The 115,343-nt window shown below is 58.9% G+C and carries 90 protein-coding genes, 2 tRNA genes and 1 pseudogene (2 of these 93 cut by a window edge); 50 read left to right on the forward strand and 43 right to left on the reverse strand.

What is annotated here, in order from left to right:
- Together CA51_RS05765 and CA51_RS05770 are read left to right on the forward strand one after the other, a co-directional pair.
- Positions 1 to 1,467, forward strand: partial view of a dockerin type I domain-containing protein gene (locus CA51_RS05765; RefSeq protein WP_145118634.1) — the 3' portion only. It extends 930 nt beyond the left edge of the window; 1,467 of the gene's 2,397 nt are visible here — the last part of the coding sequence; its start codon lies beyond the left edge, outside the window; the stop codon is at positions 1,465 to 1,467.
- Between the two features lie 100 nt (positions 1,468 to 1,567).
- Positions 1,568 to 2,320, forward strand: coding sequence for a sensor histidine kinase (locus CA51_RS05770; protein WP_145118636.1), 753 nt, complete (start codon positions 1,568 to 1,570; stop codon positions 2,318 to 2,320).
- A 15-nt stretch (positions 2,321 to 2,335) separates the two neighbouring features.
- Here CA51_RS05770 and CA51_RS05775 read toward each other — a convergent pair whose 3' ends face one another.
- The 5 genes from CA51_RS05775 to fhcD form a co-directional block, all read right to left on the reverse strand.
- On the reverse strand, positions 2,336 to 3,430 hold the full coding sequence (locus CA51_RS05775; RefSeq protein ID WP_145118638.1) for an NHL domain-containing protein: 1,095 nt from the start codon (positions 3,428 to 3,430) through the stop codon (positions 2,336 to 2,338).
- Positions 3,431 to 3,508: 78 nt separating this feature from the next.
- Positions 3,509 to 4,012 (reverse strand): SsrA-binding protein SmpB, encoded by a 504-nt coding sequence (gene smpB / locus CA51_RS05780; protein ID WP_231746023.1) that lies wholly within the window; start codon positions 4,010 to 4,012, stop codon positions 3,509 to 3,511.
- Positions 4,013 to 4,105: 93 nt separating this feature from the next.
- Positions 4,106 to 4,927 (reverse strand): formylmethanofuran dehydrogenase subunit C, encoded by an 822-nt coding sequence (locus tag CA51_RS05785; RefSeq protein WP_145118642.1) that lies wholly within the window; start codon positions 4,925 to 4,927, stop codon positions 4,106 to 4,108.
- Positions 4,924 to 6,558: a formylmethanofuran dehydrogenase subunit A gene (locus CA51_RS05790; RefSeq protein ID WP_145118645.1), complete on the reverse strand. Its 1,635-nt coding sequence runs from the start codon at positions 6,556 to 6,558 to the stop codon at positions 4,924 to 4,926. The genes CA51_RS05785 and CA51_RS05790 overlap by 4 nt, the downstream gene beginning before the upstream one ends.
- 114 nt (positions 6,559 to 6,672) lie before the next feature.
- A complete protein-coding gene (gene fhcD, locus CA51_RS05795) occupies positions 6,673 to 7,569 on the reverse strand; it encodes a formylmethanofuran--tetrahydromethanopterin N-formyltransferase (RefSeq protein WP_145118647.1) in 897 nt (298 codons plus the stop codon).
- Between the two features lie 185 nt (positions 7,570 to 7,754).
- Here fhcD and CA51_RS05800 point away from each other — a divergent pair, with 185 nt between their 5' ends.
- The 3 genes from CA51_RS05800 to CA51_RS05810 all read left to right on the forward strand — a co-directional run bounded on the left by CA51_RS05800 (position 7,755) and on the right by CA51_RS05810 (position 10,483).
- Positions 7,755 to 8,648 carry a fumarylacetoacetate hydrolase family protein gene (locus CA51_RS05800; protein WP_145118649.1) on the forward strand — a complete coding sequence of 298 codons (894 nt, stop codon included), beginning with the start codon at positions 7,755 to 7,757 and terminating at the stop codon, positions 8,646 to 8,648.
- Between the two features lie 5 nt (positions 8,649 to 8,653).
- Entirely contained in the window at positions 8,654 to 9,448 is a 795-nt protein-coding gene (locus CA51_RS05805) for an SDR family NAD(P)-dependent oxidoreductase (protein WP_145118651.1), read from the forward strand.
- A 132-nt stretch (positions 9,449 to 9,580) separates the two neighbouring features.
- On the forward strand, positions 9,581 to 10,483 hold the full coding sequence (locus CA51_RS05810) for an Rpn family recombination-promoting nuclease/putative transposase (RefSeq protein ID WP_145118653.1): 903 nt from the start codon (positions 9,581 to 9,583) through the stop codon (positions 10,481 to 10,483).
- Positions 10,484 to 10,508: 25 nt separating this feature from the next.
- On the opposite strand, the gene CA51_RS05815 is transcribed toward CA51_RS05810, so the two are convergent.
- Both CA51_RS05815 and CA51_RS05820 read right to left on the reverse strand, forming a co-directional pair.
- Positions 10,509 to 11,864, reverse strand: coding sequence for a DUF1552 domain-containing protein (locus tag CA51_RS05815; protein ID WP_145118655.1), 1,356 nt, complete (start codon positions 11,862 to 11,864; stop codon positions 10,509 to 10,511).
- Positions 11,865 to 11,941: 77 nt separating this feature from the next.
- On the reverse strand, positions 11,942 to 13,885 hold the full coding sequence (locus tag CA51_RS05820) for a DUF1592 domain-containing protein (RefSeq protein WP_231746024.1): 1,944 nt from the start codon (positions 13,883 to 13,885) through the stop codon (positions 11,942 to 11,944).
- Between the two features lie 238 nt (positions 13,886 to 14,123).
- On the opposite strand from CA51_RS05820, the gene CA51_RS05825 reads away from it, so the two are divergent.
- Together CA51_RS05825 and CA51_RS05830 are read left to right on the forward strand one after the other, a co-directional pair.
- A complete protein-coding gene (locus CA51_RS05825; protein WP_145118659.1) occupies positions 14,124 to 15,287 on the forward strand; it encodes a prenyltransferase/squalene oxidase repeat-containing protein in 1,164 nt (387 codons plus the stop codon).
- Between the two features lie 16 nt (positions 15,288 to 15,303).
- Entirely contained in the window at positions 15,304 to 16,083 is a 780-nt protein-coding gene (locus tag CA51_RS05830; RefSeq protein ID WP_145118661.1) for a hypothetical protein, read from the forward strand.
- A gap of 21 nt (positions 16,084 to 16,104) precedes the next feature.
- Here the strand turns inward: CA51_RS05830 and CA51_RS05835 are convergent, their stop codons facing one another.
- The gene (locus tag CA51_RS05835) at positions 16,105 to 17,538 is read right to left on the reverse strand and encodes a DUF1501 domain-containing protein (RefSeq protein ID WP_145118663.1); all 1,434 of its coding nucleotides are present in this window, start codon (positions 17,536 to 17,538) and stop codon (positions 16,105 to 16,107) included.
- A 221-nt stretch (positions 17,539 to 17,759) separates the two neighbouring features.
- On the opposite strand from CA51_RS05835, the gene CA51_RS05840 reads away from it, so the two are divergent.
- Both CA51_RS05840 and CA51_RS05845 read left to right on the forward strand, forming a co-directional pair.
- The gene (locus CA51_RS05840; RefSeq protein ID WP_145118665.1) at positions 17,760 to 18,878 is read left to right on the forward strand and encodes a Gfo/Idh/MocA family protein; all 1,119 of its coding nucleotides are present in this window, start codon (positions 17,760 to 17,762) and stop codon (positions 18,876 to 18,878) included.
- A gap of 152 nt (positions 18,879 to 19,030) precedes the next feature.
- Complete coding sequence (locus CA51_RS05845) at positions 19,031 to 20,083, forward strand: prenyltransferase/squalene oxidase repeat-containing protein (protein WP_145118667.1); 1,053 nt, start codon at positions 19,031 to 19,033, stop codon at positions 20,081 to 20,083.
- A 30-nt stretch (positions 20,084 to 20,113) separates the two neighbouring features.
- Here CA51_RS05845 and kdsB read toward each other — a convergent pair whose 3' ends face one another.
- The 8 genes from kdsB to CA51_RS05885 all read right to left on the reverse strand — a co-directional run bounded on the left by kdsB (position 20,114) and on the right by CA51_RS05885 (position 33,125).
- Positions 20,114 to 20,872 carry a 3-deoxy-manno-octulosonate cytidylyltransferase gene (gene kdsB, locus CA51_RS05850; RefSeq protein ID WP_145118669.1) on the reverse strand — a complete coding sequence of 253 codons (759 nt, stop codon included), beginning with the start codon at positions 20,870 to 20,872 and terminating at the stop codon, positions 20,114 to 20,116.
- 176 nt (positions 20,873 to 21,048) lie between these two features.
- Complete coding sequence (locus tag CA51_RS05855) at positions 21,049 to 21,681, reverse strand: 3-keto-disaccharide hydrolase (protein WP_145118671.1); 633 nt, start codon at positions 21,679 to 21,681, stop codon at positions 21,049 to 21,051.
- A gap of 151 nt (positions 21,682 to 21,832) precedes the next feature.
- Positions 21,833 to 22,249: a hypothetical protein gene (locus CA51_RS05860; protein ID WP_145118674.1), complete on the reverse strand. Its 417-nt coding sequence runs from the start codon at positions 22,247 to 22,249 to the stop codon at positions 21,833 to 21,835.
- A 143-nt stretch (positions 22,250 to 22,392) separates the two neighbouring features.
- Positions 22,393 to 24,984: a serine/threonine protein kinase gene (locus CA51_RS05865; RefSeq protein WP_145118676.1), complete on the reverse strand. Its 2,592-nt coding sequence runs from the start codon at positions 24,982 to 24,984 to the stop codon at positions 22,393 to 22,395.
- Positions 24,985 to 25,281: 297 nt separating this feature from the next.
- The gene (gene rsgA, locus CA51_RS05870; protein WP_145118678.1) at positions 25,282 to 26,433 is read right to left on the reverse strand and encodes a ribosome small subunit-dependent GTPase A; all 1,152 of its coding nucleotides are present in this window, start codon (positions 26,431 to 26,433) and stop codon (positions 25,282 to 25,284) included.
- A gap of 73 nt (positions 26,434 to 26,506) precedes the next feature.
- On the reverse strand, positions 26,507 to 28,510 hold the full coding sequence (gene ftsH / locus CA51_RS05875; protein ID WP_145118680.1) for an ATP-dependent zinc metalloprotease FtsH: 2,004 nt from the start codon (positions 28,508 to 28,510) through the stop codon (positions 26,507 to 26,509).
- A 334-nt stretch (positions 28,511 to 28,844) separates the two neighbouring features.
- Positions 28,845 to 31,784 carry an ATP-dependent DNA helicase RecQ gene (locus CA51_RS05880; RefSeq protein ID WP_145118682.1) on the reverse strand — a complete coding sequence of 980 codons (2,940 nt, stop codon included), beginning with the start codon at positions 31,782 to 31,784 and terminating at the stop codon, positions 28,845 to 28,847.
- Between the two features lie 3 nt (positions 31,785 to 31,787).
- On the reverse strand, positions 31,788 to 33,125 hold the full coding sequence (locus CA51_RS05885; protein WP_145118684.1) for a hypothetical protein: 1,338 nt from the start codon (positions 33,123 to 33,125) through the stop codon (positions 31,788 to 31,790).
- 211 nt (positions 33,126 to 33,336) lie between these two features.
- Between CA51_RS05885 and CA51_RS05890 the strand changes: the two genes are divergently transcribed.
- Positions 33,337 to 34,080, forward strand: coding sequence for a 2-phosphosulfolactate phosphatase (locus CA51_RS05890; RefSeq protein WP_145118686.1), 744 nt, complete (start codon positions 33,337 to 33,339; stop codon positions 34,078 to 34,080).
- 230 nt (positions 34,081 to 34,310) lie between these two features.
- A complete protein-coding gene (locus tag CA51_RS05895) occupies positions 34,311 to 36,503 on the forward strand; it encodes a putative bifunctional diguanylate cyclase/phosphodiesterase (protein ID WP_145118688.1) in 2,193 nt (730 codons plus the stop codon).
- Between the two features lie 41 nt (positions 36,504 to 36,544).
- On the opposite strand, the gene CA51_RS05900 is transcribed toward CA51_RS05895, so the two are convergent.
- The 6 genes from CA51_RS05900 to CA51_RS05925 all read right to left on the reverse strand — a co-directional run bounded on the left by CA51_RS05900 (position 36,545) and on the right by CA51_RS05925 (position 43,521).
- Positions 36,545 to 37,483 carry an ABC transporter ATP-binding protein gene (locus CA51_RS05900; RefSeq protein WP_145118689.1) on the reverse strand — a complete coding sequence of 313 codons (939 nt, stop codon included), beginning with the start codon at positions 37,481 to 37,483 and terminating at the stop codon, positions 36,545 to 36,547.
- Positions 37,484 to 37,567: 84 nt separating this feature from the next.
- Positions 37,568 to 39,700 (reverse strand): hypothetical protein, encoded by a 2,133-nt coding sequence (locus CA51_RS05905; RefSeq protein WP_145118691.1) that lies wholly within the window; start codon positions 39,698 to 39,700, stop codon positions 37,568 to 37,570.
- Positions 39,697 to 40,017, reverse strand: coding sequence for a MazG nucleotide pyrophosphohydrolase domain-containing protein (locus CA51_RS05910; RefSeq protein ID WP_145118693.1), 321 nt, complete (start codon positions 40,015 to 40,017; stop codon positions 39,697 to 39,699). Before CA51_RS05910 ends, CA51_RS05905 begins: the two co-directional genes overlap by 4 nt.
- Positions 40,018 to 40,196: 179 nt before the next feature.
- Positions 40,197 to 41,408, reverse strand: a complete 1,212-nt coding sequence (locus CA51_RS05915; RefSeq protein WP_197451623.1) for an NPCBM/NEW2 domain-containing protein — start codon at positions 41,406 to 41,408, stop codon at positions 40,197 to 40,199.
- 296 nt (positions 41,409 to 41,704) lie between these two features.
- On the reverse strand, positions 41,705 to 42,772 hold the full coding sequence (locus tag CA51_RS05920) for a prenyltransferase/squalene oxidase repeat-containing protein (RefSeq protein WP_145118697.1): 1,068 nt from the start codon (positions 42,770 to 42,772) through the stop codon (positions 41,705 to 41,707).
- Entirely contained in the window at positions 42,769 to 43,521 is a 753-nt protein-coding gene (locus CA51_RS05925; protein ID WP_145118699.1) for a hypothetical protein, read from the reverse strand. The genes CA51_RS05920 and CA51_RS05925 overlap by 4 nt, the downstream gene beginning before the upstream one ends.
- Before the next feature lie 59 nt (positions 43,522 to 43,580).
- Here CA51_RS05925 and CA51_RS05930 point away from each other — a divergent pair, with 59 nt between their 5' ends.
- From CA51_RS05930 to CA51_RS05965, 8 genes are all read left to right on the forward strand, one after another.
- Positions 43,581 to 44,336, forward strand: a complete 756-nt coding sequence (locus tag CA51_RS05930; protein ID WP_231746025.1) for a tRNA (adenine(22)-N(1))-methyltransferase — start codon at positions 43,581 to 43,583, stop codon at positions 44,334 to 44,336.
- Positions 44,337 to 44,503: 167 nt separating this feature from the next.
- Positions 44,504 to 46,096 (forward strand): sodium:solute symporter family transporter, encoded by a 1,593-nt coding sequence (locus tag CA51_RS05935; RefSeq protein WP_145118703.1) that lies wholly within the window; start codon positions 44,504 to 44,506, stop codon positions 46,094 to 46,096.
- Complete coding sequence (locus tag CA51_RS05940) at positions 46,093 to 46,839, forward strand: creatininase family protein (RefSeq protein WP_145118705.1); 747 nt, start codon at positions 46,093 to 46,095, stop codon at positions 46,837 to 46,839. The genes CA51_RS05935 and CA51_RS05940 overlap by 4 nt, the downstream gene beginning before the upstream one ends.
- 869 nt (positions 46,840 to 47,708) lie before the next feature.
- Positions 47,709 to 48,785, forward strand: a complete 1,077-nt coding sequence (locus CA51_RS05945) for a mannose-1-phosphate guanylyltransferase (protein ID WP_145118707.1) — start codon at positions 47,709 to 47,711, stop codon at positions 48,783 to 48,785.
- A 184-nt stretch (positions 48,786 to 48,969) separates the two neighbouring features.
- The gene (locus CA51_RS05950) at positions 48,970 to 49,272 is read left to right on the forward strand and encodes a hypothetical protein (RefSeq protein WP_145091749.1); all 303 of its coding nucleotides are present in this window, start codon (positions 48,970 to 48,972) and stop codon (positions 49,270 to 49,272) included.
- Between the two features lie 63 nt (positions 49,273 to 49,335).
- Complete coding sequence (locus CA51_RS05955; protein ID WP_145118709.1) at positions 49,336 to 51,030, forward strand: ABC1 kinase family protein; 1,695 nt, start codon at positions 49,336 to 49,338, stop codon at positions 51,028 to 51,030.
- Between the two features lie 130 nt (positions 51,031 to 51,160).
- Positions 51,161 to 52,507 carry a magnesium transporter gene (gene mgtE, locus CA51_RS05960; RefSeq protein WP_145118711.1) on the forward strand — a complete coding sequence of 449 codons (1,347 nt, stop codon included), beginning with the start codon at positions 51,161 to 51,163 and terminating at the stop codon, positions 52,505 to 52,507.
- A 195-nt stretch (positions 52,508 to 52,702) separates the two neighbouring features.
- Positions 52,703 to 53,794, forward strand: coding sequence for a ferrochelatase (locus tag CA51_RS05965; RefSeq protein ID WP_231746026.1), 1,092 nt, complete (start codon positions 52,703 to 52,705; stop codon positions 53,792 to 53,794).
- Here the strand turns inward: CA51_RS05965 and CA51_RS05970 are convergent, their stop codons facing one another.
- On the reverse strand, positions 53,795 to 55,717 hold the full coding sequence (locus CA51_RS05970) for a sulfatase-like hydrolase/transferase (protein WP_197451624.1): 1,923 nt from the start codon (positions 55,715 to 55,717) through the stop codon (positions 53,795 to 53,797).
- 286 nt (positions 55,718 to 56,003) lie between these two features.
- Between CA51_RS05970 and CA51_RS05975 the strand changes: the two genes are divergently transcribed.
- The 6 genes from CA51_RS05975 to CA51_RS06000 all read left to right on the forward strand — a co-directional run bounded on the left by CA51_RS05975 (position 56,004) and on the right by CA51_RS06000 (position 61,059).
- Positions 56,004 to 56,756 (forward strand): flagellar hook-basal body protein, encoded by a 753-nt coding sequence (locus CA51_RS05975; RefSeq protein ID WP_145118715.1) that lies wholly within the window; start codon positions 56,004 to 56,006, stop codon positions 56,754 to 56,756.
- 12 nt (positions 56,757 to 56,768) lie between these two features.
- A complete protein-coding gene (gene flgG / locus CA51_RS05980; RefSeq protein WP_145118717.1) occupies positions 56,769 to 57,575 on the forward strand; it encodes a flagellar basal-body rod protein FlgG in 807 nt (268 codons plus the stop codon).
- A gap of 29 nt (positions 57,576 to 57,604) precedes the next feature.
- Complete coding sequence (flgA, locus tag CA51_RS05985; RefSeq protein WP_145118719.1) at positions 57,605 to 58,699, forward strand: flagellar basal body P-ring formation chaperone FlgA; 1,095 nt, start codon at positions 57,605 to 57,607, stop codon at positions 58,697 to 58,699.
- Between the two features lie 62 nt (positions 58,700 to 58,761).
- On the forward strand, positions 58,762 to 59,556 hold the full coding sequence (locus tag CA51_RS05990) for a flagellar basal body L-ring protein FlgH (protein WP_145118721.1): 795 nt from the start codon (positions 58,762 to 58,764) through the stop codon (positions 59,554 to 59,556).
- A 79-nt stretch (positions 59,557 to 59,635) separates the two neighbouring features.
- Complete coding sequence (locus CA51_RS05995) at positions 59,636 to 60,730, forward strand: flagellar basal body P-ring protein FlgI (protein ID WP_145118723.1); 1,095 nt, start codon at positions 59,636 to 59,638, stop codon at positions 60,728 to 60,730.
- Positions 60,727 to 61,059 (forward strand): rod-binding protein, encoded by a 333-nt coding sequence (locus CA51_RS06000; protein ID WP_145118725.1) that lies wholly within the window; start codon positions 60,727 to 60,729, stop codon positions 61,057 to 61,059. The genes CA51_RS05995 and CA51_RS06000 overlap by 4 nt, the downstream gene beginning before the upstream one ends.
- Before the next feature lie 24 nt (positions 61,060 to 61,083).
- On the opposite strand, the gene CA51_RS06005 is transcribed toward CA51_RS06000, so the two are convergent.
- Complete coding sequence (locus tag CA51_RS06005; RefSeq protein WP_145118727.1) at positions 61,084 to 61,305, reverse strand: SlyX family protein; 222 nt, start codon at positions 61,303 to 61,305, stop codon at positions 61,084 to 61,086.
- 136 nt (positions 61,306 to 61,441) lie between these two features.
- Between CA51_RS06005 and CA51_RS06010 the strand changes: the two genes are divergently transcribed.
- Positions 61,442 to 62,407, forward strand: coding sequence for a Gfo/Idh/MocA family protein (locus CA51_RS06010; RefSeq protein ID WP_231746027.1), 966 nt, complete (start codon positions 61,442 to 61,444; stop codon positions 62,405 to 62,407).
- 28 nt (positions 62,408 to 62,435) lie between these two features.
- Here CA51_RS06010 and CA51_RS06015 read toward each other — a convergent pair whose 3' ends face one another.
- The 3 genes from CA51_RS06015 to CA51_RS06025 all read right to left on the reverse strand — a co-directional run bounded on the left by CA51_RS06015 (position 62,436) and on the right by CA51_RS06025 (position 64,378).
- Entirely contained in the window at positions 62,436 to 63,014 is a 579-nt protein-coding gene (locus CA51_RS06015; RefSeq protein WP_145118729.1) for a hypothetical protein, read from the reverse strand.
- Positions 63,015 to 63,160: 146 nt separating this feature from the next.
- Positions 63,161 to 63,343, reverse strand: a complete 183-nt coding sequence (locus tag CA51_RS06020) for a CPXCG motif-containing cysteine-rich protein (protein ID WP_145118731.1) — start codon at positions 63,341 to 63,343, stop codon at positions 63,161 to 63,163.
- A 108-nt stretch (positions 63,344 to 63,451) separates the two neighbouring features.
- Positions 63,452 to 64,378, reverse strand: coding sequence for an ABC transporter ATP-binding protein (locus CA51_RS06025; RefSeq protein ID WP_145091704.1), 927 nt, complete (start codon positions 64,376 to 64,378; stop codon positions 63,452 to 63,454).
- Positions 64,379 to 64,661: 283 nt separating this feature from the next.
- Between CA51_RS06025 and CA51_RS06030 the strand changes: the two genes are divergently transcribed.
- The 3 genes from CA51_RS06030 (at position 64,662) to CA51_RS06040 (ending at position 71,359) form a co-directional block, all read left to right on the forward strand.
- On the forward strand, positions 64,662 to 67,052 hold the full coding sequence (locus CA51_RS06030; RefSeq protein WP_145118733.1) for a VIT domain-containing protein: 2,391 nt from the start codon (positions 64,662 to 64,664) through the stop codon (positions 67,050 to 67,052).
- 320 nt (positions 67,053 to 67,372) lie between these two features.
- The gene (locus tag CA51_RS06035) at positions 67,373 to 68,782 is read left to right on the forward strand and encodes a sulfatase family protein (protein ID WP_145118735.1); all 1,410 of its coding nucleotides are present in this window, start codon (positions 67,373 to 67,375) and stop codon (positions 68,780 to 68,782) included.
- Between the two features lie 171 nt (positions 68,783 to 68,953).
- Positions 68,954 to 71,359 carry an SHD1 domain-containing protein gene (locus CA51_RS06040; protein ID WP_145118737.1) on the forward strand — a complete coding sequence of 802 codons (2,406 nt, stop codon included), beginning with the start codon at positions 68,954 to 68,956 and terminating at the stop codon, positions 71,357 to 71,359.
- Between the two features lie 339 nt (positions 71,360 to 71,698).
- Here the strand turns inward: CA51_RS06040 and CA51_RS25680 are convergent, their stop codons facing one another.
- Positions 71,699 to 71,896, reverse strand: a complete 198-nt coding sequence (locus CA51_RS25680; RefSeq protein WP_197451625.1) for a hypothetical protein — start codon at positions 71,894 to 71,896, stop codon at positions 71,699 to 71,701.
- A 109-nt stretch (positions 71,897 to 72,005) separates the two neighbouring features.
- Between CA51_RS25680 and CA51_RS06050 the strand changes: the two genes are divergently transcribed.
- Positions 72,006 to 72,866 (forward strand): HAD-IIA family hydrolase, encoded by an 861-nt coding sequence (locus CA51_RS06050; RefSeq protein WP_145118741.1) that lies wholly within the window; start codon positions 72,006 to 72,008, stop codon positions 72,864 to 72,866.
- Between the two features lie 424 nt (positions 72,867 to 73,290).
- On the opposite strand, the gene CA51_RS06055 is transcribed toward CA51_RS06050, so the two are convergent.
- The 7 genes from CA51_RS06055 to CA51_RS06085 form a co-directional block, all read right to left on the reverse strand.
- Positions 73,291 to 74,313: an HAD family hydrolase gene (locus CA51_RS06055; RefSeq protein ID WP_145118743.1), complete on the reverse strand. Its 1,023-nt coding sequence runs from the start codon at positions 74,311 to 74,313 to the stop codon at positions 73,291 to 73,293.
- 97 nt (positions 74,314 to 74,410) lie between these two features.
- Positions 74,411 to 76,096, reverse strand: coding sequence for an arylsulfatase (locus CA51_RS06060; protein ID WP_145118745.1), 1,686 nt, complete (start codon positions 76,094 to 76,096; stop codon positions 74,411 to 74,413).
- A 968-nt stretch (positions 76,097 to 77,064) separates the two neighbouring features.
- Positions 77,065 to 77,490, reverse strand: a complete 426-nt coding sequence (locus CA51_RS06065; protein ID WP_197451626.1) for a methyltransferase family protein — start codon at positions 77,488 to 77,490, stop codon at positions 77,065 to 77,067.
- A 215-nt stretch (positions 77,491 to 77,705) separates the two neighbouring features.
- Positions 77,706 to 77,788, reverse strand: a tRNA-Ser gene (locus CA51_RS06070).
- A gap of 84 nt (positions 77,789 to 77,872) precedes the next feature.
- Positions 77,873 to 79,192 carry a transcription termination factor Rho gene (gene rho, locus CA51_RS06075; RefSeq protein WP_145118749.1) on the reverse strand — a complete coding sequence of 440 codons (1,320 nt, stop codon included), beginning with the start codon at positions 79,190 to 79,192 and terminating at the stop codon, positions 77,873 to 77,875.
- A 614-nt stretch (positions 79,193 to 79,806) separates the two neighbouring features.
- Positions 79,807 to 80,229 carry a hypothetical protein gene (locus CA51_RS26080; RefSeq protein ID WP_231746028.1) on the reverse strand — a complete coding sequence of 141 codons (423 nt, stop codon included), beginning with the start codon at positions 80,227 to 80,229 and terminating at the stop codon, positions 79,807 to 79,809.
- Between the two features lie 98 nt (positions 80,230 to 80,327).
- The gene (locus CA51_RS06085) at positions 80,328 to 81,494 is read right to left on the reverse strand and encodes a cysteine desulfurase family protein (RefSeq protein ID WP_231746029.1); all 1,167 of its coding nucleotides are present in this window, start codon (positions 81,492 to 81,494) and stop codon (positions 80,328 to 80,330) included.
- Positions 81,495 to 81,902: 408 nt separating this feature from the next.
- On the opposite strand from CA51_RS06085, the gene CA51_RS06090 reads away from it, so the two are divergent.
- The 5 genes and pseudogenes from CA51_RS06090 to CA51_RS26090 all read left to right on the forward strand — a co-directional run bounded on the left by CA51_RS06090 (position 81,903) and on the right by CA51_RS26090 (position 85,035).
- Complete coding sequence (locus CA51_RS06090; protein WP_197451627.1) at positions 81,903 to 82,517, forward strand: OmpH/Skp family outer membrane protein; 615 nt, start codon at positions 81,903 to 81,905, stop codon at positions 82,515 to 82,517.
- Positions 82,518 to 82,904: 387 nt separating this feature from the next.
- Positions 82,905 to 83,333, forward strand: coding sequence for a DUF2780 domain-containing protein (locus CA51_RS06095; RefSeq protein ID WP_145118755.1), 429 nt, complete (start codon positions 82,905 to 82,907; stop codon positions 83,331 to 83,333).
- Positions 83,334 to 83,480: 147 nt separating this feature from the next.
- Positions 83,481 to 84,302 (forward strand): sugar phosphate isomerase/epimerase family protein, encoded by an 822-nt coding sequence (locus tag CA51_RS06100; RefSeq protein ID WP_145118757.1) that lies wholly within the window; start codon positions 83,481 to 83,483, stop codon positions 84,300 to 84,302.
- Between the two features lie 301 nt (positions 84,303 to 84,603).
- A pseudogene (locus CA51_RS26085) lies at positions 84,604 to 84,783 on the forward strand (RNA recognition motif domain-containing protein); the annotation flags it as partial.
- Positions 84,784 to 84,840: 57 nt separating this feature from the next.
- Positions 84,841 to 85,035 carry a hypothetical protein gene (locus tag CA51_RS26090; protein WP_231746244.1) on the forward strand — a complete coding sequence of 65 codons (195 nt, stop codon included), beginning with the start codon at positions 84,841 to 84,843 and terminating at the stop codon, positions 85,033 to 85,035.
- Between the two features lie 165 nt (positions 85,036 to 85,200).
- On the opposite strand, the gene CA51_RS06110 is transcribed toward CA51_RS26090, so the two are convergent.
- Positions 85,201 to 86,733, reverse strand: a complete 1,533-nt coding sequence (locus tag CA51_RS06110; protein WP_145118761.1) for a CehA/McbA family metallohydrolase domain-containing protein — start codon at positions 86,731 to 86,733, stop codon at positions 85,201 to 85,203.
- A 144-nt stretch (positions 86,734 to 86,877) separates the two neighbouring features.
- Here CA51_RS06110 and CA51_RS06115 point away from each other — a divergent pair, with 144 nt between their 5' ends.
- The 7 genes from CA51_RS06115 (at position 86,878) to CA51_RS06145 (ending at position 95,085) form a co-directional block, all read left to right on the forward strand.
- Positions 86,878 to 87,831, forward strand: coding sequence for a DnaJ C-terminal domain-containing protein (locus CA51_RS06115; RefSeq protein ID WP_145118763.1), 954 nt, complete (start codon positions 86,878 to 86,880; stop codon positions 87,829 to 87,831).
- Complete coding sequence (gene rnpA, locus CA51_RS06120) at positions 87,828 to 88,214, forward strand: ribonuclease P protein component (RefSeq protein WP_231746030.1); 387 nt, start codon at positions 87,828 to 87,830, stop codon at positions 88,212 to 88,214. Before CA51_RS06115 ends, rnpA begins: the two co-directional genes overlap by 4 nt.
- Before the next feature lie 20 nt (positions 88,215 to 88,234).
- On the forward strand, positions 88,235 to 88,441 hold the full coding sequence (yidD, locus tag CA51_RS06125) for a membrane protein insertion efficiency factor YidD (RefSeq protein ID WP_145091875.1): 207 nt from the start codon (positions 88,235 to 88,237) through the stop codon (positions 88,439 to 88,441).
- Positions 88,442 to 88,552: 111 nt separating this feature from the next.
- Positions 88,553 to 89,602 carry a Gfo/Idh/MocA family protein gene (locus CA51_RS06130; protein ID WP_145118765.1) on the forward strand — a complete coding sequence of 350 codons (1,050 nt, stop codon included), beginning with the start codon at positions 88,553 to 88,555 and terminating at the stop codon, positions 89,600 to 89,602.
- A gap of 512 nt (positions 89,603 to 90,114) precedes the next feature.
- Positions 90,115 to 90,678 carry an ECF-type sigma factor gene (locus CA51_RS06135; RefSeq protein WP_145118767.1) on the forward strand — a complete coding sequence of 188 codons (564 nt, stop codon included), beginning with the start codon at positions 90,115 to 90,117 and terminating at the stop codon, positions 90,676 to 90,678.
- Positions 90,679 to 91,084: 406 nt separating this feature from the next.
- Complete coding sequence (locus CA51_RS06140) at positions 91,085 to 93,610, forward strand: serine/threonine-protein kinase (RefSeq protein ID WP_145118769.1); 2,526 nt, start codon at positions 91,085 to 91,087, stop codon at positions 93,608 to 93,610.
- Positions 93,611 to 93,696: 86 nt separating this feature from the next.
- Complete coding sequence (locus tag CA51_RS06145; RefSeq protein ID WP_145118771.1) at positions 93,697 to 95,085, forward strand: sigma-54-dependent transcriptional regulator; 1,389 nt, start codon at positions 93,697 to 93,699, stop codon at positions 95,083 to 95,085.
- Between the two features lie 64 nt (positions 95,086 to 95,149).
- Here CA51_RS06145 and CA51_RS06150 read toward each other — a convergent pair whose 3' ends face one another.
- From CA51_RS06150 to CA51_RS06170, 5 genes are all read right to left on the reverse strand, one after another.
- Positions 95,150 to 96,703, reverse strand: coding sequence for an Nramp family divalent metal transporter (locus CA51_RS06150; RefSeq protein WP_231746031.1), 1,554 nt, complete (start codon positions 96,701 to 96,703; stop codon positions 95,150 to 95,152).
- Between the two features lie 168 nt (positions 96,704 to 96,871).
- Entirely contained in the window at positions 96,872 to 97,657 is a 786-nt protein-coding gene (locus CA51_RS06155; RefSeq protein ID WP_145118773.1) for an enoyl-CoA hydratase/isomerase family protein, read from the reverse strand.
- Between the two features lie 33 nt (positions 97,658 to 97,690).
- A complete protein-coding gene (locus CA51_RS06160) occupies positions 97,691 to 98,632 on the reverse strand; it encodes a DUF1573 domain-containing protein (RefSeq protein WP_197451629.1) in 942 nt (313 codons plus the stop codon).
- Between the two features lie 177 nt (positions 98,633 to 98,809).
- Positions 98,810 to 99,448: a pyridoxamine 5'-phosphate oxidase gene (gene pdxH, locus CA51_RS06165; RefSeq protein ID WP_145118777.1), complete on the reverse strand. Its 639-nt coding sequence runs from the start codon at positions 99,446 to 99,448 to the stop codon at positions 98,810 to 98,812.
- Positions 99,449 to 99,496: 48 nt separating this feature from the next.
- Positions 99,497 to 100,765, reverse strand: coding sequence for a glycosyltransferase family 87 protein (locus CA51_RS06170; RefSeq protein WP_145118778.1), 1,269 nt, complete (start codon positions 100,763 to 100,765; stop codon positions 99,497 to 99,499).
- A gap of 324 nt (positions 100,766 to 101,089) precedes the next feature.
- On the opposite strand from CA51_RS06170, the gene CA51_RS06175 reads away from it, so the two are divergent.
- Positions 101,090 to 102,403: an acyltransferase family protein gene (locus CA51_RS06175; RefSeq protein ID WP_145118780.1), complete on the forward strand. Its 1,314-nt coding sequence runs from the start codon at positions 101,090 to 101,092 to the stop codon at positions 102,401 to 102,403.
- A gap of 93 nt (positions 102,404 to 102,496) precedes the next feature.
- On the opposite strand, the gene CA51_RS06180 is transcribed toward CA51_RS06175, so the two are convergent.
- Complete coding sequence (locus CA51_RS06180) at positions 102,497 to 104,044, reverse strand: AI-2E family transporter (protein WP_197451630.1); 1,548 nt, start codon at positions 104,042 to 104,044, stop codon at positions 102,497 to 102,499.
- Positions 104,045 to 104,191: 147 nt separating this feature from the next.
- Between CA51_RS06180 and CA51_RS06185 the strand changes: the two genes are divergently transcribed.
- Positions 104,192 to 105,268: a lysylphosphatidylglycerol synthase domain-containing protein gene (locus tag CA51_RS06185; protein ID WP_197451631.1), complete on the forward strand. Its 1,077-nt coding sequence runs from the start codon at positions 104,192 to 104,194 to the stop codon at positions 105,266 to 105,268.
- Here CA51_RS06185 and CA51_RS06190 read toward each other — a convergent pair.
- The gene (locus tag CA51_RS06190) at positions 105,216 to 106,955 is read right to left on the reverse strand and encodes a SulP family inorganic anion transporter (RefSeq protein WP_145118786.1); all 1,740 of its coding nucleotides are present in this window, start codon (positions 106,953 to 106,955) and stop codon (positions 105,216 to 105,218) included. The genes CA51_RS06185 and CA51_RS06190 overlap by 53 nt on opposite strands.
- A 467-nt stretch (positions 106,956 to 107,422) precedes the next feature.
- Between CA51_RS06190 and CA51_RS06195 the strand changes: the two genes are divergently transcribed.
- From CA51_RS06195 to CA51_RS06220, 6 genes are all read left to right on the forward strand, one after another.
- Positions 107,423 to 108,388, forward strand: coding sequence for a DUF58 domain-containing protein (locus tag CA51_RS06195; RefSeq protein WP_145118788.1), 966 nt, complete (start codon positions 107,423 to 107,425; stop codon positions 108,386 to 108,388).
- Complete coding sequence (locus CA51_RS06200) at positions 108,385 to 109,440, forward strand: hypothetical protein (RefSeq protein ID WP_145118790.1); 1,056 nt, start codon at positions 108,385 to 108,387, stop codon at positions 109,438 to 109,440. The genes CA51_RS06195 and CA51_RS06200 overlap by 4 nt, the downstream gene beginning before the upstream one ends.
- Positions 109,433 to 110,461 carry a vWA domain-containing protein gene (locus CA51_RS06205; protein ID WP_145118792.1) on the forward strand — a complete coding sequence of 343 codons (1,029 nt, stop codon included), beginning with the start codon at positions 109,433 to 109,435 and terminating at the stop codon, positions 110,459 to 110,461. Before CA51_RS06200 ends, CA51_RS06205 begins: the two co-directional genes overlap by 8 nt.
- Positions 110,461 to 114,267, forward strand: a complete 3,807-nt coding sequence (locus CA51_RS06210) for a VWA domain-containing protein (RefSeq protein ID WP_145118794.1) — start codon at positions 110,461 to 110,463, stop codon at positions 114,265 to 114,267. Before CA51_RS06205 ends, CA51_RS06210 begins: the two co-directional genes overlap by 1 nt.
- Positions 114,268 to 114,566: 299 nt before the next feature.
- A tRNA-Leu gene (locus CA51_RS06215) sits at positions 114,567 to 114,650 on the forward strand.
- Positions 114,651 to 114,678: 28 nt separating this feature from the next.
- Positions 114,679 to 115,343: the 5' portion of a glycosyltransferase family protein gene (locus CA51_RS06220; protein ID WP_145118796.1), read on the forward strand. Its footprint extends 877 nt past the window's final position; only the first 665 of its 1,542 coding nucleotides appear in the window; it begins with the start codon at positions 114,679 to 114,681; the stop codon falls past the right edge of the window.

Consider the following 115,343-nt stretch of genomic DNA (forward strand, 5'->3'; position numbering starts at 1 on the left):
GTGCGAACCTATCCGACGGCGCTCGATTGGGCCGGGTTGGATGATCTCGGTTGGACGTTGGCCAATCGTCAGGTCACCGTCAGCGGCAGCCACGTGTTTGCTGACAACGCAACCTATGACGTCGATGTTGTGCTCAAGGGGAGCCGCATCGGTGAGCTCTCCAAATCGCTATCGGCTTCGGTGACCAACGTAAAGCCGACGTTGGAGGTCAGTGGAAATTTGACAGCAACCGTTGGCCAGTCGATCTCGATCATCGATATTGGGAAGATCAGCGATCCTGGGTTCCGCAACAACGCCAACAAGACCGACGAAACATTTACTTACAGCATCGATTGGGGCGACAATTCGGGGGACGACAGCGGCGACGCGACGATCGACCGCGTGGGCAATTCCTCGCGGACCACGTTGGCCTCTTTTAACGCCAGTCACATCTACACTTCCAGCGGTACGAAAACCGTACGTGTTACCGTCACCGATGACGATGGTGGCAACGCGACGCAAAATTTTCAGATCGTCGTCGGCCTTCCCCCTGCCCTGTCGTTGGCGGTGAATCGGAAATCGATCAACGAAGACTCCGGGAGCGGCGCGGCGGAGTTGACTGTCTCGCGAGGGACCGCGTCGACTGCCGCGGCTCAAGTGATCTTGCTCTCGAGTTCGGACGTCTCCGAAGCGCAGGTGCCAACTTCGGTGACGATTCCCGCCGGTCAGTCGAGCATCGTCGTGGCGGTCAACGCGATCGACGACGCGTTGTTCGATGGCGATCAGGAAGTGCGGTTCACGGCTTCGGCAAGCGGGTTTGAACAGGAGAGCGTCGGCTTAATCGTCAAGGATGCCGAAGCGATCACCGCGTCGTTCAGCACGCCCGATATCGCCGAAGACGAACTGTCCGGCGGGCTGGCTCTGACCGTGCGACGCTCGAACACCGATACGCAGTCGCCGGTAACCGTTAAGATCGCCGGCGACCCGAACGGGACCTTGGGGATGGGAGCGACAGTCACGATCCCGGCCGGCCAGCAACAGGTGGTGCTTCCGCTGACTGTCGAAGACGACACGCTTCAGCAGGGACCGCGGACCTTCGAAATGAACTTCTCCGCCACGGGATATCTGAGCGGTTCGACGCAGCTGGTGATCCGAGACGATGAACCGGCGTATTACCAAAACCCCGACAACCCCTTGGATGTCACCGGCGATTCGTTTGTCACGCCGTTGGATGCGCTGCGGATTCTCAACAGTCTAAATCTCAACGGCGGTGCTCGTCGTCTCGACCCCGCGACCGAGCCGCTGGGGAGAAGCTTTTTGGATACCAACGGCGATTATCAATTGACGCCGCTGGATGCCCTGATCGTGATCAACGGGATCGCGAGTCAGGCGGCTGCCGAGGCGGCGCCAGCCGCTGAAGAACGCGACGAAGCGGTCTGGGGCGTCGATGTCGATTGGCTATTGGATTTGGAATACCGCGATCGCTAAAGCTCTCCCATTGCACCGTTCCTAAATCGGCAATCCAGGGTTAGCATATACCGGCCGGGGCTTTCGAGGGACTTTTATCCATATCCAATTGCCAGACGCTATGAACGACGATCCAACGGAGTCTGAATCGAAGACGCGCGAGCGACCTGAAGAGGCGAGTTTGCGGCGGCGGTACGAGGAACTAGCCGAATTGGCTGGTTCGTTGGCCCACGAGATCAAGAATCCGTTGAGCGTGATCCATATGAATTCGGAACTGCTCAGCGAAGAGATCGCGGAGTCCGATTCGCCGATCCGCCGTCGAGCGCTCGACAAGGTTGAGATCATCCGCCAGCAGTGCCAGCGGATGGAGAACCTGTTGCGAGATTTCCTCCGCTTCGCCCGCTTGCAGTCGGTCGAACTGACCCCAGGCAGTCTGAACGACCAGATCGATCGCGTGCTTCGCGCCTACCAGGCCCAAGCCGATCAATCGGGCGTCGAGATCCTCCGCTATCTGGACAACGATGCCCCCAGCGTGATGATCAACAGCGACGCGTTGCAGGCGGCGCTGATGAACCTGGTGAAAAACGGGCTCGAAGCGATGGAGGATGGCGGCCAGTTATTGGCTCGCACCTACACGACCAAAAAGACGGTGGCGATCGATCTGATCGACACCGGTTGCGGGATGGATGACAACACGATCCTGCACATGTTTGAACCGTTCTACAGTTCCAAAAATGGCGGCTCGGGGCTGGGCCTGCCGACCGCCAAGAAGATCATCGAAGCCCACGGCGGGCGGATCTCGTTGCAGAGTGAAGTCGGCCGCGGGACGAAGTTCACGATCGAGTTTCCGATGCCGCCGCGGTTGCTGCAATAACAACGTCGTCGGCGTCTACTCTTCAAACGCTCGCACGCGGTGGTTGATCGTGTCACCGATATAGACGACTCCCGCCGCATCGACGCAGATTCCATGAGGCCGGTCCAGTTGAGCTTCGGTCGCTGCCGCGCCGTCCCCTGCTCCGCCGCGGTGCTTTGGCCCTTTGCCCGCGATCGTGGTGATCACGTTCTTCTTCAGATCGATCTTGCGGATCGTTTGGTTTTCGGTGTCGACCACGACGACGTTCCCATCGGGATCGACAGCGACGCCCTTGGGCCCGTTGAAGGTCGCTTGCAGCGGATCGCCGCCGTCGCCGCTGAAGCCCGATTTTCCGGTCCCCGCGACGTGCGAGAGCTTCTGCGTCGGCAGATCCAACCGCCACACGCTGTGCCCTTCACGCAGCGCGATCCACAATGTATCGCCGTCGATAAACAGAGCTCGCGGCCCAACCATCGAACTGTTTGCGTCGGCCTTGCCCGCCTTGGGCAACTGTTTTTTGCCGTTGCCGATGAAGGTGTCGACGACGCCCGATTCCAGGTCGATGCGACGAATCCGGTGGTTGCCGATATCGGCCACGTACAAGCCGCCACGGTGATCCAACGCGATGCTGTGCGGACGCGAGAACATCGCCTCGGTCGCCGGACCGCCATCGCCTGAAAAACCTTGCTTCCCCGTTCCCGCGATCGTTTCGATCTTGCCCGTCTTGGCGTCGACGCGGCGGATCACGTGATTCATCATCTCGACGAAATACATGTTGCCGTCGCGGTCGAAGCGAACTTCGTACGGTTCGTTTAAATTGGCGTCGGTCGCCAGTCCGCCATCGCCGCTGTAGCCTTTGTCGCCGGTCCCGGCGACGGTGGTCAGTTGCCCCGTTTTGCGATCCAGTCGCAGCACGCGGTGGTTGCGAACCTCGGTGATGTAGAGTGCATCGTCGGGACCAATTTCGACGCCGAAGGGATCGCCGACGTTCACCTGCGTGGCGACGCCAGAGTTTCCGTTGTTCGAAGGATCACCGGTTCCCGCGACGGTTTGAATGTCGCCACCGCGAGCGGTTGCGGAAGTCAAACAAACGGCGATTGCCAAACACGTGCACCAACGGAATCGTTTCATGGAGGGGCCTGCTGCAAATTCAAGGGTTCGTGGTTTTGGGAGTCCACCGTCCCCATTGGGGGCACGGCGGCGTATCGCCTATCGTCGTCGCATCGCGCGAGCAAGTCCACGGTCGGTATCGCGTTTTTTCAACGTCTCGCGTTTGTCGTGCAGCTTCTTGCCGCGGACCAGACCGATCACGCATTTCGCGATCCCGCGTTCGTTGAAGTAGACGCGCAGCGGGACGATCGTGACGCCCCGTTCCTTCGCCTTGCCGCTCACTTTGTCCAATTCGCGGCTGTGAACCAGCAGCTTTCGCGGCCGCCGCGGGGCGTGGTTCCACAAGCCGGCGTTGGAGTAGTGCCCGATGTCGGCCCCTATCAACCAGAGTTCGCCCCCTTGGATCCGGCCATACGCTTCGTCGAGCGAGAGTTTTCCGTCGCGCATCGATTTCACTTCGCTACCGACCAGCACCATCCCGCACTCGAGCGTTTCGAAGATCTCGTACTGATGTTTCGCCTTCCGGTTCTCGGCGACGTTTTTAGGGGGCGGCGGCTTCTTGCCCGATTTCGCCTTCGATTTCTGCTGTTTTTTCTTCGCCACGTGCTCTACCTGTTGAATGTTGCAATGCGAATTCTACAACACAAACAGACCGCCGGCGAAGGGGAGGCCGTTTGTCGGCGGGCTTGGCGGCGATCAGACGCTTGCGTCGCGTGGCTGCCAAACCAAAATCTCTCCCTTGCCGCGAACCGATCCGTCGCCACAGTACCTCGCGTACCCGCCCTCTTCGCTGCGATAGGGGATCTCGATCCCAAAGCCTTGCAGGTGTCGGGCGTACAGATTTAAGAACGTCGGATTGTAATCGGTCGAATAGCGATGGGTTGCCAGCGTCGCCACCGGTTGCAGCGACACGATCGTTCCTCGCCGCATCCAAGCTCCGCATCGCGCCGCAGCTCCACCTCGCAATACGATCGTCCCTCCTTTCATCTGCAGTCCGGCAAGCTCTCCCGCCTGACCACCGACGACGATCAAACCGCGTCGCATCCGCAGACCGATCTCCGATCCAACGGTTCCGTCGACGAGGATCGTTCCGTTTTTCATCCCGGTCAGGCTCCCCACGTAAGCGCCGCCGACACGATCTCCCGCATTGCCACCGATGTGAATCTCACCGCCAACCATCTCTGCACCGGCCCAGTCGCCAGCGTCTCCGTCGACGGTGATCTTGCCGCCGGACATCGACGCTCCCAAGTGCATGCCAACGTCGCCGCGGATCGCGAGCGTGCCGCGAGTCATCCGGCTGCCGATCTGCTGGACCTTGCGGAGGTCCCCTTCGATCTGCAGTTCGTCCGCTCCCTCGCCTTGCACTTCGAAGAACTCATCGACGCGGCAACGTCGGCGTCCGTGGATGATCTCAATCGCGCAGATCGCATCGTGCGACAGCCCGCTCAGCCCGTCGGGCGACAGGCGTTCGGCTTGCAGCGGCACCTTCGGCTGGCGTTTCAGTATTAAACGGATCATGGATTTGTGTCGCAGTCGTGCACTTCGGGCTGTTCGATTCCGCTGATGTCGACGGGATAGTTTTCGAACGCCAGCGAATAACAATCCTCAAACCGCGGTCGCAGGAAGGCGTCGGTGTCGGGATTGTATTGCGGTTTGGCGATGAACTGTTGCCCTTCGGGCGTCTCGCGGATATCGCCATCGTCGATCACGATCTCTCCCGCTTTGATCACGTACCGCGGGTGGCCAAACATCCGGGCGATATCTTTGTCGGCGCGATAGATCACCAGGTCGGCATCTTTGCCGATCCCAAGGTTCCCCTTCTGGGCGAGCCCCAAAGCGCGGGCGGGTCCGGCGGATGTGATCGTTGCAATTTCGTAAAGCGTGTACTCACGCGTCAGTTCGGGCAGCGTGATTCGACTCTTGATCTGCGGCGGGAGGATCTTCATGCAGTCGTTGCGGAAGTCGGCCGACATCAACAACTGAATGATCTCCGGATACCGCCAAAAGCAGGCTCCGTTGGGATGATCGGTCGTCAGGAAAACTCGCCACGGATCGTTGATCAACAGCAACAGTTCCAATCCGACTGCCCACTGCACGGCGTTCACCAAATTCGATGGCTTGTAGGTGTAGGGGACGATCCCGCAGCCGGTTTCGTTTTCGACATCCAGATTGCCCCACTTCCGCCCCGTCAATTGGTACAGCATGTGTTGCCAAGGCCCATCGGCGGTGATCGTGACCGCGTCGCCAAACAGCACCGCTCCGGCGTCGGTTGTCATGTGAGGATGAGCGTTGAAGTAGTCGGCCATCTGCGCCGATTCGCTGCGGATCGTATCCCAGTCGTCGCCGCCGTAAGCGTGATACTGAAGGTGAGCGATGTGAGCGCGATGCCCTTCCAGATGCTTCATCGTTTCGATCGTCGTCGAAATGCTCCCCGGTGCGCCCAGGTTGTTGCAGTGCAGGTGCATCGGATGGGGCAGCTGGAGATCGTCGACGATCCGAGCCAGGTTTTTCACGATGTCGCCCGGCGTCAGCTTGTGATACCCAGCGATCGGGCTGGTCAATTGCTTCGCGTCCTCGCCCCACTTCCACGCCGCCACGCCGCCGGGGCTGACCGCTTTGACGCCGTACGCTTTGGCAGCCCAGACATACCAGGCGACGACATCTTTCGCCTTTTCGTATTCTCCCGCCTGGATCAGATCCATCATGATCTCGTTGTTGGCCATCAACACCAGGCAGCTCTTGTCGACGATTGGGATCTCGCCAAGCTCTTCGTGCGTGTGGCGTGCCGACAGCACCGGCACCGCCGCTTCGTTGACCGTCGTCCAGCCCATCCCGGCGTACAGATAACCTGTCGCAAACGTGCTGGGCGTCATCCCGCCAATGCCCGACCGACGGGATTGGTTTCGGATGAAGGTCTGCGTGCGGCGATGGTCCTCGGGCGTCATCGCTCGAGCAAAATTCATCGCGCCGCCGGCGACATGCGTATGCACGTCGACGCCGCCGGGAAAGATGATCAAGCCGGTCGCATCGATCTCGCGAGCTCCGACGGCCGACTCCGCGATCCGCCCGTCGACGATGCAGATGTCGCGGACTTCGCCGTTGATCTGGTTGGCGGGATCATAAACGGTCCCCCCCGTGATGCGAAGCATGATGCGGTTGCCTGAAGTGGTCGAGTGTCGAGTGAACGTGGGGACGCGATCGCAGGTGATCGCGTCCCCGAGTATACCGCTGCCGCGGCAGGTTGTCGTCGCGATGGCTGACGATCAATCGATCGTTGGCAACCGATGCAAATGAAAGTGATGTGGTCCTAGTTTGCCGCCGTAATTGCCAGCTGAAATTCGCAGGACTCCCGGCAGCGAAGCCGCTCGCAGGCCGACCGCCATCGCCGTGGCAACCGCTTGTTCGGAGAGCCCATCGATCACGATCTCGTAGACCGCGCGTTCACCCGCTTCGAGATCGCTGTCGCATTGTCCGATCAGCGTCGGGCACCACGTGTGGCTAGTGCTCGCGGGCAGTTTGTCGTATTTCGATCCGACCTTCGATCCGCTGCGGACGATCCCGGCGGGGAACGGCAGGATCACATCGTCGAGCGACTGGATCGCCGCGACGGCGGCTCGCACGGCGGCAAGGGTTTCGATCTGCGAGCGGCCACAGACCAGCAGATTGCCCCCGCCGATCCCCTTCATGGTTCCGGTGACATCTTCGCAGACGAACTCGCCGTCCATTACAGGGATCCGCCAAAACCGGCGGTCGGCCAACTTCTTGGAGAACTGGTAGCCATCGCCGAAGAACCGCAGCTGGGCTCCGATCTTGATCCGATCCTCTTTCGACTCGCTAGTCATTCCCGCATAACAAGCGGTTGTCGGGCAGGTGAGGATATTCTGGCCGATCCGCGACGCCACCGCTTTCTCTAAGGACTTGCGATTGAACGCAAACGCCAGCACGCTCACCCCCGGTCGCCCGTCGGGAGTTTGATCGGGGGCGAGCACGCGTTCGATCCCCGCTTCGGCATCGCATCCGATCACGCTCGACGCGTTACCGCAGAATTCCTGAGCCGCGATTTTCGCAAGTTCCGCATCGATCGCCGTGATGATCAACCGGGTCGCCTTCATCGGAAAGGCTTCGGCAAACGTATCGTCGATTTTGGGAAGGGCGTTCATGGGGGAAGCTGCTCGTGAAATCGGGGATTGCCGTCGCGTCAACACAGCGTAACGAGCCGGCTGGCCATCGACCAGACACGCACCGCATCGGCTTTTCCGACCGCAGGCGGTAGCGTACGATGGTCGGGGCAGCACCGTCGCTGCCCTATCCCGCCGCGATCCTCTTCGAAAGGTCCTTTGTACCGATGCGCTACTGCCGTTTTGAAATCGACAATGTTGTCCAGTTGGGTCTTATTGCTGGCGACCGGATCACGCCGTTGGCGGGAATCGATGCCACGCTCCCGAGCACGATGCAGGAACTGATGGCGACCGAGGACCTCGATGCGCGGCTGGCCAAAGCGGGCGGTGCGGAGAGCATCGCCGTCGATTCGGTGAAGATTCTCGCACCCGTTGGGGCTCCTGAAAAAGTGATCTGCATCGGATTGAACTACCGCGACCACGCGATCGAAACGAACAGCCCGATCCCCGAATCCCCTGTCGTTTTCTGCAAATTCCCCTCCAGCGTGGTTGGCCCGGGCGATCCGATCATCTTGCCATCGGTCAGCGACAGCGTCGACTACGAAGCGGAATTGGTGATCGTGATCGGCAAGACAGCTCATAATGTTTCGGTCGACGAAGCGATGGATTGTGTCTTCGGATACACCTGTGGCCACGACGTCTCGGCTCGCGATTGGCAAAAGGGAACTCCCGGCGGCCAGTGGCTGTTGGGCAAAACCTTCGACACCTTTGCACCGATCGGTCCGGTGATCGTCGACAAATCGGAGCTCTCCGATCCGGGCAACCTGTCGGTCAAGATGCACGTTTCGGGCGAAACGCTGCAAGATGGCACAACGCGCGAGCTGATCTTCAGCATCCCTGAGCTGATCGCTCACCTGACTCAGATCGCCACGCTACGCCCTGGCGATCTGATCTTCACCGGCACACCTCCGGGAGTCGGTGCGGCGCGGACGCCGAAGCGTTTCCTGAAACCAGGCGACAGCTGCACCGTCGAAATCGAAGGGATCGGCAGCTTGACCAACCCTTGTGTCGCGGCTGATAGCGACGAAGCGAAGTCGTTTCGCGCTCAGCGGTTTGCGTAACCACGATGGCCAGTCACGTCGAAGATTCGGCTAGCCTGAAGGATCGGACGGTTGTCGTCACGGGCGGTTCCAGCGGTATCGGCCGGGCGACCTGCCTGCACATGGCAGCTCGCGGCGCGGCTGTCGTTGTGCATTACCGGCAGAACGAAGCGGGAGCCGAAGAGACGGCGGAGGCGATTCGTGCAATCGGTGGCGAGGCGTCGATCGTGCAGGCGGATTTGCAATCCGCCGCCGACCGAGAGTCGTTGGTCGACATCTGTTGGCAACGGCATGACCGCATCGACAGCTGGGTTCATAACGCGGGGGCCGATGTGTTGACGGGCGACGCCGCCAAACTGAGCTTTCAAGAAAAGCTCGATCTGTTGTGGGCCGTCGATGTCCGCGGCACGACCGATCTGGCGCGTCGTGTCGGTGATCGGATGCGTGAACAACCTGCCGCGGGGCTCCCTGCTTCGATGGTCTTCATCGGCTGGGACCAAGCTCCGCACGGGATGGAAGGGGATGCCGGGATGATGTTTGCCCCGGTTAAAGCTGCGGTGATGGCGTTGTCCAAGAGCATGGCTCAAACGCTTGCTCCCGATGTTCGCGTCAATTGCGTAGCGCCCGGATGGATCCGGACCGCCTGGGGCGAAGTCGCCGACGAGGGGTGGAACCGGCGAGCGATCGACAGTTCGCTGCTGCAACGTTGGGGCAGCCCCGACGACGTGGCTGCCGCGATCGCATTCTTATGCAGCCCCGCCGCTGCATTCATCAATGCCCAGACACTCGAAGTCAACGGCGGCTGGAATCGCAAGCCATAGGTTGTGCGGGATTTCGCCAGCGGTACGCCGCTCTTGCCCGATCGGGGGCCATGTTTTTTTGCCGGTCTGATGCTTTAACATGAAGGTGTGCCGTGACCGATTTTTGAGATCGAGTTGTTGGGGGACACCGTCATGCCGCTTGGTATCAGTCCGCTCGTCGATTTTGCGTTTAAGAAGATCTTTGGCAGTCCCGAGAACGTGCAGGCATTGATCGGCTTGCTCAACGCGGTGCTCTGTTTGGAACATCCGATCGTGTCGGTGGAGATTCTCAATCCTTTCAATTACCAGGAATTCAAGGAGGCGAAGCAGATCATCCTGGACGTTCGCGCACGCGATACTACGGGGAGGATGTTGAATGTCGAGCTGCAGGTTGCGGCGTTTCCCGGATTGTTGCAGCGATTGACGTATTACGCTTGTTCGATGTATGTCGAGCAACTTGAGCGGGGGGACGACTACCATCGCCTCTGTTCGGCAATTTCCATTTGTTTTGTAAATCAGAACCTGCATAGAGGTTCGGCGCAGGCTCACCATTGGTATCAAATGGTCGATCGCGAGAGCGGGCGAACTTTTGGCGATGGTATCGAAGTACACACCGTCGAATTGCCGAAGTATAATTTAAGGGAAGAGACGATCGCAGAGGCGAGTCCGCTCGAACAATGGGCCTTCTTTCTTTTGAATGCACATCGTTACGATGCAGACCGTTTGCGGGAGTTGTTACCTGCGGTGGAGTTTCAAACAGCGATTATCGTCGTAGAGCGGATCGCTGAGAAAACGGAGGATAGGGTGATGTACGATCAGCGTGAAAGAGCTATTCGCGACTACGAATGGTCGATCGCCAGTGCCCGCGATGAGGGACGCGAACAAGGTATAGAGCAAGGCATGGAAAAAGGATCGATTGCAGGGCAGATCCAGCTGACTCAAGATCTGTTGGACGAGCCTCCGCAATCGCTTTCCGATTTGCAGCAACTCTCGATCGAGGAACTCAATCAGCTGTTAGCGGAACTGCGGACGCGGCTGCACGATCGACTGGCTTAGCCGATCGCTGCGTTAGCCAGTTGTATTAGATCGACAGTTCGGCGTTGCTGTCGCCGAAGCTCTCCAGTTCGATGCCGTTGCGTCGCAGCATCGATAGGTAAAGGTTGCACAACGGCACTTGTCCTTCGGCCGCGAGATGGCGTCCGGATTGGATTCCGGTGCTGCCGCCACCAGCCAACAAGATCGGCAAGTTGTCGGGATCGTGGCGGTTGCCGTCGGAGAAGCTCGAACCGAACATAATCATCGAGTGATCCAACAGCGTCCCCTCCCCTTCCTGGATCGCGTCCATCTTCTGGATCATCTTCGTAAATTGTTCGACATGCCAACGATTGATCCGCTGGTATTGGTCGATCTTCTTTTCGTTGTTCTCGTGGTGCGACAGTTCGTGGTGGCCACCTTTGACGCCGTCGAGGAACGAGAAGTTGCGTCCCGAGACGTCGTTGGCGAACATCATGCTGCAGACGCGAGTCGAATCGGTTTGGAAGGCCAAGACCATCAGGTCGAGCATCACGTCGATGTGTTCGCGGAATTCGGCGGGAGCACCGGGCCGGCGGGCTGCGATCTGCGCGGCGTCGAGTGTCGGTTGCCATTGCCGCGGATCTTCGCGCATCGCATATTCGATCCGCCGTTCGACCGACCGCACCGAATCGAGATACTCGTCCATCTTGAATTGATCGTCGCGCCCGAGCGTCTTGCGAACGCGTCGGGCGTCCTCCAAAACGTAGTCCAATAGATTGCTGTCGGCCAACGCACCCTTGGCCTGCTTCTGGCCGAACAGGCGTTCATAGACGACGCGTGGATTGATCTCTTTAGCGACCGGTCGCGACGGCGATTGCCACGAGATGTGCGAACCGTACAACCGCGTGTAGCCGACGTTGCTGTCGATGCCGCTGATCACAGGTTCGGTCCCAAGTTCCAACGACGGAATGGGAGTCAGCCCGCTGTTGTGTTGAGCGATCAATTGGTCGACCGAAACACCGCCGCTGCTGATGTTTTTGCCGGTCGTCTTTGCCACGGGCATGCCGGTCAAAAAGTTCGCTGTCTTGGCGTAGTGCCCGTCGCCACCGTGGCTGTGCTTTTTATCCAGCCCGGTCAGCACCAACACCTTGTTGCGGATCGCTTCGATCGGTTCCAGCGACGGCGTCAACTGATAATCGCTGCCCGTCTTCTCCGGCACCCAAGCCTTTTCCCAGACACCGTTGGGGAAGTAGATGAAAGCGTTTCGCAGCGGTGGCGTCGCCGTCTCGCTACCTCGCAGCCATTTGCTGGACGCCAGGAACGGCAACCCCAACGCGGCGCCGGTTCCTCGCAGGAACAGACGACGGTTGACACCTTGAGTTCTCTTGGACGAAGTCGTTGCGGAAAAAGCGTTGCGGTTCATCGTGAGGCTCCGGATTGGAGAGGTTGGTTGAAAGGCGGGAGGCGCGGTCGGCTGCGTCGCAGGTGACGTCGGCGATCTTATTCGGCAGCTTTGAAATAACGATGCTGGAATGGATAACTGACGACAATCGTTTCGATGATCGCCGCGGCGCGATGGTCCTGTTCTTTTAAGGCTTTCATGCAATCTTCGATCACACACTGATCGAACTTGTTGAGCCCACGACCCAAGGCAAAGCCGAGCAGTTTCTTGACAAAGTGTTTTTCGAAATCGTGCGACCGTTTTAAGACCACTTTCTTCAACTCGCTTGGCCCGGTGAACGATTCGCCCGACGGCAATTTGCCCCCGGCATCGATCGTAAATCCGTTTTCGGATTCGCGCCAGCGGCCCAGAGCGTCGAAGTTTTCCAGCCCGAAGCCCAGCGGATCCATGCGGTTGTGGCACGATGCGCACTCGGGATTCTTGCGGTGGATCTCCAGTCGCTCGCGCAGCGATACCACTTTCTCCGTCTCCGCGGCTTCCAACGCCGGAACGCCCGGCGGCGGTGGCGGAACGCGCGATCCGAGGATGTCTTCCAGCAGCCAACGGCCTCGCAGCACCGGGCTGGTCCGTCGCGGATAGGATGTCGCCATCAGCGTCGCCCCAAGCGTGAGCACTCCGCCTCGCCCCGTTTCTCCTGTGTCGAGAGGTTGCCAATCGGCACCGTCGGCCGCGTTCAAACCATAGTGTTTTGCGATTCGGTCGTTGGCGTAGACGTACGGGGCGTCGATCAATTCCAGCAGCGATCGGTCCTCGCGGAAGACGTTTGCGATCGTCAGGATCGCTTCTTCGCGAAGATCTTCGGCCAGCTGGCGATTGTATTCCGGATAGACCTCCGCATCGGGGCGGATGTTGGTCAGTAGGTTGTTGATGTTGATCCATTGCAAGCCGAAGTTCTCGCCCAGGTAGCGAGCCTTTGGATCGTCGAGCATCCGCCGCGTTTCGGCAATGATTTGTTCGGGCGTGTCGAGTTCACCCGCGTCGGCTCGCGCGAGTAGTTGCTCGTCGGGAATCGAAGACCACAGGAACAGCGACAATCGCATCGCCAATTGATGCGGTGTCAGCCGTTGCACGCCTCCTTCAGCCGACTCCGATTCGACGACAAACATGAAGTTGGGCGACAGGAGAACTGCCTTCAGCGGTTCAGCGATTGATTGCTTGTAGTCTTTTCCGTCGGCCTGAACTGCAGCGAACAACTGCATCAAACGATCGACTTCTTCGTCGGCGATCGGACGTCGCCAAGCCCGCCGCGCAAATCGACCGAGGGTCGCGCGAGCGGCTTGTTCGGCGGAGAGTTCCGATCCGTCAGCTGCCTTGCCTGGCAAGGTCAATTGAAGCGGAGCATTTTCCGTCGACGCGGGATCAGCGATCGCGCGGCCGATCACGTCGGCGGCGACAGCCAGATATTGTTCGACATGAATCGGTGAGGTGAACAGCGAATCGCCGTTGGTATCGAAGCCCTCGCCGCCGGCGCCGTCCGATGGGATTTCAAACCGTGGATCGACGGCAACTCCCGTCGCATCGCGGACCGCGTTCAAATATTCGGTCCGCGTCAATCGGCGACTCATCACCACGCCGCGATACCACGCTTGGGTCTCCTCGTTGGCAATCTGCGAACACAGATCCTCTTTCGGTTGCGAATCCAACCAGCGATGGAACGCACTCTTCTGCTCGTCGTTCAGTTGCGGACTTCCCTCCGGCGGCATCTCCTTCAGCCGTACTCGTTTGCCGACGCGTTCCCAGATCCCCATCTGCTTGGCGACTTCTTCGCCACTGGGAAATTTGGCAAGATCGAACTCTCCATCGGCGTCCTCGCCGCGGTGACACTCGATGCAACGCGACTGGATGATCGGAAGGACCGATTCGTTGAAGTCCTTCTTCCATTTCTCGAGCGCCTTGGCATCGACAGCTGAGGCCGATGAGTGCCCGAAAGTGAGAGCGACAGCGATAGCAAGCATTCCGTTGAATGCAAACAAGCGATCCATAGAGGGAGGGCCATGATTCCGAGGTAGGTTACGCAGCGGGTCAGGACGGTAAGGGGACGTATCGGTCCTTCGACCGAAAGAATGGCTGCATAGTTAACCCCATTATAGATTCGCGGCTGACAAGCGTCCATCGCAAAGCGTCGTTGAGAGGTTTGGCATTCGGTTTGCGTTGTCTTCTCGGCGGAACCGCTCGCCTGTTGGTTGAGCCGACAAAACGCTTACCTTTTGGAGTTGCTGGATGTATCAACGATGGAAATTCCGCCACGCGCGACGCCTTTTTGTCACCGCCGCTCTGGTGGCGGTAACCGCTGGCAGCGCGATCGCTCAACCGGCCGCGGAGGGGACGAAAACGGAAACCGTTTCGAAGTCGGAAGCTCAGCGTCGCGAGATTGTCGACAAGGGACTGGCCTATCTGGCAAAGCAGGGGCAATCGGACGCCGGCACCTTCTCCGATAAAGTTGGCCCCGGGGTGACCGCCTTGGCGCTGACATCGGCGCTGCGAAACGGTCGGACTGCAAAGGATCCGATGGTCGCGGCGGGGCTCAAGGCACTCGAAGGATTCGTTAAGCCCGACGGCGGAATCTACGGCAACGGACGGCTGCGGAATTATGAGACCTGCGTTGCGATGGTCTGTTTCTCCGAAGCCAATTCGGGTGGTCAGTACAACGAAATTTTGAAGCGTGCCAAAGACTTTGTGACGGGGATCCAATACGGTCAAGGCAAACGCGATCCGTCGGATCCGTGGTACGGCGGCGTCGGATATGGTGGCGACGGTCGGCCCGATCTCTCCAACACCGGCTACTTTATCGAAGCCCTTCGCGCGGCGGAGGTCGAGCCAAACGATCCGGCGATCCAACGGGCGTTGGTCTTTATCTCGCGGTGTCAGAACCTGGACAGCAAACACAACGACACGCAATTTGCCGGCAAGGTCGACGACGGCGGCTTCTATTACGAGATCCCAACAACCAAGATCGACCCAAGCACTTCGGACGAACGCTTTACGCCCAACGGCGGTCTCCGCAGTTACGGATCGATGTCTTACAACGGTCTGAAGAGCATGATCTATGCAGGGCTGACCACCAACGACCCGCGAGTGCAGGCGGCGGTGCAGTGGATCACCGATCACTACGACGTGGAAAATAATCCGGGCATGGGCTCGGCCGGTCTTTATTACTACTACCACACCTTCGCCTCGGCGCTGCAAACCTCGGGCATGAAAACCGTAAAGGATGCCGACGGGAAGAATCACGATTGGCGATCCGATCTGATCGCAGAGCTTGCTGATCGTCAGCAGCCCGATGGATCGTGGTCGAACGACAACCGTCGCTGGTTCGAGAGCGATAAGAACCTGGCAACCAGTTTCGCATTGATGGCGTTGTCCTATTGTGCTCCCGCCAAATAACTTGGAGCCAGCGTCGATGAAGTCGTTTCAGCAAACGATCAGCATGTCCTCGCCCAAGCCTTACAGCAAGTGGAATTGCCTGTACGCGATCCAGTTGGCTACGCTGGCAGCGATGCTGGCTTGGACGGTTTTCGATCCGCAGTTCGAATCTTTGGTCGAAGCTTTGCGACGGGGAAGCGATTCACCGATCGCGGCGCTGCGATCGGCCAAGGCGATGGTCGGAGCATGGAGGCCGGCGCTGCTGGTCGTGGTGATCGCGTTGGCTGGCGTCTCGTTAGTCGGTCTGTTCCTGGGGATGCTGAAGGGGACCGCGGCTAGCCGCCCGGTTCGGTCGCTGCGATCGTTGTTGATGTTGACCGCTGTCGTCGCGTTGTGGTGCGGTTTGGCGAGCAATCACGCTTCGTTGGCTTGGCAGGGAAAACGGCTGCGGCTGGTCGCTCGAGTCGCCGAATTGGAAACGATCGCCCGGCCGCTGCGAAGCGACTGGCCCGAGCAGGATGGCGAGTTGCCGCGGATCGGCCCGTTTATGGCGTATCCATTTGGCGATCCTACGACGATGATCTTGCTGGCGCCACCATCGGTCTCCGGTGGCGAGATCTGCATCGCGGCGATCGAGCGGTGCGACGATGGAGCGATCAAGCTGCAGCTGGGCGGTAGCGAAGCCGCCGACTGGGTCGAATGGCATCCCGAATCGAGCAAGCCCGAATCGTTTGTCGGCGGGCTGCAAGATCAACATCAGCTGCGTTCGCATCTGCGGCTCGGATCGGGCTGGTTTTTGGTTCGCTACGACGCGTGACGACTTGCGAACTCGCCGTGGTTAAGTCAGCCCCGGCATCGGATCGCCGTGATAGATTGGCATCGGGCGATCCAGCAGATCGTGCCAGTAGGACGTGCGGGGAAGCCCGAGCGCGGAATAGATCGTCGCGGCAAAGTTCTCGGGAGTCTGTGGGCTGTCCTTGGGCCAACCGCCATGTTGATCGGACGATCCGACCACGCGGCCTCCTTCGATTCCGCCGCCGGCCAAAAAGACCGACTGGCAAGCGCCCCAGTGGTCGCGTCCCGGGTGGGCGTAGGCGCTCGGAAGGTGCGAGATTTTTGGAGTCCGGCCGAATTCGCCCGCCATCACGATCAGGGTCTCGTCCAATTGGCCCGACGCGTCGAGATCATCCAACAGCGCCGCGACGGCTTGATCCATCGGCGGCAATAGATAGTTCTTCAGGTTCGGAAACGCGTTGCCATGCGTATCCCAGGTTTCGTTGTTGCCAAGGTTGACTTGAACCAAGTTCACGCCGGCGCCGACCAATCGTCTCGCAAGCAGCAGCGACCAACCGAAGACATGTCGGCCGTAGCGGTCGAGCGTCTTGGGATCGGCGTCGACGACGTCCAAGGCTTTGCTCATCTTTCCGTCGGCCAACATCGACAACGCTCGTTCTTGGAAGCGATCGAAGCTGTCGACTTCGGCCAGCTTCCGCAGTCCACGCTGCTGCGATTGCAGTTCGGCTAACAAATCGACACGGCTGCCCAGTCGGCCTTTGGATATCGCATCAGGCAATTGCAAGCTGGGCAGGCCAAACGAGAGCCCTTTCGGATTCTCTGATCCCCGAGCGTGATGGAATCCATATTCGGGCCATGCGCCGTAGGCCTGGCGATTGGTGCTGCAGCAGTCCAGCAAAAACGGATCGGTCCCCGGCCCCATCTGTCCGCCGAATTGACCGGGCAAAACGCGGCCCGATCGATGGACCAACTTCTCCGGCAGCATGATCGCTGGCGGCAGGTTGTTGACCGATTGCGTCACCTGTCCGGCGATCGCGGCGATCGATGGATGGTCGGTATGTTTGGGACCGTTGGGACTGAATCCGGTCGGCAGATCGGAGCGTCCCGAGAGCATCACCATGTGTCCCATCGAGTGTTCGTTGTGGGGATGCGTTAGGCTGCGGACCAACGACCACTTCTCGCTGCGAGCGGCCAGTTGAGGCAAGTGCTCGCAGATCTGCAGCCCCGGCGTGCGAGTGGCGATCGGTTGGAACTCGCCGCGGATTTCCGCCGGGGCGTCGGGCTTCATGTCGAAGCTCTCGTGCTGGGCTAGACCGCCCGACAGAAAAATGTAGATCACGTTCTTCGCGCGGGCCGATTCGAACGACGCGGCACCTTCGGCTCGCAATCGATCCAGATGGGACATGCCGAGGCCGAGCAGACCGACGGCACCAGCTTGGATCGCCTGGCGGCGGGGAAGTTGTGGGTGCTGGAACATTGCGGGCGACTCCGTGAGGTGAGGTGGGATGGCGAGTCGTTAGGGGGGCAAGCGAAAGTGTAGCGAGTTTGGCTTCGGCACGCAAAAAATCATTGCGAATTGTTGGGCTCTGTCGGTTTGCGGGAACTCCCAGCGGCGTCTGCAAGACGTTATAAATTGTCACTGATCGTGCGGAACGAAGCTCGACCTTGTCGCAAGTCTCTTTGGTTGGAAAAAACAGCATGCATGGAAATATTTGTCGTTGGGGAATCTTGAGCGCCGCAGCGATCGCTAAGAAGAACTGGGATTCGATTCGAAATTCGGGAAACGGCCAGGTCGTGGCGGTCGCTAGCCGATCGGCGGAGAAGGCTCAGGCGTTCATCGCCGCGTGCCAGGCGTCGGCTCCAGTACCGCACGCGGTTGATGCCCTCGGCAGCTACGACGATCTGCTGGCTCGCAGCGATATCGATGCGGTTTACATTCCGTTGCCGACCGGTCTGCGGACCGACTGGGTCGTCAAAGCTGCCAATGCTGGCAAGCACGTGATGGTCGAAAAACCCTGCGGCGTGACGGTCGACGATGTGCAGCGGATGATCGATGCATGCAACGCCAACAACGTCCAGTTCATGGATGGCGTGATGTATATGCACAGCAAACGGATGGCCGAGATGCGTCGGGTCTTGGACGATGGCAGCAGCGTCGGGACGATTCGCCGAATCACCAGCCAGTTCAGTTTCTGTGCTCCCGAAGATTGGGTTCAGAGCAATATTCGGGCGGGCAGCGATCTGGAGCCGGCCGGATGTCTGGGCGATCTGGGCTGGTATACGATCCGCTTCATTCTGTTTGCGATGAACTATCAGATGCCGACGGAAGTCCGGGGGCGGATTTTGCATTCGGTTTGCCGCGACGAGAGTGGCCAGGCGGTACCGATGGAGTTTCAAGGGGAGCTGCATTTTGAAGGAGGAGCGTCGGCGTCGTTCTACAACTCCTTCCGAACCAACCATCAGCAGCTGGGCCATATCAGCGGCGACAAAGGTTATCTGCAGGTCAACGATTTTGTCCTCCCTTTCCTCGGGAACACCTCCAGCTTTGAAGTCGCCAACCACAACTTCGTCGAAGATGGATGTCGGTTCACGATGGAACAGCATTCCCGCCAGGTCGGCGTCGCGGAATACAGCAACAATGCGGCCGATGCGCAGGAGACTCAGTTGTTTCGAAAGTTCTCGGAACTGGTGCTGTCGGGGACACGCGACCCCTTCTGGCCCAAAGTGTCTTTGAAAACTCAGGCGATTCTCGATGCGGCTCTGCGGTCGGCGAATCACGAAGGGCGTGCGGAAACCGTCCCGATGTTCAACGATTAACCTCGCGAGCATCGAATACAATGGAATCGTCCTTGCCGGGCTGACGACACTCTATAATGGAGTGCGGCTGGGGCTCGGCTGCGACACGGGAATCGTTTCGCCCTCGATGGCAAGCGATCCCTGCGACCTTAAGTTTTAAAGGATTCCAAACGATGTCATTATCGCTCTCTCGACGCGCGATGCTCCGCGATACGGCCGCGGCCGGTCTGGCTCTTTCGCTTGCGGCCGGTTCCGCCCCGCGAGCGGTTGCTGCCAAACGCGACCCGCGTTGGGAAGAATCGATCCAACGAGGGCTCGATTGGCTGGCGCGAACCCAGTCGTCGCGGGGGCAATGGAACGCCCAGCACTATCCGACCGCCCTGGCCGCGCTAGCCGGTGCGGCGATGATCGGGTCGGGATCGACGACCACTCAAGGGCCTTATGCCCGCCCCATCGCCCGAGCGACCGATTTTCTGATCAGCAAATGCCGCGATAACGGTTTGATCGGTGATCCGTTAACCGATTCCCGGTACACCTACGGCCACGGCTTTTCGATGCTGTTTTTGTCGCAGGTGCTTGGCGAAGAGGGGCTTGTCGATCGTCGCCGTGAACTTGTCGACGTGTTGTCTAAAGCGGTTCAGTTCAGCGGGTACGCGCAGACGCCGGCGGGTGGTTGGGGATACGTGTCGGCTCGCGACGGAAACAACTTCGACGAGGGGAGCACCACGATCACGCAGGTCCAAGGTTTGCGAGGCTGTCGCAACGCCGGGATCCCCGTGCCTGGCGAGATCATCGAAAAGGCAAAGCAATACATCTACGAGTGCAAAAACGCCGACGGCGGGATCAGTTACAGTTCGCGGCAGACCGGCAGCAGTCGCCCGGCGATCACCGCGGCGGCCCTGGCGGCGCTGTACAACGCGGGGGATTACGACGGCGAACATGTTCCCGACATGCTCGATTACGCCAAGAAGAGCCTGCATCGGATCAGCGGCGAGCAGCAGGCATACGGCCACTGGCACTACACCTATCTCTATTACAGCCAAGTCGTCTACCGGCAGGGCGAAGCCGAATGGGCTCCGTTTCGCGACAAGCTGTACGATCGGATCGTCGGCGAACAGAAGGCCGACGGCTATTGGGAAGGTCAGATCCACCCGGTCTACGTGACCGCATGCAATCTGATCATGCTGCAGTTGGATAAAGGTTACCTGCCGATCTATCAGCGATAGTCGGCATTCTCGCGGCAGCGACGCCGTCGGTTAGCCTTCAGCGGCCAGTTTGCGTTCGAACGCTCGCAGATCCTCTTCGGTATCGATTCCGATCGCGGGATGGTCGATCTTGCCGACCACGATCCGCCGGCCTGCTTCCAGCAATCGCAATTGTTCCAGCCGTTCGGTCAGCTCCAGCGGGCTGGGGGCCTGCTGAGTGAACCACTGCAGCACTTCGCGGCGGTAGGCATACAGGCCGATGTGCTGCCAGCAGAGTGGCGGGTCGTGATCGACCAGCGCCTGGAAGTCTTGATCGCGAGGCAGCGGGATCGGGCTGCGGCTGAAGTACAACGCATATCCGCCCGTCTCCAGCACGACTTTGACGCAGTTGGGGTTCTTCAGATCGGCAGCGTCACGAATCGGAGTTGCTAGCGTCGCCGCGTAGGCTTCGGGATGCTGTTCCAACAGATCGACGACTAGATCGATCGCATCGGGATCGATCTCCGGTTCGTCGCCTTGAACGTTCACGAAGACGTCGGCTTGGTCATCGGCGAGGGCCGCTTCGGCGACTCGGTCGGTCCCGCTTTGGCAATCGACCGACGTCATCATCGCGTTGCCGCCAAAACGCTCGACTTCCGCCAGCAATCGCGGATCGTCGACCGCCACGATCATCGAAGCGGCTCGCCGCGATCGGCTGGCCGCCTCGTAGGTACGCTGCAAAATTGATTTCCCCGCGACGACCCGCAGCAGTTTTTCAGGCAATCGTGTCGACGCCAGTCGCGCCGGAATGACAATCTTGGCGTTGAGCATAAATCGAGAGAGATCGTTCTGCGGTTTGGGGGACGACGTGATGGAAAGGAACGGATACTACCCGGCTAGTAAAGAGTTTTCTAGTTCAACCGCGCGGACAACGCCCCGCGCTTTTGAAGGCCGCGCGGCCCGATGGGCTCGCGGTGAAACGAAAAATACAACTCAACCTGCTTAACTCAGTCGAGTTTCTTGACGCGAAGGTTCTTGAAGTAGACGACGCTGTCGGGGTCGTGCGCTTGCAACGCAAACGTACCTTCGCTGAGCCGGCGATCGAAGCCTGAATTGTCGGCTTGCTTGTTCTCCGGTTCGGTGTAATCGACCATCGTCTCGCCGTTCAGCTTCAGCACGATGTGGCGTCCTTTGACGATGATCTCCTGCGTGTACCACTCGTTGTCTTTCACGGGCGGTGCAGCGACGTTATCGACCGCGTACAGACTGCTGCTCTTCTTCGGGTCCTTGTGAGTGACGTTGACCTGGCACTCGTAGCCCTTCACGGGCCAACCCTCTTGCTGGAACTTGGTGTGGAAATAGATACCGGCGTTGCTGCCGGGAGTTGTCATCACGTCGGCTTTGAAGTGGAAGTCCTTGAACGGCGCGAGATCGCCTTCGTAGAACAGGTGGCTGCGCGGGCCATCACACATCAGCGTGCCATCTTTGACCGACCAGCTGTCGGTGTTTTCCGACGCCTTCCAACCGCTGAGCGACTTGCCGTCGAACAACTGGGTGAAGCCTTCCTCTTGAGCGACCGAGGGACGGGCCAGAGCGGAGACAAACAGCAAAGCGATCGAGCAATGGAATAAATGTTTCATCGGGGGAGGTCTTTCGTTGGGGGAGGTTTTTCGTATTTGCTTCTGTGTCGCGATTCTTCAACCGAGGTTTACGAATGAGAAAACGCCAGGCGAATTGAATTCGTCTGGCGTTTTGATGTTTCGATTCCCAAGAGTCAGGGAAAAGCAAGCATTACAGGTTGGCGTCGGTCGCTGGCAACTTGCCGGCGGAGATCTTGGCGCCAAATGCTTCGCCGTCTTTCGACTTCTCTTTGTTCACAGTTTCGAACATGGTCGTCATCGTTTTGACAGCTGCTTCTTTGGTGCTGTCGTCTTTGTACTGCGCCTTCAGGTCACCGATCTTGATGTCCTTCGACTTCAGGAATGCGGTCATCGCGGTGCCGTATTCGTTGCGGCTTTCGGCGGTCTTCTTGTCTTTGACACCTTTGACGTGGCAGAGGTTGCAGCCAGCCTTGCGGGCAACTGTCTTGAAGTCGCCGCTGTCGTCGCCAGCGTAGATGTTAGACCATTCTTTTTTCAATTCACCGATAGCCATGGCTTGCGAAGCGGTAACCGTCATAGCGATCGTCAGTAACAAAACTCGCAACATTCGATTCAGTCTCCAGGAGGTAATTTTCAGGTAGGTGTTAGCGAAGTAGATTCGAGGCAAGGCAGTCGTTTGCTGAGATAGCAAACATTCTGCTCACTAGATTTAAGCTGCCAAGTGCCCCATTGTCAAATATCGGCAAGGTTTTACAGAGACTTTGTCGGCATTGGTAGCTTTGGAATGGTAGCTGGATCAAATCCGGGAGGCAAAACGCCATCCTGCAGATAATCGCGGGGAACGTGGGTGTGGACTGGTTTGCCGCGAGGGAAAATATCCGACCAGATCACGGTACTCTTGGGACGCTCCTCTTCGAAGCCGGCAAACCAACTTGCCTCATCGTTTAAATCGGTCCAACCGTACTCCAGCGAGTCCCCTTGGGTATCGCTGGCTCGGTAGATCACTCCCATCCGGTCTTCGTCCAGTTGGTAAGCGTTGCTTTTCCCTTGCATCGACAGGCATTGGGCGGCGGTCGTTTGCAGGTCGTCGAGTCCGGCGACTTCAAACTGCCGCGATTCGGGAGACGATACAAAGGTGCAGCTGTTGGACGATCGGTTCAGCGTCACGGGGAACGATGCCGACGGGCTGAGCTGGACGCGAGCAAAGCCATCGTCGCAGTGAGCCGTAACATGGTCCAATTTGATTTTGATCTGTTCCATCGCAAAGGAAGCCTTTGCCGCGCCGCCGGTCTCCAAGAAGCGGCCCGTCGTCGCTAGCAAACCGTTGCTCCATTCGACGTCCAGCCGTGACGCGCTATCCATTCCGATCAACGTCATCTGACCGCGGAAGACGCAGTTTTTCAGTTTCAGCCAGACCAGCAAGCCAGCCGATGTGGCCGTCGGTTGACGGCTGGGAGTTGGTTCGACGCCGTTCGATTTGACTTGAAACGCATACACATCGCCGCGGCGAGCGAGGTTGTCGATCGTGATCGAACAATCGCTCAATTCGATCTTCTCTTTCGATTGGCCCGTCAGCCCAAAGACGGCGCCGCCATCGCGAGCCGATCCGGTTTGCCAGAAGAAGTGGATGCCTTCGAAAGCGATCCCGTTCCCGCCGGTGACGATCTTGATCGGCGGTTCCATCGACGGCATCGCATCGTCTTTAAGGATCACCATGCCGGCAAAGCCTTCGGCGACGCGAATCTTCAGTCCGCTGCGAGGGATCCGCAGTTGGGCGACTTCGAGCTCATCGGCTCGCAATTCGATGGTATCGATCGTGGTGTTCGATTTCGCTTTTTCCAACGCGTCGAGAAGCGTGGTGACCGCGCGGGGATCGTCGGCGCGGGCGCTGGGGTTCACGATCAGCGTCGTCCAAGGAACCGGCGGTGGATCGTTGGTCGCATCTTTCAGCTCTGCCGCGGCCAGCCGCTGTCGCGCCGCTTCGGTGTCGACGGCTGTCGGGCTGTTCCCCGCACCTTCGTTGGTCTCGCTGGGCGTCGCTGACGGCGTTTCGGTAGACGCCACCGCGCCGGCGATCGATTGGGGGCGGGCCCGCAGTTCATCGGGGCGTGGGATCTGAAGATCGCTCTCGCCAGCCGACATCATCTGGATCCAAACCGTGCTCAGCAGAAGCAGGCTGACCGCGACGATCCATGGCAGATGTTGCTGCAGCAGCGACGGCCAGACGCTGGGCGTCGGGACCGACGTCGTTCCCATCGCGGCGGATCGGGTGAGCCCCAATTGTTTTGACAGGTGGTGCAGATCGGCAATCGCGTCGGCTGGTCGCGGGTAGCGGTCGCTCGGCTTTTTCGCGAGCAATTTATGGATGATCGCCGTCAGATCGGGATGGATCTCGGGACGGAAGACCGCTGGATTGGGAGGCGCCGCGTTGCCGTGGTTCATCAATTTCTGAACGATCGATCCGCCCGGGAAGGGAGGTCGGCCGACGAGGATGAAATACAATGTGCAGCCGAGCGAATAGAGGTCGCTGCGGACATCAGCTTCGCGCGGGTCGCGGGCTTGTTCGGGAGAGATGTAATCGAACGTCCCAAGCGTCACGCCGCTGGCGGTCATGTCGTCGGTGACTTCGACGTGTTGAGACCTCGCTAGGCCCATATCGACAAGTTTCACCTGTCCGCTGGAAGTGACCAAAACGTTCGAAGGTTTGATGTCGCGATGGACCACGCCTCTTTCGTTTGCATGCTCCAACGCCTCGGCGACCTGCCGCGTGTAATAGACCGCGTCGTCGATCGACAGCACACCCTCTTGGGCGACCAAGTCGCGCAGGTTGATCCCATCGATGTGTTCAAAGACGATGTAGTGCCAGCCGTTTTCCTGGCCGACGTCGTAGACCCGGGCGATGTTGGGATGGTCCAGCTTGGCCGCACTCTGCGCTTCGTTCTTGAATCGCCGCTGCAGATCGGGATCTTCGCCGACGCGTGGAATCACTTTGATCGCCACCGTTCGGTCCAACCGCGTGTCGGCCGCCCGGAAGACAGCTCCCATGCCGCCGCCGCCGATCAGGCACTGCAGGCGGAAATTCCCCAGTTCGGCTCCTTCGAGAACCTTGGCGACCTCTGCCGGTGTCGCTTGTTCCGACGGTGGTGGCGGCAGTTGGCCGCCCGATCGACGAATCACCGTTTGCGCGGTCTCGACTCGGGAGGATCCCATGCCCATTGCCGGGGCGACGCCCGATTCCGAACCATCGCCGGCGTCAGCTAATCTGCGGACCGTGGGCGCATCGGTATCGAAACCGCCATCGAGTGGTAGCTGCGTCGTTCGCTGAGTGCTGAACTCTGACATCTGCCGCGCCGGGTGAAATCATTCGTTCGAGAAAAGGCCTCACAAACGCCAGAGTTTCCGTTCTGGGGTTTGCAGGGTGTGGTTGATTGGAAGGGGCGCAAAGCCGACTCCCACAGGCATAACCTTAATTGGAATCGCTGTTTCGGTCAATCTTTTGCCCGTTTACCTGTCCTGCCAATATCACCGTTTCGGCATAATCCTAAGCGATTCTGCAATCGAATCGCCTTTGCTGGCAAAGCTGATTAGATCACCCGGCCAGGTCTGAGGAGTGGCTGGTGGGGTGGGCGATGGGGGCAATCAACGCCCTTTGTTCATCAAGTCTTCTTCCAGCAGATGGCAATAGCTGTCGTAGCGACGCGCGTCGATCCGGCCGTCGGCGACTGCATCTTTGACCACGCACTGGTCCTCATCCAAATGCAAGCAATCCGAATAACGGCAGCCGCTGACATATGGTCGCAGGTCGGGCATCAAGGCGGACACTTCGCCAGGAGTGATGTCCCAGAGCTGGAATTGCCGGATTCCGGGGGTGTCGACGACAAAGCCGCCGCTGGAAAGAGGGATCAGTTTTGCGGCGGTTGTCGTGTGCCGACCCTTCTGGTTTTCGGAGCTGACGCTGGAGACGCGGAGGGCTAGCCCCGGTTCGATCACGTTCAGCAGGCTGCTTTTGCCAACGCCACTTTGCCCCACGACCGCTGTTTCGCGATTGGCGATCACTTGGCGAAGGAAGTCGATTCCCTGGCCTGTTTCGGCTGAACAGGTCAGCACGCGATATCCCAGTTGGCCAAAGGTGCCGACCAATTGCTGATACTCCGCCGCGTCGACCAGGTCGATCTTATTGATGCAGATGATTGGCGTGATGCCAAAGTGTTCGGCGGTCAGGAGAAAGCGATCGATCAGTCCCGGCTTCAGTCCCGGTTCGGCGGCGCTGGTGACGATCATCAACCAGTCGACGTTGGCGACGATCACGTGCTGGCGGCCGCGACTGGTTCGGCTCAGCACATGCGAACGGGGCTCGACCCGTTCGATCATTCCCTCTTGGTTGTCGGCCGTCCGGATCGCGACGCGATCACCGGTGGCGATCACATGCCGTTGGTCGGTGCTGAGCGATTTAAGCAGCTGGCGAACGGTGCAGCTGTAGACGACGCCGTCGTCCCCCATCACTCGGCTCTGCAGCCCGTGGACGCTCAGCACGCGGCCGGCGATCAACGCATCGTCGGAATCGAGTTGAACGTTCAGGCCGGCATTGGAGTCATCGATCGCATCGCCGAAGACCGTGCGGTGCCGCGTGAGAGCCCCTTTGCCGCTGACGCGTTCGCCATGGTGGGCGTCAGCCAAGCGTTCGGTATCGCCCGTCTTGAATTCGCGGGTCAGGTCGGCATCGCGCGCCCTCCCCTGATGCTTCTTGCGAAACTCGGTGCGAATTTTCGAACGGTTCTTTTTACGAGCCATCGGCCAATCCTTCAGCGATCAATGCCGACCGCCTTGGCGATTTGTTGCCGCAGCGGTTGCGATCGCGCCCCATTCACGAATTCGCTTTGGCATTGGGGACTGCATCGGGGGAGTTGGGGACCGTGTCGGGTGCGATCACAGTTTCACTGTGCGCATCCTTCTTGGCGTCGACGTGAACCGAAGGACCGATCAACGCGGTGAGGTCTTCTTCGGACAGTTCCTCGCGTTCCAGCAGATCGCGGGTGATCGCTTCGAGCTGGTCCTTCTTGTCGCGAAGCAGCGCCAGCGCTTCCTCGTCGACTTCGTGCAGAATTCTCGCGACCTCGCCATCGATCAACTCCTGCGTCGCTTCGCTGAACTGACGCTGTTGATGCATCTCGCGACCCAAAAACGGATCTTCGTCGCTGGTCTTGTAGCTGACCGGACCCAGCTTGGGACTCATGCCCCAATGCGAAACCATCCGCCGAGCGATGCTGGTGGCGCGTTCGAGATCGTTCTCCGCACCCACGGTCGTCTCGTCGTAGATGATCCGTTCGGCGGCGCGGCCCGACAACAGGACGATCAATTGATGTCGCAGTTCGCGTTCGGACATGCTCAACCGATCCTCGCTCGGGATCGTTTGCGTGCTGCCCAACGAGCGGCCACGCGGAATGATCGTGACCTTGTGAACGCGGTACGAACCGTCCAGATACCAGGCGGCGATCGTGTGTCCGGCTTCGTGATAGGCAGTCTTTTCCTTTTCCGAATCCTGCAACACCTCTTCGCGTTTGGCTCCCATCAGGATCTTATCGCGAGCGTATTCGAAGTCCTCCATCGCGACTTCGGTCTTGTTATTTCGAGCGGCCCAGAGAGCGGCTTCGTTGACCATGTTGCGAATATCCGCACCGGTCAGTCCAACCGTTCCGGCAGCCAGCGTGTGCAAGTTGACGTCGTCGGCCAGCGGCACTTCGCGGACGTGGACCTTGAAGATCGCTTCGCGACCTTTCAGCGTCGGGCGACCGACGGTCACGTGACGATCGAAACGACCTGGACGCAGCAGCGCTGGATCGAGGACGTCGGGGCGGTTGGTCGCCGCGACGACGATGACAGCGTCGTTGCCGCCGAAGCCGTCCATTTCGCCAAGGATCTGGTTGAGCGTTTGTTCGCGTTCGTCGTGACCGCCGCCGAGACCGGCGCCTCGCTGGCGACCAACCGCATCGATTTCATCGATGAAGATGATCGACGGGCTGCTCTCCTTGGCGACCTTAAACAGATCGCGGACGCGGCTGGCACCAACACCCACAAACATCTGGATGAATTCCGAACCGTTGACCGAGAAATAAGGAACGTTCGCTTCGCCAGCGATCGCTCGAGCCAACAGCGTCTTGCCGGTGCCGGGTGGTCCATTTAATAGGACACCCTTGGGAACGCGGCCTCCCAGCTTTTGAAACTTCTCGGGGCTCTTGAGGAAGTCGACGATCTCCTGCAGATCGGCTTTAACCCCTTCGAGTCCTGCGACTTGGTCGAACGTGATCGCTTGTTCGCTGGCCTCGTAGCGTTTGGCCGGACTCTTGCTGAATCCCGACAGGAAGCCGCCTCCCATCATCTCGTTCCGCGAGCGACGGTAGGAGAACCAGATGAAGCCGAGCAGCAGCAGCGGCAGCATCAGGAACAACATCGTCAGCGTCGGCAGCAATTGATCGGCGGGCGCGTTTTCGACGGTACCGTTCTGAGCCACGATTCGCGAATCGAGATCTTCGGGCAGCTCGCGATAATAGACCAAGAACTCCGTCGGCAATTTATCCGCATCGGAGGAGGTGGCGGTGGCTGTCTTGTCGCCGAACTTCACCGGCGGACTGGGCGGGGTTTTGAATTCGCCGACGATATAGCCGTCGCGAACCACAATTTTTTCCACGTTCCCATCGTCGACCTGCTTCAGAAAGAAGCTCCACGCAACCGCGTTGGCAGTCCCTTCGCCGCGCCAAAACAAAATCACGGCCAAAATGGCAAGCGTCAAAAAAATGACCCATGAATTATTCGATCGACCTTCAGGCTTCTTCTCTCGAGAGCCCGAGGTTTTATCTTCCCGATTCTCCATCAGTTTCCTTTCGATGCCATTGAATCAAGCCTGTCGCCCGCCAATGGCTCGACGTTGTGTACAAGGTTTCCAAGCTGCGATTCTATCGTTCACGATCCCTGGCGATTGCCGATCGCTTGCGTCCGCCGCGAATGCTGTGCGAACTTTGGGCCAATTCCATATGTTTTTTCAATTGTAGCGGGCTAGAGCCGATTAGGCTAACCACGCTCGGCTCGATGCCAGGTCAAATCCGTGTTTCAATGTGAGCTACCGTTCGGCACGCGATAGTGTTCGGTTTTCTTGGGGATTGCCAAGCTGACGCGAGCCAGCTGATCCGCCCGAACCCGAACACTTGTCAGCCTTGGGACCGATGAGCTTCGCGAGCCAATTGCAATAGCTTGGGATCCCAGTGGCTGGGGATCAAGCCGTCGAGAGTTGCCGCCGAATCGGTCGCTGCAGCGATTGTGGCGAGCAATTTCGAGTCCTCGCCGGCGACCCAGTCGAGCTGGACCGGGCGTTGGTCGCGAACTGCATCGATTAGGTGCGACAAAAGTGTCTCTCGGTCAATCTGGCGAATCGCACAACACTGCTCTGCGGTGTATCCGTCCCGCAGCAGTTTCCAGGTCCAGAAGGTGTCGCCGACACTTGTCGGGTCGCCCGACGCGTTGTCGGTTACTGGTTGAGGTGCTGTGGTGTTGGGGGATGCTGTCGCCGGTGTGTCGGTCGCTGGCGGCTGCGGAGATGCGATCGGATCGGCGGCGATAGGTTTCCCGTTCCCGCTTGATCGCGGTTCTTCGCTCGGCTCCAGCTGCTCGCGGACCGATGGCGGCTGAGGTTCAATTTCGTCTTCGTCCTCTTCCAGCGGTTCGTCCGAATCGTCGGCGATTTGCGATTCGATCAACTGAACCAGCGCGTATCCATACTGTTCGACCGTTTCGGGAACGATGCCGCGAATCGATTCCAGTTCGCTAACGCTCTGCGGCTGTTTGGCGGCGATCGCTTCGAGGGTCGCGTTGCTGACGATCCGGTAGGCGGGAACGCCCAGTTCGTTGGCCGCTTCCAGTCGCCATTTGCGGAGCGTCTTCAAAAGATCGGGATTCGCTGTCGATTTCGGTTTTTCCATCGGCGTCTCGGTGACGTCTTCCGCAGCGGCCATCTTGCGGACCAACGCCATCGCTTTGATTTTCAGCGGCCGGGCGATCGTAAAGGCGACGGGAACCGGTTGGTTTCCCTTCATCACTTCCTGTCCGAAATCGGTCAGCTTGACCGTTGGCCGCCGCTGGGTGACTTCGATCTGTTGCGCCATCCCGACGCTGCAGACGGCGTCCAGCAGATCGGTGACTTGAGCTTGTTTGAGTCCCTTCAGCAAACCAAAGGTGCTCAAGCGATCGAGCTTCAATTGTTGCAGCTTCTTGTTTTGCGAACCGGCCAACATTTGAGCGACCAGCCCTTTGCCAAATCGCCCGTGGGTGCGAGCCAGGGCGCTGAGCACGATCCGCACCAGCTGGGTGATCAGCTGCTGTTCCTCGGTCTCTTCAGCGGTCAACGGAACGGCGGCGGCCGTTGTCACCGCCGCATTTTTTCGGGGCTGCGTCAGGTCGCATCGGTCGCAGTTTCCGCAGACGTCGGCTGCTGGATCGCCGAAATAATTCAGCACCGCCAACTGCCGGCAGTTCGGCGTTTGCGCAAACCGGATCACATGATCCAGCTTCTCGTATTCGGCCCGCTTGCGGCGTTCGAGTTCGACGAAATCGATCTTTAGGTCGTTGAAGGGGACATCGCGTTTGCGGAAGTGGATCGCCCGGCCGCGAAACGGCGGCACGTAATCGAAGTCGCGCAACCGACTCAATTCCCGCAGCGTTCGCGTCACCGATTCGCGCGATTGATCGGTCGATTTGACAATCCGGTCGAGCGAGAAATAGACGTCCTCTTCGCGTCGATCGCCGATGATCTTTTCAGCCGCTTGCAACACGCGGCGGCGAACTTTGGCTTCCCGCGGCAGCATGTCGACCAAGGTCGGCAGCGTGCTGTCGATCCGGATGATCGCCTGGTTGGCGCTGCTGTCCAACCGCTCCAGGACTCCCGTTTTGGCCAGCAACCGCTCGGCGGTCCCGATCGCCTCGCCGCCGACTTGTAGGCCGATCTTCTCGCGAATCTGATCGAGCGTCATTTCGATCGGGTCGTCGGTGCGGGAGTGCAAGAACTTGTAGACCGCCGCGACGACGTCGCGGGTCGGGTAGTTGTTCTCGATGAAAAATTCTTGGATGTAGCGGTCGCTGTAACTGAACAACAGCAGACATTCGCTGGGCAAACCGTCTCGGCCGGCCCGGCCCGCTTCTTGGTAATAGGCTTCCAAGCTGCCGGGCATGTTGTAGTGGACGACGTAGCGGATGTCCGATTTGTCGATTCCCATCCCAAACGCGTTGGTCGCCACGATCGCGGCCAACTTCCCCGCCATGAAGTCCTCTTGGACGCTCCGCCGCTGTTGCGGATCGAGGCCGCCGTGGTAGATCCCGACCGGTTTGCCAAGCTTCCCCGGCAACCAGAGGGCAATTTCTTCGCAGCGTTTCCGCGTCGCGGCATAGATGATCCCGATCCCCTTCTGGCCCCGCAGGAACTCCGCCAGCCGTTGATCCTTCTCGCGATCGCTGCCGCAGGGAGATACGGCGAACCGCAGGTTTTCGCGAGCGAAACCGGTGATGAACGGCTTCGGTTCGTGCAGCGACAACAGCTTGACGATGTCGTCGCGAACCGTCGGCGTGGCGGTGGCTGTCAGAGCGATCGTCTGCACGCCGCCCAGATTGCGAATTCGGAACTGCCCCAGGCGAGCGTAATCGGGGCGGAAATCATGTCCCCATTCGCTGATGCAGTGGGCTTCATCAACCGCCAGCAGCGAGACCTTCGTTTTGCGAACGCTCTCCAAAAAGCGGCTGTTCCGCAGCCGCTCCGGCGCGATGTAGATCAGGTCGTACTTTCCCTCGGCCATCGCCTGCATGCGATCGAACTGTTCGGCCGGTTTCAGCGAGCTGTTGATCAGCGTCGCCCGAAAGCCTTTCTTTTGCAGCACGTCGACCTGATCCTGCATCAGCGCGATCAGGGGCGAGACGACGATCGTCAGCCCGTCGAGCATTACGCTGGGCAATTGATAGCACAGGCTTTTGCCGCCGCCGGTTGGCATCACGCACAACACGTCCTTGCCGTCGAGGACCTGTTGAATCACCGCTTCCTGCCCGCTGCGGAATTGGGTCAGGCCAAACCGGTCCAGGAAATCGCTTGGGGAAAGTGTCGACGGCATGAACTACCACTCAATCTTCGCTTGAGGCAATTCCTGCTTCAACGCTTCGACGGTGCTCTTTTCAATGACATAGGTGCGGGTGATGAACAACCGTTTAAGTTTCTTCAATCCGTACAACTTCGGCATGCCTTCATCGGTGACGCCAGTCCCCCCAAGGTGCAACAGCTCCAGATTGGTCATCGTGGCGATCGTGTCGAGGCAATCGTCGCTGATCGCGTCGCCGAGGTTATCGAGATTCAATTGCTTCAACTGGGTCATCCCCTTCAGCTGAGCGATCCCCTCTTCGGTCGCTTCGGTGTTCCAGAGGTTCAGGTTTTCCAGATTGGGCAGCTTGGCCAAGTGTTCGAAGACGGCGTCTTGAACCGGAGATTCGCTGAGGTCGAGATCTCGCAGTGCTTTCATGTCAGCAAATGCCGCGGCGTTTTCACCGCGGATGCTCGTCTCGCGAGCCCGCACCTTTTGCAGCTTCGGCAGCTGAGCCAGCAGCGGGATGACTTCGTCGTCGACTTTGCTAGCGCCGTACAGATTGATTTCCTTGAGCTTTTTCAGGCCGACCAAGTGCTTGATCCCCTCGGGGCCAACGCGGCAATATTGCAGGCCCAGGGCGACGAGGTTGTTGAGGCCGGTGAGCTGAGCCAATCCGCTGTCGTCGACTGCGTTGGGCAGGCGGACATTTCGCATCTTGGTCAATTTGCCAACCGAAGTAGCACATTCGTTGGTCAGCAGCGAGCACTCGAGCAGATCCAGCAGCTCCAATTGCTTGGCGGCTTCGAGCGACTTGATTCCCGCGTCGGTGACCTTCGTGCGGGCGATCCGGATCTGGCGGATCGTATCGCAGCCGGCCAGAGTCTTCAGCGATTCGTCGGTGATCTCGCTCTTGATCAGATCGACATCGGCCAGTTTGGGGAGCGTGACCAGGACCGCGACAGCTTCGTCGCCAACTTGCGTGCAGTTATCGAAACCGATGACTTTCAGTTCGGGATGCGCTTTCAGTTTTTCGACAGCTTCCAGCGTCACGCCGGGGCCACGGGCGAGGATCTTCTGCAGCTTTGGCAATCCGGCGACCCAGGCGAATTCGTCCGCTTGGTCTTCGGCAGCGTCGGGGAACAGGCCGCGAAGATCGAGTTCGACGATGTTCTCGCCTTGCTTCTTCACGGTGACTCCGCCAGCCGCTTCGATCGCGGCGACGACTTCCGCATCGTCGGGCGTCGGTTCGGCAGCTGCAGCAGGGGCGGGGGCCTCGGCCGGTTCATTATTAGGTTGGGCAACCTCCTGCTTTTTGCAACCCGAGAGCAACAACAGCGTCAGCAGCAGGGTGGGGATGGTTCGGACAAAGGTCATCGGTGTTGTAAATCCTTATATCGAATCGCGTTCTGCGGCTCCTGGCGAGCAGCGGCCAGGGGAATTTTTTACTGGAAATCGCCCCGCAATCGCGAGCGGATGGGGGCGCCTAGTTTCGCAATGTCAGGGTTCAATTTAGCATGACAAACTAGCCTAAGCAGGGCAGCCCTGCAAATAGGTATCCCAATCGCGCCAAGGATGAAAGCTTGCCATGAAATCGGTATCCGTTGCCCTTCTGCCGTCGTTGATCCAACGCGAATCGCTAACCGATTGCACTGCGGTGGTGATCGACGTGCTGCGAGCCACTTCGGTGATCGCGACCGCTTTGGGCAATGGAGCGGCGGGTGTGATCGCTTGCGAATCGATCGACCAGGCTCAGCGACAGGCCGCGGATTTGCCCGGGGCTTATAAGTTGTGCGGCGAGCGCGGCGGGTTGCCGATCGACGGCTTCGATCTGGGGAATTCCCCGGCCGAATATCCTCGTGAGGTGATCGCCGACAAAACGGTCGTGATGACGACGACCAACGGGACGCGAGCCCTTGCGGCGGTCGATACGGCGGCCGATGTGTTGACCGCCTCGTTTTTGAATCTGTCGGCGGCGAGCGATTATTGCGCGCAATCGGCTGATGTGTTGTTGGTTTGCGCGGGGACCGATGGCCAGATCAGTGGCGAGGATGTGTTGTTGGCCGGTGCGATCGCCAAGCGGTTGATCGGCGGGCACGGCTTCGAAACGACCGACGATTCGGCGTTGTTGGCGATCGCGGCGTGGGAGGCTGCCGAACCGGTAGCCGCCGATCCTGCGCGGCTCGCGGAATTCCTGGCGTTATCCAAAGGGGGACGCAATCTGCAGCGGATCGGATTCGCCGACGATCTGCAGCGCGTCGCTCGGATCGACTCGGTGTCGCTGGTTCCTCGCCGCGAGTCCCGCAATCCGCTGTGGCTGCGCTGCCAATAGCGACATCTTCGCGTGGAACCTCGCGATCAGGTCGCTGGAAAAATCGTTACACCGCGAACAGTTTTCTGTTGGAACTCGCTGGATTAGGTGTAGTTTTGCTTGGCGTAAGCTAAGTTTGGACAGTGTGAGGTCCAGGGCGGCGGTTTGCCGACAGGATCGATCGCACAGGCGTTTGCTGTTGCCTGGTGTTCGCTGCCGGCAAGGTCCAACACTTGTTTCCGAAGTCTCCGATGAATCCTTCGCTGAATCGTCATACCGATATCGATAACCGTCACGGCGTGACGCTGCGGCAGTCGCCATCTGCTGGAAGGGTTTTGGTCGTGCGGGAAGGCATGGACTGCAGCCAGCGGATTATCGATGCGCTGCGCCGCCATGAAATCTCGACCTTGGATGTCGCGGATGTGGCGGGAGCGGTTTCGATTTGTGAAGCCGAACCGATCGCGATCGCCTTCGTCGCGGCTGCGCTCTCCAGCGGCGAAGAGGCTTCGGTGTACTGTCGCTTGCGTCGGATTCGGCATGAATCGGAGCTAGCGATTGTGGCCGTCGGCGACTGTGACGACCAGCATCTGTTTACCGCGTTGGATCAGGGAGCGAGCGAATATTTGCAGCTGCCAACCACGGACGAGTTGATCGTCGCCCGGGCGCGAACACTGCTGCGTTTGCGGCATGTTCAGCACGCGTTCCAGGAGGCCGAGGAACGCTATTTCCTGACAGCTCAGGGAGTCAACGACGGCTTGTGGGATTGGCGTTTGGATTGCGATGAAGCTTATTATTCGCCGCGGTGGAGCGAGATCCTGGGGCTCGATGCGTCGCAGCTGCTAAACCTTCCCGCCGATCTCCGCGACCGCATTCACAGCGAGGATCGTGCCAGCTTTGAAACGCATCTCCAATCGCATTTGCAAGGTAAGACGCCGCACTTCGAGATCGAGGTCCGGTTGCGTCATCAGGACGGCAATTTTCTGTGGATGTTTTGCCGTGGCAAAGCCGTCCCCGCGACCGATGGAATCGCCGCGCGGATCTCTGGCTCGATGACCGATATCACCGTCGGTAAGGTTGCCGATCCGGTGACGGGGTTGCCCAATCGGGTTCTGTTCAAGCGTCGCATCCAACGTTCGCTGCAGGCTTATCGCGAGCAGCAAGGGCCGCCGTTTGCCGTGATGTACGTCGATCTGGACAATTTCAAAATGGTCAACGACACGCTGGGGCATGACGCCGGTGACCGTTTGCTGATCTCGGTCGCGCGGCGGTTGGAGGGATCGGTGCGGACCAGCGAATCGGTGGTGGCACGGCTGGGAGGCGATGAGTTTGCGTTGCTGGTCGAGAACATTCAATCGGTCGAAGAGGCGCAAGATGTCGCCGATCGGATCCTGCGGAACTTCCAGTCTCCGTTTCCGTTGGGCGAGGCGCGGGAGGTTTTTGCTTCGCTCAGTTTGGGGATCAGCATCGCGAGCGAGCGATGCGAAACGAGCGACAAGATCTTATATGAAGCCGATGCGGCGATGTACGAAGCCAAATCGCAAGGCAAGTCGTGTGCGCGGTTGTTTGCTCCCTACATGCGCGAAAATGCTTCCTCCCGTTTGCAGTTGGAACGCGATCTTCGCCAAGCACTCGAGTGCAACGAGTTCGAATTGAATTTCCAGCCGTTGGTCCGGCTGCCGACTCGCGATTTGGTTGGGTTCGAAGCCTTGATCCGCTGGCGGCATCCGCAGATGGGAATGGTTTTGCCAGCGAACTTTATCGCGTTGGCCGAGGAGACGGGGCTGATCGTTCCAATCAGTCTGTGGGTGCTGCGGCAGGCCTGTCGACAACAGGTGCAGTGGAAACGGCAGTTCCCGGATCTGCGGTGTTTGAAGATCTCGATCAACGTCTCGCGGCGTCAGGTCATGCATTCGGATCTCACCGCCGATTTGGCGGAGGTGATCGCCGAGACAGGGATCGCGCCGCGGGAGCTGAAGCTGGAGATCAGCGAGAGCACGATCATGGAGGATGCCGAGCACGGGATCGGTTTGCTGAACGATCTGCGGCGGTTGGGCATCGAGGTCGCGATCGATGACTTTGGGACCGGGTTCTCGTCGCTATCCTGCTTGCATCGCTTGCCCCTGGATTCGCTGAAGATCGACCAATCGTTTGTCGGTACGATGGCGAGTTCGCGGGAGAGTCGGATGATCGTTGGCACGATCATCGCGCTCGCCGAGCAACTGGGACTGGATGTGGTCGCCGAGGGGATCGAGACCGAACTGCAGCAGAACCTGCTGTCGGAGATGGGCTGCGTCTTGGGACAGGGCTTTCTCTATTCGCCGCCGGTAGCGATCGGTGATGCCGATGCGATGTTACGCAAACAATTTGCCGCTGGAAATTCGCTGCCGTTGCCGGCGAAGGGATTTGCGGCGACGCAAACCGTTCGCTCGACATCGCTTTCCTGATTTGTCCCGCTGCGAAAATCGTTGCTTCGCGGCGGTGTCGGCTACATCCGGACCGCGGTCCCTTTGGTCAATGCCATGAAGGCCGATTCGAGGTTCAGTTCCTCTTCGCGGAACTGGCGGACGCGGATTCCCGATTGGATCAATAACGCCGGCAGGTCGCTGTAGTCTTCGACGTCGCGGTTCAGGATCACGCGGATCTCGGAGTCGCCGACTTCCACGCCGCGAACCTTCGGATGTCCTTCCAGCAGATCGGACATCTTCGAGAGGTCGACGATCTCAGCCGGTTGGACGACCAGCACGTTGTATTCACGCACCTGTCGCATCACGTCGTTGACCGTCGCGTTGACTTCCAGAACGCCCCGGTCGATGATCCCGACTTTGTTGCAGATGTCAGCCAATTCCGGCAGGATGTGGCTGCTGACGATGATCGTCTTGCCCATCTGGCCAAGCTTGCGCAACAGGTTCCGCATCTCGATCCGAGCCCGCGGGTCGAGCCCCGACAGCGGTTCGTCTAACAACAGGACTTGCGGGTCGTGCAGCAGCGTGCGAGCCAGCCCCAGTCGCTGCGTCTGTCCGCGGCTGAGCGTGTTCGCATAAGCGTCGCGTTTGAAATCGAGGTCGACGATCTCCAGCATTTCGTCGCAGCGTTTGCGTCGGGCGGGACCGTTGATGCGATACGCCGCGGCGAAGAACTCCAGATATTCGATCACCGTCATGTCGTCGTACACGCCGAAGAAGTCGGGCATGTAACCGACAAGCCGACGGATCTCTTTGGGGTTCAATTGGACCGCGTGTCCGCAGACATACGCCTCGCCCCAACTGGGCTCCAACAACGTTGCAATGATCCGCATCGTCGTCGTCTTGCCGGCACCGTTGGGGCCGATGAAGCCGAACAGGTCTCCCTCGCCGAGGTCGAGGTTGATGTCCTTGATGGCAAACATGTCGCCATACTTTTTTGACAATCCAGAAGTTCTGATCACGGTGAAGGCCCTGCGGTGCTGGTTCAACGGCCCGGTGAGCGAAACGCTGCGGCGGACGATTGGAGCGATTGGTTGTGTTCGGTATTAGCGGCCGGTTTCGACGGGCAACAAAATTCGTGCGAACGATCGCACGGTGCCCGCCTCTGCCGCATGTTGGTCCTCGTCCAGTTGAACGACCGGCGTGTCGACGCGTCCCAACAGGATCGCGTTGTCGGTCGCAAGCACATGGCTGAGGTCCAAATGGTTGACGATACGATTGCTCAATTCAGTGTATTTGGGACCGCCGGCGGTATCGTAGAACATCGCGATCTCCAGCAGCCGGTCCAGGTCGCCTTGCATCTCGGGGTTCCAAGGTTCGGTCGCCGTGGAGGCTTTGTCGACGCTCCGCCGCGTCAAACGCCACTTCAGGTTTTTTGAGGTCAGCGAGCTGACTTCGGGGATCCGTTTTCCAGCGGTAAAACGCGTTGGCAACAGATAGGCCCAGCCGCGATAGACCAGCAGACCGTCCATGAGGTCGACCGAAAGCGGGTTGGAGATGCTGCCACTTAACAGATCGGTTCCTGGACGCTGTTTCAGCGAACTTTCGACAGCTTTCCGAGGCTCGAACTGCCACCACGCGGCGAGTCCCTTGGTGGCGGCGGTTGGCATCGGCAATCCGATGGCGGCGGTCGATAGATTTTCGCCGCTTGCTTCGGCGGCGATCGTGTAGTCGGGCATCTGGCGATCGCGTCCGATCGACGTCAGCCCGCCAAACTCTTGTCCGTTGACTCCCCACCAACCGGTAATCGGTTGTGGTGAATCGGGATCGGAAAACTCGGCGTCGATCGTGTAGCGAAGGTCGTTGCGGCCGGCGCTACCACTCAATAACTGAGTCCAGGCGAAGCCACGCCCCACTTTTTCGCTGGGGTCGATGTCGACGACCGAGAACTGATTCACAACCGGCTGCGTCGGCGTAGCGATCGTCGTTCCGTAGAAGGCGAGTCCGGCAAAGCCCAAAACCGCCAGCGGGAACGTGATCCAGCCCAGCAGCGGACGCCCTAACCAGCGATTGACGATCCAGTAGTCCAGCGGGCCGATCAGCCCCAGGTAGAGCACAAAAAATCCAGCCAGCCATTTGAACGGCAGCACCCAGTGCGAATCGAATTGATCGATCGTGCGGCGGATCTGGCCGACCAAATCGGTGTAGCCGGCGGCGCTGGTGTGACGTTGTGACGTGTTGTTGCGAGTGCCGAGTGCGTTGGGCAGGAATCGCTCCAGCAGATTCTGGCGGTCGGACCACGACGCAAACGGCTCTTGGTCCAAATCCGCGGCCAGGATCAAAACGCGACCGAAGCCGACGAGATACTCTTTGGCAATCGGAACGGTTTGGCGATCGAGCGTTCTGCCGGTCAAAAGCGTGCGGCCGCCGGAGCTGGGAAGACGGAGTGCTTCGTACGCTTTTAAAGGCGTTTGAGTCGTGGTGAACGATTCGATCGCGCGAGGGTCGATCTCGACAACCTCTTCATCGATCTGCAGTCCAAGCGAATCGCGAATCCACGATCCGGCAGCGACCGCCGCTTGCGACTGGCCCCCCAGAGTCAGCACCATCCGCCCGCCGCGGCGCACCCAATCGGCGAGGGCTTGTTTTTGCGAGTCGGCCAACGCGTTGACGATCGCTCCCTGTGATCCTGGGAAGACGATTAGGTCGACGCCGTCGTAGGCGATCCAATGATGAGGCAGTTCTTGACCGTCGGGCAAAACCGAGACGATCGGGAAATTGCGGCGGCCCTGTTGCTCGCTGGCTCCTTCGATTCCGATCGCATCACCGATCGCCAAGATCCATTCTTTTTCGAAGGGGATCGCTGCGGGGGCGTCGATGTTCGCCGATGCCGCCGTCTCGCCCGATTCATCGGTGATCGAAACCTTCAGCTGCTGGTCGTCGCGACCGACTTGGAAGTAGCAACGCAGTTCGCCATCGCTTGTAAATGCCTGCGTGTAGTCGACCCCGACGCCGTCGCCATCGGCGCTGGCGACGATCACGTTGCCCGGCGCAGCGCCCTGCCCCGCTTCGATGCGGCATTCGGCCCACATCCCAGCTCGGCCGCGACCATCGATTCCCGCCTTCGCGGAAAGGTCAGCGGCATCGGTTGCCTGCGGGGCGGCGATCAGAAAGGCCAACGCGGCCGATGATGCCCATGCGAGCCAAACATTCGATTTGCGTGTTGTCCTGGCGATCACGGTTTCTCTTCGTTCGGGCAGATGCAAACCAGGCGGCTGCAGCCTGGACAGCCGCTGCCATATTTTTCGCTGATCGCTTTGGATAGATCGATGTCGGCGACGTTGGCGATCGTCGCCAACCACGCCAGCACGTCGGCGAACTCCGCCGCCAGGTTCTCGCGATCGTCGCCTCGCAACGCCGCCGCCAGTTCGCCAATCTCTTCCATCAACCACATGAAGGTGCCGTCGACCCCGCGGACGACATCCTTCTCGTAATACATCGCCTTGATCTTCTGCTGAAAATCGGTGAGCGATATCTCGGGTTTTGGTTCATTCATCAAGTCGATTCCAATAGATACAGAGGGGCTAAAATTGTAACCGCCCTGCGATCGAAGGATAGGCTGTCTTCATTTACGCAGCTGACGCCGGAAAAGGTTCAATTGCGGCGGATGAGCGGAGTCTCTGTTTGGCTGCGTAATCTCATCGTTTACGCAGCTGGCGAGGAAAAAGGTTCAGTTCAGTCGAGCAAAAAACGGGCGTCGGCCCAAACCGCGTGGTCCCCGCTGCTGCCATCTCCCGCGTCGCGGACCATCAGCACGATCAGCTTCGCATCGCCAAGCTGAATATCGAGCGAAATCGGGGCGTCGCCCGGCTGCAGCGTAGGCGACGTGAACTGAGTCCGCACCGCTTTGTTTGCGTCAGCCGTCAAAACCTGGAAGACCACGCTCCCGATAGCCGTTGACTGGTCGTCACCCGTCGCCATTCCAACCGTCCCTTGAAACCGAGTCGCATCGGGTGGGATGCGGTACGCTGCTTGAGCGTTCGCATGCATCGATAGGCCATGCCGGTAGCGGTATCCGGCGATGGTCAGCGGTTCGCCACGAAGTCCGCTATCGGTGGCCAGAGGCCATTGTAATTCGGAGAGAGAGGCTTGCTGCTTGAACGCCAGAGCAGGCTGCTGGCTGAGCCAACGCGTTGCGCCGCGGACCGGCTGGATCGTTTCCACTGCGGCGGAGAATTGATCCCAGTCGCCAGCAAACGCCAAGCTTTCGCCGCTGGCTAACTCCAGTTCGATCGCGCCGTCGGTTCGCTGGATCGATTGGATCGCCAATCGCGTGCCATCGTCCAGCCCGAACCAAAAGCCGGATTCGGCGGGCTGGATCGGGTGCAACAGCGGGCTCAATACGATGCCGCGGAGTGTCGCTGCAGCGATCGCGTCGGTCCGTTCGCCGCGTCGCAGTTTCCACGTCGCACCAAATGCCAACGGTGCGTCGGCGATCGTCGGCGGAAACTGCAGCACGCCGGCGATCTCGTCTCCGGAAACGTTCAGCAAACGATCGTCTCCGCCATCGGCGTCAGCAAACGTCTTCAAGATCGAGGCCCGCGCGAGCGGCTGAGTTGGCAATTGCAACGCGATCGCGCGAACGTTTGTCAACGACAGCGTCGTTCGGAAGTAACGCCCGGCGATGGCGACCTGGTCCTTTGCGATCCGTTCGATTCGGCCGACGACCCACGATCCATCGACCATCATCAGCCCCGACGCAAAATCGGCGATCGGTTCGTGGCCGTAGCGGATCAATTGATCGGCAGCGACCACCAGCGGTTGGTTCTTGTCGTCGCGAAAGGTCAGCTGGTCGGGCGATTCGAAATCGGAAAAGCTGGCCGCAACGAGACCGCTGTTCAGCAGTAGATCTTCCGCCGGAACGATGTCCGCCAGTGAAATAGCCATGCAAAATGCAAGGACACCGCGATGCATGAGGAGCCTTTGAGGGAAGCGAGTCGAAATCAGTCATCCAGTTTAACCGCAATACCGTTCAACGAAGGAGCCTCGGACCGTCGAAAGAATTAGCGGCGGGACGTAGTGGACGAGGTTACGAGTCCCAGCGATTTGGTCTGATGCAAAAGGACTCGTAATCTCGTCCACTACGCTTCGTTAAACGGTATTGAGTTTAACCGCGTGCCCAGCGGGCCGCGCGTTGGCCGTTCCTGCGTCCGAACCGCTGGGCACGCGGTTAAGCGAGGCAGTTACCGTTGGAAGATCGGCAGCAGGCTGCGGGGAGTGTTTAATATGATGCAGGCCATCGCGGTGGCGTAGGTGCGGTCGGTGTAGTCGAGCCAACTGCCGTCGTTTAATTGTGTCGACAACAGGATGTCTCGCAGCTGTTCGTACCAAGCTTTCCATTCGGGGCCGCCTCGCTGCCAGAGGGCCTGCACCGAATAATAGTGTGCGTAAAAGAAGTAGTTGTTGCGTTGGGGCGAGAAGTTGTGTCCGGCTCGATTGCTGAGGAAATCGTAGCCGTCGTCGAGCTCTTTGCCGCGGTAGCGTCCCGCGTTTTGAAGAGCCACGATCGCGCCGGCGGTCAACGGGAATCGGCTCTCCCCACCGGTCAATTGGTACATAAATCCGCCGTCGGGATTCTGGCATCGCCGCACGTAATCGACCGCCCTTTCGATCGTCTCTCCCGGAACGAAGGTCCCCGCGTTGCGAGCCGCTCGCAAAGCCATCATCTGGCAGATCGTTACCGACAGGTCGGCGTCGCGCGGCTCGGGTTCGTACCGCCAGCCCCCTTCGCTGTTCTGCGAGCGGACGATCAGATCGACGGCATGGTTCAGCTTGCGTTGCAGGTCCTTGCGGTCGCTGGTCCCATAGACTTCGGCGAGGAACAGCGTGGCAAAGCCGTGGCCGTACATCGCCCCGCGGCTGACCGATTCGCGGCGGATGATGAATCCCGTTTCGTCTTCACACGCGTCGGCGATGTAGTCGACGCAGCGATCCAGCGCCGCGCCGTGCGGCCCGCGGTCGGGCAGACTGCCTCGCGACAACATCGCCAGCCCGGCCAAGCTGACTACGGCGACGTTGCGTCCCAAGCCGGTGCCGCGGCCATCGCCAAAGCTGCCGTCGGCGGTTTGACGCGCGACCAGCGAGCTGAGTCCGCGATCGATCGCCAGCGAGACGGCGGGCGTGTAGAGCCCATCGTCGTTCGTTTGAGCAACCGCGGCGGCGGGCAAGGCCGATGCGGTCAGCAAGCCGATCGATCGGCCGATCAGATCGCGCCGCGAGATCGTTCCGGTGTGTGCGAGATTGTTGGTCAAGGTTTCGCGTCCGAACCGGAGGAGAGTTGGCGGAAGTATTCGGTGATCGCATCGCGATAACGGGGCAGGAACTTCTCTGGCAACGTCGCCTGCAGCTCGCCCCGAATCCGCTCGGGCAAGTGTCCCCAAACCGCTTCACGCATGCCTTGCAAAGGGCCTGCGTTGACGATCACGTCGGTGCTGCTGCCGACTTCCGTTCCGGGCTGCGTTCCCAGTTCGGATTGCTGCGGTTGCTGGCCCTCGCGGTTCGGATCGGTCTCCGGTTTTTCTGGTCCCGCCTGCGACATCTGCTGTTCCTGCGAACGCTGCGACGACTGGGACTGGTCTTGATTGGAGTTTTGTGCGGATTGATCGACGATCGTCTGCAGCATTTCCAACGCCCGTCGTTGAGCGGCTTGCGTTGCCGGTCCGGCATCACCGTTGCCAAGCCCCGCGATCGCTTGCTGCATTTCGCGATCGACAGCCTGCAGCGTTTTCAGCATGGCATCGACCGGTTCCGTGGCGGCTTGCGGGGCGTCGGTTTCAGGTTCCGGCTTGTCGTTCGTTTCCGATTCGGCTTGCATCGCTTCGTCTAATAAACCGTCCAGATCGCCCAGCAGATCGACAGCCGGCGGCGGTTGATCGCCGCTTGATTCCGGCGGCTGGGAATGAGCGATGCCAGCCAACCCGGCGACGGCAATGAGGGACGACGCCATGACTGCGACGGTCACGCTGCAGCGGAGGCGATTCGCAGTCGATGTTTGGCTCACGGGGAAGTTGTCCTTGCGGGGCGGATTCACGTTTTGGCGGTTCGTGTTATTGTAGCAGTTTGCTGCGATTTGAACTGGGGACGGTCCCGGCCGATCGGAATTCGAAGCTGGGAATTTGTGTCAACGCTATGTTTGGTTTGGACGTTCGCTTACAAGCTGTCTTCGATCAGGTCCGTTGCCCGACGCATGTCGACGTCGGTTCGGATCACGCGCGGCTGTTGGCGGCGCTGCTGAAAAGCGGCCGGATCGAGCGTGGGATCGCTATCGAAAACAAGCAGCAGCCGTTTGTGAACTCTCGTCGTCGATTGGCGAACCTGGCCGCGGACGTTCGCTTTGGCGATGGGCTGGCGGTCTTGGAAGCCGGCGAAGCGGAGAGCTTGAGCATTTGTGGGATGGGGGCCGAGAGCATCGTGCAGATCCTCGAAGCGTTCCCCGATCGCGTCCCGCCCCGCGTCTTTTTGCAGCCGAATCGGCAGCCCGAATTGGTGCGCCGATGGGGATTGCGCTGCGGTTTTCATTTGGTTGATGAACGGATCGCCTGCGGCCATTGGCCCTATTCGATCCTCACGTTCCAGCGTGCCGTCGATCGGGACGATCCGGCTTACGATGGCATCGACCGCGACGCGGCACTACTGTTTGGCCCGCTGAATCTGCGACGCAGGTCTGCGGTTTTGGAGCGGGTGTTGCGCGAAGAGCTGGAATATTTGCAGCGATTCGATCGGATGGAACCGGCGGGGATCCGGCGTCGCGAAACGATCGAAGCGATGCTGGCGACGTGGTCGGAGACGCCAGCGACTCAGACGCGAAAACAGTAGTCCGCGGCGTTGCGTGAAGTTGGGAACCGCTGGCGAGCAAAAATCTGCTTTGTTTTTGACTCTTGGGAATCGTCGTCGAATGTACGACGCAGTTGGGCGTGTTAAAGTGACGCCACCGGTTGTCCGACAGCTCGTCCTCCCGCCCACCATCGCAGAGAGCTCTCCTCATGCAAACGCTCGACTATATCGTCATCGTTGTCTATTTGGTCGTGATGATGGGAATGGGGATGCATTTTGGTCGCGGGCAATCACGCCGCGAGTTTTTTGCCGCCGGCGGTTCGATGGGTTGGATGGTGGTCGGGCTGAGCGTGATGGCGACGCTGTTTTCATCGAACAGCTTTGCGATGTATCCATCGGTCGGCTACGGCGACAGCTTGCGTGTCGGGATGATGTTGGTCGGGGCGACGTTGATGTCGCCGATCGTGATTTGGGTTTTTATTCCCGTCTATTCGCGATTGAACTGCACGACGGCGTACGAATATCTGGAGCGTCGGTTCCATGTTTCGATCCGCTGTCTGGCCAGCGGTTTGTTTATCTTGTTGCGAATCGGGTGGATGGCGTCGGCGACGTTTGCGGCTTCGTTGGTGATCGCCAGCGTCTCGCAGGTGCCGCAAGTCACGGTGATCCTGTCGCTGGGAGCCGTCTCGATTCTGTATACGATGGTCGGTGGATTGCGAGCGGTGATGTGGACCGACGTGCTGCAGTTCTTTGTTTTTGCCGGGACGATTCTCGTCGCCCTTTCGCTGCTAATCTACACCAGCGGGATCGGCTTCATCCAATCGATCAGCAGTTATTTCGAAGGCCGCTCCAGTATGTTGGTCGACTGGACACCTTCGATGACGCTCAAACATGGCAGTTGGGCGGTGCTGATCGGTACGTTCCTGGAAGCCTTGTCGGCCTTCGGTGCCGACCAAGTCGCGGTGCAACGTTACATCTCAGCCAAGTCGGAACGGACATCGCAGATCGGATACCTGGTGAATCTGATCGGGATGTGGTTGGTGATCCCGGGCCTGCTTTTGATCGGTGTCGGGCTGTTTGCGTTTTATGGCGAAAACCCCGCTGAATTGCAGCCGCTGTTGCAAGGTGTCAGCGTGGGCGAGCTGCCGTCGCCGCTCGAATCGGTTGCGATGCGCGATGCGGTCTTGGCGGCGGGAGTGCAGGACAAGGTCTTCCCCGAGTTTGCGCGAATGCACTTTCCACCGGGGATGGTGGGATTGTTTCTTGTTGCGTTGATGGCGGCGGTGATGTCCAGCATCGACTCGGGTATCCACTCGGTCACGACGGCGATCATCGTCGATTTTCGCGATCGTTTGATGCCCTCGTGGAAGCCCGATGACAGTGCCCACGACGTTGGATTGATCCGTGGTTTGTTAGTCGTCGTCGGTGTGTTGAGCGTCACGTTAGCTTGTTTTGTCGGGCCGCTTGGCGATGTGTTCGACATCGCCAAAAAGTTGACAGCCTCCTTCGGCGGCCCGCTGTTGGCTGTCTTTATCCTCGCCTTTTTCTCGCGCAAAGCCCGCGCTGCGGCGGTCTTTCCGGGGACGTTGATCGCTGCCGCAGCGACGATGGCGATGATGTATCATTTCGACCAGTGGTTCTCGATGTGGTTCTGGCCCGTTGGGTTTGGATTGACGTTGGTGTTGTGCTTTGTCATCAATCTCTGCTTGCCGCGGGCAGCCGGATCGGGTGAAGAACCGTTAACCTTTTCAACCGTGATACGACAAAACCCCAAGCGTGAGCAGGAGCTTCCGTCCGAATGAAATTCTTGAATTCAACCGCCCCGGCGATCCGGGCGCTCGATCGTCAGCAGACCTTGGTCGTGTTTCCAACCGCGGCGGTCGAACAGCATGGCCCTCACCTGCCCTGTGGGACCGATACGTTGATCAGCGATGCGATCGCCGACGCGATGGAAGCTCGGGCGCCCGATCGCGTCTTGCGTCTGCCGACTCAGTGGATCGGTGCCAGTGCGCATCATCGGCGTCTCGGAGCGACGTTGGACAGCGAGTTGCCAACGTACATCCAACTGTTGTGCCAGACGTTGCAGCCGCTGTTGGAGATGGGATTCTGTCGTTTTTTGATCCTCAACGGACATGGTGGCAACATCGATCCGATGCGCGTTGCGGTGCGTCAGTTGCAGTCGCAATGGCCCGATCGGCTGTTGGCGGCGGCTTCGTATTGGTCGATCGCCGAGGCGGTGATCGCGGATCATTTGACGGGCGAAGATAAAGCGGTTGGCCACGCGTGCGAAGCCGAAACGGCGTTGATCCTGCATCTGCGTCCGGAGCTTGTCGATACCGCGGCCGTCGAGTCGGCGATGGGATGGAAGCCCGACGCGGTCGAAGGAATGTTTATCTGCCGCGACATGAAGCAGCGAACCGCCGCCGGAGCGACAGGCCGCCCCGATCTGGCGACTGCGGAACAGGGACGCCAGATGTTCGAAGGAATCGTCGATCGAGTGAGTGTTGCCGTCGACCGATTATTGGCCGAACCCCTGCCCAGCTAGCCAACGACACGAGCGAGTCGAGTGCCGAAGGACCAGCGATTTACCATAGCCCCGTCCGCCGGCATGGGGAAACAGTCGGTCTGGGAAGACCGTCGGTTCTACACAAGTCGTCTGGAATTCGATCATGTTGTCACGTCAGTAGTTCCGCCGGGAACGACTACCACGGTGGAAACCTTCATCCCCATGCTTGCATCACTTGGCTGGCACAACTAGCGAGCGATGCGCCGCCGGGCCCGAAGCTATATGGGCGGCAATGAAATGCATGCATGATCTAGCAAATCGTGTAGCGAACGTTCGGTCCGGGCACCGAACGGAAATCCCGGATTTCTGTATAGCCGACAGGATGCAAGTCGCAGGAATCTACCTACCGTGGCTTCACGCCGCTGCAGGAGCGATTGCGCGGTAACCTCCCATCATGTACGTGTACTGCCAGCCCACTACGAAAAACTCGCTCAAGGCTTGTTATTTTCAATCCCTGACTCACTACGTTTGAGAAGGGCAAATGCGATCAACGCCAGATTTACCTCGTGCCGACGCTTCTATCTCTGGTACATCGCGTGTTTGCTGCGCTAGCCGTGGATCAGCTTGCCGTTGATCGAATGCGATCCTCATCCCGGACCTAAGTAGTCCGCTAGGGCGATAGCACGCTTGGTCCAGCGGTCGTTGTCCTGTTTGCCGAGCCGTTGCAGCGGCGAGGTTTAGGCGGCCGCGGCGGGGACGGGCTGTGGTTTCTGCGATGGCTGATTGGTGAGGTGTGAGGTTCTTGTTAAGGTTGGCGTTGGGATCTCGTCTTGCAATTCGCTGGACCAGCTGGCACGATTGTCGCCAGCATTCATTAACTCAATACAACGCACAAAAAGAGACTCCCAATGTTGCATGCAGTCATCATGGCCGGTGGCAGTGGAACGCGGTTCTGGCCCGCCAGCCGCCGATTGATGCCCAAGCAGATGCTGACTTTGGTCGGTGATCAAACGATGATGCAGGCAACGGTCGACCGCTTGAACGGCTTGGTTCCCGCCGATCAGATCCGCGTGATCACCAACGCGGCTCTGGTCGACAAGATCGCCGAACAATTGCCCGCTCTGCCGTCGCAGAACATCGTCGGCGAACCTTGCAAACGCGATACCGCTCCCTGCGTCGGCTTGGCTGCGGCGATGGTCGCCAAGCAGGATCCCGATGGGATTATGGCGATGTTGCCCGCCGATCACGTGATCTCCAGCAACGATCAATTCCAAGCGGCGCTGCGTCGCGGCGTCGACCTGATCCAGCAGGACCCGCAGCGGATCGTGACCTTTGGGATCACGCCCAGCTATCCCGCCGAATCGTTTGGATACATCGAGCGCAGCGAGCCGATCGATTCGGAATCGCCAGCCGCCTACAGCGTCGCCCGGTTCCGCGAGAAACCGAATCGCGCCACCGCCGAAGAGTATTTGGCATCGGGATCGTTCTACTGGAACAGCGGGATCTTCCTGTGGCGCGCTTCGACGATCCTCGACGCGCTGAAACAGCACCAACCGGCGATGTATGAACACATCATGGCGATCTCCGACGCGATCGGGACCGACCAATTCCCGCAAGTCCTGCAGGAACGTTTTACTGCGATCGAGGGGATTTCGATCGATTTCGCAGTGATGGAGAAGCACGAACCGATCGTCGTGATCGAAGCTCCATTCAGCTGGGACGATGTCGGCAGCTGGCAATCGCTGGCCCGGATGAACCCCAGCGATGCCAATGGCAACACCGTGCTGGGCAAGCATCTGGGGATCGATACCAGCGGAACGATCATCCGCAGCGAAGGGGGACACACGATCGTCACGATCGGCGTCGAAGATATGATCGTCGTGCAAACTAAAGACGCTACTCTGGTTGCTCCCAAAGCGGCTGAAGAACGAGTTCGTGAAGTCGTCCGTCAACTGACCGAACAAGGGCTCGACGAGCTGCTGTAGCGGCTCGCTGCCGAGCGGCCGACAAATTGCCGACCACTGGCCCAACCAGGGCCCGTGGCGGCTCGATGCATCGTTTTTCGCGGGTCTGACGCACTAGTCAACAGATTCTCAATGCGTTAGCATACTTCGGGTCCGAACAACGCCCAAATTCCTACACCTTCACTCCAACCCCTGCTAATCGCCAATGGCCAAGTCACGCGGTTCTAACCTTAAACGCGCTCGCGACGAAGCGGATGCTTTCGAAGCAAAGGAAGCCGAAGCTCCCGTAAAGAAAAAGGCCAAAGCGAAACGCAAGACGAAGAAGAAGGTTGCCGTCGAAGCCCGCATGAAGCTGTATTGGGGCGTCTTCAGCCAGAGCCTCAAGCGGGTTGCTGTCTTCGAATTCGACCAGAAGGAAGAAGCGGAAAAACGCTGCAAAGAACTCGGCAAAGGGGGCAAAAGCCCTCACTTTGTCCAGAAGGTCAAAGAAGAGATCGTCGAAGAGTAGGCCTTCGGCAGCAAGTGATCTGATGCCGATTACAATGGAGGCTCTCGCTTCCGTCGGATATGCATGAAGATCACATCGATTCCACAACTGTATCGCAATCTGCGTCGATGCCAGGAAATTCTTGGCGTCCTGAATCGTTATGGCTTGGCTGGTTGGCTGAGCCATTTTCCGAAGACGCCATTCAGCGATGTCTTAAAGGATCCGCAAGGGACGCCGCTGTCTCAGCACTCCCGCGAAGTCCGGATCCGCCTGGCGCTGACCGAGCTGGGCCCCACGTTTATCAAGCTGGGCCAGATTCTTAGCGCCCGCCCCGATCTCGTCGGCCCCGCGTTGGCGACCGAGCTGCGTCAGTTGCACGCCAGCGTCCCTCCCGATCCGCCCGAAATCGTCGAAGCGACGATGCGAGCTGAGCTGGGCGATCGCTTTGATTTCGAATTTGCCGAATTCGATCCCGTCCCGACCGCCGTCGCGTCGATCGGTCAGGTCCATCGCGGTCGCTTGATCGACGGGACCGATGTGGCGGTCAAAGTCCAGCGGAAGGGAATCGAAAGCACGATCCTTCGCGATCTCGACGTGCTGTCGGGATTCGCCCAACTGGCTCAACGCGTCAGCTCGCTGGCGGCTTGGGGGCCGGCCGAGATGGTCGCTCAAATGGGGCCGATGTTGCGTCGCGAACTCGATTTCGAACGCGAACTGCAAAATATGCGGCTGTTCGGCGGCTTCTTGGCCAACGACCCCAAGGTCCATGTCCCCAAGACCTTCGACGCGCTGTCGACCCATCGCGTGTTGGTGATGCAGTGGATCGATGGCGTCTCGCTGACAAAATTCTCCGACCAGCCGCCGCCTGAGTGCGACCAGGAACAACTGACCCAGCGGATCGCCCAGTGCTACATGCAGATGCTGTTTGTGCACGGCACCTTCCATGCCGATCCGCATCCGGGCAATCTGCTGGCGATCGGCAACGACGAATTGGGGATCCTCGATTTCGGAATGGTCGGCCGGATCGACGACCGTTTGCGCGAGACGATCGAAGAGATGCTGTATGCGATCTCCGCCAGCGATCAGATGCAGTTGACGCGGTTGATCAAACGCGTCGGCAAGGCGCGAGAGGATATCGACGAGGCGGCGCTGTCGATCGATGTCGCTGAATATCTGTCGACCTACGGGCCTCAAGACCTCGATCGTTTCGATCTGACCGGGGCGCTGAACGATCTGTCGGAGATCTTGCATCGGCATTCGATCAAGCTGCCGCACCAATCGGCGCTGTTGTTGAAGATGCTGATCTCGCTGGAAGGGACGTTGCGCGAACTCGATGCTCACTTCAGCACCTTGGAAATCATGCGTGGTTTCCTGCGCCGCGCGATGATGCGGCGGCTCTCCCCGCGGCGGCGGTTGCGCCAAGCGCGGCGGATCTATATGGAAGCTGAAAACTTCCTGGAGGTCGTGCCGGACCAATTGGTCAGCATGTTGGAACAGGTTCGGCAGGGGCGTCTGAAAGTCAATCTGCAGCATCGTCGGCTCGGGCCGCCGGTGAATCGATTGGTGTTGGGGATGCTGGCGAGTGCACTCTTCTTAGGTTCGTCGCTGCTGCTCAGCCGCGAAGTTCCGCCGCTGTTGTTCACCGAACCGTGGCGGTTCGGACTGCATAACATCAGCCTCGTCGGACTGATTGGGATCTCGATCAGCTTGCTGGTGATGATGCGATTGATCCGAGCGATCGGGCGAACCGGGCACTTGGACGACCGCGATTCGGACTAACCAACCGGTCGTCTTGCCAGGTCACCTCCTTGCACAGCTGGCGTTTTTCTGAGAACGTGCTTTGTACCGATTCAGTGACTGTGCGCGCACTTGAACTTCGGCTCGTCGAATCGGCTTGGAAGCAAACGCCATGAATCAATTGCAGCTCGACTCCGCAACGGAAGACGAAGCCCCGGAAGATGCGGGGATCGCCGAGATCGCGAACCTTGTTGCAACGGGCGAGATGGCCGATGCCGTGGTCGCGTTGGATCGGCTGTCCCCCGATTCGCAAGCCGAAGCGGTCGCCAGCCTGTCGCCCGAGCTCGCTGCCAATTTGATGGAGCACGTGGTCGAAGCGAGTGCTGTCGAGATCATCGATCACCTGCCGACCAACGTCGCCGCGCTGATCCTCGACGAGGTGACCAGCGATCACCGCGCCGACCTGATCGCCGAACTGTCCGAAGCCAACGCCGCGGAGATCATCGACCAGATGACTCCTGAAGAGGCGGCCGACGCGCGGACGTTGATGCAATACGCATCGGACACCGCCGGCGGTCTGATGATCACCGAATACGTCAGCTTTCAAGCCGATCAATCGGTCCGCGACGTGATCGAGGACCTCGCCGAAAACGCGGATGAATACCGGCATTACGACATCCAATATTCGTTTGTCTGCGATGGCGAGCGGTTGGTGGGCGTGCTGCCGCTGCGCGACCTGCTCCTCTCCAAACGCGCCACTCCGCTTCGCGACATCATGGTCGCCAACCCGATCTCGGTGCTCGATACGATGTCGTTGGACGATGTCGAAGACTTGCTCGAATCGCACGCCTTTCTAGGCGTTCCGGTGATCGATGCCCAAGGCGATTTGCTGGGCGTCGTTCAGCGAGCGGCCGTCGAATACGCTCGCAGCGAACAACAACGCAGCGACTATTTGAAGAGCCAGGGTATCGTAGGTGGCGAAGAGGTGCGTAGTCTGCCGCTGCTGGATCGCAGCAAGCGGCGACTTTCATGGCTGAGCGTCAACATCTTGCTGAACATCATGGCGGCAAGCGTGATCGCTTTCTTCCAGGACACGCTCGAATCGGTGATCGCCCTGGCGGTCTTCCTGCCGATCATCTCCGACATGAGCGGCTGCAGCGGCAATCAAGCAGTCGCCGTGAGTATGCGAGAACTCTCCCTCGGGTTGGTCAAACCGAACGAAGCCCTTCGCGTTTGGTTCAAGGAGATTTCGGTTGGCATCCTCAACGGCTTCACGCTCGGATTGCTGATCGCCACCGCGGCGATGCTGTGGAAAGGGGACGCGATGCTCGGCTTTGTCGTTGGATTCGCGCTCTGCATGAACACGATGATCGCCGTCTCGTTTGGCGGTGTGGTGCCGCTGATTTTGAAGCGAGCTGGGGTTGATCCGGCGATCGCATCGGGCCCGTTGCTGACGACGATCACCGATATGTGCGGCTTCTTCTTGGTCCTCGGCCTGGCCAGTCTGTTGCTTGTGTAGCGTCGGTTTGGCGGGTGAGAACAATCGGATCGAACTTCTCGTTGAAATTGAGCTTCGATGAAGTTGTCCGTTGGTGCGACGGCCGATTCGAAGGCATAATAGAATGATGTTGCGCAGTGAGCGATCGTCACGGTTAACGTTGTGATCGTCCCGCACACACCTTCCCTCTCCCATCTCTCATGGTTGTTCCACGACGTGCCAGTAACCGCTACCGATTTGACCGATGCAACGGCTCCGGCCCCCGAGAGTCTCGACGCCTTTTTGTTGATCTCCTTCGGTGGACCGGAGGGGCTCGAAGACGTCGTCCCCTTCTTGGAGAACGTGCTGCGAGGCAAAAACGTTCCGCATGAGCGGATGCTTGAAGTTGCCGAGCATTACAAAAAGTTCGGCGGCAAGAGTCCGATCAACGATCAGAATCGCGAACTGTTGAGCGCCGTCCATCACGAACTGCGTCGCGCCGGCGTGCAGCTGCCGATCTACTGGGGCAACCGCAACTGGGAACCGACGATCGCCGACGCGTTGATGAGCATGCGCGATGACGGCAAGAAAAACGGAATCGCTTTTTTCACCAGCATGTTCAGCTGCTACAGCGGATGCCGCCAGTACCGCGAAAACATCGCCGACGCCCAAAAGCAGATCGGTCCCAACGCACCGACGATCGTTCGGCTGCGGTTGGGATTCAATCACCCCAGCTTTATCGAAGCGGTTGCCAGTCGCTTAAACGACGCTTTGGCCGCTTTCCCCGAAGCGGTTCGCGGCGAGGTGCCGGTCCTGTTCACCGCTCACAGCATCCCAATTTCGATGGCTGAAAACTGCAACTATGTGCAGCAGTTGACCGAAGCTTCGCGATTGGTCGCCCAACAGACCGGATCGGCTAATTGGGAACTGTGTTATCAAAGTCGCAGCGGCCCGCCGCAGGTTCCGTGGTTGGAGCCCGATATCTGTGACCGGATCGAAGCCTTGCATCAGCGAGCTGCCGCCGACGGCGGAAAGCTCGATCGTTTGGTGATCTTGCCGATCGGATTCACATCGGATCACATGGAAGTCATCTACGACCTCGACGACGAAGCGGCCAGCCTTTGCAAGTCGCTGGGCATTGAAATGCAACGCGCCGGGACCGTCGGGACGCATCCAAGTTTTGTCCGCATGATCCGCGAACTGGTGGAAGAGCGGATCGGTCGCCGCGACGGACGAGCGACCGCGGGCGAATTGCCCGCGTGCGAAGACATTTGCCCCGCCGATTGCTGCACCTACACGCCGACTCGCCCCGGCCGGCCGCAGTCTTGATCAGGGCCGCTTTTTCGCTTTGCCCCGCGGCTGCTTCTTTTTTGCGATCGGCTGGAAGTTCGGATCCAGATACTCCAGCCGTCGCAGCGCCGCATCGTCGCTAGCCGTCAATTTCAAGCTTGCCAGCGACGCCGCGGTAATCTCGAACTCGACAGCTGTCGGGCCGTCTTTAAGCATCACGACCGTGTTCAGGATCTCCGCCGCTTCGAGCGGCGAAGTCGTCGATCGCAGCGCCTGCATGATCACCGGCCGCGGATCCTCACCCGCGATCAGACTCAAGCTTTCCGCAGCCCTCACCCGGACCAAGCGGCTGGCGTCACCGGCCGCCAGTCGGCGCAGAACGTCCGCCAACGAGGCCGCCTGTTCACCGTGACAACTGCAAACGATGCAGCCCCAGTAGCGGAGCAGTTTATCCTCCGCGGCGAGCGTTTTAGCGATCGCCGGCGCCGCGTCGAGGAACGGTTGCAAGCTGAGGTCGGCGACATCCATCGCCGCCGCGATTCGCTCCTGCTGCCGCTGACCAAATGCCACAGGATTATCCATCGCTTGGTCGATCAGCACGCTCTCGGGAAACAGACTCAGGTCTGGCATCTGCCGCATCCGCTGCCCCAATTGCGTTCGCAATTCCAACAGCACGTCGGCGTATTGAGGATCGCCGGCCAAGTTGATCGTTTCGTGTGGATCGGACTTCAAGTCGTATAACGCTTCGACGCTGCGAGGCTGGAAAAATTGAGCCTGCACGGCGTTCAACTCGCCCGCCGCAAACAGATCTCTCCATTCCTGGAACGCCAGCGATTTGTAGCGATAGTTGTTTTGCAGGCCATCGAAATTAAACGGTTGAAAGCTGCGAACGTATTCGTAACGTCCCTTCCGCAGCGTCCGCACGAGGTCCCACTTTTCATCGAAGCGGTCGGCGTATCCAAACGCTTCGTCGCGGCTGGCCAGTTCGGCGGCAGTGATCCCAGGTCCAAGGAACGGATTGCCGTCGACGCCTTGTGGCACGTCGACTCCCGCCAAATGAAGCAGTGTCGGGCCGAAGTCGATGAAGCTGACAAAGCCTTCGCTGCGGCTGCCTCGCGTGGCGTCGACAAGATGTTGGTACTTGGCCGGAATCCGCACGACCAGCGGGATGTGCAAACCGCTGTCGTAGGCGTAGCCCTTGCCTCGCGGCAACACTCCGCCGTGATCGCCGAAGTAGAAAATGAAAGTCTCCTCCAACAGACCGTCCGCTTCCAATCGATTGACGACCTTGCCGATCTCCGCGTCGACCTGCTGCATCAGGTCGCGATACTTGGCGTTGGTGTAGCGGAAGGTCGGCGTGTCGGGATGGTAGGGAGCGACAAAGACGGTCGCAGGATCGGTCGTCGTCGGGTTCTCTTCCATCGACTGACGCGAGAAATGCAGCCGGCTCTCGTGCGTCGTTCCGAAGGACTGTTTGTGGAAGAAGGGTTGCCCCGGTTTGCGGCCGCGCCAGTTCGCTTTGCCCGACGAAGCATCCCAGACGCCGGGACCTTCGATCGCGTTGTAATCTTTTTTGCTGTTGTTGGTCGTGTAGTAGCCGGCATCGCGGAGATAGGCGGGCCACATCCGCAGCCCCTCGGGCATCGGAGCGGGCTGGCTGCGGCGATGGAACTGCGTGCCGATCCGCGGCCCGTAACAACTTGTAATCAAAGTCGTGCGAGCGACCGAGCAGACCGGCGCGTTGGAGAAAGCGTTCTCGAACAACAGCCCGTTGGCGGCGAGGGCTTCGATATTTGGAGTCGCTGCGCCGTGGGGATCGAACAGCTGCAGATAGTGCGTCGAATTGTCTTCGGAGATCAGGAAGACAAAGTTCGGCTGGTCGGCTCCGCTAGCGAGCGAAAGGAGCGGTGTCGATCCGAACGCAACCAGCAGCAACAACGCGCGATAGAGCAGCGATTTCATAAGGTTTCCGCCAATGGAAATTGTTTCGAAGAGGGCTGATCGCGATTGTAGCATTCCCGCTCAACCGATTGGGAACGCTATCAATCGCATCGATCGGGGAGCCGCGTCGGCGATTGGTCGGCAGCTTGCCAAGCTGCTCTTGTCACTGAGTTCCCGAATCGATTAGAGACAAGTTTAACCAGGAGTCACCGCGGCGTTGGGATGAAAATTCCAGAGCGTCCGTCGGCGTGGCTTTTGGGGAGAGGATACACGCCGGGGGGCGTTAGATCGAAGAGGCGAGAGCTCGATGCCCTACGGAATGTACATGTCGGCGGCCGGCGCCAAAGCGCAGAGCCATCGTTTAGAAGTCGTCAGCCACAACTTGGCCAATGTCAACACGCCGGGCTATAAAGCTCAGGCGCCGGTGTTGCAGGCTCGCTTTGCCGAATCGATCGAAGAATCGCTAAAAAATCCTGGCACCGGAGAGGTCGATGATGTCGGCGGCGGCGTTACGCTGCAGTCGACCGGCACGGAATTCCGCGAGGGACCGATCAAACAGACTGGCGTTCGCACCGATTTTGCGATCCACAACGCATCGGACTTCTTCGTCGTCCAGCACGACGATCAACAGATGCTGACCCGCGCCGGGAACTTCTTGTTCAACTCCAACGGCACGCTGGTCAATCAAGGCGGCGATCCCGTCCTCGACACCGGCGGACGCCCGATTCAGATCGATCCTCGGCTCCCCTTCGATGTCACCGCAGGAGGGCGGATCACCCAATCGGGCACCACGTTCGACCTGATGCTAGCGCGTCCGAACGGCTACGGCGATCTTTCGCGACAAGGCGAAAACCTGTACATGCCATTAGCTGAGTTTCAGCCGGTGGCGCCGACCGAACGCGAAGTCGCCAACGGCGCGTTGGAGCAATCGGCGGTGAACCCGACGACCACGATGATGGAATTGATCGAAGCGTCGCGTGGTTATGAAGCCAATACCAAGATGATTCAGAACCAAGATCATGTGATGGGATCGTTGATCTCGCGCATTTTGCAAAGTTAATTGGAGCGATAGATGAGTGTCCAAACGCTATACACCGCCGCGACCGGTATGGACGCGATGGAAACCAAGTTGGATGTGATCGCCAATAATTTGGCGAATGTGAACACCACTGGGTTCAAACGCGATCGCGCGAACTTCGAAGATCTGTTGTATCGCAACGAGATCTATCCGGGCGTGCAAGATTCCAACCAAACACCCACGCCGACCGGGACGCAGATCGGGCTCGGCGTTCGCGTGATGAGCACGCAGACCGATCACAGCCAAGGAACCTTGGAACAGACCGGTCGCGAACTCGACTTTGGCATCGAAGGACGTGGCTTCCTGCCCGTCTTGGATCCACGCAGCCAGACGACCGTCTACACTCGCGCGGCGAATCTGGACGTCAATGCCAACGGGCAATTGGTCCTTGGTTCGGCGCAAACGGGCCGCTTGATCGATCCGCCGATCACGATCCCCCAAGACGCAACGCAGATCCAAATCAGCGACACCGGAATCGTCTCGGTGCGGATCCCCGGAACCGTCGAACTGCAACAGCAGGGGCAGATTCAGTTGGCGCAGTTCGTCAATCCGGATGGCTTGCTGAAGATCGGTGAAAATCTGTATCAAGAGACCGAAGCATCGGGAACCAACCAGTTGAGCGATCCGGGCAGCGATGGCGCTGGAGTGATTCGGCAGGGAAATCTCGAGGTTTCTAACGTCGAACCGGTACGTGAGTTGATCGACCTGATCACCACCCAGCGGGCGTTTGAGTTGAATTCGCAAGCCGTCCAGGCGGGCGACCAAATGATGCAAACCATCGCCAACCTACGTCGTTTCTAATCTTGGGATCTGTCATTTTTACTTCCACGATGATTGCAGTACGCCACGGACTTTGCATTTCAGCAACGCAGCGGCGATTTGCCGCCGGCGGGCAATGGATCTGCGCCGTCGGCGTTTGGGTGAGCATGCTCGGTACCGTCGCGCTCGCGCAGCAGTCCGATCCGTGGACACTGCAGTTGAAGCCAAACGTTACGGTCACCTCGTCGATCGTCCGCGTCGAAGATGTCGTTCAACCGGTTTCGATCCCCGACAACGTCTGGGATCAGCTGCGCAAATCGACGGTTGGATTGATCCCCACCGATGGTCGACCGCTACAGTTGATGCGGTATCGGTTAGCCGAAGCGCTCAATCATTCCAAACTGGTCACCGCACCGATCCTTTGGGTCGGCCCCGAATCGACAAGCGTCCGATCCAATCCCGTCGTGCAAGTCGCTGCGAAGGTGGTCACCACGGTGGCGGAAGTCGCGCCGAAAGAAATCGATCCGCAGAGTAAACGCTTGATCGAGCGAGTTGTCGAAAAAGCGATGCAGGACTACGAAAACGACTTCGAATACAAGATCGATTGGGAACGACTGCCGATCGCCCAAGTCGAAGAGATCACCAGTTACCAACGCGTTGCTGTCCCCACGACGATCACCGCCGGTGTCGCTCGTTTTGTCCTTACATCGACCGTGGAAGGAGAGAAGCGGGAGGTGCCCGTCTATCTGCAGATCAACGAATTGCCTCGCGCGATCGTCGCCACGCAGAACCTTTCCCGCGGGCAGATCATCGGTCCCAGTCAGCTGCAATGGAAAGTGATCGATTCGACCGTCCGCAGCGATCATTTGGCTACCGACATGAGCCAGTTGATCGGCCAGGAAGTCAAACGGAACGTCCCCGCGGGGCGTTGGGTCCAACAGACCGATGTAGGACCGCCGATCTTGGTCCGTCGCAACGACATGGTCGAAGTCATGGTTGTCGGCGGAGCGATCGTGATTCGCACCGGCGGCAAGGCGATGGGCGAAGGTTCCGAAGGGGATCTGATTCAGATCGAAACGATCGAAGATCGCAAGCGGTTGTTGGCTCGCGTGATCAGCACGGGGCTGGTCGAGATCGTCACTCGCGCCCCACAAGTGCAACGCTAATCGGTGCCCTGCGACACCGACTCCCAAACAGATAAACTCAGCAAAACCCAGGGAATTATCGAATGCTCAAAGCCTTCTCATCGACGTGTTTTGTCGGTTTGCTGTTGGGTTGCGCTGCCGTGGCGGTAGCTCAGGAAAATCCATTCCCTCAAGTCCAATCGGGAATCGGGACCGAAGATATCGCGCCGCCGTCGAATCAAAACAGCGATCCTTATGATCGCGGTGCGGCGGCGCCCGATCCCTCTCGTGCCGCACCATCGCAGGCTGCTAGTGCCCAGTACACTCAGCGTTACGATGCGCCGTTGGGATTGCAATCGGCCAGTTGGACCTACATCCCGCCGCCTCCCACACGCACGTTGCAGATGAACGACATCGTCACGATCCGTGTCGATGAAATCGCCCGCGTTCAAGCCGAGGGATCCGCCTCGACGCGAAAGAACGGATTGTACGACACGCTGCTAAAAGATTGGGTCAATCTTCGCGGTGGCAAACTTCAGCCCGACACGCATGAAGGTGGCGATCTCCGTCTGCAAGGGACCGTCAACAGTTTGTACCGGGCCGATTCGGAGATCGAGAGTCGCGAGGCGCTGTCGTTTAACATCGCCGCCCGCGTCGTCGACATTCGCCCCAACGGCAACTTGGTCGTCGAAGCTCACAAGACGATGTACGTGAATGAAAACGTCTGGGAGACGTTCCTCTCGGGCACCTGCCGCAGCGAGGATATCGGGCCGGACAACGTCGTCCTCAGTCGCGATCTGCTGGATCTGCAAATCCGCAAAAACGATCGCGGCCGGATGCGAGACGGCTACAAACGCGGTTGGTTCACGCGTTGGTTCGAAACGCTGCAACCGTTCTAACGTTACGGCGTTCAGCGGCCGGAAAACTCCGCTGAACGACTATTGCAACGGCCGTTGTAATTATCGTATCACCGAACACATGAATCTTCTGCTGCGATCGATCCTGTTGTGTTTGGTGCCGTCGATGCTCGCTGCATCGGTGTCGGCCGAAGAACTGAAGCTGCGCGATATCTGCCGCATCAAGGGGCAAGAGATCACGACAGTTCAGGGGCTTGGGCTGGTCGTCGGACTCAAGGGGACCGGCGATCCGGATGCCAAGCCGACCGCCAAAGCGTTGGCTCGGATGATCCAATTGATGGGCGGTCAGATCTCGACCGATCCACGCGGCCAGTTGATGTTGGACGATGTCGAACAAGCCGGGAACGTGGCGTTGGTGTTTGTCACCGCGAGGGTTCCCGAAGTTGGAGCTCAGCAGGGCGACCGACTCGACTGTACCGTCAACGCGATCGGAGCCAAGAGTCTCGCCGGTGGAACGCTGATGCTCTCGCCACTGTTGGGGCCGCGAGCCGATCAGCCGACGGTCTACGCGATGGCCGAAGGGCCGCTGCGGATTTCGAACCCCGATTCGCCAACTTCCGCGATGGTGCATCAGGGAGCGAAGATGGAACGCTCGCTGTTGGCTCCGTTTCACGAAAACGGAAAATTAACGCTGATTCTCGATCGCGACTTCGCCGACTTCGACACCGTGCAATGGATCGAAGATGCGATCAACAGCCAAGGCGAGCAACCGCTGACCGGCGAATCGGCCGGTATCGATCCATCGGCTCGTGTTCCCGTGGCTCGCGCGATCGATCAATTACATATCGAAGTCGACATACCGCCGGTCTATCGAAACAATCCGATCTCGTTCATCTCGCTGTTGTTGGGGCTGCGTGTCGCGCTGCCCAACAATGACACCCGCGTTGTGATCAACGAACGCGAAGGAGTGGTCGTGATCGGCGAAGAGGTGCGGATCGCGCCGGTGCTGATCACGCATCGCAACCTACGAATCGAAGCGGGTGCGCGGCCGGGTTTTGTGCCGGTCGATGCGGCCGCGCCCAAAGCGGAAAACGCCAAGCTGAAGAATCTGGCCGATGCGCTCAACGCGTTGGAAGTTCCCACCGACGATCTGATCGCAATTATCAAAGCCTTAAAAACCAAAGGCGACCTTTACGGAGATGTGATCTTCCAATGATCAGCGGAATCCATAATCAATCGCTTACCAACCAAGCGGCGGCGCATTCGAAGTCGAATCTGCAGCAATCGGGCAATTCCTTGCAAGCCGCACCGGCCGATGAGATGCAGACGCTGTTTCGCGACTTCGTCGGCAAGACGCTGTTTGGCGAACTGATGTCGTCGATGCACAAGACGCACGACAAAGCCGCCTACTTTCACGGCGGCCAAGCCGAAGAGATCTTTCAACAGCAGTTGGATCAGGTGATGGTCGACGAGATCACCGAATCGTCGGCTTCGCAGATCGCCGACCCGATGTTCGAACTGTTCCAACTCTCCCGCCGCGGATAGGTTGCCGCCAGCGGCTGCCGAACATCAATAGTGCGGCGGCTTCTCATGAGGCAGGTTGTCGCCGGCGATGTTCTCCGAGAGCCAGTGGACGCGGCCTTTTTGCTGATCCAGCTGCCGCGTCGCGTTGTCCAATTCGCGACGGATCTCCAATAAAGCTTCGTGAAAATGGTCGATCGTTCGTTGCTGGAACGCGACGGTTTCCTGTAGCTTGTTGATCTGTTGTTGCATCGATTCAGACGGGTTCATGAGGGCTCCTTGGCTTTTATGATGACCGATCGTCGAATAAGCTGCCAGGCCGGTGCCGCGACGCGATCGGGTATCCCCTTTTTTGTTTGTTGCTTTATTTGCGCAAACCGCTTGGTTTGCGGATCGGATATTTCGCTTGAACGCTTTACGTTTTGGAGTTTTGGGAACGGCGCGGATCGCGCGGCGGATCGTCGCCGATATGCAATCGGTCGATGCGATTCAGGTCGTGGGGATTGCCAGTCGCGATCCCGCGCGGGCTCGTTGGTACGCCGATCAGTACGGGATCGCTCAAGCCTTCGACAGCTACGACGCAATGCTCGCCAGCGACAGTATCGACGCGGTCTATATCCCGTTGCCCCCATCGCTGCACCACGACTGGGCGTTGGCCGCTGCCGATGCGGGCAAGCATCTGATCGTCGAAAAGCCGGTTGCGATGACGCTGGCCGAAGCTCAAGCGATCGACCAACGCTGTCGCGACCGCGGCCGGCAATGGCTCGACGCAACCGCTTGGCTGCATCATCTGCGGACCGATCGAATCCGGCAATCGATCGACGCGGGCGCACTCGGACGAGTGCAGCATATCAGCGTCGCTTGTTCGTTTTTTGAACCGTTTCAATCGGACGACCATCGGCTGAACCCCGACCTGGGCGGCGGCTGTCTGTTGGATCTCGGTTGGTATGCGTACGGGATGGCGCGGTGGGCGGCGGGCCGTCTGCCGGTCGCGATCCAATCGATCGGCCGGCAGGATCGGGGCATCTGGTTTCGCAGCAGTAGCCTGCTGGACTTTGGCGACGACCTGACCGCCACGGTGAACTGTGCCTATGACACCGCGACGCGGAAGTGGTTCGAAATCGCTGGCGATCAAGCGTCGATCGTCTGCGACGACTTCACCCGACCGTGGCCTTCGAAGCCGGCAAGATTCTGGATTCACGACCGGGCAGGGAGCGTCAAAAGCGAAACCTTTGACGGAAACCAAGAAGCCCGGATGCTGGCCACTTTTGCCGATCTGGTCAGCAACGCCAACGCGGCCACGGCGATGAATCAGCAGGCGCTCGATACGCAACAGATTCTGCAATCCGTTGCCGATGGGCTCGCAAACTGAACCGCCGACGGTTCGCGAACGACATCGGTTAGCGAACGATAAACAGTCCGCTGGCGTCGATCATCAGATGGCCCAGCGGATCGACCGACGCGGTCCCTTGAACGACAACAACTTGGTCTTTCTTAACGCCCAACATTTCCCGGGCGTCTTGCGGCAGAATCTTCCCCTCTTCATCGAGGAAGCGAACGATCGCCACCGAATCGGTTGGGTTGTTCTTTTGCTTGCAAAACGGACAGTTGTCGGGATCGTGGCCGGGGCCTTCGTGAGCCGCAGCTGCTTCCGCGTCCAACGTTGTCGTCGTATCGCTCTTCATCAAAAACATCGCCTTGTCCGTCTCAAACGGATCGTGCTCGCCAGCGGTAATCCGCGCGATCACCGTCACCGGACCTCCCGCTTCCAACCCCTGTTTGGCGTCGGAGATACTGACCGCATCGGCGGGGACTTCCGCCAACAGGAACTCGCTGTCGACAGCGGGAGCGGCCGCGGAACCGGCGTCCGACGCCGCGTCGCAGCCTGCCAGAACAAGGCTCAGCGCCAACAGGCAACCGATTTGCCGAAAGCTAGCTCGGCCGACAATCTTCGAATTGTCGGGGGCGTTTGATTTCATCGACGTCATGGGAAACATTGTCACTCCGTTAGGAAGATCGCAGGGAACCGTGTTAATACGCAGCCGCTGGCGGATTGTTCGCCAGCAATCGGCCGATGCAAGCAAACCGACAGTCCGCACAGCCGATCCGCTGGCCTACCTGGATATTATTCGCGTTCGGTCCAGACGTTGGCCATCCCATCGGCATCGAGGTCGACGTGGATCACGTTGGGCCGACAGCAGACCGGGCAGTCTTCGACGTAATCTTGGCTGACGCCCGCCGAGAGATCGATCGGGATCACGATCTCCTCACCACAGCCATCGCAGATATATTTTGCTTCGTCTTGCATCGCAGGAACCCTTGAAAAAATTAAGCGGATCGGGGTGGTCGCCTTTCGCTCCGCGAACGTGCAGCCCCGAAACGCTCTTTCGCGGAGCGAAAGGCGACCATCTTGCTGTTAGGAAACCAGGCCCTTGGTGACTGTCATAAAGACGTCTTCGAGCGTCGGATCTTTATCGTTGAACTTCCGCACGCGGACTCCTTCGGCCAGCATCCGTTCCAGCAATTGAGCCATCCCTTCGTCGTCGGTCTCCATTTCCGCTGTCGCTTTGTCGCCGATCACGTCCAGCGATCGCAGCGCTTCGCTACTCCGCAAGATCGACAGCCCCGCATCTTGGTTTTCGAGGAAGCTGACCTCCAAGACACGATTACGACGCAGTTGCCGGTAAACCGAATCGATCGGCCCGTGCATCAGGATCTTGCCCCGTTCGATGATCCCAATCGAAGTGCAGCAATCGGCGAGTTCGGTCAAAATGTGGCTGCTGATCAGAATCGTTTTCCCCATCCGCCGCAGCTCTTTTAATAACGCTTTGACTTCGACGCGGGCCCGCGGGTCCAGACCGCTAGCCGGTTCGTCGAGGATCAAAACCGGCGGGTCGTGGACAAGCGTCTTGGCCAGGCACAGTCGTTGTTTCATGCCGCGGGAGAGCCCGTTAACGAAATCGTCCCGCTTGTGCGACAGGTCCAACAGTTCGAGGACCTCCGAAATGATCCGCTTCCGCGCCTCTTTGCGAATCTGGTAGGCGACAGCGAAGAAGTCCAGAAACTCCCAGACCCGCATCCCGTCGTAGACGCCAAAGTTATCGGGCATGTAACCGACCACGCGGCGGACCGCCATCGGATCGCGCGAGACGCTGTGCCCGGCGACCGTTCCATCGCCGCGCGATGCTTTTAGGAGCGTGGCCAGGAAGCGGATCGAAGTGCTTTTGCCAGCGCCGTTGGGACCGATAAACCCAAACACCTCCCCCGCCTCGATTTTCATGTCGATGCAGTCGACGGCGGTGAAGTCGCCGTAGTCTTTGCCAAAGCCGTTGAGTTCAATCATCGCGATATCCTGCCTCGATCCAATCATCCCAGATGCACCCCCGATTCTATCGCAAATCGTCCCCGAATGTCGTCGGCAAACTTTTCGGGAACCGGGGCAATCAGTGGTTCAGCTCGCGGTATCGACCGGACGCTGTCGCGTGCCAGTTAGTTCGCGTCAACGCAAACCGCGAATCGCTCTACTTTTTGGGAACCGCCGTGGGGGCAGTGCGTCTAGGACAGCGAGCGTTGCCGCCGCTCGTTGGGGCACTCGTCGCTTTCCGCTTATCAAAGGAACCGAAACCATGTCGCGAACAATTGCCACGATCGCCACCTGCGCCAGCCTGTGTCTGTCGCTGTTCTGGATTTCGCCAGCCCAGGCGCAAGGCCTGCTGATCGCTTCGGAACCTGGGATCGGCGATCGGTTGCCGCGGCCGATTCGACCGCCGTGGAAGCCGAGTCCGCATCCTCGGCCGCGACCGACGACTCCAGGTTTCCTGTACGACATCGCTCGACTGGAAATCGATGCTTCCATCCAAGGGCAGATCGCTCAAGTGCAAGTCGATCAGACGTTCAAGAATGTCACAAGTCGGACGCTGCAGGTGAAGTTTGTCTTCCCGCTGCCCGACGATGGAGCGATCGATGAGATGACATTTATGGTCGATGGCGAAGAGTTGACCGGCCGGCTGCTGGAAGCTGACAAAGCGCGGGAGATCTACGAGGGGTACGTGCGGCGCAGCAAAGATCCGGCGTTGGTTCAATGGATTGGGCATGGAATGTTCCAAACGCAAGTCTTCCCCGTACCGCCGGGAGCCGAGCGAACGGTGACGCTACAATATTCGCAGATCTGCCGTCGCAGCGGTTCGATGAACGACTGGACGCTGCCGCTGGCACCCACTCAGTTCACTAGCCAACCGATCGGCGAGATCGTGATCCGCGGCCGGATCCGCAGCGACGCGAAGCTGGGCAATGTCTACAGTCCCACGCACGATGTCGACTTCGATCGCCGCGACGATCATCGCAGCGAATTCAAATACACGGCCAAGAAGCATGTCCCCGCGAGCGACTTTCGCGTCCTGTGGGAAGCGGGAGACAGCCCGCTGCAGATGTCGTTGATCACACACCGCCCCGACCCGAACGAGGACGGGTACTTCTTGATGTTGCTGCAACCGTCGCTGCCCGAGTCCGATCCGGCAAATGACAAGGTTGGCAAGAACATCGTGGTTGTGGTCGACAAGAGTGGCAGCATGCGAGGCGAGAAGATCGAACAGGCACGCCGCGCGTCGCGCTACGTCGTCGACCAACTAAAACCGCAAGATCGATTCACCTTGATCACCTACGATAGTGACGTCGACACGTTCAACAACCAATTGATCGCGGCCGATCCCGCGACTCGCGAGGACGCAACCGATTACATCGATTCGATTTTGGCCGGCGGCAGCACCAATATCGACGCCGCGCTCAGCAAAGCCTTGGCGGCGACCAAGGGAAGCGACGGGCCAGCTTATGTGGTTTTCATGAGCGATGGCCAGCCGACCGTTGGTGAGAAAAACGGGATGAAGATCGCTGACAAAGCGTCCAAACAAATCGCTTCTGGAACGCGATTGTTCAGTTTGGGGATCGGTCACGATGTGAACAGCCGCCTGTTGGACAAACTGGCGGAAGTCTGCTTCGGTCAAACGATGTATGTTCGTCCGGGGGAACCGTTGGATGATGTTGTCAAAAAACTTTACGACCGCATCGGCGCTCCGGCGCTGACCGGTGCCAAGTTGGAGATCACCGTCGATGGCCGCCAGGGAGCGACGCGAATGCTGTATCCCTCCGAAATCTATGACCTCTTCTCGGGCGATCAACTAGTGATCGCGGGACGCTACCGCCGCGATGGCGATGTGCAGATCAAGCTGACGGGAGAGTTTGAGGGCGAATCGCAGGAGTTTGTGTTCGACGGCAAATTCGCGAAACAGACCGACGATTCAAAAAATGTCTTCGTCGAGCGCTTGTGGGCGACGCGGCGGATCGGTCAGATCATCGACGAGATCGATCTGTATGGAGAGCAGAGTGAATTGGTGGACGAACTGATTCTACTGTCGAAGAAGCATGGAATTCTGACTCCCTATACCGCTTATCTGGCCGAAGAGAAGACCGATCTGAACGATCGCGCCGCGGGCCGCGAGTTGGCTCAAGTGCAACTGCACCGGTTGCATGCCGAATCGGGAGCCGACGCCTTCCATCAGCGTTCGTTTAAATCGCAGCTGAAACAAGCGAATCGTGGAATCCAAAGTTCCAATCAATCGATCATCGCTCCCGCAGCGCCAGCGGCGGGTGCAAGCCAAAGCTTGGGACGGCCTGCGCCGAGTGCAGGCAACGTTGCCAGGCCAGGTGTCCTAGGTGGAAAGCCGAGTGGTTCAGCGATCAGACCGGCGCCGAACGTGGCGGCGGCTGAACCGGAGGCACCGCACAGCAGCCTGCCTCGCGTCAAACAGATCGCGACGAAAACGTTCTATTTGAAGAACAATCGCTACGTCGACGCCGAGGCAACCAAAGAGCAGATCGAAGCGGCGACCAAGGTCACTCAGTTCAGCGACGCCTACTTTGGCTTGCTCGACAAGCTTGGCAAGAAGATGAATCCCTATCTCACCGAATCGGTGGAGATCCTGGTTGTCGTCGATGGCAAGCCGTTTCTGATCTTGCCGTAATAAGTCGGCGGCATCCGCGGCCCGCATTCCATGTGTCGCCTTTCGCTCGGTAACCGCAAAGTTCGGTTGGTCGGCTTTCGCTCCGCGAAAGTGCGTGTTGCCGAGCCGCACTTTCGCGGAGCGAAAGGCGACAATCTGCGATTGTGTTCAGGTGATTCGCACTTTGGCGGAGCGAAAAGCGACTATCGATCGGCTTGGAATTTCGTAAGGGCACCACGCACCAAACTGAGCGTTTACAATAGGCGAGTCGTTGAGAGGGGCGTCGGTCTCGACGCCTCTCTTTTCGCTCCTCTTCCTATCAAGCGAAATCAAGGTGTGTGATGATTCGGGCGATCGTGATGCTGGTCTGTGCGTGGGCGTTTATCGGCTCGGCGTTTGCGGAACGGAAGCCGAATGTGATCTTGATCATGGCCGACGATGTCAGTTGGGAATGTTTTGGTTGCTACGGAGCGAAGGACTACAAAACTCCTAACATCGACGCCTTGGCGGCAAAGGGGATGCAGTTCAACAACTGTTACTCCACGCCGATCTGTACGCCATCGCGTGTTAAATTGATGACCGGCCAATACAACTTCCGCAACTACACGCACTTCGGATATCTGAATCCACGCGACAAGACATTTGCTCAGATGCTGAAGCACGCCGGTTACAAAACTGCCATCGCGGGGAAATGGCAACTCAACGGACTCTATCATCGCGCCGACGGTTGTACCGATGCGGGGCGAGTCCACGACGCGGGGTTTGATGAGTATTGTCTTTGGCAGGTGACTAAAACCGTAGCCGACGAAGGGGGCGGCGAACGTTTTTGGAGTCCACCGTTGGAACAGAACGGCCGGATGCTAACAAAACAAGACAACGACGGATTGTATGGTCCCGATATCATGTCGGACTATCTTTGCGACTTCATCCAACGCAATCGAGACGACCCGTTTTTCGTCTACTACCCAACCGTTCTGGTTCACAATCCGTTTGTCGCCACGCCCGATACGATCGGCGATGGCGATCGCACTCACCAGGCCAATAAAGCTCCCAAAGGCAAGGCGGCGAAAAAGAAAAACTTTGTAGCGATGGTTAACTATCTCGACAAAATCGTTGGCAAGATCGTCCAACGCGTCGAAGATATTGGTCAGTTGGAAAACACGCTGATCTTATTCACCGCCGACAATGGAACCGACCGACGGATTGCGTCGGCTTGGAATGGTCGCGAAGTGGTGGGAGGGAAAGGGACGACAACCGACATGGGAACCCACGTGCCGCTGGTTGCGTATTGGAAGGGCCATACGCCGGTCGGAGCTAAGCGAGACGACCTTATCGATTTCACCGATTTCTATGCGACGTTAGCCGATGCTGCGGGAGTCGTTTTGGGGGCCGACGATCCCGTCGACGGACTCAGCTTTCTGCCGCAGTTGCAAGGTCGCCCCGGGAATCCACGCGATTGGGTCGTCTGCCACTATCAACCGTATTGGGGAAAGTTCGAGGGCCGCCAATTCACCCGGAACGGCTTCTTTAAACTCTATCGCGATGGCAGTTTCTATCGCATCCCCGACGACTTGGATGAAGCCAAAGATCTCGCCGTGGGCGACGCTGGCATCGCAGGGGAATCGGCTCGGCGTTTCCTGCAACAGGTGATGCAGACGCTTCCCCCTGCACCGCCCGTGCAAGCGGGGAAAGCTGCAACGACGCGTCCCGTCCATCCCGATTGGCCTAACATCACCGACCCCAACGATTAAATGGAGCCGGACAACACATGGAGTCTCAAAAACGAACCGTTGCCCGGTGGCATGAATCTGCCGCGCGGCGGGGCTGCGTTTTTCTCGTCTGAATTAGGAAGCCGTATCGCGGAAGAGGTTCCGCTTCCGACACGTTCCCCGTTTCAAATCTAATCTTCCAATCAAGCTATCATGATTCCATTACATTCTCTGATTCGACCGAGCGTGTTGCTGGTGCTTTGCCTGGTTGCTCATCTGCCCGTTTCGGCAATCGACCCCGTTCGTCCCGGTGACCAAGTCGAAGTCTACTACCATTCAAAATGGTATCCGGGAGAAGTCCTGGCCTATAAAAACAAAGTGGCCTTGGTTCGCTATACGTTTATCTCGCCGCGCGAAGGAAAGTTTGCGCTCGATTCGATCCGTTTTCCCAACGACGAGGGCTCTTGGATGATCTGGCGAGATCTTTCTGGAAAGTTCAAGATCGAAGCGCGGTTGGTCGGCCGCAGCGAGACTCACGTCAAATTGATGAAAGAGGATGGATCGGTCGCCGAAGTCCCGATCGCCAGTCTGGCCGCGTCGCTCCAAGCGCGGCTAGCCAAGATCGTGAAGGCTGAAAAGGAGTTTGTCGATTCCGCGCTGGTTCGTATCGGGGATCAAGTGGAAGTCAAGCACTTGAGAACCTGGACACCGGCGACTGTCATCAGCCTGTTGCCCGATGGAGCGGTTGTGGAGTACAGCTTTGCGGGGCAAGTCCGACAGTCGGAGTTCAAATATGTCGATATGCGTTATCCCAATGGCGAAGGTCCATGGTCGGATTGGAAGGACGTCACCGGGAAGTACCAGGTCAAAGCGAGATACATCACTCACGATGAGACCGATGTCTACCTGCTGCTGGAAGGGGATAAGCGGATCAAGTTGCCACGCTCCAAATTGGCGCCGGCAATCGAAACCGAACTGGCCAAACGCGCTGTCTTAACGCGACGCCCGGACGAAGTGGAATTTTCGACTGCTGGCGTCGATTTCAAAGACTTGCCATCGTGGACTCGTTTTGGGAAAGGCTTGGGCGAGAACACCGGCGGCATCCTCAGTTCGATCACCGCGCCGCCGTCAACCTCGCCTGCCGATGGCGTTTTTAAGGTCGAACTGGAACGCGTGGGGAAGATCGGCCCGGTCTTCTACGTCGACGATGCACCAACGCCGATGATCTGTCTGGTCGTGACACCGGAAAAGCAGGACGGGTTTAATCCGATCTCGTTGTATTGGATCGATCTGGAGACTCGCAGCGTTTTACCGGGGCCGAACTTCTTCGAAGGGGAAGTCATCTTGGGCTACTCCGCGGCTCAGCAGCGTTTGATCACTGCCGAGGGCTTGGATCTGCGGAAATCAGCGAGTCGGTTCTGCAGTTATCGCTTGGCGGCTGGGCAGCGACAAGCCAAGCCGGAGTGGAAGTGGGCCGTCCCGGAGATGTCGTTTGTCTCTTCGCGCGAACGACTGTCAGCCGATTTTGTCGGTTCCGACAACGTGCTGATCGCGTACGGCGGCGCGGTCACGATGTGGGATCTGGAAGCTCGCCGGGCGGAATATGTCGTGCCGACCAGCTACAACGATTTTGACCTCAGTCCCGATCAGCGGTTTTTCTTCACCAACCAATTCAATCACGCAACGGCGCTCGATACCGGTTCCGGAGAACCGGTCGCCACGTTCGGCGGCGCCAGCAGTCATTTCACTCAAGACGGAACCCACGTGACCAGCGTGGGAACCTTCAGTTCCGAATTGATTTCACTCGCCAACCCGACCGATCGCGCTGCGTTGTATGGCGGCAAACGATCGCAAGATGGTGCCGGAGCAAAATCGGCGTTGATCGGAACGGAGTGGCTGTTCCGCGACAATCACCTCTACAACTTGCAGCGGCAGTTGCTGTCGTGGACCTACGCCACCGAAGACTTGACGCTGTTGTTGCGGCAACCGGTGGGGAACCGATGTTTGATCGTGGCGACCGATGAGACAAACTCCAGCAGCACCGAGATCCATGTCGGTGTGAAAACGATTCCAAGCGATGAGAACCTGGCATCGATGACAAGCCTGGGCGACGAGCAGTTGTATGTGCTGCGGCCCGGGATTCAGGTGCGGTTGGATGCGTCGGCGATGCACCCGCAGATCGTCGATGGGGTGCGGCGAGCGATTCAAGAAGCGGGGTGGTCGGAATCTGCAACCAGCGACATCGTCATCAAGGCGGAAGCGAAGCGAGGCAAGCCGCAAACTCAAACCTATTCCGTCTCGCGATTTGGCTTCGGTTCGGGCGGCGGATCTCAGCCCGATCAAACGATCACCGCCAGTCCTTGGATGCAGTACGTGTCGGTGGAACAATCGGGTGAGAGTTTGTGGGGCGCTGGCGGCGGTGGCGCGATACCCTCGTTTGTCACGACGCGCGAAGGAGAGTCCTTGGAGGCGGAGATTCGCAAGTGCGAACAAGTCTCCTACGATCTGTTTCAGTCGTTTACATTTCCGGAGAAAGTGTTGGCTCCCAAATGGGCTAATGGTTTTGGTACCACCATGCTAACTCCCACAGGCTTTGTCGATCGTCCGGTCGCTCCTTAACTGCGATCCCGCGCGTTAGCGGCAGCGTAAGGGGGCGGTGGGACGCGTCGGCTCTGCGATCCACGAGTTGCAGTCCGGCAGTCTGCAGTGAGTGCTTGGTTTGTAGTCTCCCGGTTCGGCGAACTGGCTTCCGTTTTCACTCAGCAGGCATGCGCAGGTCGACAACGGGAGTCCATCCGCCACTGATCCCGAGCGTATGGAAAGTCGGCGGTAACGGCAGCGGATGCGATGTGTGGCAACGCTGCGGGATCCGCTGTCGGGTAACTGTGCAGCGGCTGCGCAACGGATTGGCAAATCGATCGCCGCCGCCCAATTCTCGCCCGCGTCGCAAAGATTAATCTACGCGATCGCAGCAAAAAATCGGGGAGTTGGAGCGACGTAATCGATTGATTGCGGGGAGGATTCGAACGCAATCCGGCTCTGGCGACGATTGCTGGCATTTATTTTCGCAAACAGTTCACTCTCTGGAACGGCACTTGCGTAAGCCGCTGTGGTAATGGCCATGATGCCAGCAGTTTCTATCCAGATGATTTGCAACCCTCTTTTCCTTTTGCTTTGCCCGAATGAAGCGTGCCTGGCGCGTGGGGCTAGCGGAGGCGAACCGCGGTTGATCGATCTGGTATTTTTCCCTTCAAAGGCTTTGGTAATGAGCAAACTTGGATTCTTGATCGATATGGACGGCGTGATCTACAAAGGTAACCAATTGATCCGTGGTGCCGACCGATTCATCGCCCGACTCCATCAAAACGATCATCCGTTTCTATTTTTGACAAACAACAGCCAACGCACCCAGCGCGATGTTGCGGTGCGGTTGCAGCGGATGGGAATCGAGGCACGGGAGGAGCAGATTTTCACGTGTGCGATGGCGACCGCCAGCTTCCTCTCGAAACAGAAACCCAACGGCACCGCCTACGTGATCGGTGAAGGAGGCTTGTTGCAAGCGCTCCATCTGAACGGCTATTCGATCGTCGATACCGATCCCGATTATGTAGTCGTTGGCGAAGGACGAACGGTCACGGCGGAAGCCTTGGATGCCGCGACGCGGATGATTCTGGCGGGTGCGAAATTGATTGCGACCAATCTCGATCCGAACTGCCCGACGGCAAGTGGCACTCGCCCCGGCTGTGGTGCGACGGTGGCGTTCCTGGAGATGGCGACTGGCAAAAAGGCATCCAGCATGGGCAAACCGAGCCCCGTGATGATGCGAGCCGCTCGCAAGCAGCTCGGTCTGACCACGTCGCAAACTGTGATGATCGGCGACACGATGGAGACCGACATTATCGGCGGCGTCCAGATGGGCTACCACACCGTCTTGGCTCTCTCCGGCGGAACGCAACTGACCGATCTCGACAACTATGCGTTTGGCCCCGATCTGGTCGTCGAATCAGTCGAGGAATTGGCAGACCCCAGCTGCTGTCTGGAGACGTTGTTTGGATTGTCGGACGACGAACCGGCATCGACCGAAAGCGTAGCCAGTCACCGTCAGTTGCAACTGGCGCACAAGTAACCGGCAAAGCAGTCTTCGTTTGTTTGCAAGCTCCGCCAGCAAACAATAGGAAAAGCCGCGGATGCGGCGGTCGCATAAAGCCTGCGGCGCAAGCCGCAGACGGTGTCTCGCAAGCAATAGAAAAGCCCCGGCAGAGGCGACAGCAGCAGGTATCCTACGAGGTCAGCCGTAGTCGACAAGAAAAGCCGCGGATGCGGCGATCGCATAAAGCCTGCGGCGCAAGCCGCAGGACGGTGTCCCGCAAGCAATAGAAAAGCCCCGGCAGGGGCGACAGCGTTTGAATGCTGCCGCCCCTGCCGGGGCTTTGTTTATCAGATGGCAACTGCGACACCTACGGCTCACGCCGTAGGCTTTATGCGATCGCCGCATCCGCGGCTTTGTGTGACTGCCGCGGCTTTTCATTTTGCAACGAGAGACGTTGCGGTTACTCTGCGTCGCCTGGGTGGATCGACTTCCAGTCGTTTTTCATGCTGATCACGTGCCAACCTTTTTCATTGGCTTCATCCATCAGCGACTGCGGGAACGTGCCGAACTTGGTGTCGGGCAGTCCGTTCGCTGGACCATAGGCATATTCACGCTCGGCATCGTCGTGGAAGACCAGCATCATCAGCCGCGCTCCATCGCCCGCGCCGGTCCACTGCAGCATCTCGCGGTCTCCAGCCGAGTTGCCGAACGACGCGATCGGACGCTTGCCGATGAATTTGTTGATACCGACTGGCTTGCCGGTCTTGTCGTCGATGAAATCGATCTCGGCCAATCGCATCAGCATCGGTTTGCCGTCTTTGACCTCATATTGTGTTTTAATCGACGATCCGACGACTTGTTCGGGCGGAATACCGTAGACCGCCTGAGTCATCGGCCGCATGAATTCGACTCCGCCGCCGGAAACGATGAACGTTTTGAAGTCGTTCGCACGCAGATAGGCCAACAGCTCCAACATCGGTTGAAATGTCATCTCGGTGTAACGCTTCTTGAAACGCGGATGCCGCGCCGTTTCGAGCCAGTCCTTTACGATCGCTTCGAACTCTGCGGTGCTGATGCCAGCGTGCGAAACCATCACCAGTTCGAGGAGTCCCTTTTCGCCTGAGGCGGCGAGCGCCGGCAGGTCGTTCTCGAGCACGGCTTTGAACGGCTGCTTCGTCTTCCATTCGGGATGCTGAGGCGCGAGCGCCTTGACGCGGTCGATTGCAAAGGCGAGCTGCGTGTACATCGGGTGCTCACCCCAAAGCGTGCCGTCGTTGTCGAACGTCGCGATGCGATCTTCGGGAGCCACGTAATCCGGCAAGTCTTTGTTCGTGACTCTCTCAACAAATTCAACGATCGCTTGCTTCGTAGGCGTATCGTTCCAAGATGCCAGCGGTTCGTCGGCATGCAACGACGAACTGGCCAGCGCCACGACGATCGCGATCGCATGAATAAAACAGAGCTTCGGGGAGGTTAGTGTCATCGTCTTGGTTTTGCTTTTCATCAAAGGGTGTTATCGCTCACACTGCCAAAGGCCGCCCGCGGGCGAGCGGCCTGCAATTATGACCATATCGCTTGGATCAGTTGCCCGTCGGCAATGGAAGCGAGAAGCCTTCCTTCTTCAGCGACTCTCTCACATGCTGGAACCGCTGGTATTGCGGAATCGTGATCGGGCCGGTGTAGACTTCGCTCTGCAGTTTACGCGGCGGATACTTGACGTAAGTCTTCATCAGCTCTTTGATCGACTCGTTGATCGTCACGAGAGTCCAAGTTCGCTCGGTGAAGTTGTTCATAAAAATGTCGTAACGCTCCTGAGGATCCGCCCACAGGTCAAACACTTGAGGAACCACGGCGACATACTTTTCAGGTCCCTTCCATCCCAGGTTGGAGTCGACAGCAAGACCGCCGGTCGCTGCACCGTCGTCGCCACGAATGTTGAACAACGCCTTGTAGTTGCCGACGCGAGCCGCACCCGGTGTGAGTTCGACTTCAGTGAAGTAGAACCACGCTTCACGGGCGCTCTTTCCCTTGCCGGTTAGCACTGGGGTCATGTCGTAACTGTCGAAGTAGATCGGTTCGCCTTCGCGATCCTTCTCGGGCAATTCAACACCGGCGACCGAAGCGAACGTCGCCATCAGATCCAAACCACCGACGATGTCGTGATTCTTCACACCGGGTGCGATGTTGTCCGGCCATACCGCGATGGCTGGAACTCGATTGCCACCTTCACGCACGGTTCCCTTGGTTCCACGGAACGGGGTGTAGCCGGCATCGGGATAAACGTCTTGCCACGCACCATTGTCGGTCGTGTAGAAGACAAGCGTATCTTTGTCGAGTCCGAGTTCCTTGAGCTTGGCGGTGATGTTTCCGATTCGCGTATCGAGCTCGACCATCGAGTCGGCGTACTTCGACTTCGAGAGCGACTTGTGCTTGAACTCGGGAGCCGGCAGGTTCGGCTGGTGAACCTTCATGAAGTTGACGTTGATGAAAAACGGTTCGTCGGGATTCTTAGCCGCTTCCTCAAGAAACTTGATGCCCGACGCTTCGACATACTGATCCATAAAAGGAATTCCGACGACGCCATCGGGATAATTGACTCCTTCGATGGTGACGTTTTCGCCTGGCTTGTCGACGTACTGGCCGTTGACTTTAAAGTCTTCTTTGGCTTTCTCACCAGCGTTGCCCGAGAGCGATCCCTTGGTGACTTTGTTGAACATCGACCGCAGCTTGGGATCCATGTCGGGGAACCAAGTCGGGTCGCCGTAGGTGTAAGCGTTGCAGTGATAAAGGAAGCAATGTTCCATCACATCGTATCCCTGAGCGTTTGGCAGCGCGTAGTCAGCTTCGCCAAGATGCCACTTGCCGGTGAAGTAGGTTTTGTAGCCACCCTTCTTCAGCACCGACGCGAGGGTCCATTCGGCAGCGGGCAGTCCGCCGCCTTGTCCCTGAAACGCGACGGTCGTCATGCCGCTGCGGTTCGGGATCCGGCCGGTCTGCATCGCAGCGCGACCGGGCGTGCAGCTTGGTTGAGCGTAGAAGGAGAAGAAGGTCATCCCTTCTTTGGCCATCCGATCGATGTTCGGCGTCGGCATGCCGCGTCCCTCGCCGCCACCGTAGGGACCGAGATCGCCGTATCCAGTGTCGTCGGAGACGATGAACAAGATGTTTGGCTTTTTAGCTTTGGCTTTATCTTCGGCGTGTGCCGTCATCGGTGTCAGGAAAAGGACTGCGGCTAAGCTGGCCAGTGCGGTGGCACTTCGTTTCATGTTGCGTCTCCGGTGGAAATTGTGATCGAAAATGTAGCGATTGCTTTGTGACGACTGTCGACTTCCGCTATTGGACACAAGCGGAAGAGATTGCTTTCAGTTGCCGCATGAACGAGTGCTCCAGTTTACGGCGAGGGTGCTCGGATCGGATCGTGAGAGCTCCGTGGCCTCGTAGGCTGGTTCGTCTATTTGCCCCAAGTCTTTTCCTCTTTTGTGCCTCCGGTGATTAGTCGTTGGAAGAGGCAGCACCGACTGAGAGGAGTCCCGATTTGGAGGCAAGATCTACCCAATGCCTCTTGATGAAAAGTTCAGCCACGCTGAAGTGTAGCCCTATTGGGGAAAGTGTCAACAATTGGTGACTTGTCACGATGCGTGTTAACACCCGGCGGTGGCTGGAGTGTAGCGATGGAAGTGATTCTCTTGCCTCGGTTTGTTGGGTAGCGTTTCTCGGCCGTTGTCGTCCCTTCTCGGCGCTTTGGATCCCACGTTACGCACCGGTTCGCGGCTGCAGTTGCAATCTGGACTGCCTGGCGGCGCTGATCGGACCGAGGGGGACGATCGTGAAGGAAAGTTAGGGTTTCCAGTGCTCGAGCGGCTTCGAGACAATTGGCGGTTGTAGATGTTGAGGTACCAGAGCGCGCCGCTTCGTACCCGTAGATCAATGCCCGAGGTCGTCCTTCTACTTGTGAAGCTTCGCAAGATTTCGGGGCAACAGATTTGGCAACTCGGCTTGCGATCGACGCGACCGTTTCTCGTGTTGCTTGCCGTTGTTTTCATCCATCTTTAATCGATGTTTAACGCGCGTTTAACTCATGTTGGCATTTTGCTCGCGACACTTGGTAGGCGCCGGTGGAGTTGGTTGTTATTGGAGTGCGGCCCCGGCGTGCGAATGTCGAAGGCATTTGAAGCAGCGGGGGCGGTGATCCGGTACCGTCAGCCGCGGGATCACGGCCACGGCCGCCGTGGTTTTAGAAGATGTACGGCAGAAAACGTTTGGTTTGCTGGGCGTAGCGATCGTATTCGGGGAATCTGTCCCGCAGTTGTTGCTCTTCTATCTTCGCTTTGGCAATTAGCACTGCTAGGGTGATCGCCCACAGAATCAGCTTCCAGATCGCAAACGGACTGAACGCCAATCCAGCTGTGAACGTCAGCAACGCGGTGTACATCGGGTGCCTTATCAATCGATAGGGGCCCGTTGTCGTCAGTCGCGTCTGGGACTTCAGTTCGGGCATCACCGAAACGCTGCGAATCCCCATCGAAGCAATCGCCCAGGCTCCCAGAGCAATCCCAGCGGCGGCGATCGTCATGCCGATTGGGTATTCGCCTGTGGGGCGAGCCGAAAGCACGATGGCAGCGGAGGCGACGACTTGGATTGCAACTAACAGGCGCGACATGGCGATGGAGCGACTCATTGGTTCCGTTGGTGTGACCAAAGGGGCTCGATCGAAAACCGATCGATTGCGTCGGGGATCCGCTGCAGCAACGCGACGCCAGCCGTTCCGTCGGGCAGGGGAAGACTCGACCGCCTGCGGGGACCGAAATACCGTAGCGCAAAAAAATACCCCGCGAAGCCAAATCGGCTCCGCGGGGTCATTTTAATCTAGAAAAGCGGAGGACACGGGACTCGAACCCGCAGCCCCTTACGGGGTACCTCAGTTCCAATGAGGCCGCTCACCAATTCGCTTATCCTCCAGTTCTGAGCGTCGGTTGTCAGTTTGCACAACCGTCGCGGCAAGCAGCTTCGCTGGATTGCCGCGTTCTGTAAAGAGGGGTTTGCTAACCGGTCAGCTTTGCACCACTGATCAGCTTGATAAAGTCCTCGTTGGTTTCGAACCGACCGAGCTGTTTTGTCAGCTGTTCCATCGCGTCGACGTGGTGCATTTCCGAGAGCGTGCGACGCAGCATCGTGACAGCTTCGTAGGTCTCCTCGTCGTGAAGCAGTTCTTCGCGGCGGGTTCCCGATTGCGAGATGTCGATCGATGGCCAGACGCGGCGATCGGCAAGGCGGCGGTCCAGAACGACCTCCATGTTACCGGTCCCCTTAAATTCTTGGAAAATCGCTTCGTCCATGCGACTGTTGGTGTCGACCAAGGCGGTTCCGACGATCGTCAAAGAGCCCCCTTCCTGGAAGGCACGAGCGGTGGCGAACAGCTTTTTCGGAATGTCCATCGCTTTGACGTCCAGACCGCCGGTCATCGTAGCTCGGCCGCGACCGGTTTGCCCGACCCACTTGTTGAAGGCGCGTGCCAGGCGAGTGATCGAATCGAGCAGCAAGAAGACATCCTGTCCCATTTCGGCCAGGCGTTTGCAACGCTCGATCACCAGCTGGCTGAGCCGGACGTGCGAATCGACGTCCATATCCAAGCTGCTGGCGATGACTTCGCCGCCGACGACATGTCGCTTCATGTCGGTGACTTCCTCGGGCCGCTCGTCGATCAAAAGCACGATCAACTTGACGTCCGGGTGGTTCTGAGCGATACCGCTGCTGATGTTCTGCAACATCACGGTTTTGCCCGATCGCGGCGGGGCAACGATCAGCGATCGCTGGCCCTTGCCAAGCGGAGCGAGCAGGTCGATGACGCGGTTGGTGAGCGGTTTTTGACCGATTTCCAAACGCAGCCATTGCTCGGGATTGATCGCCGTCAGCGAGTCGAAATTTTTGACTTCGGAGTATTCGTCGGGAGTGATTCCATCGACGTCGAGAATTTCGCGGATTCGCGGGCCTTGATGGCGTCGCCCGGGCTGGACCATGCCGCGGATCATGACTCCTTCGCGGAGTCCAAACTTTTCGATCATCGTGCCGGGGACAAACGGATCGGAGCGATCGCGAGTGAAGTTATTCCCGGGGCTACGCAAGAAACCGTATCCGTTGGGGTGCATTTCCAGCAGCCCGATTCCTTCTTCCAGCGGAGCGTCGTCGTCGACCGGTGGCAAATCTCCTTCGGGCTGGCGATTGGCGTTATTGTTGCCATCGGAAGGTCGGCGTCGCCGTCGGCTGACGCGGCCTTTACCGCCGCCACCGCCACCATTTCCGTTGGAATTGCTCTCGTTTCCGCTGCCGCTTCGTCCGCGGTAGGATCGTTTCTTTTTAGCCATGAGTCACCCAAGATAGCCAACCGGAGCCAATGTTTCGCCGCGAGGCGTCGCATCGAGCTGCGTGTGCTGGTGTAAGAGATTTCGCCGCAAATCCGTTAGTTGCAAAACAGAGGTCATGTGTGAGGGGGGGATTACCAGAGCGGCGGACTGGTGGAGCCCATTGTCGAGCGAACGTCAACTGCAGCCGGAGAGGTCTTCCAAACCTATTCCAATAGAAGCAGACTCGTAGAACCCTGACCTGTTTGTCTTACTCGATCGTGCAGTACAAAGATTTCCACGCAGGATGTTAAGGCGATTGCCCCATCCAAATGGCCTAATGCCATGACCTGTGAGGATTCCAAGTACAGTCTGGGAATGCAACTGAATCGACCGTAGTCGCGGATTCAAGTTGTGCAGCACACAAAGGTGACGCCACACCCAGAAACACGAAAATCAGGAGTTCTGTGTTACCTAGAGGCGGACACTCGGCAATCTACAACAAATTGCCGTGCCCTGTTAAGACCAATGTCTTATTCACTGCCTGAATGTTATCGCCACTTTGTCCATTGTCAAGTACGCGGCGTTCTTAGAACCTGTTTTTATGCCCGAACTGGGCTAAATGCTCACACCATCGGCTATTTTCCGGCTTTTTGAAGCCTGTGCGATTCGTCGACGCCCGAATCCCAATGAGGTGTAAATTGGCCGGCGGTGGGCGGACATCGCTCGGTAAAAGCTGGCAGATCCGCGGGAAGATCGTCGCATAAAATCACCGGCAGCCCCGAGGGACCTGCATGCGCCCTGATCGTCTGTCCATTGGCTAGCTCGACAATGAACTGAACCGTTTCATCGGATGTTGCGTTGGGGTCGATGTTTCGCATGATGTCGCCACAGTCTTGAGCGTTGGGATAAGTGCGTCGCGGTCGATCGGTGCCGCCAAGCGTTGCTTGTAGGTACCTGCGGAGGACCGCGACGGGGGACTGAGATATCTCGCCCGCTTTTAATCCGCGTAAAATGGGGAGCGGGACCGTTGCATTATCCCGAATTCGATGAGCGGGCATGCACATCGCTAGCTTTCCCAACCGGCGCAGGCTTCGTCGCGGCGGCGCGGTCCCCTGCCCTGTCGCGACATATAAGAAGGTCTGTGGTCGGGCGAGCGTCAGCTGAATTGCTGCATTTGATCGAACGCGTCGGCCAGCATGGCTATCGCTTCATCGATCTGAGCGGCTGTGTTGAAGCGGCCGATTCCAAACCGCAGGCTCGATCTCGCCTGCAATTCGCTGCGGCCGGTTCCCAGCAAAACATGGCTCGCCGCCGCGTCGACGCTGCTGCAGGCCGAGCCGCTGGAAACTGCTAGTCGAGGCGCCGCGAGCATCAATGCGTCTCCCTGAACCCCTGGAAACATGAGGTTCAAATTCCCTGGCAGCCGGATTTCGGAATCGAGTGGCGGCCCGTTGAGCTGCAGTCCAGCAATCCGCTGGCACAATCCTTCCATCAGACGCTGGCGGAGCGCGGCGATCCGCTGCGGCTCGGTCGGCATCTCGTCGCTGCACAACTGCAGCGCGGTGGCCATGCCAACGATGGCGGCGGGGTTCATTGTTCCCGGACGCAGTCGCCGCTGCTGGCCCCCGCCGAAAGTGCGAGGCTTGAGCCGCGTTAGCCGCCCCTGTCGGCGGACATATAAAAGGCCGATCCCCTTGGGGCCGTAAAACTTGTGGGCTGAACAGCTGAGTAGATCGACTTCCAGACGGCCAACATCGATTGGGATCCGGCCGACCGCTTGAGTCGCATCGGTATGGACGGGAATGCCCCGAGCGTGAGCGATCTCGATCAAATCGGCCAGCGGATGCAAGCTGCCGATCTCGTTGTTGGCAAGCATCAGAGAGACGATCGCCGTGTCGTCGGTCAGCGATTCGGTGAACTGCGCGGCATCGATTTGGCCGTTTGCGTCGACCTCCAGCGTGGTGACGCCGAACCCTTCTCGCCGCAGCGCGTCGATCGGATCGAGCACCGCGGGGTGTTCGGTGGCGGCGGTGACGATATGCCGCTTGCGATTGCGAGGGTTCAGGCAATGGCCCAACAGTGCCAGGTTGGTGCTTTCGGTCGCCCCGCTGGTTACCGTCAATTCCTCGCGAGTCGCCCCTAGGTTTTGGGCGAGGCTGTGTAGTGCGGCGTCGACAGCTTCGGCGGCGTCATGTCCAGCGGCGTGCGTCGTGCTGTGCGGATTGCCGTACGATTCGAGCAACAGCGGCAGCATGGCATCGACGACGCGGGGATCGCAGCGTGTTGTTGCGTGGTTGTCGAGATAGATGATTTCGTCGGACATGATTCGCCGGGCGTTACTGATATGGTTCGCTGCGCGCGATCGGGCTGGCAGAGTACATCCGGGGGGGAACACGCCGGACGCGACTGGCCAGCCACAACTCGGCTTCCCATGTAATAATTTCGCCCCTTTGTAATTTCTGCAACACCTGGCGGCTCAGATTGTTTGTCGTTTGCAGCGGGGATCGATCGGAAATCGCAGGCTTCTAGCCAACAGACCGCTCGCTGCGAGGGCTTTGGCACGCGCTGTGCTTTGAAGTCCGATACGACTCGGGCAGGGTGGGCATTCTTAAATATGTTCGGCTCGAGTCGTCGGGCCCGAGCGACCAGGTCTCGGTCGAAGCCGTGGGCGAGCTTTGCGAAGCAGCGACCGAAGCCCCTTTTAAGTGCATGTGATGCAAGGAGCGCAACCGTGCGGACAGATTCTCTTTTGACGCTAGTGCTTGGAGCGATGGCGATCGGCTGGGTAGTGCCTCAGCCGTGTCTTGCTGAAACGAAAACGTCGGCTGGGAAATTTGCGATCATCGACGTCGCCTACATCTTCAAAAACGCAGCGAGCATCAAAGCGGAGGTCGAAGCGATCGAGCAGCAGATGGCGGAGCTGCAGCGGTATGGGAAAGCGAAACAGCAGGAGATGTTGAAGGAGGCTCAAGCGATCAAAGCGTTTAAGCCGGGGTCGCTGCAGTACTCCCAGCAGGAAGAGAAGATCGCAGCGCTCGAAGCATCGTTAAAGTTGGAAGTCTTCCGCCGCCGAAAGAGTTTGGCCAGCGCCGAGGCTGAATTGTATTTCGCCGGTTACCAGAAGATGCATCAGATCGTCTCGCAGATCGCTCGCTACAACAACATCGATCTGGTGCTGCGTTACGACAGCGAAAGCATGGATCTCGAAAAGCCGGACACGGTGCTGCGGAGCGTGATGAAAAACGTCGTCTATCGCCGCGACACGATCGATCTGACCCAGATCGTGTTAGCGGCGTTAGACAAAACGCAGGTCGCGGCCAAGCCGGTCGCAAGCGAGTTGCGATGACACGGCAGGCGTGGCGGGGGCTGTCCCGAGGCCGGGACGATGCCTGCCCGATCGATTTGCGAGGCGATTGAAACGAAGCTCCCCCGATGTTTCACTCGCCTCGCATCTCGAGCCTGCACCGCGCGGCGGACTTCGGCGGGGCGAATCTTGAAACTGCGAATGCCTCGCAATGCATAGGGTTTTCGTTTGCTTCGTTTCTCCATTACATTGTTGCCGTCGGTGGGCTGATGGTTGCACTGCGACGTCCGTTGCCATTTCTTGGGCCGCGGATACTGCGAAGGGTGTAGGTATCGCACCGCGACGCGATGCAGCAGGTTCGGCGGTTGTTCAGGAGGCGTTTGCCTCGACCTCTGCGGTTTAAGATCCAATCCAAACAAAGGTGCTTCATTGGACGAACTACTTCAACAATTGACCGACCGTCTGGGAATCGATCCCTCGACAGCTCAAGGCGTCGCCGGCAAAGCGATGGCGATGATCAAGGAGAACGTCGACGAAGCGACTTTTAAACGCCTGGCCTCGTCGATCCCTGGCCTCGAATCGATCATCATGGCGAGCGAAACTCACGACAGCGGCGAAGCTGGCGGCGGGCTGTTGGGCAAGCTGGCCGGCATGGCTAGCGGAATGCTCGGCGGTTCAGCTGGCAACGCGTTGGAGATGGGAGCGGCGTTGTCGGAGAAGGGCTTGCCGACCGATAAGCTGGGCGAATTCGTGACGATGTTGATCGAGTTCATCAAAAGCAAAGCTGGCGACGATGTGCTGGAACAGGTGTTCGCCAAGTTTCCAATGCTCAAGAGCCTGCTGGACAGCCAGGGTTAATCGCGAGTCGCGATCTGCTGTTGTCGCCCGAGAGTTTGCAAGTAGCGAGCGACGCCCCGCGGGATTCATCTTGCTGGGGCGGGAGCGCCGAGGGCTGTATTTCATTTTTTTAATCAATCGACGAGCCCGGGCTCAGAGGAAAACAACATGGCTTCATTTCGATATGGCATCTGCAACGAGACGTTTCAAGACTGGCCGCTGGACAAGGCGTTGGAGCTAGCCAAGCGTGTCGGTTATACCGGTTGGGAGGTGGCCCCGTTTATGTTGGCCGACGACGCCCGATCGATCACTCCGCAACAACGATCCGATTACCGAAGCCAAGTGGAAGCGGCCGGATTTGAAGTCATCGGATTGCACTGGTTGTTGGCGAAGACCGAAGGGTTTTATTTGACGACCGACAACGCCGAGGTGCGGAAGGCGACGACCGAATACTTCTGCGAACTGGCGCGGTTGTGCAAGGATTTGGGAGGCAAGGTGATGGTCCTCGGTTCGCCGCAGCAGCGGAACGTTCCCGAGGGAGCATCGATGGAGCAGGCTTACGAATTTGCTGCCGAGGTGTTGCGCGGCGTCGTGCCGGCGCTGGAAGAGAACGGCGTGCGGATCGCGTTGGAACCGCTGGGGCACGAAGAGGGGAACTTCATGAACACCCAAGCCCAGGGGCGGCAGTTGCGCGAGATGATCGGTTCGGAACACGTCGGGCTGCATCTGGATGTCAAAGCGATGAGCGACGAGACCGAAGACATCGCGGGACTGATTCGCGAGAACGCCGATCTGATGCTTCACTTCCACGCCAACGATCCCAATCGCCAGGGACCGGGGATGGGCGACGTCGACTTCGCCCCCATTTTTGAAGCGTTGGGCGCTGTCGATTACCAGGGTTGGGTCTCGGTCGAAGTCTTCGACTACGCCCCCGGGGTGGAGACGCTTGTGACCGAAAGCATGAGGAATATGTTGGCCGCTCAGGCGTAGCCACCATTCTGGTTTTTTGTCTTTGGTCACCTCGGGAGTGTGCGGTGGCGGGCATTTTTGCCGTCGGGGGAGGCTTAGACCGCTCCGATGGGGCCGTCAAGTTCCGAGAAAATGCTAGATTTACTAGGATTCAGGGGGTATGCGGGTGTTCCTGGGTCGAGTATACAATACGAGATTGGACGTTCGTGGAAACGTAGCCGGATCACCTGGCCCCGCAAGTATCGTTCGTACCACTCGATGGATCTCCCGAGAGATCTGATTCTATTACAGCCCAGAAAGTTAGACGGCTGGTTGTCCATCCATGCATGGGAGTTTTGTGTTGGGAAGGAAACTGTATTGTGGAAACTTGAGCTTTGGTGTCTCAAGCTCCGATTTGGAACAATTGTTCGCTCAGTTCGGTACGGTCGAAAGTGCTCAGGTCATCACTGATCGCGACACTGGTCGAAGCAAAGGCTTCGGTTTCGTTGAAATGGGAAGCGACGCGGAAGCGCAAGCGGCTATTACGGGCCTCAATGAACAAGAACACGACGGTCGCTCGTTGACCGTTAATGAAGCACGACCACGTGAAGATCGTGGCGGTGGCGGCGGCGGTGGATACCGTGGCGGTGGCGGCGGTGGTCGCAGCGGTGGCGGCGGCGGTTACGGCGGCGGCGGTGGTCGCAGCGGTGGCGGCGGCGGCTACGGTGGTGGCGGCGGCGGTGGACGTGGCGGACGTCGCGACGATCGCTACTAATCGCAACCCGACCTTGAAAACATGAAACCCCGATCGCTTGCCGTTTCTTGTTGGCGAAGCGATTGAGTGCTCTGATTGCCTAGCGTGGCCTGGATGCCTAGCTAGGTTTCTTTTTTTTTATCAGCTGTCGCGATCGACCGATCGGTTGGTCGCCGGCAGACGCCGCTAATCGACAGTCGCTTGGGCCAGTCGTTCTTCCCAGAACTGACGCGCGGCGCGAACAAACGGCGACACGCTGCGAATGTGTTCGGGCGACTTCTTTCGCAACATCTGCTCGCGTTGCTGCAGCCAGTCGATAAAAAATTCGACCGACGCCCGGCTGATCCTCGGCTTGCCAGGAATCTCGATATACCACGGGGCAGAGACCGCCGCGCGGTAATGTTTTTCGTAGCCGGTGACGACGCGAGCCACGACCCAACCGCTGCGGTCGAAGGTGAATGGCGGGATGATTCCCTTGTCGTCTTTGAATTCTTCCAGCCGCGCCGAATAGATCACCGAACCGTTGTAGATCACCTCGAGGTACTCGACCGGGTCGCGGGTTCCCAGTTGCAGATCCATCTGCAGTACCTGCGGTTCATCGCCGTAGCTCGCGAAGACGTGCCCGGGATATTGCAGCGCCAATCGCGGTCGCAGCAGCGGGCCGTTGGTCACAACTGATTTCCCCTGCCACAAGCCTTCCCAAAACGCGGTCGGCGTCGGTTGGTCGCCAGCGTGGACGTAGACCCGGTTGTAGCCGAGCGGGTTTTTGACCGCGCGGTTTCCGCTGCCACTGCCGGCAACTGGCGGGATCCGAAACCCAGCATCCAGCAGATGCCGGTAGATGTCGTCGGCCCAGAAGCCGAGGCCCAACGGGTTGTCGTATTCGGGTTCTGTCGCCGGGCGACCGTTGGTGACTCGCGAGACCGAGCGGTCGAGTTGCAGGAAGTTTCCCATCACCGCAAAGCCCGCGACGCGGCCGCTGGCCAGCCAAATCGGCAGGTCCCAAGCAAATGGATTCTCGACGACAAACCGCGCGTCGGGGTCGTCCATCGCCGCGCGAAACAGCAGGCTGCTGGGGCCATCGGCGTCGACTGAATCGATCTCCGGGTTGCCTCCGACAATTAAAAGACCACTCCCCTCGCGTCGATCGATCACGTTATCGGTTGCGATCTGCATCGTGTCGCTGCCGCAATCGATCGGATCGGTCGGCGGTTCGGCAGCTGTCGCTTTACCATCGCTGCTGCGGGTTGCCAGGGCGATGATGTCGAGATCCTCGGCTCGCATCAGCAGCGGCAGGTCGCGGAGTTTGAGATCGACAAACAGATCGCCGCACAACCAGCCTTCGGCTTGCGTATCGACAAAACGTTCCAGCGTGATCGTGTGGGTATCTTCGGCGGTCCGGTCGATCTGGAAGTTCCCTGTCATGATCCGATATTCGGGGCCGCGCGTCAGGTGGAACTGAAAATCTCCCGAGGGGACCTCTAGATCGATCTGGCTGTCGATCGCCCAACCGACTCCCGCCGCGGTGGCTCGTCGGACGGGAACCTCGCGACCGCGGGGGCCGATCATGACCACGCGGGCTGCTACCGGTTCGTTGGTCTGACGGTCCATGATTTGCAGTTTCAGGACTCCAGCGGCGTGGGTGTGCCGAGCTGGCATGCCGCTGCACAGCAGGAGCACGGCGACAGACAATCCTCCTGCCAAGGTTGATAAATTCATTGTCAGCAACGATTTATGGTTGAAGTGTGAGGTGCGAATCGGCGACGGCGGCTTTCGTTGATGAGGGCCTTTCTTATAAGATTACGATGCGATTGCTCGTGGCGTCGTACGTTGGAACAATTTCAGGAAGACAGACGGCAAGGCATGGCTGAAGATCTCTATCAAGTATTGGGTGTCAACAAGACGGCTGAAAAGGACGAAATCCAGAAAGCCTATCGCAAGCTTGCGCGCAAGTATCATCCCGATCTGAACCCCGATGACAAATCCGCTCAGGAAAAGTTTAAGCGGATTCAGGAAGCGTACGACGTATTGAGCGATACCGAGAAGCGGGGCGCCTACGATCGTTACGGCAGCGACTTTGAACGAGTCCGCGCCGGCGGAGGCGCTTGGGACGGCGGCGGTTTTGAAGGCGTCGACGTCGAGCAGATCTTTGGAGGACGCGGCGGCGGTGGCGGCGGCGGAGGTTTCCAAGGCGGCTTTGGCGATTTCTTCGAACAGGTCTTTGGCGGGCATCCCGGTGGCGGGCGATCTGCCCCGCGGCAACCGCGTCAGACCCGCGGATCCGACGTTCGCCAAGAGGTCCCGATTCCGTTTAACACTGCGGTTTTGGGCGGGAAGACGGAGATCCGGATCAGCAAGCCGACGGGAGCCGAAAGCGTTTCGGTGACGATCCCCGCGGGGGTCGAAACGGGATCGAAGATTCGCTTGCGAGGCCAAGGGCAAGCGTCGCCCAACGGCGGCCCGACGGGCGATCTGATCCTGCAGTTGAACGTTACGCCGCATCCCTACTTTCAACGCCGCGGCAAGCATCTCGATTTGAAACTTCCGCTATCGATCGGCGAAGCTGTGTTGGGTGCGAAAGTGGATGTACCGACACCGGGCGGGACGATCTCGCTGACGATTCCCCCGGGCAGCAGCGACGGCAAGCGGTTGCGGATCAAAGGGCAAGGCGTCCGCGATCCCAAGGGTGACGCTGGCGATCTGTATGTCGAGGTGCGTCTGCAGTTGCCGACCGAAATCGATGAGCAGAGCGAAGAGCTGATTCGCAAGTTCGAAGAGCGTAATCCGTTGCAACCGCGTCGGTCGTTGATTTGGTGATAGATCAACGATTCCCGAAAACGCTGCGGCTGAAAACTCCCGAGCAGTTTGGCAGGATCATTCGCAAGGGCCGCGTGGCAACCGACCGGACGCTGGTCCTCAACGCGATGAGCAACGGCATGGACTTCAGCCGGATTGGAATCACGATCCCCAAAAAGACAGGCAACGCAGTCGTCCGCAATCGCTGGAAGCGTTTGATTCGCGAGGCCTTTCGGACTCAGAAGGATCAACTGCCGCAGGGCTTTGATTTTGTCGTCCGGCCGCGCCGCGGGGCGGTCGCCGATCACGCAGCGATTCGCAAGTCGTTGGTCTCTGTCGCTTGGCGGGCGACCGGGCAGCGGCGTGGTGACGATGCGAAACGAAAACCCGATCCGAAGCCTTAACCGGGGGCGAACCAAAAGCGATGCGTTGGCTGTTTATCCTCCCGATCCGCTTCTACCAGCGTTGGATCAGTCCGATGTTGGGGCCCAATTGCCGATTCAGTCCGACGTGCAGCCAGTACACGATCGAAGCGATCGGCAAGTACGGCGTGCTGCGTGGAATCTGCAAAGGCGTCTGGCGAATCGCTCGCTGCCATCCCTGGAATCCCGGCGGTTACGATCCGCCGTGATTTACTTATAATGCTCGGCGATCGGCGGCTGACAGCGTTGCTTGCTGGGCCCCGTCAAAGACTCCCTCCTCTCTCCCGCTGAACCCTCTTACGTTGAAAGATAGATCTTAAATGTCGATCGGATTTGGAATCATTGGCTGTGGAATGATCGCGAACTTTCATGCCAAGGCATTGGCCGATGCGCCGGGTGTGGAATTGGTCGCCTGTTGTGCTCGCGATTTGGAAAAAGCCAAAGCCTTCGGCGAGCCTCTGGGGATCGCTTGTTACGGATCGGTCGAAGAGATGTTGGCCGATCCCAAGGTCGCTGCCGTGAGTATCGCGACGCCTAGCGGAGCGCACATGGAACCGGCGCTGTTGGCTGCCGAAGCGGGCAAGCACGTTGTCGTCGAAAAGCCATTGGAAGTCACGCTGGAACGATGCGACAAGATCATCGATGCCTGCGACAAGGCGGGAGTCAAGTTGGGCGTGACGCTGCAGAGCCGGTTCCACAAGAGTTCGCAGTTGATCAAGGGAGCGGTCGAAGGCGATCGCTTCGGCACGGTCACGATGGGCGACGCGTACGTGAAATGGTTCCGTACGCAAGAGTATTACGACAGCGGCGCGTGGCGCGGCACCTGGGAATTGGATGGCGGTGGGGCGTTGATGAATCAAGCGATTCACACCGTCGATCTGCTGACTTGGATGATGGGACCTGTCACCGAAGTTACCGCTTGCACCGGGACTCTGGCGCACGAGCGGATCGAAGTCGAAGACGTTGCCGTCGCGACGGTTCGCTTCGAAAGCGGCGCGTTGGGAGTGATCGAGGCTTCGACCGCTGCGTTTCCTGGCAGCCTGAAGCGGATCGAAATCTCCGGCACGCTCGGCACCGCGGTCCTGGAAGAAGAGGATATCAAGACCTGGGAATTCGCCGAGATGACCGATGAAGACCGCCGGGTGCAGGAAGAGATGATCGGTAAAAACAAGACCGGCGGCGGTGCTGCCGACCCCGCGGCGATCGGCCATCACGGGCATACCGCCGTCTTCACCGACGTGGCTCGAGCGATCCAATCGGGCGAAACTCCGCTCGTCGACGGCCGCGAGGGACGACGATCGGTCGAGATCATTTTGGCGATCTACAAAGCCGCCAAGACGAAGCAGAGCGTTCCGTTGCCGCTCGTCTAATTCAGGCCATCGGTTCGGCTAGAGGGCTCGCCATCGAGGGCGAGCCTTGGTGGGGAGGCGGCGCGTCCTGCGTCGCCTTGGATGTGGCGAACGCCCGCCGCAGATCTCCGCGCTATCGCCCCAGCTTCCCCCCCCCTCTTTATCGCTGCACCAGATGACGCCATCGGTGCACAAGCCCACATTCTTGCTGCAGAAGCACACGCTGTGGCTGTGGAAATCCACGCAGAATCCGTTTGGGTCTCCCGTATTATGGGGGGGTGTATTCCATGGGCTGGCGCGTGCATAATATCTAACTTAGGGGAGTGCTTTTTACAAAAGACCTGCAGCTGCTGCCGAGGGGATTGGGCGCGCTGTGGGGGGCGAGGGGGCGCTCCGCAGAGTTCTGGATTACACCGTTTGGGCGGGCGAATGTTAGTGGCAGGCAGGCTGGATTCGCTGGCAGTGCGAGTGCGGTGTTATGCTCTGGTTCAAAATAACGCTGGACTTAATCGAATGCAGGGAGGGGGACGCGAATGCCAGATGTTACTCGTATCCTGCATCAATTAGAGGCGGGCGATGCTTCGGCAGCGGATGAGTTGCTGCCGTTGGTCTATGCGGAATTGAGGAAGCTTGCCGATCAGCGGCTTGCGCAGGAGAAGCCGGGGCAGACGTTGCAAGCGACGGCGCTGGTGCACGAGGCGTATGTGCGTCTTGTCGATGTCGATCATTCGCAAGATTGGGATGGTCGCGGCCATTTTTTCGCGGCCGCCGCGGAAGCGATGCGGCGGATTCTTGTCGAAAACGCACGCAGCAAACAGTGCATCAAACGCGGGGGGGGAATGCAGCGTTTGGATGTCGATCAGGTTCCGCTGGTGGCGAAAGAAGTCAAAGAGGATCTGTTGGCATTGGATGAGGCGCTGCAGCGGCTGGCTGCGGTCGATGCCGAGGCGGCGAAATTGGTCAACTTGCGTTATTTCGGAGGGTTCTCCAACGCTCAAGCTGCCAGCATGATGGATATCTCTCCGCGGACCGCTGATCGAATCTGGGCCTTCGCCCGAGCTTGGCTGTTTCAAGCGCTTGGCGGATCGAATGCTTAAGCTGGCCCGATCGATTTAGCTCGATTTTCTGCTCGCCGGTGAGCGAGCAGATTAATCCATTCACTAGCAGATCAACCGAACAGGCGGCTCGGCAATGCGATGGGGTAGACGCTGGATGAGGACTTGGCTGACGTAGACGATGACGCTTGCGCACCGGAGGAAGATCAGCTGTGTTGAATTATCTGCAGCCTTCGATTCCCCCGATTCCCCCGATTCCCCCGATTCCCCCGATTCCCCCGATTCCCCCGATTCCCCCGATTCCCCCGGGCGTCTGGCTTTTGCACGCGCCGGGCGCGCGGTTTCTTAGGGCTAAGGGAAAAAAGTTTCCGTTTTGTGACGCAAGCTGGCGTCGAATCTCGCATTGGATGTCGATGGAGCGATTCGTCTTTACCTTCTGGTCGATTCTATGAGTATTTCCGAACGCGAACTCTTTATAGCAGCACTCGATGTCGATGCCCCGGCTGCGCGTCGGGCTTTGCTGTCACGATTGTGTCCTGCGAATCACCAGCTTCGCGAACGTGTCGAAACGCTGTTGAAAGCACATGAGCAGGAGAGTGAATTCTTGCAAATGCCAGCGATCGCGCAGATCGATGCGCTTGCTAGCGGGTCGACCGAGCGAGCGGTTCTGGGCGACATCGGCGACACGCGGATGGAGAACTCGCCCGACGCAGAGGAGAGCCTTTGCGACGTGATCTCGCCGTGTGACGATTGGCTGTTGAAGTATTTGAAGCCTGCGACGCGCTCCGATTCGCTGGGCCGTTTGGCGCACTACGAACTGTTGGAGATCGTCGGGCGAGGTGCCTTCGGAACTGTCTTCAGTGCGTTCGATGAAAAGTTGCAGCGGATGGTTGCGATCAAGATGCTGACGATCGATTTCGCAGCGACTTCACCAGCTCGAAAACGCTTCCTCCGAGAGGCGCGGACTGCGGCGGCGATTCGCCATGAGAACGTCGTCGCGATCTATGCTGTCGAAGAATCCCCGCTTCCCTACATTGTGATGGAGCACGTCTCGGGCCCGACCCTGCAGCAACGGCTGTTGCGAACAGGCCCCTTGGAACTGCCCGATGTGCTGCGATTGGGCAAACAGGTCGCCGATGGATTGGCCGCCGCTCACGCCCAGCAATTGATTCATCGCGATGTCAAACCAAGCAACATCTTGCTGGAATGCGATGTCGATGGGCGAGCCAAACTTACCGATTTTGGGCTCGCCCGAAGCAGCGATGACGCGAGCATCACTCACAGCGGATTGATCGCGGGGACACCGCTCTACATGGCGCCCGAACAGGTGCTGGGGGATCGCTTCGACAATCGTACCGATCTATTCAGTCTCGGCAGCGTCTTGTACGAGATGTTGTCTGGCAGGCCGCCGTTTCGCGCTCCGACGATGCACGCCGTGATGAAACGCGTGGCTGAAGATACGCCGCGGGCGTTGGACGATATCATCCCCGAGATTCCGACATGGATGATCGCGATCGTATCCAAGCTGCACGAGAAAGATCCGGACGATCGTTACGGATCGGCCAAGGAGGTTAGCGATCTTTTAGGCAATTGCCTGGTCGATCTGCGACAGGGATCCGTTCCCAGTCTGCCCGATCGGTCTCGGCGCGTCACGCTTGGATTTTCGGCACTCACTCGCCTGCAATCGGGCATTGGCAACCCATTCGTCGCCGCGATGGCAGTGCTGCTGCTGACGCTAGTCATCGGCGTTGGTATTTCCGATGCGACGGGTGTCACCCAATTGTTCTCGGCAGTGATCCGGTTGGCCACTGGCGAGGGGACGTTGGTGATCGAAACCGACGATCCCGGAACACAAGTCATGGTCAATGGCGAAGACGTCGTTATCCGCGGTGCAGGTATCAAAGAAATCACTCTGCGTGCAGGCATGCATCGAGTCACGGTCATGAAAGATGGAGCGCCTGCGAAGCTAGAGCTGGTCTCGATCGAACGCAACGGTCGGTCGGTGTTGAGGGTTGGAATTGAACCGCACGCCAGGCAATCGCATCCCATGGCGTCGCCCTCAGCGGAAACGCAATCCCATCCCACGTCGGATCGTTTTGTGCCGGTGGACGAAATTGTTGATAGATTGCTTTCGCCCGATTACGAGTGGAGTGAACCGATCAAACTGGGATCCGAAATCAACAGCGACGAGGAGGATTCTCGGCCGACGTTGTCGGCAGATGGATGTTGCCTGATGTTTTTTTCCCAGCGCAACGGTGAGCATGGACTCTACGAATGTCGTCGCGACAACACCGACCAAGATTTTGGACCACCGGTTCGAATCCCCTCGAGCGATCTTAACGATTCGCGATTACAGTTTGCCCCGGGGCTGAGTGCCGATGGACTCAGCTTGCTTTTCTCTTGCCGGGACATCGATCCGGAAATGTTCATCTCGCATCGCGATTCTCGCGATGCGCCCTGGCAGCGGGCGACGACACTGGGGAGTGTATTGAAGTTGCCCTACACCGCGATCGATGCGAGCTTTTCTCCCAGTGGACTGACCGTCGCTTTCTGCGCCTCGCGACCAGCGGGGAAAGCCGGCTCCCCTGACATTTGGATCGCGCATCGCCACTCGTTGGTTGGGCCGTGGACGCCCGCGAAGGTCATGCCAAACACCATCAATACGGACCGCTTCGAGGGCTATCCTCAATTGCTCGATGATGCTCCGAATCTATTGTTTGTGCGAAGCTATGACCACGGCGAGCAGGGATACCCTTTGATGCGACAATACCTTGCACGCCGCGACAACCAAGGTGAATTTGAAGTTCACCCCCTCTACTCCCCTGTGACCCACTCGTTCTTTTTGCTTCCCGATGGAGAGACTATGTATTTCAGTCGCGGCGGACCCGCTGGTGCAAGGATTCCAGCGAGTCTGTGGTTGACCCGGCGATTGCCCAAAGGGAAATCGGCGGAGCGCATGGATGCGCAAAGGTAGACGGAAACGAATTGTGTTGCACGACACATCGACTAATGACTTTTCGGCGAACCGATTCGTCGAAACGGAACCAGTGAAGCTTTAAAATGTCTGATACATCTATGAACATATTGCTCGTCGACGATGAAGCTGCCTTCCGCGATGCATTTGTGCGCTGGATGCAGTTCAAGGGGCATCGCGTGATTGCGGTTGCCAGCGGCGGCGAAGCACTTGCCGAGGCCGATCGAAATGAGTTCGATGTCGCGGTCTTCGATCTGAACATGCCGGGGATGTCGGGTTTGGAGTTGCTGCAACGCGTGCAGGCGAGCGGCAAGATGGAGGTGATCATCCTGACGGGAGAAGGGACGATCGAATCGGCGGTCTCGGCGATCCAGATGGGCGCGTTTGGTTATTTGACCAAGCCCTGTGCGATGGGAGAACTCGAGCAGCGCTGTCTCGAAGCAAGTAAGCAGCGGCGGGCGCGATCGGATCAGAAACCGACGCGGTCGCGGCGGGCCCGGTTGTCGTTGATCGGTGAATCCCCCGCGATGCGCGACGTCGTGCGGTTGATCCACCGGATCGCCCCGACCGATAAACCCGTCCTGATTCAAGGGGCCAGCGGAACAGGGAAAGAGGTTGTCGCCCGCGCCGTTCAACAGCACAGCAAGTTGTGCGATCAGCCGTTTGTTACGATCAATTGCGCCGCGCTCCCCGAACTGCTGGTCGAGAGCGAATTGTTTGGTCACCAAAAAGGTTCCTTCACCGGGGCGACAACCGAAAAACCGGGGCTGTTCGAAATCGCTGACGGCGGCACGTTGTTCATCGACGAAATCGGTGAACTTCCGCTCGCTCTGCAACCAAAGCTGTTGCGAGTTCTCGAAGATGGTTCGATGCGGCGCATCGGTGGACACACCGAACGAACCGTTAGGGTGCGGATCATCGTGGCGACCAACCGCGATCTGGCGGCGGAGGTGCAAGCCGGTAACTTCCGCGAGGATCTCTACTACCGAATCAATGTGCTCTCGGTCCATATGCCTCCTCTGTGCGAGCGCAGCGGAGACATCGACCGCTTGGTCGATCACTTTCTCACGCTCCCCTGGCAGGTCGAACCCGCAGCTCGCGAAGCGCTGAACCGTTTCGATTGGCCCGGGAACGTCCGCCAGTTGAGCAACGTTTTGCAACGCGCGACCGTGTTGGCCGACGACCACACGATTACGCTGGACGATCTGCCAGTAGAGATCGCTCGTGGCGGCGTCGAAGTCCGGCGGGTCGATGCCGGAAACAGCAGAGCGGCCTTTGCCCGTTGCGACCAGGACCAGGACCGCGACACGATCGCGTTGGATGAAATTTCCAAAGCTCACGTCCTGGAGGTGCTCGCTAATGAAAACGGCAACAAAGCCAGCGCCGCCCGCAAGCTAGGGATTCACCGTCGCAAGCTCTATCGCTTGTTGGAACGTTACCAATCCAATGAAAGCACGCCGCAGATGACATCGTAAGCCGGCGACATGAAGCCAAGCGGCAAGGCCGTTTTGAGCCAGCCTTAACGCGTTTGCACGACTACTAGAACAGATTCGAATAGATGGTCCAGATTCCGGTCACGTACATCGCAAAGACCGACAACCACAAGCAATGGTCCCACAGCAGGCCGGGTTCGAGTCCGGGGATGCTACGGCGATAGCGGAAGTACAACGCGGCTCCGCCAAGCATCGGCAGCATCAAGCCTTGCATCAGCCCGCTCAACAGAACCAGATGAACCGGGTTCGGATACAGCAGATACAAAACAAGACACAGCATCGGAAACAATCCGCTGAGGATTCGGACCCAACGCCGCTGAGTCGCTTCGTCGCTGCGGATGAAACCCATCACACGGATCGCATCGGAAAAGGTCCTCGCGTGGCTGGCATTGGCGACGAAATAGGTCGAATAGAGCACAGCAAATGCGCCAAACAAAAACAGCATCGACGCCCAGTTCCCAAACACGGGATGGAACATCGTCGCCAGCGTGCGGACCATGTGATCCTTGCTGGGGTTGAGATCGGCACGATGTAGCGTGGCCGCTCCCAGCAGGTAAAAAACCATCGTCGAGAACGTGTAGACGATCATCGAACCCCAGGCATCCAGTCGCATCACCTTCATCCACCCCTTGGCTCGCGCGTGCCATTGCGGCGTCTCATCGCGTGGACCGGTGAATCGACCGTAACCCTTTTCTAGACACCAGTAGGGATAGACGATCAGTTCCGCGGCACCGACGCCGATGATCCCAAACGTCGCCAACGCGGTGACCAGCGGTGAAACGCCCCCCGATTTTTCGGGCAAGCTGAAACGGAGGCCGGATAAGAATTCGGTCGATTTGACGCTCCAATCGGGCTGCGCTTGCAGCTTGAACAGATTGTAGATCGTCAGCAGCGTGAATCCGGTGACCAGCGTGATCGACAGCGACTGGATCATTCGGTAGCGGCCGACCACCAGCAAACCGCAAGTGATTACCGCCACGATCGCCGCCCAGATCTTAGCGTCCGGCGGCGGGTTCAACTTCGCTACATCAGCTGTTTGCGTGGCACCATATTGTTCAGCGTATTCCGCGCTCAGCGCTTCCGCCTGAGCTGCTTCGTGCGCGGTCTCGTCACCTTCTTGAGCGTTTTCGATCGAACGGACCCGCATCAATCTCTGGCTGATCCGCGCATCCTCCGCCTCGTTGTACAGAGCCCCTTGAGCGGTCAGCGGAATGCTGATCGCCAGCGATTGGCCGACGCCACCGACGATCCCGCCCAGTTGCCCGATCGATGCGAACCACATCGCGAACCAAAACCAAACCAACCAATTCCCGCGGCCTGCGATCCGCGGACCGGGGACTTCCGACAAGGCATCGAGCGTCGTCTTGCCACTGGAGAGCGCGTAGCGGCCAAACTCGACCTGGGCAAAGACCTTGACCACACATCCCAGCAGGATCAGCCACAGCAGCAGGAAGCCCGCTTCGGCTCCCGTCTTGGTCGTCGCGATCAATTCGCCCGAACCGACGATCGATCCGGCCACGATCATCCCAGGCCCGGCAAACCGTAACATCCCAAGGCGATGGGTTGGCGGATCGAGCGTCTCAGGCAATTTATCGGTCACTAGCGGCACCTCTGGGGGAAACGGAACCGCATAGGTTAATGTTTCCCCAAGGCCGATGGAACACCGCAGCGAACCACTATTTTTCAGTGGTCGCTCGGCTCCGCCCGGGCGATCCGCAGGCAAGACCAGCGGCTAGAAAATCACCGCGAAGTTCGGATCAACCTGGCACTACGGCCAATTCGGCTCGCGTTTTTCTTTAAACGCAGCCAAGCCCTCGGCTGCCGCTTCGGTCGTGCAAGCTGTCGCTCCCATCGCCGCACCGACCGACATTTGAGTTAGCAGCGTTTCGCCGATCGTTTCATTCAGCAACCGCTTGCTCAATTGAATCGCTTCGGCTGGCGCCGCGGCGCATTCGGCAACCAATTCATTGGCGCGGACCCAGATTTTGTCGGCGTCGACGATCTCATCGATCAAGTTCAAACGCAACGCTTCTTGGGCGTCGATCGATTGCCCGGTCAGCATCATGCGAGCTGCAGTCTTGCCGCCGCTGCGGAAGCAGAGTAGCGGTGAGACGACGCCGCTGATCAGCCCGCGACGAACCGCGGGGACTCCAAAAGTTGCCGACGGGGCGGCGACGATCAGATCGGCAGCCAGAGCGAGTCCGAGCCCGGCGCCTAACGCGGTGCCGTCGATTGCGGCGATGATCGGTTTGGGAAACCGCAACATCGTCTCCAATAAGTCGCGCAATTGAGTCCAGTCGTCGTGCCATGCACCAAGCGCTGAATTGGGATCGCCGCTAGCGGTCTGATGCATCTCTTTGAGGTCGAGACCGGCGCAAAAGTCGGTGCCGCTGGCTGTCAGGATCACGCCGCGGACCTTCTTCTCTTGATGCAGATCGAAGAAAGCTTGGGAGATTTGTTCGACCGCCGAACGATCCAAGGCGTTGCGTTGGTCGGGCCGCGTCAGCTGGATCGTGCCACTGGGCGAATTGACGAGAACATTAACTGCGGTCACGGATTCAGCCTCTGCTGGCAAGGATGGGATCGTTTACAGCACTTCGCCCGAAACCGGGCACGTGGCGTTGCTGCCGCCATTGAGATCGGTTTGAATCTCGATCGAATCGAAGATTTTGCCAGCAGCTTGTCCCGAAGCGAACTGCACGTTGACGAAATGCAGCTTCTTTTTTCCCTCGGGCTTGGTGAACTGGAATCGCAGATCCTTGCACTTGATATCTTTGACTTCAAACGCCTCGGGACCGCGAAGCACCAACCGCTTGCTGATCATTCCTCCCTTGGGGACCGAGCCGAGATTCAGCGACGCCGGGGTCAGAATTAAATCGGGTTCGACCCGACCGATCACGTCCAACGCGATCGTGGGTGTCTTCTGTTCGTTGGTGATCAATGTCATCCGCTCGCGAAACTCGCCGACCGGAGAATCCTTCTTCAAACCGACCTTCATCAGGTAGGAGATCCCACGCGCCGAGGTATCGCGGCGTTCTAGCGACACTTGCAACTGGCTGAACTGGCTGCGGACATCTTCGATCCGCCAGGCGGAGCTGCCGGTGTAGGAGATCTTCAGCGTCACCGGCTTGGCATCGCCGTCGCGGAACGAACCGAAATTGACTTCGGCGGGTTCGACGACGACGTCGGTGCGGATGAATCCGGAGACATTCAACTGGACTTCGGCATGCTGTGGTTCGGCGAAGACGACCGTCACTACCGCCGATTTTTGTCCGGTGAAAGATGTTGTGTTAAACTTCGCCACCACCGTCCCCGTTTCCCCGGGAGCGATCCGCCCTTTGGCGATAGACGGCTGAGTGCACCCGCAACTGGTCTGCAGTTTGGTGATCAGGATGTCTTTGTCGAGCGTGTTCTTAAAGTCGAAGTGGAATTCGGCGTTTGATCCCCGACTAACCGCTCCAAAGTCGTGTTGAGTTTCGGCAAACAGACCCTTCGCCCACGATTGTTGTGCGTTTGCCCGACCACACAAAAGAACTAGAAAACCAACTGCCAGTACAGATGAAATAGATGCTTTTCGATACATTGGCGGAAATGGTGGGTTTGGGTTAACGAAGCGGTCCGGGCCTAGTCAATCGATCCATCTTACACCGCTCTGTCGAGCAATTACCACACCGATTTTGGCGGCAACTCGAGAGCGGGCACTCACTTAGGGGGACAGTCGGCTCCGATTCCAGCCCCCTCTTCCGTCGCTTCGGAACTCGATCCGATCGTGCAATCGTCCCGGGCCCCCCTGCCAGAATTCGAGTCGCGTGGGGGCGATGCGGAAGCCTCCCCAAAAGCTCGGCAACGGTATTTCTCCTTTGCCGAAGCGAGTTTTCATTTCCTCCAACTTCGCCTCTAACAACTGCCGATGCGAGACGACTTCGCTCTGCCGCGAGACCCACGCCCCCAGTTGGCTTTCCCGTGGCCGCTTCAGAAAATATTTCAATGATTCCGCCGACGAGACCTTCGTCGCGACGCCATCTACCTCGACCTGCCGGTGCAGTGGCAGCCATTGGAACAGTAGCGAGACGTGTGAATTGGCGGCGATCTGTTGCGCCTTGCGGCTGCCGTAGTTCGTGAAGAAGACGAATCCCGATTCGTCGAAGTACTTCAACAGCACGGTCCGTTGGCTCGGTCGCCCGTCGGCATCGACTGTCGCCAGAACCATCGCGTTGGGTTCCAACAGTTCAGCCGTCGACGCCTGGTCGAACCAAGCGGTGAACTGTTGGAAGGGATTCGGATCGACCGAATCGACATCCAATGGTTGCCCGGCATACTCTTGTCGAAGCTCTGAAAGATCCACGCGTAGTTCCTGGAATAAAAGGGCGTTAAATGAATGCAAAAGGTCAGCCTAGCGTCCCGCCGGACAGCCAGCAACTAGCGTCATCGGCGGCCGACCGTACCACGCCAGCATCGCCAACAAGACGACGGGCGTTGGCGGAAAGCCGAGGGTTTGGACGATCGAATCGTTGACCGCGGTCGCGACAAAACAGGCGACGATCCACGGCATCGCTTCGCCCAACCGGCCCTGGCATGCGATCGCGATCGGCAGCAAGCCGAGCAATGTCAGGTCGTAGGCAAAGTAGTGAGGGCTCAACAGGATCGTCCCCAACACCGTCGCGATCCAGAACCGATCGTCCACCGCGGGAACGCTCTGCGGCGAATCGGTTTGCGGTTCTCCGATTCGCGCGGCGCGTCCCATCAGCACGATCACGATCGCCGCGCCGGCGGCAAACAAGCCCCAGTAGACGGCTCGGTGGGGACCGGTCGCCGTCAACAACAACGCTCCCAAATTCTGAGCCAGATCGGCGGAGTAGCCTGCGGTTTGATGATACGTTCCCATGCCGGCGACAACGCCGACGTAGTCGATCCAACTGCTGACCGGAACAAACAACAACGACGACGCTGCGATCGTTGCAGCCGATCCGGCGGCTGCAAAAACAAAGGACCATCGCCGCCGCGCGATCATCATTCCGATCATCACCGGAACCAAGATCGGCTTCATCAACATCAAACCAAACAACGTCCCAGCCCAGCCCTCGCGGCCGCTGCGACACAATGCGAACACTCCGACCCAAACGCCCAGCCACAGCAGACTCTTCTGCCCCATCACCAGGCTCTGCATCGCTGGTGGAAAGACGACAAGACCGATCAGGATCGCAACCACCAGCCCTGCCTGCAGTTGCAAACCTCGCGACATCAGCCATGCCAGCACCGGCAAACTTGTTGCCAACAGTGCCAGCCAGACGTAACACGCGCTCGGGTATTCGATCCGCGACAACGGACTGATCGCCGCGTACCAAGCGGGCGGATAGACCATCGGATAATACTCCGACTCGGGCCACTCGAATCCCACCAACGCGGCGTCGTGCTGCATTTGATCGGTCGTTGCCGGATCGTAGAGAAGTTCGGCATCGCCGCGAGCGACCAGCCGTCCACCGATCCATTCCTGCAGAAAATCTCCTCCCAACGCACTCTTCCGCGGCTCTGTTTCGCGGCGGAAGTTGTTGGCTGTCGTCGCGATCAAACAAACGACCACGATCGCCAACAACGTCGCAGCACCAACCGCTCGCCCGGTCGACGGGGCTCGATTGGCGGCGGGTTGCGTCGGGGCGGTCATGGGTTGGATCGCGGGATGGAGTGGTGCTGCAGCAAGCGGCTGGCAGCGGTTCGCCGGCTCTCGCCTCACCGTCCACGGGGAATCGACGCGATGTCGCGCCGCGTGGGGCAAGGTGTTCCGGGATCGTTGACGTTATCGGAATTACGCGTTCGTTCACCGCATCGAATGCTCGAATCGGTTGGCACGGTTTTGCGGTGTCGTGTCGCAATCGTCATAATCCGAATCCTCGACCATCGATCCGTTTTACAAACGCGATGGGCCAAGCTAAAAAAGCTGCACCGCCCTCCAGTTCCAGTCCTCCCACTGCAACGAAAGTTCCCCCTCATGTCATCGACCGTGAAAAACGCGTCGTCGGAAAGCTTGATGAGTCGCCTGCCGGGTTCCCAGCCGCCGAAGACGTCAGCCGCCCCAGTGGCTGCCGCCTCTTCCAGACGCCTCGTTTCGCTGGACGCCTATCGCGGCTTCATCATGTTGCTGTTGGCCGCCAACGGTTTTGGGATCGCTCGTTTGGCATCGTTGCCCGAATCGGCACCGATCTGGAACGTCCTGGACCGCAGCATCTGGACCAACATCGGTTGGTACTTTCATCATCCCGAATGGATCAGCCAGTTCCATCGGTATGGTGTCTCCCCGTGGGATCTGATCCAACCCGCCTTCATGTTTATGGTCGGCGTCGCGATGCCCTTCTCCTTCGCTCGCCGCGAGAGTTCGGGGCAGTCCGATTTTTCCCGCCACATGCACGCCTTGATCCGCGCGGTCGTGCTGATCTTGTTGGGCGTCTTTTTGCAGTCAGCCAGCCGCGATGCGACGAATTGGACCTTCGTCAACGTGCTGTCGCAGATCGGCCTGGGCTACTTCTTTGTCTATCTGATGCTGCCGCTACGATGGGGCTGGCAAGTCGTTGCGATCGGATTGATCCTGATCGGCTACGGGCTGTTCTTCAAAGTCTACGACCTTCCGGCGAACTACGATTTCAAAGCCGTCGCAGCGACGCCCGAGACCGTCTTTCAAGGAGCCTGGAAGCCGTGGTCTAAGAATGCCAACATCGCACATCAAGTCGATCTACGGTTGCTGAACGCGTTGCCCCGCGACGAAGAGTTCCTTCGCAACCAAGGAGGCTACGTGACCCTGAACTTCATCCCATCGATGGCTACGATGCTGTTGGGCGTGTTGTGCGGCCGGCTGTTGATCGGGCCAACCTTGCCGTGGCGCAAGTTTGGCATGTTGTTGTTGATGGCTGCGGTCACCTATGGGCTGGGGATCGCGACGGGCGAAACGATCTGCCCGATCGTCAAACGGATCTGGACGCCGTCCTGGACGCTCTTCAGCGGCGGCTATGTGATCGCGATGCTCGCCCTGTTTTACCTGCTGTTCGATCTGTTGCCGCTGCGGAAGCTTGCCTTCCCGCTGGTTGTGATCGGCGTCAATTCGCTGCTGATGTATATGATGGGCCAGTTGATTCGCGGCTGGACCGCCGGGCGAGTCGAAGCCCACTTCGGCGGTCTGATCGAACGTGTCCTGCCGGGCGCATTCGACAAGCAGATGTGGGGCGCGTTGGTCGCTCCCATCAGCGCGATGATCGTCTTCTGGCTGATCGCCTACTGGCTGTATCGTCAGCGGATCTTCTTGCGAGTCTAAGCGAATCGACAACGTGTGAATCGCATGGCTTCGACTTGTTCGGTGGACGATCGCCGTCGCGGCGGCGTGTGATTCCAGCGATGCGACGGCGCTTTATCCTGTTGCGTTGGCGTCCGGCGACGCGGCGGCGCCTGGATGTTGTTGGTCGATGTGCAGCAGTTCGCGATTCAAAATCTCCAACAGCGTTTGTAGGAAGACGACGATCATCGGGCCCATCAAGATTCCAATCGGTCCAAAGACTTGCACGCCCCCCAATACGCTCAACAGCGCCAACAGCGGATGCAGGTTCGATTGCCCTTTCAGGACCAGCGGTTTGATGATGTTGTCGACCATCGAAACGACGACCATCCCGTAGATTCCAAGCCCGATCGCCGCGGGCAGGTTGTCTTGCACAAACGCCAACCACAGACAGCATGGCACCCAAACTGAAGCCGCTCCTAAGAACGGGATCAGCGCCATGAACGAGGTCAGTAGGAACAGCAGTACGATCGATTCGATCCCCGCGAAGTAATAACCGATCGTCGCCAACACGCCTTGGGCCAGAGCGCTTAAGAAGGTCGCCAACACCACGGCTCGGCTGACCTTATCGAATTCGATCAGCAGTTCTTTTTCATACCGATCGTCCAGCGGCGACAGCGCCATGATCGTCTTGGTCATCCCCGGTCCGTCGAGCAGGAAGAAGTAGATCGAGATCGTTAGGATCATCAATCCAAACAGGGCTTTGGCGGCGAAAACCGCGGTCGCTTGCGTCACCGAAACGACGCGAGGTTGGATGAAATGGAACACCTCGCGAATCCAAGTCTCCCGTTTTTCCGGCGTCGGATTAACCGCCTGCCGGATTGGCCCCAGGAACGGGCCGCCGGAGATCGTGTTCTTGAACTTGCCATAGTCGCGAGTGATCGAGGCGACCGCCATGTGGAAGCGATTGGCCGGGAGCAGTTCGTCCATTTCGTCAGCCGTCGGATCGGTCTCGTCGGTCGCTTCGCCCACCTCGACGGTAGGCTCCACGTTTGTCGCATCGAGGCTGGCAACCGCTTCGGCAAGGTACGTATTCAGTTCGTCGATATCGGTGGAGACTTGTTCAAAGTACGCCGCGTGGATGCCTCCGTCGCGATTGACAAGCGCTTGTTCCAGAGTGCCAAATTCGTTCCTCAACTGAGCTAACTGTTTCTCTACTTGAACATGTTCGCGCTGCAGATCGAACATCTGGTTCACTTGCATCAGACGATCGTCGACAGCTTCCAGCTCGGTCGCGCAGGGCAACTCAAGCCCCACGGCTTTCAAGCTGCGAGCGATCGCCAAGTCGATGCTCCCCAGATTGATCTCGGTAACGATCCGCGTCGCCTGGACACTCGCCATTCCCAACAGAATGCAACCGGGCAGCAGCACGATCAACAGGACCGTGGCAGTGGTTAGCGTGGCAGCGGTGTGGCCACGGCCGGGAAAACGTTTGCTGTACCAGTCGTGCAGTGGATGGAACAGTACGACCAATAGCGCCGCGAGGAACAGCGGGATGAAGAAGTTGATCATCACGCGGTAGAACAGCAGGCTTGTCACCAGGATCACCACGATCAAGACCGCAATCGAAATGAATCGATACATACCAAATCGCGGCAAGTCGGCGTTTTCGGAATCGGTCATGGTTCGGTCGTCTTCAGTTAAAGATGATGAATCGAGTAGACTGGAATTGTCCCGTTTTACCCGCCGCATGCAACGCACTGACAGATTGATTCGCTTGTGAAATCCAAAAACGCCGCCGGTTCTCGGCCCCGTCCCTCTCGAAAAACGGTGCTGTTGCGAATCGCAAAGTTCGCCATCGCGCTGGCGGTTGTCGTCGGGCTGACGCACACAATTCGATCGGCCGCCGGCGAATTGGCGGAACATCGAGATCGTATTCGCGGTGAAATCGCCGATCTTGACCAGCAACTGCAAAGCGCGACCGATCCCGCCGCGCGGGCCGATCTGCAAGCGCGGCGCGAGCGCTGGGTATCACAGCAGCCGCGTCTGGCGGCGATCGATTGGTGGCGAGTCGCCGCCGCTGCGGCTGTCTATTTGGCCAGCCTGTTTCCCGCAGCACTCTTCTTTCATCAAGTGCTCTGCCATATGAAGCAACGTCCGCGACTGGGCGATGCCGTCCGCGCCCATATCCTCGGCCACATGGGCAAATACGTTCCGGGCAAAGCGATGGTTGTCGTGTTGCGGACCGGCGCGATCGCGGGGCCTAACGTCCGCGCTGGCGTTGCGGTGGTCGCCGCGTTTATCGAGACGCTGTTGATGATGGCTGTCGGCGGGACGGTCGCGGGAGTCTTTGTCGTCTGTCTGCGGATGCCGACCGGAATCACGTTGTTGGCGATCGGTCTGGCGGCGTGCGCCGCGGTCCCGACATTGCCTTCGCTGTTCCGGTTTGTCGTTCGCAAGATCTCCGAATCGCGATTCGGCAGCGACAAGGGGCTCGACGACGCAGGGATCGACTGGCGTTTGATCGGATGCGGCTGGGGGTGGATGCTGTTGATGTGGACCGCGATCGGATGGTCCTTCGCACTGCTGATCCAAGCGACGCCCGGCGCGATGGTCGACGCCTTCACCTGGCAGGATTACATGCTTGCCACTGCAGCGATCGCACTGGCGATGGTCGCCGGATTTATCTCGCTGCTGCCCGGTGGAGCGGGAGTCCGAGAGCTGGTTCTTTCAACTCTGCTGGCTCCCCGCTTTGGACTGGTCCCCGCCCTGGTCGCTGCGATCCTGGCCAGGCTTGTTTTCCTGGCGGTCGAAGTCGGCATCGGGGGCCTGTTGTGGACCACTCGCCGGCGGACTACGCCAGGCGATCGGTCGCGATGTGATACTGAGGATCTTCCGACAGGTTGATCTCGACAAGATCCCCCGCCTTGTCCAACAGCGTCCGGCATTCGCTGCTCAAGTGCGTCAGATGCAAGCGTTTTCCGCAGCTTTCGTACTTTTCCGCCAGCGTGTTGATCGCTTCGAGACCCGATTGATCGTAGACCCGCGTGAAGTAGAAATCGATCACGACATCTTCGGGATCGTTGGCGACGTCGAACAGATCTTTGAACGACGAGACCGAAGCAAAGAACAGCGGGCCGTGCAATTGATAGATCTTGCTACCCTGTTCGTTGAGGCTGACTTCGGCCCCCAGGTGAGTCGCGTGTTGCCAGGCGAAGACCAGTGCCGAAACGATCACGCCCAGGATTACCGCCGATGCCAGATCGTGCATAAAGACGGTGTAAGCCGAGACCAAGATCATCACAAACACGTCGCTTCGTGGCATCCGGCGGACCATCTTCAGCGACGCCCATTCGAACGTTCCGATCACGACCATAAACATCACGCCGACCAGAGCGGCCATCGGGATCTGTTCGATCAACGGAGCCAGGAACAAGACGAACAACAGCAGGCAGACCGCCGCGGTGATTCCCGACAGCCGGCCGCGGCCGCCGGAGTTAACGTTGATCAACGATTGGCCGATCATCGCACAACCACCCATTCCGCCGAACAGGCCACAGACCATGTTGGCAGCTCCCTGGCCGATGCATTCACGATTTCCCTGACCTCGTGTTTCGGTGATCTCGTCGATCAAGGTCAGCGTCATCAGCGATTCGATCAGCCCCACGCCGCACAATACGACGGCGAACGGCAGGATGATTCGCAGCGTTTCGAAGTTCATCGGGACCATTTCGTATTCCATGAAGAACAGCCGCGGCAGGCCACCGCTGATCCCCGATTCTTCGGTTGCCGCTTCGCCAACAACCGTTGGGTCGATCGACACCGCTGTGGTCGCGGCGACGGCTTCGTCGGCGGCAGCAAAGCGGACGTTGTGCACCACGGGCATCGTCGAATCCAGTGCCATCGCGTCCGCTTTGGCTTCGGCGATCGCGGCAGCTTGTGTATTGGTTCGCAACATGTCACCGACCGTTGCCAACATATTTCCCTCGGTGTCGGCCGAGCGATTGATCGCGATCGACAACAGCGTTACCGTCAAGATCGCAACCAGCGACGCGGGAACCGCGCGGGTCAAGCGAGGCAACAACCAGATGATGCCCATCGTCAATGCGACCAACGCCAACATGACTCCCAAGCGTGGCCCGTTCAGATAAACCAAGTCGCCCGCGGGAGAGAGTGTTTTGAAGCTGCCCAGTTGAGCCAAGCCGATCACGATCGCTAGACCGTTCACAAAACCGAGCATCACCGAATGGGGCACCATCCGAATCAGCTTGCCCAAGCGGCCGATGCCGATCGCGATCTGAAGCAGTCCGCAAAGGATCACGGTTGGGAACAGATATTCGACGCCATATTGGGCGACCAACGCGACCACCACGACAGCCATCGCACCGGTTGCACCGGAGATCATCCCCGGACGGCCGCCAAATGCAGCGGTGATCAGACCGATGAAAAATGCGGAATAGAGTCCGATCAGCGGCGAGACGCCTGCGACAAATGCAAACGCAATCGCTTCGGGAACCAAGGCCAACGCGACGGTGACGCCCGACAGGACATCGTTTTTGATAGAACTGGATTGGCGAGCAAAGAAATTGAGCATTTCAAATCCAAATAGGGATCGCCAAGGGTCGATTGGTTGACATTCAGCAAGGTGCTGCAAATGCACCCAACGTCGACCATCCGCGATCAAAAAAACAAGAGTACAGGGCATCGCTGCGGTAGAACCGCCGATGCGCCGAGCCGGCAAGCCACGAGAGGCTGCGGCGAAGGATCCACCCGAGACGATGGAGAGACTGAAATATAGATCGACATTAAATCGGGTCAACCGAGCTTTTGGGGGCCAGCAGTGGTGGGGATCTGCCCCTTGGCCGATGCCCCCGCCGACTCGGGCAACGGCGTGTCCAGACGTTCCGTTAACGGGGGTTCAAGGTGCGATGTCTGCCTTTAGCGTGCGTGGCAGTGGTTCTCCGGGATTGCTTGCGGACTTGTGAAAAATCAAAATTTAGCGAACCTTTTTCCCGTTGGGGCCGCATTGATTCGATACCCCTTTCCTCATACGATCGACGCATGTTACCTCGAGAGATCATCCGCCGAGTCCGCGAAATCCAAGTCCAAACCGGGCGTCAGGTCGCCGATGTGCTGGCCGGACAATACGTCTCGGTCTTCAAAGGACGCGGCATCGAATTCGACGAAGTCCGCCCTTATGTCCCCGGCGACGATGTCCGCACAATCGACTGGAACGTGACAGCTCGAACGGGCGAACCGTTCGTCAAACGGTATGTCGAAGAGCGCCAGCTGACGTTGATGGTGATGGCCGATGTCTCGGCCTCCCAGGACTTTGGATCGGCCACCCGGTCGAAGCGCGAAGCGACAGCGGAACTGGCCGCGCTGTTGGCTTTTTCGGCGACGCGAAACGATGACAAGGTCGGGCTCGCTCTTTTCCACGGCGGGATCGACCAATATATTCCGCCCCGCAAGGGCCAGAAACATTCATTGCGAGTCGTCCGCGAAGTCCTTGCCCACGGCAACGTCGAAACGAAATCGGGGACCACGCCTGCCAAGCGGCCTCGTCGTTGGTTGCCCTTCGGTCGACGTCGGGCTTGGCTTCGAACGGGTCGGCAAGCGACCGATGTCGGCGGCGCGATGGAGTTCTTGATGTCGGTGACGTCGCGAAAAACTGTCTGCTTTGTGATCAGCGACTTCCTGGACGACGGCTATTTAAAAGCGATGCAGAGTGCCAACCGAAAGCACGACGTGATCGCCGTGCTGATCACCGATCCGAAGGAGCGAGAGATTCCTAACGTCGGCATGGTCAACGTCGCCGATCCCGAAACGGGCCGCGTCCAGCGGTACGATACCGGATCGATCGCCTTCCGCGATCACGTCGCCGCCGCGTCCGAAGATCGAATCGATCAACTGCGCCGTTCATTCGGTAGCTCCGGCATCGACTTCATCCACATCGACGCTTCGAAGAGCGTGGTCGATCCCTTGGTGCGGTTCTTTCGTATGCGTTCTCGGAGGATGCATCGTTGAATCGAATTACGTTTTTAATAGCGCTCGTCGCATTGATCGCCATCGGTTCGCTCACGCCCCGCAGCGGCTGGGCTCAACCGATCGAAAAGGTCAGCCAGTCGGGGCCGGTCTCGGTCGCGATCTCGTTGGATCCGCCGGAGCCTTTGATCGGTGATCCGGTCACGCTGCGGATCGAGGTCCAGGCGGAACAGGATGTCGAAGTCCTGATGCCCGAATTTGGGGAAGCATTGGACCGCTTTGCGATCGTCGATTTTGTCCCTCGCGAAGCGATTGACGATGCGGGCAAAACCGTCCTGTCGCAGCAATACCGGCTGCAACCCGCCGGTTCGGGTAAACAAGCGATCCCGCCGATCTTGATCGAATACGTCGACAATCGCCCCGACCAACGGCAAGCTCCCGAAGGCTACGACGCTTACGAAATCTTGACCGACGCGATCCCCTTCACGGTGCAATCGGTCCTTCCCGACGACGTCGCCGCCGACCTGAACCCGCCGCTGGGGCGACTCGAACCGCGTCAGCCCCCTGCGCCGGCTCGCTGGCCGTGGGTGCTGGCACTGGTCGCCGTCTGCGCCGCCGCCTCGCCATTTGCTTGGCGAGCGTATACCGATTGGCAGCGCCGTCGCCGCCGCAAGAGCGCCTACGAAGTCGCGCGATGGCGGCTGGATCAACTGCTTCGCCAGCCCCGCATCTCGGCCGATGAGATCGATACGTTTTATGTCGACCTGTCGAATCTGGTCCGCCATTATTTGGAGGACCGGTTTGAACTGCGGGCTCCCGAACTGACGACCGAAGAGTTTTTGAACTCCTTGCAAGCCTCACCCGATATGACCCGCGATCACCAATCGCTGTTGCGCGAGTTCCTCCGCCAAGCCGATCTTGTCAAGTTCGCCGGCGCGGTGCCAAGCGATGCCGACATCGGGCGCAGCATCGACGCAGCCAGCCAGTTCTTGGAAGAGACTCGCGAGAACGCGCCGCTGATGGAGTTCGATCAGGACGAACCACAGCACAGCGAATCGCAGACACCTGCGGCGACGGAGGTGCGGAATGTCTGAGATCGAATTCCGCGATCCGTGGTTGTTGCTGCTGTCGCTACTGGCTCCGCTGGTCTTTGTCTGGGCCTCGCGGCGACCGTCGATGCTTGTCTATTCGTCGTTGGCGATCCTCGATCAGGGGCCGCGCAGCGTGCGCGTGCGCCTGGCCAAGCTGCCTGCGTTGCTGATGGCACTCACGTTGATCGCCCTCTCGATCGCGATCGCTGGTCCACGGACGCCCGATGCCGAAACGCGGATCAGCCGCGAAGGGGTCGCGATCATGATGGTCGTCGATCATTCCAGTTCGATGAACGCCCGCGATCTGGTCAAAGACGATCAAAGCGTCGACCGATTGCAGGTCGTCAAACAAGTCTTCCGCCAGTTTGTGCTGGGAGAAGAGGGGACCGCCGGGAAGGGACGCCCCGACGATGCGATCGGGCTGATCGCGTTTGCTGGTTACGCCGACAGCCTCTGCCCGCTGACGCTGGACCATGGCAACCTCGTGGCGATGTTGGACGATTTGGAACTGGTTCGCCGCGAGGATGAAGATGGAACAGCGATCGGCGACGGGCTGGCACTGGCTGTCGAACGACTGCGGCGGAGCGAGGCGAAGTCGCGGATCGTGATCCTGTTGACCGACGGCGTCAACAACGCCGGAGCGATCGTACCGAAAGAGGCGGCTGAGGTCGCGGCGGCCAATAATATCAAGGTCTACAGTATCGGAGCGGGGACCAACGGGCTGGCCCCGATCCCGATGCAGGATCCGTTTGGGCGGATGCGTTTGGTTCGCGCCGAGGTCGAGATCGATGAAGAGACGTTGACCGAGATCGCCGACGTCACCGGCGGTCAATATTTTCGAGCTGTCGACATCGACGCGCTCGGCGAGATCTACGGGCAGATCGATCGCTTGGAACGGACCAAGGTGACGGAGTTTCGTTATCTGCAGTACACCGAACATTATGGCACCTTCGCTCTGCTGGGGCTGTGCCTGATGGGAGCTGCGGTTGTGTTGGGATCGACGGTCTTTAGGACGCTGCCGTGATGTTGTCTGATTTTCGTTTTGCCAATCCTCAGTGGTCCGCGGCGATTTGGATCGTCCTGGCCGCCGTTGCGGTCTTGTTGTGGCTGGACCAACGCCGCGGCGATGTCTTGTCGCGGATGTTGTCCCCGACGATGCAATCGCGATTGGTCCGCCGCCCATCGCTGCTGCGACGCTGGGCCAGTATCGGTTGCTTGGGACTGGCGGGTTTAAGCGTCGTCGTCGCATTGATGCGGCCGCAGTGGGGGCTGCATTATGTCGAGACGCCGCGCGTCGGCGCTCAGGTGATGGTCTGCTTGGACGTCAGCAAGTCGATGCTCGCCGAAGACACCGCGCCGAACCGTTTGGAACGCGCCAAAGCGGAACTCGCCGACCTGCTGACCTATCTCGATGGCGACCAAGTTGGTCTGATCGCTTTTGCCGGCCGAGCCAGCGTGTTGTGTCCGCTCACCCCCGACTTCGGCTTCTTTAAGTTGATCCTCGAAGGGGCAGGCCCCAACAGCGTTGGACGGGGCGGAACGCGGCTGGAAGAGCCGATCCGCAAAGCGATCGAAGGCTTCCGCAGCGAAAGCGATGTCTCCCGTTTGCTGGTCCTGATCACCGATGGCGAAGACCACGATTCGCATCCGTTGGACGCTGCGAAAGCGGCCGCCGAGCGTGGCATCAAGATTTTGGCGATCGGTCTGGGGGACGAATCGGGGAGCGAGATCCGCATCACCGATCCGAAAACCGGTGTCCAGGAGACGGTCCGCGATGCCAACGGCGATACCGTTGTCACGCGTCTCGACGGCCAGACGCTCCGCGACATGGCGCTTGCGACGCAGGGAGCCTACATTCCCGCTGGGACTGGCGTTTTGAACCTGCAATCGATCTACGACGCCCACATCGCGCCGCTGGTCCGCGGGCAATTGGACGACCGCGGCCGCGCCGTCCGCAACGAAGCTTTCCAGTGGGCGCTGCTGTCGGCGCTCATCTTCCTGCTGGCCGGAACGGTCTTGGCCGGCGGATCGGCTGCCGCATCGCAAACGCTCGATCTCCCTTCGCTTCCGGCCGGTCAGAAGGCCGCCGCCGCGATCGCACTGCTGGTCGTCGGTACCTGCATGGCGGTCCCCGCTGCGGCAGCCGAGGATACTCAATCCGCGGACGATCAAGCCGTCGCCGCGCAGCCGTCGACCGACGACTCCGCGGTTGCAGCCGTTGAGGCGAGTTCGGATTCCGATGGCGAGGCGGAGGATTCGTTGGAGGATCGCGATCCGCGTTCGCTCTACAACGAAGGGATCGAAAAGATCAAAAGCGACTTCGACGGGGCTGAGCGTCTGTTAGTCGCGGCCCGCCGCGGCGCGGGGATCGACGGCGAGCTGCGGTTTCGCGCAACGTACAACATGGGCTGGGTCGAGATCGGCCGCGCCGATGAACTGCTGGAAGAGAAGCCTGCCGAATCGCTGCGGCATCTTGAATCGGCGGCCGATTGGTTTCGGATGGCGATCGGTTTGCGCGACGACGACATGCAGGCCCGGCATAATCTGGAAGTGGTTCTGCGACGGATCTTGGAGCTGCGTGACAGCCTGGCCAATCAGGACGATCGCGACGTGACACAGCGGATCGACGCGCTGATCGAAGCCCAGCGCGCGGTGGTTGGCAGCGCTGTCGCCTTGGTCCAGCGGGTCTCCGCAATCGACGATCCCAACGCGACCGATGCGTTTCGCAACGAGTTCCGGCAACTGGCGGTGGAGCAGCGAAAGCAATTGGCCGATGCTCAATCGTTGACCGAGGTCGCGCGGGAGGAACTGGACGTGATCGACGGCAAACCGGAAGCCGATCGAACGGACGAACAGAAGCTCCGCGCGGCTCAGCTGAACAACGTCCTGCACTACGTCAATCGAGCGAACCAACGGATGGGCGGGGCTCGCAGCCAGATGCGGTTGCGCCAGGCCGAGCGGGCTTTTCGGCGATCCGCTTCGGCACTGGAAGAACTGAAACGCGCCCGCGATCAATTGCGGCAGCCTGTCGAAGTCTTGGATCAGATCTTGGCCGATGCCACAACTGCTGCGCAGGGAACTGCTCTGCTCGCCGCGGATGGCGAACGGGGATCGGCCAAGAGTCCGCTCCCCGAAGCGAGCCCCACCACGCCGGCTTGGCTGAATCAAGAATACCTTCGCGAACGGCAGCAATCGGTCAGCGAACGAACGACCGAATTGTATCAGCGCCTGAAAGCGGGAGCCGATCAGCACGCGACCGCTCCGCAAGATCAAGCCCCCGCGGCCGACGACGAAACGGCTGCCTTCATGGAATCGCTCCGCCAAGCACTGCCGTCGCTGGAAGCTGGCGATCGAGCGATGGAACAAGCGGTGAAGGATTTAGACGTTCCCGACTATCGCGCCGCCCTGGATCAACAGCGGCAGGGAATTGAAAGTTTGAGCGATGCCCGAGAGCGGTTCCTCGATCTTCGTGGACTGATCGAATTGACGTACGCGACGCAAACGCAGATCTCTGCCATGCTGGATCCCAGTGCCGGGTTGCCCGAGCCGCCGGGAGATCTGACGGAAGAACCACCAGCGTTGACCGAAGCCGATATCACTCAGCGGCAATCGCTGGTCGAACCGCTGCAAACGCGTAACAGCACGCGATTGGATCGCTTGTCGGAATTGATCGCCAAGCAGCAACAGACACTCTCCGCCGCCGCGACCGCCGATCCGGCAACGCCGCCAGCCGACGACGCGCCCGATCCCGCCGCCGAACTGCAACGCTTCGAACTCGCGGCCGAACTGGCTGGCAAAGCGAAAGGCGAAATGGCCAAAGTGTTGGAAACGTTGGCTAAGGTGACGGCGGAAGAAGCCGAGGTTCCGGCTGCCGAACCGAAACAGGAAGCAAAGGAAACGGAAGATCCCGCGGAGCCGAAAGAGGAACCAAAGGAAGCTGCTGAGTCAAAGGAGCCGAAGGAAACTGCGGAGCCAAGCGAGTCCGAATCGGACGACGTGGAGAAGGAAGCAGATAAAGAAGCGGAAGTCGAGAAGCCGGAGCCGAAGAAATCTGAGCTGAAGGAAGCGGAGAGCGAAGATCCCGAGAAAGCTGACGCCGACGAAGCGGCGATGGAACCGCAGCCCGCGGCGAGCGAGCCGTTTGCCTTGCCCAGCGGTCACGCTCAGGCAGCGGTCGAGCATTTGGAAGCGCTCCGCCGGCTGTTCTTCTCCGTCGTCGAACATCTCCGCGAAGCCGCGATGCAGCAGGCTCTATTGAACGACGAAACGCAACAGGTTGCCGGATTGCAGGACGATCCGGCGGCGATGCGTCGACTGGGGCCGATCTCGTTGGAACAAGCCGAACTGAGCAACAAGGCGCAGCAGATCGCCGACGCGTTAAACAAGCAAGCGGAACAGTCGCCGGAGTCGCCTGCCGGCCATCAGTTGTCGCCTCAGCAGACCGAAGAATTTGAACAGGCCGGCCAACGCTATCGCGAGGCAGCGGGATTGGTGACCGCTGGGATGCAGTCGATGCAAGCCGTTGGCGACGCGTTGACCGAAGCGGATCCGCAGGTCGAAGCTGCGAGAGAGCATCAAGATGAGGCGTTGACCAAGCTGGTCGAAGCGTTGCAATTATTGCAGCCGCCGCAGTCGGATCCGAACGACCAACCGCAGGATTCGGGCGAGGATCAGCAAGAGCAACAGCCGCAGGAGTCGGACCAGGGCGAACAGCCGCAGATGGATTCGTCTAGCTTTTTGCAGGCCGTTCGCGACCGCGAGGCCCAGCGGCGTCGCGACCAGGAACGCAGTCGACGCTTGACGCGCGAACCGGTGGCCAAGGATTGGTAGGTGGCTGACGGCGGCTCGATTTTGCCGTTCCCGATGCGACGTCGAACGTTCCTGGCACCGCTGCGGAAAAAAGATCCGAAAGTATGGTTTACAGGATACCTTCATCGTATCTACAATCGGCGAAAACCTGGTGCTGTGGTTTTGCCGGATCGGCTCAAATCGCAGATTTCCAGACAATGCCTTCCATCGTTTGCGATGGTTTGGTTAAATTAAATCAAGCATTGAACGATTGTTTCCGAAACAATAAGATCGGAAAACAATTGGCGTCGTGAAAACGATGCAACAGTTTTTGAAGACATGCGGGCGTGGCGGAATTGGCAGACGCGCAAGATTCAGGTTCTTGTTCTCGCAAGGGAGTGGAGGTTCGATTCCTCTCGCCCGCACTATTCTTAAACTCTTTCTTGGTCGCAGATGAAACTTGTCGTCCTCCACAATCACTTTGATCGTGGCGATGTCACGCAAGTGGTTCTAAATCATCTGCAAGCTTTGGCCGCCAGTCAGCTTCCGATCGATCGGGTTTTGTTGCTGCACGGTGGACGCGACGCGGGCCTTTCCGATTTGCAAAGCCTTCGCTTTCCCGTCGATGCGATTTCTGTCGACGCTCTCTCGGATGATTCTTCGTCGATAGATCAGTCACAGGCTTTGACCGATCAGATCGCCCAAGCGATCACCGCTGCCGGTGGTTCTCGCGACGACACCCTGCTGCATTTTCATAATCACAGCCTCGGTGAGCACCTGTTGCTTCCCGAAGCTGTCGCCCGGTTGGCCGAAGCGGGCTGGCCGATCGTATTGCAGATCCACGATTTTGCCGAAGACTATTCGTCCGCAAACTATCAACGCTGGATCCAGTCGCTCGCCACACAGTCGCCCGATCGGGTCGAACGCCATCTCTATCCGCAAGCTGCCAATTTGCATTACGTCGCCGCGACACAGCGCGATCACCGTTTGTTGTCCGCGCTGGGCGTCGCCGATGCGGTGTTGCATCGCTTGCCCGCGACCGCGCTGGCGATTCCGGAAAGCCAGCTCGATCGCGCGGCTGCGAAACGCAAGTTGACCGCGGCGTTGGATCTCGATGC

Source organism: Rosistilla oblonga (assembly GCF_007751715.1).
Classification (GTDB): domain Bacteria; phylum Planctomycetota; class Planctomycetia; order Pirellulales; family Pirellulaceae; genus Rosistilla; species Rosistilla oblonga.

Bases quoted from the DNA above. Each gene is read 5' to 3' on its own strand.
- ftsH (WP_145118680.1), bottom strand. From the start codon at position 28,510: ATGGAGAATCGGGAAGATAAAACCTCGGGCTCTCGAGAGAAGAAGCCT.
- CA51_RS05815 (WP_145118655.1), bottom strand. From the start codon at position 11,864: ATGAACCGCAACGCTTTTTCCGCAACGACTTCGTCCAAGAGAACTCAA.
- CA51_RS05950 (WP_145091749.1), top strand. From the start codon at position 48,970: ATGGCCAAGTCACGCGGTTCTAACCTTAAACGCGCTCGCGACGAAGCG.
- CA51_RS06190 (WP_145118786.1), bottom strand. From the start codon at position 106,955: ATGCTCAATTTCTTTGCTCGCCAATCCAGTTCTATCAAAAACGATGTC.
- CA51_RS05770 (WP_145118636.1), top strand. From the start codon at position 1,568: ATGAACGACGATCCAACGGAGTCTGAATCGAAGACGCGCGAGCGACCT.
- CA51_RS06015 (WP_145118729.1), bottom strand. From the start codon at position 63,014: ATGAAATCAAACGCCCCCGACAATTCGAAGATTGTCGGCCGAGCTAGC.
- CA51_RS05915 (WP_197451623.1), bottom strand. From the start codon at position 41,408: ATGGCTATTTCACTGGCGGACATCGTTCCGGCGGAAGATCTACTGCTG.
- CA51_RS05910 (WP_145118693.1), bottom strand. From the start codon at position 40,017: ATGAATGAACCAAAACCCGAGATATCGCTCACCGATTTTCAGCAGAAG.
- CA51_RS06205 (WP_145118792.1), top strand. From the start codon at position 109,433: ATGTCTGAGATCGAATTCCGCGATCCGTGGTTGTTGCTGCTGTCGCTA.
- CA51_RS05975 (WP_145118715.1), top strand. From the start codon at position 56,004: ATGCCCTACGGAATGTACATGTCGGCGGCCGGCGCCAAAGCGCAGAGC.
- CA51_RS05825 (WP_145118659.1), top strand. From the start codon at position 14,124: ATGTATCAACGATGGAAATTCCGCCACGCGCGACGCCTTTTTGTCACC.
- CA51_RS05855 (WP_145118671.1), bottom strand. From the start codon at position 21,681: ATGAAACATTTATTCCATTGCTCGATCGCTTTGCTGTTTGTCTCCGCT.
- CA51_RS06115 (WP_145118763.1), top strand. From the start codon at position 86,878: ATGGCTGAAGATCTCTATCAAGTATTGGGTGTCAACAAGACGGCTGAA.
- CA51_RS06180 (WP_197451630.1), bottom strand. From the start codon at position 104,044: ATGACCGATTCCGAAAACGCCGACTTGCCGCGATTTGGTATGTATCGA.
- CA51_RS05970 (WP_197451624.1), bottom strand. From the start codon at position 55,717: ATGAAATCGCTGCTCTATCGCGCGTTGTTGCTGCTGGTTGCGTTCGGA.
- CA51_RS05885 (WP_145118684.1), bottom strand. From the start codon at position 33,125: ATGACCTTTGTCCGAACCATCCCCACCCTGCTGCTGACGCTGTTGTTG.
- CA51_RS05940 (WP_145118705.1), top strand. From the start codon at position 46,093: ATGAAATTCTTGAATTCAACCGCCCCGGCGATCCGGGCGCTCGATCGT.
- CA51_RS06000 (WP_145118725.1), top strand. From the start codon at position 60,727: ATGATCAGCGGAATCCATAATCAATCGCTTACCAACCAAGCGGCGGCG.
- CA51_RS06170 (WP_145118778.1), bottom strand. From the start codon at position 100,765: ATGACCGCCCCGACGCAACCCGCCGCCAATCGAGCCCCGTCGACCGGG.
- fhcD (WP_145118647.1), bottom strand. From the start codon at position 7,569: ATGAACGCCCTTCCCAAAATCGACGATACGTTTGCCGAAGCCTTTCCG.
- CA51_RS05835 (WP_145118663.1), bottom strand. From the start codon at position 17,538: ATGTTCCAGCACCCACAACTTCCCCGCCGCCAGGCGATCCAAGCTGGT.
- CA51_RS06210 (WP_145118794.1), top strand. From the start codon at position 110,461: ATGTTGTCTGATTTTCGTTTTGCCAATCCTCAGTGGTCCGCGGCGATT.
- CA51_RS06025 (WP_145091704.1), bottom strand. From the start codon at position 64,378: ATGATTGAACTCAACGGCTTTGGCAAAGACTACGGCGACTTCACCGCC.
- CA51_RS06130 (WP_145118765.1), top strand. From the start codon at position 88,553: ATGTCGATCGGATTTGGAATCATTGGCTGTGGAATGATCGCGAACTTT.
- CA51_RS06060 (WP_145118745.1), bottom strand. From the start codon at position 76,096: ATGAAACGAAGTGCCACCGCACTGGCCAGCTTAGCCGCAGTCCTTTTC.
- CA51_RS06195 (WP_145118788.1), top strand. From the start codon at position 107,423: ATGTTACCTCGAGAGATCATCCGCCGAGTCCGCGAAATCCAAGTCCAA.
- CA51_RS06065 (WP_197451626.1), bottom strand. From the start codon at position 77,490: ATGTCGCGCCTGTTAGTTGCAATCCAAGTCGTCGCCTCCGCTGCCATC.
- CA51_RS26080 (WP_231746028.1), bottom strand. From the start codon at position 80,229: ATGCCCGCTCATCGAATTCGGGATAATGCAACGGTCCCGCTCCCCATT.
- CA51_RS05810 (WP_145118653.1), top strand. From the start codon at position 9,581: ATGCCGCTTGGTATCAGTCCGCTCGTCGATTTTGCGTTTAAGAAGATC.
- mgtE (WP_145118711.1), top strand. From the start codon at position 51,161: ATGAATCAATTGCAGCTCGACTCCGCAACGGAAGACGAAGCCCCGGAA.
- CA51_RS05880 (WP_145118682.1), bottom strand. From the start codon at position 31,784: ATGCCGTCGACACTTTCCCCAAGCGATTTCCTGGACCGGTTTGGCCTG.
- CA51_RS06055 (WP_145118743.1), bottom strand. From the start codon at position 74,313: ATGACACTAACCTCCCCGAAGCTCTGTTTTATTCATGCGATCGCGATC.
- CA51_RS06030 (WP_145118733.1), top strand. From the start codon at position 64,662: ATGTCGCGAACAATTGCCACGATCGCCACCTGCGCCAGCCTGTGTCTG.
- CA51_RS06100 (WP_145118757.1), top strand. From the start codon at position 83,481: ATGGCTTCATTTCGATATGGCATCTGCAACGAGACGTTTCAAGACTGG.
- CA51_RS05805 (WP_145118651.1), top strand. From the start codon at position 8,654: ATGGCCAGTCACGTCGAAGATTCGGCTAGCCTGAAGGATCGGACGGTT.
- yidD (WP_145091875.1), top strand. From the start codon at position 88,235: ATGCGTTGGCTGTTTATCCTCCCGATCCGCTTCTACCAGCGTTGGATC.
- CA51_RS06035 (WP_145118735.1), top strand. From the start codon at position 67,373: ATGATTCGGGCGATCGTGATGCTGGTCTGTGCGTGGGCGTTTATCGGC.
- CA51_RS06020 (WP_145118731.1), bottom strand. From the start codon at position 63,343: ATGCAAGACGAAGCAAAATATATCTGCGATGGCTGTGGTGAGGAGATC.
- CA51_RS06050 (WP_145118741.1), top strand. From the start codon at position 72,006: ATGAGCAAACTTGGATTCTTGATCGATATGGACGGCGTGATCTACAAA.
- flgA (WP_145118719.1), top strand. From the start codon at position 57,605: ATGATTGCAGTACGCCACGGACTTTGCATTTCAGCAACGCAGCGGCGA.
- CA51_RS05955 (WP_145118709.1), top strand. From the start codon at position 49,336: ATGAAGATCACATCGATTCCACAACTGTATCGCAATCTGCGTCGATGC.
- CA51_RS05995 (WP_145118723.1), top strand. From the start codon at position 59,636: ATGAATCTTCTGCTGCGATCGATCCTGTTGTGTTTGGTGCCGTCGATG.
- CA51_RS06085 (WP_231746029.1), bottom strand. From the start codon at position 81,494: ATGTCCGACGAAATCATCTATCTCGACAACCACGCAACAACACGCTGC.
- CA51_RS05840 (WP_145118665.1), top strand. From the start codon at position 17,760: ATGCATGGAAATATTTGTCGTTGGGGAATCTTGAGCGCCGCAGCGATC.
- CA51_RS05800 (WP_145118649.1), top strand. From the start codon at position 7,755: ATGCGCTACTGCCGTTTTGAAATCGACAATGTTGTCCAGTTGGGTCTT.
- rsgA (WP_145118678.1), bottom strand. From the start codon at position 26,433: ATGGCTCGTAAAAAGAACCGTTCGAAAATTCGCACCGAGTTTCGCAAG.
- CA51_RS05935 (WP_145118703.1), top strand. From the start codon at position 44,504: ATGCAAACGCTCGACTATATCGTCATCGTTGTCTATTTGGTCGTGATG.
- CA51_RS05895 (WP_145118688.1), top strand. From the start codon at position 34,311: ATGAATCCTTCGCTGAATCGTCATACCGATATCGATAACCGTCACGGC.
- CA51_RS05890 (WP_145118686.1), top strand. From the start codon at position 33,337: ATGAAATCGGTATCCGTTGCCCTTCTGCCGTCGTTGATCCAACGCGAA.
- CA51_RS05775 (WP_145118638.1), bottom strand. From the start codon at position 3,430: ATGAAACGATTCCGTTGGTGCACGTGTTTGGCAATCGCCGTTTGTTTG.
- CA51_RS05990 (WP_145118721.1), top strand. From the start codon at position 58,762: ATGCTCAAAGCCTTCTCATCGACGTGTTTTGTCGGTTTGCTGTTGGGT.
- rho (WP_145118749.1), bottom strand. From the start codon at position 79,192: ATGGCTAAAAAGAAACGATCCTACCGCGGACGAAGCGGCAGCGGAAAC.
- CA51_RS06175 (WP_145118780.1), top strand. From the start codon at position 101,090: ATGTCATCGACCGTGAAAAACGCGTCGTCGGAAAGCTTGATGAGTCGC.
- flgG (WP_145118717.1), top strand. From the start codon at position 56,769: ATGAGTGTCCAAACGCTATACACCGCCGCGACCGGTATGGACGCGATG.
- CA51_RS06040 (WP_145118737.1), top strand. From the start codon at position 68,954: ATGATTCCATTACATTCTCTGATTCGACCGAGCGTGTTGCTGGTGCTT.
- kdsB (WP_145118669.1), bottom strand. From the start codon at position 20,872: ATGCTCAACGCCAAGATTGTCATTCCGGCGCGACTGGCGTCGACACGA.
- CA51_RS05865 (WP_145118676.1), bottom strand. From the start codon at position 24,984: ATGTCAGAGTTCAGCACTCAGCGAACGACGCAGCTACCACTCGATGGC.
- CA51_RS05845 (WP_145118667.1), top strand. From the start codon at position 19,031: ATGTCATTATCGCTCTCTCGACGCGCGATGCTCCGCGATACGGCCGCG.
- CA51_RS05945 (WP_145118707.1), top strand. From the start codon at position 47,709: ATGTTGCATGCAGTCATCATGGCCGGTGGCAGTGGAACGCGGTTCTGG.
- CA51_RS05820 (WP_231746024.1), bottom strand. From the start codon at position 13,885: ATGGATCGCTTGTTTGCATTCAACGGAATGCTTGCTATCGCTGTCGCT.
- CA51_RS05790 (WP_145118645.1), bottom strand. From the start codon at position 6,558: ATGCTTCGCATCACGGGGGGGACCGTTTATGATCCCGCCAACCAGATC.
- CA51_RS05830 (WP_145118661.1), top strand. From the start codon at position 15,304: ATGAAGTCGTTTCAGCAAACGATCAGCATGTCCTCGCCCAAGCCTTAC.
- CA51_RS06140 (WP_145118769.1), top strand. From the start codon at position 91,085: ATGAGTATTTCCGAACGCGAACTCTTTATAGCAGCACTCGATGTCGAT.
- CA51_RS06145 (WP_145118771.1), top strand. From the start codon at position 93,697: ATGTCTGATACATCTATGAACATATTGCTCGTCGACGATGAAGCTGCC.
- CA51_RS06005 (WP_145118727.1), bottom strand. From the start codon at position 61,305: ATGAACCCGTCTGAATCGATGCAACAACAGATCAACAAGCTACAGGAA.
- CA51_RS06135 (WP_145118767.1), top strand. From the start codon at position 90,115: ATGCCAGATGTTACTCGTATCCTGCATCAATTAGAGGCGGGCGATGCT.
- CA51_RS05860 (WP_145118674.1), bottom strand. From the start codon at position 22,249: ATGTTGCGAGTTTTGTTACTGACGATCGCTATGACGGTTACCGCTTCG.
- CA51_RS06110 (WP_145118761.1), bottom strand. From the start codon at position 86,733: ATGAATTTATCAACCTTGGCAGGAGGATTGTCTGTCGCCGTGCTCCTG.
- CA51_RS05785 (WP_145118642.1), bottom strand. From the start codon at position 4,927: ATGATCCGTTTAATACTGAAACGCCAGCCGAAGGTGCCGCTGCAAGCC.